The organism is Mesorhizobium sp. M0587 (assembly GCF_040320945.1).
In the GTDB taxonomy this organism is placed as follows: domain Bacteria; phylum Pseudomonadota; class Alphaproteobacteria; order Rhizobiales; family Rhizobiaceae; genus Mesorhizobium.
Window position 1 is genome coordinate 1 of record NZ_JAMYQP010000021.1, and the last position, 105,504, is coordinate 105,504.

Below are 105,504 nucleotides of genomic sequence, written 5' to 3' on the forward strand. Positions count from 1 at the left end.
TCAACGAACAGCAGCGACCAATGGGTGCCGCGCTCCGCAAGAGTCTTACCGCCATCGCTCACTGGCACGAACAGGAAGTCGGCTGTGTCGTTACCGTTCTGATGGACGATGCGCTGGAATGCGCTTAGCATGACGCTCTCGGAGCCCAAGCGCAGATGATAATTGGCTACGAGGGGATCCACGAACCGCGTCCGGGCGGCGAGATCTGGATTGTTCCCCTGCAACTCCTGCTCCAGGAGTTGGTAATCCCTCTGGATATGTTCGTCGCCTAGCCATTCCAATGCGCCGAGCACCCGCCCGTCTTTAGCTTTCCCAGGGGGCCTCTCTGGCCGACCCAATGCCTCCTGCGTCCCGCTGCGCTGCGCAGCGGCGTCCCCAATGGCACGAGCCTCCATGCCGACTGCGTCTTCCGGACGAGCAGCAAGGGCAATTTCGCGCCCGGGTGCGAACTTCCGGAGATGAGCTAGTGCACTGATCCTCCGGTTACCACCGGAGTTCACATAGCGCTTGGCATCTTCATCCAGCGACCCCTCGTGAAGCCGATCCGCAATCCCCGGCTTTTTGTTTTCATGCAGGTATTCACTGAAACGTATAAGAGTAGATCCATAGACCTGAATGGTACCGCGATTCGGCCCGGTCGCAGGCGCTTCTTTGTACTCTTTGATGAGAGCCGCTGTGTAATCTCTGATGAGCGCGGCGTCGGCAGGGTAGGGATTCCGGACAGGGCGGTCGACCACTGGCGCTCCGCCCGCCAACGTCTTGAGACGACCCAGTGCTCTAGCCACGATCGAGGGGCCACCCCTGCTCTCGTACTCCGAGGGGCCACCCCTGCTCTCGTACTCCTTGCGATCCTGATCCAGCGACGATTCGTCAAGCCGAGCAGCAAATCCCGGCCTGTTATTATCAAAGAGCCAACGACCAAAGCCGAGAAGAGAATTTACATGGCGCTTGACCGTGCTCTCCTTGACCTTACCGGCATAGAGTGCTGACCTCAGCCCTTCGACAACGGTCGCATCGTTGGAATAGAGGGGACCCTTGTCGCGACCGGAGACCCCTATTGGAGGATCTGGCTGCACCGCCGCCGGCACAGAACGAGCATGGTCACGCAACTCGGACGGTGCGGGGGGATTCAGATCAACCACTGACGAATCCGGCGCATGATGATGGCGCGCCGTTGAGTGACCCGGCTGCAGCACCGAGGCACCCAGCATCGACCCACTGCCTCCGGCATACGGCGCCGCGGCGTGTTCTTGTCCGCTCCCTTGCATCATGGGCTGCGCTTCCCATGGCAATGCACCCACTTGATGGGTGGGGGCCTGCATCAGCACGCGAGCGCCTGAATTGCCGATCTCGCTCAGCTGCGGCTCAGTGGCAACGTCCTGCAGACGACTGTTCAGGGGCCTTTGCCTCTTCGCTGGTCTCAACTCCGCTGTATCATGCTCACGGTTGATGAGGACCTCCTCGCTTGATAGCTGGTTGCTCCTGTCCTGTGCAGCGATCCGCTCGTCCGGCGCGCCCTGGTCGCCGTAGATCAGGGGACGAAAGGACCCTGCGGGATCCGAGGCTTGGTGATGGGGCCCAGTTGGCACGAAAGACAATGGCAGAACAGCGTCGTCTTCATTAGCTTTCCCAGGGAGCTCGCGCCCGAGTTCGGACTTCCGGAGATGAGCTAGTGCACTGATCCCACCGGAGTTGTTATAGCGCTTGGCATCTTCATCCAGCGACCCCTCGTGAAGCCGAGCCGCAATCCCCGGCTTTTTGTTTTCAACCAGGTATTCACTGAAACGTCTAGGAGCAGATCCATAGGTCTGAATGGTAGCGGGATTCGGCCCGGTCGGCGCTGCCTTGTACTCTTTGATGGGAGCCGCTGTGTAATCTCTGATGAGCGCGGCGTCGGCAGGGTCGGGATTATTCAGGACAGCGGCGCGGTCCAGCACTGGCGCTCCGCCCGCCCACGTCTTGAGATGACCCACTGCTCTAGCCACGTCCGAGGAGCCACTCTTGCTCTCGTACTCCTTGAGATCCGGATCCAGCGACTCCTCGTGAAGCCGAGCAGCAAATCCCGGCCTGTTATTATCAAAGAGCCAACGACCAAAGCCGAGAAGAGAATTTACATGGCGCTTGACCGTGCTCTCCAATGCTGACCTCAGCCCTTCGACAATGGTCGCATCGTTGGAATAGAGAGGACCCTTGTCGCGACCGGAGACCCCTATTGGAGGATCTGGCTGCACCGCCGGCGGCACAGAACGAGCATGGTCACGCAACTCGGACGGTGCGGGGGGATTCAGATCAACCACTGACGAATCCGGCGCATCATGATGGCGCGCCGTTGAGTGACCCGGCTGCAGCACCGAGGCACCTAGCCTCGACCCACTGTCTCCGGCGTAGGGCGCCGCGGCGTGTTCTTGTCCGCTCCCTTGCACCATGAGTTGCGCCTCCCATGGCGATGTATCCACTTGAGGGCCGGGATCATGCACTGGTTCGTCCATTTGCTTTTGCAACCGAGCCCACCTTTCGGCCACCGCGGCCTCGCCAACCGCGGAGGGCGTCTCCTCAGCCCTGGCGAACGCTGGCCCGGCAGGCGCCGCCGGCACAGAACGAGCATGGTCACGCAACTCGAACGGTGCGGGGGGATTCAGATCAACCACTGACGAATCGCGCGCCGTTGAGTGACCCGGCTGCAGCACCGAGGCACCCAGCATCGACCCACTGCCTCCGGTATGCGGTGCCAGGTGCTCGTCCCCCAGCATCATGGGCTGCGCCTCCCATGGCAATGCACCCACTTGATGGGTGGGGGCCTGCATCAGCACGCGAGCGCCTGAATTGCCGATCTCGCTCAGCTGCTTAGCTTTCCCAGGGAGCTTCTCTGGCCGACCCAATGCCTTCTGCGGCCCGCTGTGCTGCGCAGCGGCGTCCCCAATGGCACGAGCCTCCATGCCGACTGCGTCTTCCGGACGAGCAGCAAGGGCAATTTCGCGCCCGAGTGCGGCGTACGGCGGGAACTTCCGGAGATGAGCTAGTGCACTGATCCACCGGTTACCACTGGAGTCCAAATAACGCCTGGCATCTTCATCCAGCGACCCCTCGTAAAGCCGAGCCGCAATCCCCGGCCTGTTGTTTTCATGCAGGTATTGACTGAAACGTCTAAGAGTAGCCGCATAGTCCTGAGTGGTTTTGGGATTCGGCCCGGTCGCAGGCTCTGCCTCGTACTTTTTGATGAGAGCCGCTTTGTAATCTCTGATGAGCTCGGCGTCGACAGGGTCGGGATTCAGGGCAGCGCGGCCCACCATTGGCGCTCCGGCCGCCGACTCTTTGAGACGACCCAGTGCTCTAGCCACGTTCGAGGAGCCACTCTCGCGCTGGTACTCCTTGAGATCCTGATCCAGCAACGGATCGTCAAGCCGAGCAGCAAATCCCGGCTTGTTATTATCAAAGAGCCAACGACCAAAGCCGAGAAGAGAATTTACATGGTCCGTGACCGTGCGCTCCCCGACCTTACCGGCATAGAGTGCTGACCGCAGCCCTTCGACAACGGTCGCATCGTTGGAATAAAGAGGACGCTTGTCGCGACCGGAGACCACTACTGGAGGATCTGGCTGCACCGCCGCCGGCATAGAACGAGCATGGTCACGCAACTCGAACGGTGCGGGGGGATTCAGATCAACCACTGACGAATCCGGCGCATGATGATGGCGTGTTTCCCCGGGAACAACGTCCCGTACGAACACCGAGTCTGGGTTGCCTTGGTCCGGCGCGACTGGAGCCAGGGCTCTGTCGTGCAACGCTCGCGCTGACTGGCCGAGCCGCTTGATCCGCTGGTGAAACGTCCCAACGGGGCTTTCCTTAACCGCGTCTCGCGCCTGTCGGTCCATGAGTTCAAAGTTCGTGAGATAATTTGCCGTTCCAGATGTATCGTCACCCATGAGTCGGGTTTGTAGTGCCTGCCGATTGACGACGAGGTTGTTGAGGTTCAGGTCTGGCAGGTCTGGCTGGTCTGGCTGCCATCTTTGCAATCGCCCAACCAGCGCCCGCGTGCCGTCCACCACGTAGACTCCGCAATCCCACTCGTTGCTCTGCTGGGCGATGCGGGGTAAGTCCACGCGGGTCTCCAGGTTGGCGCCCAGCCTTTCTGCGAGGTGTTTTGCAAGCTTGTCATGCCATCCGCTGACGGAGTCATAATGATAGGCAACCGGCCGTTCCCGGTCGCTGCGATCAACGAACAGCAGCGACCAATGTTTGCCGCGCTCCGCAAGAGTCTTACCGCCATCGCTCACTGGCACGAACAGGAAGTCGGCTGTGTCGTTACCGTTCTGATTATGGACGATGCGCTGGAATGCGCTTAGCTTGTCGCTCTCGGAGCCCAAGCGCAGATGATAATTGGCTACGAGGGGATCCACGAACCGCGTCCGGGCGGCGAGTTCTGGATTGTTCCCCTGCAACTCCTGCTCCAGGAGCTGGTAATCCCTCTGGATATGTTCGTCGCCTAGCAATTGCAATGCGCCGAGCACCCGCCCGCTGGGGTCGCCGAAAACACCAAAAAACCCTTCGACCGCGGGGGACATCCCCTCAGGAAAGAGCTCTGGCGAGGCGGAATTCCCCGCCCGCAAGCTGGGCGGAGCGAATTCCGGTGGCCTCAGTGGCACCTCCTCGCTTGGTAGCAGGTTGCTCCTGTCCTGTGCAGCGATCCGCTCGTCCGGCGCGCGCTGGTCGCCGTCGCGCCAGATCAGGGGACGAAAGGACTCTGCGGGATCCGAGGCTTGGTGATGGTGCCCAGTTGGTACGGAAGACGATGGCAGAACAGCGGCGTCTTCATTAGCTTCCCCAGGGAGCTTCTCTGGCCGACCCAATGCCTTCTGCGGCCCGCTGTGCTGCGCAGCGGCGTCCCCAATGGCACGAGCCTCCATGCCGACTGCGTCTTCCGGACGAGCAGCAAGGGCAATTTCGCGCCCGAGTGCGGCGGACGGCAGGAACTTCCGGAGTTGAGCTAGTGCAATGATCCTCCGGTCACCACTGGAGTCCTTATAGCGCTTGGCATCTTCATCCAGCGACTCCTCGTGAAGCCGAGCCGCAATCCCCGGCTTTTTGTTTTTATGCAGGTATTCACTGAAACGTCTAAGAGTAGCTCCATAGTCGTGAATGGTTTGGCGATTCGGCCCGGTCGCAGGCGCTCCCTTGTACTCTTTGATGAGAGCCGCTTTGTACTCTTTGATGAGCACGGCGTCGGCAGGGTCGGGATTCAGGACAGCGCGGCCCACCATTGGCACTCCGCCCGCCGACTCTCTGAGACGACGCAGTGCCACAGCCACAGTCGAGGAGCCACCACTGCTCTCGTACTCCTTGAGATCTTCATCCAGCGACTCCTCGTGAAGCCGAGCAGCAAATCCCGGCTTGTTATTTTTAAAGAGCCAACGACCAAAGCCATAAAGAGAATTTACATGGCGCTTGACCGTGTCTTCCTTGGCCTTACCCGCGTAGAGTGACCTCAGCCCTTCGACAACGGTCGCATCGTTGGAATAAAGAGGACGCTTGCAGCCGCGACCGTCGGAGACCACTATTGGAGGATCTGGCTGCACCGCCGCCGGCACGGCGGAACGAGCATGGTCACGCAACTCGAACGGTGCGGAAGGATTCAGATCACCCACTGACGAATCCGGCGCATGATGATGGCGCGCCGTTGAGTGACCCGGCTGCAGCACCGAGGCACCTAGCATCGACCCACTGCCTCCGGCGTACGGCGCCGCGGCGTGTTCTTGTCCGCTCCCTTGCATCATGGGCTGCGCTTCCCATGGGGCCGCGCCTTCGATGAGGCTCAGGTCTCCCTGAGACGGATGAGGATGGAACGGGTCTGGCAGAGCCGGAACGCCGGGGGCGGGAATTTGGGCAGCGGCTTGGCGCGCCTCGCCCGAGCGCTGCTCAAAGCCCTCTTGCCCGGCCTGTGCCGCTTGCTCTTGAGATGCCGGGGGCTGCACCTGCCGCCAACCTGTTACATTGGATAGGTCAAATTTGTGCCGGTTCACGCTAGCCTCACGTCCACAGATCAGCTGAGCAACCTACTCGGGCATACTTACGAGAAGCTGACGAGGTCCGCGGTCCCGGAGCGGGTAGGCCTAATTTTCTGCGCGCCGATTGCGCTGGCGCGACGTAGCCCGGCCTTTTGCCAGCTCGGCAGCTACGGCTCGCAAAGAGCGTCGTAAGGCTTGCGGAGCCGCCCCTCAGCTCCCGTCGAGGAGCAATCGACAATTCACATATTTGGAGATGGCTCGCTGTTTACCGGTCTGCGAGCCCTGCAAGCCCATGCTTCAGATGCCGCCCGTGCAGAGGTATTTCATTTCGAGGTAGTCCTCGAGGCAATGGCGGGAACCCTCCCGCCCGATGCCGGACTGCTTCACTCGGCCGAAAGGCGCGGCTTCCGACGACATGCGTCCCGTGTTCATACCACTATGCCATATTCCAAGGCCTCGGCGACACGCCAAACACGCTTCCGTTTGAGGCACAAATGTGGGGGAAGGCCGTAGATCGTGTCGTTGGCCTCATGCACGACCTATCCGCATCGTCGAAGCAATCACAGCCGCCAGCCGCCCGAATGTCTCTTTCTTGCGCGATGGTCATCTCGCTGGAGACAGGACCGATAGTTCGACGTGCCATTCGCGCGATGCGTTTGCCCCCGCATCGAATTCTGCGGCCTTTCGCGACGGCATGGGATTCGATTTTGGCCAGAGCCTGCCTGTCGATCAGCGCACCGATCGCCACTCCGGAGCAAAGCCCTCGCCAACGATAAGTGGCGGACTTTCTCCACGAACTCTCGACAAACACCTTCGTGAACGCCTGACTGGACGGGGGTAGCCATGCCGAACAGGTCGCATAACCACGCCATCGTTCGGCGACTGCAGCCGCGAAGCGTCTCGAACACATCGGCTCGATGCGGTTGCGTCCAGAATGCATCAGCGAGCGGCGGGAGTCTTCGCTATATTCGCCCCCGACATCCCGAAGTCCACCAGCTTGCCTGCCAAAAAGGGGTGTTGCATGAATAAACCCGCTTTCGTCGCCGTCAGCCGCGTGCCCAGGAAGGACGACAGTCTCCATAGCAAGAATGCGAGATGATCATCGTATTCAGCGGCAGCGTGCCGGCGAAATTGGGTTTTCGGCAAGCCAAATAGCGCGATGCAGAAGGATGGTGAGGATTTCGCGTCCGCCACTGCGATGCATAGAGCCACCCTTCGCAACCGACCAGCGCAACAAAGCTCGTTATGCGGCGCGTAGGTTCGTAGACGCTTATCCAGTATCGAGATAACAAGGCCGCTGCGCAGGAACGAACTCTGAGAGCGCACCCTGCGAGAGGTTGCGCTTGCTGACGCGGCTGTGGAAGAAGCAGGGGCTCGCGCCGAAGCGCATGATCACCGACTAGCTTCGCTCGTATGGAGCGGCAAAGCGACAGATGATGCCGGACGTCGAGCACCGGTCGCACAAGGGATTGAACAACAGAGCGGAGAATTCCCATGTGCCGCCGCGAAAACGGGAGCGGATGATGCAGGGGTCCGATCGCCGGGAGGCCTGCAACGCTTCGTCTCGACCTTGTCAGCCCTCCGCAACCTCTTCGTCCCCCGCCCCAAACGTTCTGCTCTCGCCATACATGTTCATCGCTTGCAAGCCACCGCCGAATGGAAGGCCGTGACTGGAACGCCCGCAACGATGGATTGCTAACGGCGAACTCATGCTGGTCGGCAAGGCGATACTGGCTGGAGCATCAACTCGGCCGACGAGAGTGGCCACACCATCCTAGACAGGATCGGCCGATATGCCCGGCATCGCCGCTCTGCAAAAAGCACAGCGGGCATCCAGACGTTGCCGGGTTGACTATGGGTGTCCGAACCGCGAAAAGAGGCCGCTCTTTATGAGTGCCGTGCGCTGGCAGTCTAACCCCAAGCCCCCCGCCCGGGCTGCCGGCGCGCTTCTAGGAACATCGAGGTAGATGACGAGACTCCGAACTACATTTCCAAAGCTATCGGTGGATTCACATTTCAAGCCCAATCGATTTCCTACAGCCAGGCGCGAACGTTCGATTGGAACGTTCAGAATTCACATCAAGGTGCACCGCTGTTGCGTCCCGAACAGGTGCGGCTGCTCAATGACGAGTACGAAATCGTTCTCATCAAGGTCCGCCACCATTAAAATTGAGGAAGGTGCGATATTTTTCGGATCGCATTCTGAAACGCATCTTTGAAAGCCAGACAGGCGCCCTCCCGGAGCCGGCGCCCTTGACGGGAGCAGAGGAGGCGCTCTCCGCAGAATCTCAACTCGATGACCCGCTGTGTGAATTGGCGCAGGACTTTGACGATACAGTTTGATGTGAGGCTAGTATGAACCCGCGAAATAGTAATCCATCCCGTGTAACAGCTTTGTCGCAGGTGCAGGACGCCGGCTTGGAAGACGGGCAAGCGGTCCAGGCCCGGCGAGTGGGCTTTGAGCAGCACGTGTCCGAGGCGCTCCGGCCGCTGTTCGATGGTCGAGCTGACGAGCCGCCTACCGGTCCAGAGGAGCTTCTGCGACTGGAACAAGGGTTTCGCGAGGTGCTTCAGCGAGGGCAGGATCATCAAGCCGCCTCGTCTTTTTTCAGCGATCCAAGGATGCCCGCTGGACGGGATGACCCCAAGGGAAGCGTGTCGGACGCTTTCGCAGCAGCCGGCTCTAGGCACGCCGGAGTCGAGGCCGCCGCCCCGCCAGTGTTAGCTGCCAGCCAACAGCAGATCCGGCCCTCGCCAGTTGCGTTTGACCGGCCGGTATCATCCTCGGCTGCTGCAGGCGTGCGCTTGTATGCCCCTTCGATGATCTCTCGGAAGACCAGTTCCGAAAACTGCGATCAGTTGCCCGCCTTGTGCTGCCGCCTCGCCGTCGAGGTCGAAACGCCCGCGAATCAATGGAAGGTCAGCGGGCCATGGGGGCAGAGTGCAACGGCGTCTACACCGCCTATTTGAGGGGAGAGGTACACTTGGCTTTCCTGTTCCAGCAGCATCCGGCCGCACACCGACGCGATGGGGAGCTAGAATTCAAATCGGATCTTCGCAAGGCACGCACCGCGGATCAAACGCCGTTCGTTTGGGAAAAATGGCTCAGTACCGACAAAGCTTCTGTAATGGCCCTAGTGGCCTCGGTCGCGCTCTTGGTCGCGATACAGTGGCAAGACCCCCAGATCAACGAGGCGGTCCTAAGCGAACTGCGGACGATTCAGATCAACTACGCATTGCTCCAGCGAGACGTCGCCCGCGCCGACATGGTATTGGACTTCCGTTCCGTTGCTTCTACCGGGCAAGCATTAAAAAGGAACCTTCAAAACTACCAACGCCTTGTTGAGATTTCGCCCAATGAGAGCTCCGGGGTGCACTCCAGGTTGGTTGCACAGCTCAAAAATTCCCTCGGAAACACAGAAGCTGCCATCTCGGCCTCGGCCGCGCAAAATGAGCTTCTGCAAAGCTCTCTCGTACGCTTTGCTCGCTCGGCTAATCGCCTTCGGGGGGGAGTGTCGAACAGGCCTGAATTTTCCAATCTGATCCTTCAATTTTCGGCCAGACCGGGATTCAGCCTCGCATTACAAATCGATCAGTCTCTCCGCCGACTTCCTCCTAGCCAGGACCAAGTCACGGAGGATGTTGCCCGCGAGGGCCGCGCTATCCTGTCCTCAATGTTGAGGTTGGACCGCGCTGTCAATCGGATCCCATCCTTCGACACGTTCGCCAAGGCTGCCGAATTGGAGCGAGAACATCTGAAAGCCTACAGCTTCGCCAGCGCGCAAGCGCAGCGTACACGACTTTTCTTTGGCTTGGTGTCCATATGCCTCTGCTTGTTTGCGACCATTCGAGCCTCCACGCTGCATGTGCGGACGAACCGGTTGGAAAGGCGGTTAGAGCTTGAAGCGGCGATGAGTGAGATCGAAGCTTGTTTCATCGACAGTCAAGCAACGAAGGCTTCGCGGCGCTTCTCCACCGAAGCAGCGCTTAGACTCATTCAATGCGTTTTCGATGCCGATCAATGCGCGCTTGCTCTGGTGGATCCGAGTATCAGCAGGAATACCGAGTACTTTGTCGCGAACAAGCGCATGCGCGTCTGGAACGCCACGCTAATCCATGAAGTCGTCTCACTTGTACACCCGGAACAGCCAGTGTTTCGCGTCGTTCCGGCGTCGGAAGTGGTTCGGACTGCCGTAGGCACTACCGGTGTTTGTCAAATTGTTGGTTGCAGGGCCTCCGATCAGCAGGCTGCGGTTTGTATCCTTGTTTTTGAAGGAGATCGCTCACCACCCTCCACAGACGACCTCCTGGTTCTGGCGAGCGCTACTGTGCGTTTAGGCAACCATCTTGAAATGCAACGTGTACACACGGAACGTAACCTTTTTGAGAGTCGATGGGAGCATGCGGAAAGGCTGACGGCTGTCGGCACAATCGCAAGCGGCGTTACACATGAATTCAATAATGTTCTAGGAGCAATAGTCGGCTACGCAGAGATGGCTAAAGGTCTTGTGCGTCGCCCCTCGAGAATTCGGGGCCACATCGGCCAAATTATCTTGGCCAGCAACCGAGCCAAACTGATTATTGATCAAATTTTGTCACTAAGCCGAAATCGGAAGCGCGTGACGATGCCTTTCGACGTCTCGGAGAGTGTAATGGATCTCGCGCCATTGCTGCGGGTTACACTTCGTGCGGATGTTCAGTTGAACTTCAAGATCAACGAGTGGCAAACGGTGATCGAGGGCAGCCCGACCGAGATACAGCAGATCCTTATGAATCTATGCAAGAACGCGTCGGAGGCTCTCTTGAATCAGGGCCGTGTCGAGATTAGCGTTTCTCGCGCTCACGTCTGTCAAACGAAGCCCGTGGCTAAGGGCACCTTGAAACCGGGAGATTACGTTCTCCTCTCCATCAGCGACGATGGCCAAGGAATCGCAAGTTCGGTGCTTCCGCATATCTTTGAGCCCTTTTTTACCACGCGCTCTCGCGTCGGCGGGACCGGACTGGGTCTTGCTGCAGTGGACCGCCATGTGAGCGCGCTCGCAGGATGCCTTGACGTCACCTCGGCTGTTGGCCGAGGTACACGCTTCGATCTCTACTTACCGGCCTGCGCTGAGGAGCAGGTCAGAGCTGATAGCGCTTTCGGCCCATGCGATGGATCACTTGGCAACGGAGAAATCATTGCAGTCGTTGACCCCGATCCAGCAGCGTTGGAGATCTACAAGGATAAGATCGCCGCGCTGGGTTATAAGCCGGTCGGCTTCGCGACCTTCGAGAGTCTTTGCGACTGGATCGAGAGCGGGAAGGCAGCCGACCTCCTAATTTTCGATAAAGCGACTTTCCTCGGGCCAGGACAGCCCGAAGCCGTACGTACCACCCTGATGACGGTGCCCATCATCGTCGTTGGTGGAAGCGACCCCATGCCGATCACATCTGGTAATCAGACCTTCGTCCTTTGGCTAGCCAAACCGGTCTCGTCCAGGACGATGGAGCATGCAATTCGTAGGATGATAATGGCATGATGCCGCCGACGCGCTCAGGATACCGAGCTACCGAGGCAGTCGGAGGCGGAGCCGGCTGGGATCCGGCAAATACAAGAGCGTCGGACGATCTCTGCGCACCCGGCTCATGGCGAGTTCCCCTCGAACACTGTCGTCGGCTTCCGCTCAAGGAAGGCTCCCCGACCACGGCAAACCTGCCGCCGTGCTCGTGACCGTCAAGGACAAGTCGCCGCGCGATGAGGTCTGCGGGCCTCCATCCTTGACAAGTCACTGCGCGCTGGCGGCCACAGGCGACGGGTAATATAAGGTCGGGACGAGGAGATGGTCGCCAATCGGTCACGCAAGATGGTTGACGAAATGACTCGAGAGCAAAGCTTGACAATCATCGCCCCATTCACGCCAGACTTCTCCTGTGCGTTCATCATCGGCTACGGCTCCTCGCTGCCCCGACAAGGCTATCGCCGCCCGGCCGGGCAAGCGATATCCAAGGTTCCGACGTGTTCCTTTCATGCTAGATTGACCTAGGCCCCGGCAGGGCGGGAGCATGAGGCTGGGTTCTCGGTCGCGGATCTGTGAGGCAAGCACGGGGTAAGCGACGGCTCGACCCACCATTGGGAAGGCCGGCTTCGGCACGGAGGTGCGGCCTCGGCGTTGAGAGGCATCGGATCGGGTGTAGCAGGACTTTCGAACTAACTGCCGACAACACACTGGATAGGCTGTTCTCGTCGTTCGGTCCAGTTCACCAACGCCTATGTCGACATTTTACTGCGCTTCACTACTAACCGGGCACCGCACGATGGCAGCTCGTTCTCTCCGGCAAAAGATACCCCCTGTGTTAGCTTCCGTGTGTCTGCTTGCCCTCACCTGCGGGATACGTAAGGCCATCCCTAAAAGCATCGAATGCGGCAGCGACAGCGCGAATCCCAAAGCGATGCTCCCGCCGTACGCGGACAAAACCGTTTTCGAAGTCCACTATTCCGTCCTTGGCCAGCATCGCCAAACGCTCCTGTGAACCGCGAAGACGGATCGGATCAGATTCGTGGGCGACACAGATTGCCGGCACGTCAGCCTCGAAATCGCACATTAATCGCTCGAAAATTGCGGCTCGCACGCGGTCGTCGTCTGTGAGGCGATGGCCCTTCGATGTAGCCAGTCGGCCAGCTGCGATGTGCTGGATGTAGGAATCCCGTGTAACTTCGTTTTGAACGTATCCCTGGCCGGTGCGGCCGATAGCCGACGCGCCGAAACCGATCAGGGTTCTGCAGGTATCGGCAGAGTAGCCCAACGAGTTACGTCGCAGGCGACCGGTTTCCTGTGCCAGCGCGAGCTCGTCGTGCGGCAAGGCGAAAAGGTCGAGCCCGATCTCCCGGTAGCCGGCGGCAACCAGCGTCACGGCGACAGCCGCATGCTGTTCAGCGCGGGCAGCGCTGGCAAGCCGGTCGGGGCGCATGGCGACCGCTGCCCTCGCCGTCTCGACCCACGACACCACCGTTTGACGCGGCAGGCGTCCCATGATGATAACAAATCACCTTGCCGCTGAGCTCGCCTGTGTCTTTGCGTTATGCCAGTCCGTTCCGCTTAGATGTCTTGGCTGTTCCCGCCGAGACCTCACGCGCACCGTTTTGTTCCCACCATCCCTCCCCGTCAGCTCCGCCTGGGAAATTCTGCCAGCTTGCCGGATCCGACGAGATAATGCAGCGCTGGGACGGACTTTGCTCGCCAGCTAGCGACCGTGGTGATCTCTGCCAAAAGGACGAGGCCATGAACGCGATCGGCGCTAACGGTGGGCGTTTGTATAAGCCTTGGGGTGGGAACTGGGCCTTCTATGCTGGCGCCACATACAAGCTCAACGAGACAACTTCGTTCTACCTTCGGCTCTCCCGGTGACCAGCTCTCAGTAGCGTCGCGGCAAACGTTGCCTATGGGCTTCTTTTCGATTTCACAGCTACGGCGACTCCAAACTCAGCAGTCGGCAAGATGGAAGCTTCCAACGGGAACTGCCCAATGCGAACAAGAAGAGCAGTGTCGGCAGTAATCCTGCGCTTCGAACGCTCATCCTAACGCCGTGAAGCGTTGAGCTCCGAGGTTGGGCAGACCAAGCCCGCAACACGCTCCAAGAGAACGGCGCATAGAAGCCATACGAGATTGCAGCCTAGCCTTCGGGGCCGGACGTTTTTTCATATCAGACCGGTGGGGATGAAGCCTGCCATCCAGCACCCGGTCAGTTTCAGGTCAAACTTGAACTCCCAGTCGGGTCAGAACGCGATCAACTGGCAGTCCGACGCACTTAAAAATGACAAATGGATCGCCTGCTTTTGGGCCATCCATGGGGAATTCGGGCGCGAGAGAACAAGCTCACACAGCATAAGCGAAGCTCCAGGCGAATCTTGCGCTGGCCGAGGCAGAACCATGTTTAAAGCTGCCTGTTTTCCACCTCGAACCTGTCTGAGTCCGGCCGATCGTCATAGATCGGCCAAAGCATCGGCCAGATGGCTCCCCCAATTACGGTTTGTGCATAGTTGTCAGTACGATAGGCCTGCCGAACATCGGCCATGATCATCATCGGCAGCATCGATTTGTGTCCAAGCCTGGCGACGTCGGCTGTTTTGGGCAAAAGCCTGCACTCGCGTACCGCAGCCAACCTCGCCCATCTCGTGCGCATCATGAACACCTACTACAGCAACCTGATCGAAGGCCACGATACGCGCCCGCGCGACATCGAACGGGCGCTGGTCGGAATTTCGATCGAGACGAGAACCGCCGCAATCTGCAGCTCGAGGCGGCCGCGCACGTTCGCGTGCAAGCCGAGATCGACCGCCTGGCTGCCGATGGGCAGTTGCCGGAACCGGCATCGGTAGGTTTTCTTCGATGGCTGCACGCGGAATTCTATCGCGATGCCGAAGCGCCCATGCTGACCATCAAGGGTGCCGGCCGTGAGTTCGTCATGGCGCCAGGTGAGTGGCGTCGAAGCCAGAGCATGACGTCGCCATCGGCCGGCATGAACCGCCTTCGAGCGATCGCGTCAACGATTTCATGCAATACTTTGCCATGCGTTATCGCTTCGATAAGCTGGGCAAGGCCGGACGCATCCTGACCATTCCTGCCGCGCATCACCGCTTCAACTACATTCACCCGTTTCCGGACGGCAACGGACGCGTCAGCCGATTGATGAGCCACGCCATGGCCCTCAGGCCGGGGTCGCCGCGCACGGGCTGTGGTCGATCTCACGAGGCTTGGCACGTGGCGTGAAAAGCCGAACGGATTACAAGAGCATGATGGATCATGCCGATATGCCCCGCCAGGGTGATCTCGACGGACGTGGCAACCTCTCCGAACGCGCACTCGGCGATTTTACCTTATGGTTCCTGCAGGCGTGTATCGATCAGGTGAGCTTCATGACCGGACTGTTCGATCTCGACACGTTGGCCAAGCGGCTGTATCGGCATGTGGAGCGCAGTGGTCTGAAGCCCGAAGCCGGCCGCCTCGTGGAGGAAGCGCTCACGCGCGGTGAGTTTGACCGCGGCGAGGCATCCCGTATTAGCGGACTACCCGAACGTACGGCGCGTCGAGTGTTCAATGACGTAATCGCGCTCGGACTATTGGCGTCGGAAACGCCAAAGGGCCCAGTGTCCCTACGCTTTCCGGCGGACGCTCTGGACGCGCTGTTTCCGAAGCTTTTTCCGGAAACGTAAGAGCATAGGGCGCTCACGATCTTAGGTCACTTCTCCTCGGAACCGGAAAGATTTTCACCGGATCACCCGCGGGTTCGTCATTCCGCGTTCTGAGACGCGGGAAAAGCCGGCGCACTAGAGCCGAGGCCGCCGATGCAGACATATTTGGTGTCGAGGTAATCCTCGATGCCCTGATGTCCGCCTTCCTTGCCGAGGCCGGATTCCTTGACGCCGCCGAACGGCGCCTCCGGCGTGGTGATGAGGCCTTCATTGACGCCGACCATGCCGTATTTCAGCCCTTCCATGACGCGGAAGGCGCGGCCGAGATCACCTGTGTAGAAATAGCAGGCGAGGCCGAATTCGGTGTCGTTGGCGAGTGCTATGGCTTCCTCTTCGGTCTCGAACTTGAACACCGGTGCGACCGGGCCAAATATCTCTTCCTTCATGAAGCGCATCTTGGGCGTCGCATTGGCAATGACGGTCGGCTGGAAGAACGAACCGCCGAGCGCATGGCGCTTGCCGCCGGCGACGATCTTGCCGCCCTTGGATGTGGCGTCGGCGATCAGTTCCTCGACCTTCTCGACCGCCTTCTCGTCGATCAGCGGCCCCTGCTGCACGCCGTCCTCGAGGCCGGAGCCGACCTTCAGCCCGTTGCTGGCGGCAGCGAGCTTCTCGACGAACTTGTCATAGACACCAGCCTGGACAAGGAAGCGGTTGGTGCAGACGCAGGTCTGGCCGGAATTGCGATACTTGGCGGTGATCGCACCAGCGACCGCACGCTCGAGGTCGGCGTCATCGAAGACCAGGAACGGCGCGTTGCCGCCGAGTTCCATCGACACTTTCTTGACGGTGACCGACGACTTCTGGATGAGAAGCTTGCCGACTTCGGTCGATCCGGTGAAGGTGATCTTCGACACCAGCGGATTGGCGCAGATCTCGTCGCCGATCTCGCTTGCCGAACCGGTCAGGATGTTGACGACGCCCTTGGGGAAGCCGACCTCCTCTGCGAGCGCACCCCAGGCGAGGCCCGAATATGGCGTCTGCGAGGCCGGCTTGACCACTGCGGTGCAGCCGGCGGCGAGCGCCGGGCCGAGCTTGCGGGCCAGCATCGAGGACGGGAAATTCCACGGCGTGATGGCGGCGATGACGCCGACCGGCTCCTTGGTCACCAGGATGCGGCGGTCCGCCCATGGCGAAGGCACGACATCGCCATAGGTGCGGCGACCTTCCTCGGCGAACCACAATATGTAGGCCGCGGCAGAGCCAATCTCGCCCTTCGATTCGAACAGCGACTTGCCCTGTTCGATGGTCAGCAGTTCGGCCAACACGTCCTGATTGTCCATCATCGCGTCATGCAGCTTCCGCAGCAGCTTCGAGCGCTCGAGCGCGGTCGTCTTGCGCCAGGTCTTGAAAGCTTCCGCGGCGGCTTCAATGGCGCGGCGGGTCTCGGCCCTGCCCGACTTCGGCACGGTGCCGATCTTGAGACCGGTGGCCGGGTTGTTGACGTCGACCGTCAGTCCGCTGTCGGCCTGCACCCACTCGCCGTTGATGAGATTGGCCTGGCGCATGAAATGGCTGGTTTTCTGAAGCATGGTCTGGCCTCCGTTCGGATAAGACAATCAGGATCCTGTATGCTGGCTGCGGCTCGCGCTTGCCCAAGCGCCTTTCGCGCGGCCGGCCCCTCCAGCGACGTCTCGCCGCCTCGCCGGGCGGGTTCATGCCGACTGGTCAGTCCGCGCATGGGCCGCCGCGGTCTCATCAAGAGCCGCGCGAATGCCATCAACCATGTAATCGATCTCTTTAGGGGCGATGACGTAGGGCGGGCAGATTGCCAGCACGTCGCCCATGTTGCGGATCATGACTCCGTGCTCGCGGCACCGCCGCTCGACATCGGTGCCAATTCGCAGCTCCGGCGCAAAGGCGCGACGGGTGGCGCGATCCTCGACGATCTGGATCCCCGCTATAAAACCGCGGCCGCGGACCTCGCCGACCAGTGTATGGTCGTTGAGCGCGTCCGCGAGCGCTGCATGCAGATAATCGCCGAGACGGCGCGCCTGGCTCACGAGATCGATCTCGCGGTAGATCCTGATCGCCTCGGCGGCGACGGCGGCTGTCACCGGATGGCCGGAATAGGTGAAACCGTGGCCGAACACGCCGACCTTGTGGGCCTCGTCGGCGACGCACTGGTAGACCTTGTCGGAGATAATGACGCCGCCAATGGGCAGATGACCGGATGAAAGCCCCTTGGCGACCGACAGCATGTCCGGTTCCATGCCAAAAGTCTGGCTGCCGAACCAATTTCCGGTGCGTCCGAAACCGCAGACCACCTCGTCGGACAGCATCAGGATGTCGTATTTGCGCAGCACCGCCTGAACCTTTGGAAAATAATTCTCCGGCGGTACCAGCACGCCGCCGGCGCCCATGACTGGCTCTGCGATCATCGCGGCAATCGTCTCTGGCCCCTCCGCCAGGATCAGGGCCTCGAGTTCCTGGGCCAGGCGCGTGGCGTAGTCATGCTCCGCCTCGCCCGGCAGACCGTCGAGATAGTGGAACGGCCGCGCGGCGAATATGACGGGAAGCGGCGGCAGGTTGAAGGACTTGTGCATGTGCGGCAGCCCACTCAGCGCCGCGCCCATGATCGTACTGCCGTGGAAGGCGCCAAACCTGCTGATGATCTTGCGTTTCTCCGGACGTCCCCGCGCGGCCTGGTAATACCAGGCGAGCTTGATCATCGTATCATTGGCTTCCGAACCGGAGCCGACCAGAAAGACGCGCGCGTGGTCGAACGGCGCCAACGCGGTAAGCTGCTCGACGAGTTCGACGGTGGGCTCGTTCGAGCGGTGGTTGAAGGTGTGGTAGACGGCGAGCTTGCGCATCTGGCGGTCAGCAGCGACAGCCAGCCGGCTGTCGCTGAAGCCAAGCGAGGCGCACCAGAGTCCGCCCATGCCCTCGATATAGCGGTTGCCCGCGTCATCCGTGACGGTCGCGCCTTCGCCGGCCACGATCGTCAACGGACCATGATCCTCATGCAGGCGTGGATCCGTTTGGGAATGAAAGTGCCTGGCCATGTCCAGCACGCGCGATTCGTTGTTCATCAAAATTCTCCTTGCGACCAGATAGGCGGTTGCTTCGGCGAGGAATATCTTATAACTTATAAGTTGTCGAGAAAAAATGATCCCGAGAGTGACGTCCAATGGCCAACGCACCCACTCCTTCAAACAACACCCTGCCACCCGACGCGGAGCGGATCGCCCTGTTGCGCGACAGGGCAGAGTTCGTCCGGCTCGAGACGCTGCGCCTCATCCAGATCGCCAAGGTGGGCCACTATTCGTCGGTGTTCTCCTGCGCGGAAATATTCGCCACGCTCTACTACGATGCGATGCGGCTGAGGCGCGGCGAGCCGCAATGGCCGGACCGCGACCGCTTCCTTATGGGCAAAGGGCACGCCGCGGTCGGCCTTTATCCGCTGCTGGTCGACTGGGGCTTCTTCTCCAAGGACGTCCTCGATGGCTATACCCGGCTCGGCAATCCGCTTGGCGATCATCCCGACATGCGCAAGGTGCCCGGCGTCGATTTCAGCTCCGGCTCGATCGGCCATGCCCTGTCCGGCGGCCTCGGCATGGTGCTTGGCGGCCGTGCGGCCAACCGGCGCTTCGATGTCTATGTCCTGCTCGGTGACGGCGAGATGCAGGAGGGCCAGGTCTGGGAAGCGGCGCTCTCCGCCGCCCACCATAAGGCCGGCAATCTGATCGCCATCGTCGACCGCAACGGATACCAGCTCGACGGGCAGGTCGACGACATCATCGGCATCGAACCGTTGGCCGACAAATGGGCGGCGTTCGGCTGGCAGGTGCACGAGGTCGATGGGCACGACGTCGTCGCTCTCGCGACGCTGCTGCGACAGTTGAAGGCCGAGGCAGACCGCACCCGGCCCGTCTGCATCATTGCCAAGACCTCCAAAGGCAAGGGCGTTGGTTACATGGAAACCGAACCCGGCTGGCATCTGGGCTATCTCGCGCCATCGGACGAGGCCTTGGCCGCCGAAGAGATCAAGCGTGGAGGCAAAACACAATGAACGGCCCGATCGATACCAACTCCTGGCAGTACCGCCAGATCAACGCGCGCGCGCCTGGCCTGAGTTACCTGGCCAACGCGCTCATTGATCTGGTCGAAGACGGTTATCCGGTCGTGGCCGGCACGGCCGACCTTCAATATTCCAACGGGCTGGTGCGGTTCGCGCAACGCTTTCCCGAGCGCTTCACGCAATTTGGCATTTCCGAGCAGAACATGGTTTCGGCTGCTGCCGGCATGGCCAGCACCGGCGCCATGCCGTTCGTCGCAACATTCGCTTCTTTCCTGGCGCTGCTGTGCTGCGAACAGATCAGAACCGACGTCGCCTATTCGGCGCTGCCGGTGCGGCTGATCGGTCATCATGCCGGTATTTCACTCGGCTTCTACGGCACCTCCCACCATGCGACGGAAGACCTTGCCATCATGCGAAGCATTGCCGACCTCACGGTCGTCGCACCGGCCGATGGCCCGCAACTGGCGGCCGCCGTCAAGGCGTCTGTCAATCATGCGCAGCCAATCTACTTCCGCATTGGCCGCGGCCAGGAACCGGTGGTCTATGAAGACGGCGTCGACTTCCAGTTCGGCAAGGCGATCGTTCACGGCGAAGGATCGGACCTGACCATCATCGCCTGCGGCTCGATGGTCCATCCCTCACGCGAGGCTTACCGCGCGCTGCGCGCGGCGGGCAAATCCGTCGGGCTGATCGACATGCATACGATCAAGCCGCTGGATACCAAGGCTGTGCTCGCGGCCGCCGCCCACTCCCGCTTCGTTCTGACGATCGAAGAACACAACATCCTGGGCGGTCTGGGCGGCGCGGTGGCGGAAATCCTGGCGGAGGCGGGCAGCCCGGCACGTTTGATACGCCATGGCATCCGCGACGAATACAGCCTGATCGCGCCGCCAACGCATCTCTACAAGCACTACCGGCTGGACGCGGCGGGGATCGAGGCCACCGTCCGCGAAGCCCTCGGCTGAGCCGGCGGACAACCATAGCCATGCACGGACATTGCGATGACCGATCAGAATAACACCGCCCGACTCATCGAGCGCGCCGGTGCGGTGATGCCGGGTGGATTGCTCAGCCCGAGCCGCAGGCTCGGCGCGCCGCATGTCTTTGCCCGGGCGCAGGGTGCGTTTCTCTACGACGTCGAGGGACAGCAGTACACCGACTTCCATTGCGGCTTCGGCGCCAATGTGCTTGGCCACTGTCATCCGGCGGTGCGTGAACGCATCGCTGCGGTCTCCCAGGACGTCGATCTTGTCGGAGCGGGAACGATGCTCCTGGAGATCGAGGTGGCGGAGGCGCTGGTCGACTGCATCCCTTGCGCGGATCTCGTCGCCTTCTGCAATTCGGGATCGGAGGCGACCTATCACGCCCTCCGCCTTGCCCGTGCCGCCACCGGTCGCAAGCGCATCATCAAATTCCAAGGCGGATATCATGGCTGGCACGACTATGTCGCCATGAACGTACAGTCGCACGCGCAGGCGATCGGCAAGTACGATCCCATCAGCGCCGGGATCCTCGAGGATGCCGCCCGTCACACCATCGTGCTGCCATACAACGATGCCGGCGCCGTCGAGGATTATCTCAAGGCCAATCCAGGCGATGTCGCGGCGATCATCATCGAGCCAATCGCTCACAATATGGGGTCGGTGATTGCGACGGATGCTTTCCTGCGCGACCTGCGTCGCCTGACCAGCGATCATGGTGTCGTGCTGATCTTCGACGAGGTCATCACCGGCTTTCGCCACGCGCTCGGCGGCTATCAGTCGATCGCCGACGTCACGCCTGATCTCGCGACCTTCGGCAAGGCGGCCTCCTCAGGCTATCCCGTTGGCGTGGTGGCCGGTCGTCGCGATCTCCTGGAGCTCGTCGGCCGGACCGGGGAAGGATCCGTGTTCATGGGCGGTACTTTCAACGGCACGCCGTCGACGCTCGCCGCCATGCAGGCGACGATCGAGGAGCTGTCGAAACCAGGCTTCTATGACCGCCTCTTCGCCCTTGGCGCTTTCATGCGGACGGAGTTGGACGGAATAATAACTCGCCTCGGCCTGCCCGCGCAGAGCGCCGGGTTTGGCTCGGTCTGGCTGATCTATTTTCTCAGCGGTCCTTACCGCGACTACCAGGACTTGCTGGGCAACGACGATGTTTTCGATCTTGCATTCCGCAGAGAGATGGTGGCGAACCGGCTGATCGGCCAGCCGCTTCCGCTCAAGCGTCTCTACCTGTCAGGGAGCCATGACCGGGCGACAGTCGAGAAATCGCTGGATATCATCGAGACAATCCTGCGCAAGCTCTCCGCTGGGAAACCCGCCAGCTCCTAGCCATGTTTCGCAACGGACTTATAGGATATAAGAGCGTCTCGCACTATCCGTTGTCGATTCGGTGCGGCCAAGATTGCAGCGGTGGACCATGAGCACGATGCAGCCAATCGAGCAAGGCAGTCTGTCGGCGAGAACTTATATCTCGCTGCGCGAAGCCCTGATCGCCGGCAATTTCCGGCCCGGCGAAAGACTGTTGATGCAGGATCTGGCGCAACGGCTGGGCACCAGCGTCACGCCTGTGCGCGAGGCCTGTTTCAGGCTCGTCAGCGAGCAGGCGCTGGAACTGCGGTCAGGGCGGTTCATCACCGTTCCAGAGCTGACCCGGTCGCGTTACTGGCAGGTCCGGCTCATTCGCATCGCGCTCGAGGGACTAGCGGCCGAACTCGCCGTTGAGCATGTTTCGGAGAAGGACATTGCAAAACTGGTCGAGATCCATCGCGATTTCGTGGCCGGCGAAACGTCCGGCGATGCTGACCGCGCCCGTCGCGCCAATCGTGAATTCCACTTCGGCGTCTACCGCCTGTCCAAGATGGATATGCTGATCGCCCAGATCGAAAGCCTGTGGGTCTCGATGGGCCCTATCCTTAACGTGTATTATCTGCAGGCCGAGAACGATTACATCGGCGCGGAGGAGCACGAGACGCTGATCGAAGCGTTCCGGACCCGCAACAAGAAGGTGGCGCGTAAGGCGATCGAACGCGACATCGTGCGCGGTGGCATGAACCTGTTGCGGTATTTCGACGAGCAGGACGCGGCCGCCAAGCGAGCGTGATCGAAGCCGCCGGTCATTTGCTGGCGACCTCTCTTCGCGCTGGCTCAGGCCGCCCGAAGGCGCGCGGTGGCATCCTGGTCGACGGCCCAGACGCCCTGCTCGGCGTCCAGCACCAGGGCCACCTTGTAGGATTGGCGAGCCGCTTCGCTCGTCAGCCAGCCGCGGTCAACGCTGGCCGCGACACGGCGGACATCGCGCTTGGTCGGGTCGCCGTAGCCACCGCCGCCACAGGCAACGAACTCGATGCGCTCGCCGGCGCGACACGCCTCCTCATGGAACGCAGGCAATTCCACCAGCTTGCCGTCCGTGCCGCGCTTGGCGCTGCGACTGGCCTTGGCGTCACCGCCGCCGAGCACGCCACGCGGCGGAAAGGTTGTGCCATCGGCCGAGTAGACCAGTGTCATCTCGTGGTCGACGGGATAGAAGACACCGCCCACCGCGGGAGCGCCCTCGAACTCGCCAATTCCTTGGGTATCCGCCACCACGCCGCGCGATTCAATGATGATGGGATACATAGATTCGTCCACCTCCACGGAATCCAGCGCGATCAGGCCGCCATTCGCCGGCCCGCAATATGTCAACCAGCCGTCATAGCCGTGACGCGCGCCGCCGCCGGCGTAGCCAATGAAGACCTGGTTGACGTAGGGCTGCCCGTCCTTGAACGGATCCTTGCCCGAAATCACCCCGATCCCCGCCGGCAGGTGCGAGCCGCTCTCGGCCTGGCCATAGGGTTCTCCCATCGTCGAGAACACGCAATTGCCGGCGATGATCAAGCGGTCGTTGACATTGGTGGTCGCCACCGAGGTGCCTACGGGGTAGCGGGGTTTGCCGACCACGCTTCCCTCCCGCATCAACACTTTGATCCGGCTCTTGGCACCCTCATTGTGCGGGATGCCGTCGTCGAGATTGTTGAAGACGCCAATGCGGCACGAGCCCGTGCAGGTGTTTTCCGAAAGGTTGAGACCGCCAGGGACGTTGTCCATGTTGTCACGCACATCGACCGTGATCTCGCCGGCTTCAGGGTCGACATCGATGGTGATCCGGACCGGGATGCCCTCCTCCGCCACGCCGGGGACCGGGTCATGGCGGACCTCGTAGGAGAACTTGCCCTTCGGCAATTTGGCGATCTCGGCCATGGCGCGACGCGCACCGTAGTCGAACCAGTCCTCGACGAAATCCAGCAGCGTGTCGCGGCCGTATTTTTCAAGCAGTTCCAAGAGACGGCGTCGACCGGTCCTGCAGGCGCCGATCTGGGCTCTCACGTCGCCCAGCCAGATGTCTGGAACACGGTTGCGCATCATGCCGATGCGCAGGATGTCCTGCTTCTCCCGGTGCTGTTCGACCACACGCACGCAGGGAAAGTGGATCCCTTCCTCATAAACGTTCTTGGCAAATGGCAGATAGGTCGAAGGTGTCGGCGCGCCAGTATCGGCGTGATGGGAAAGCGCCACGGCCCAGAACAGCGGCTTGCCGTCGAAAAAGATCGGCATCGCCATGATCAGGTCGGCATGATGGGTGCCGCCAGTGTATGGGCAGTTGTTGAGGAAGATGTCGCCGTCGGCGATATCGTCGAACAACTCCGTTATCGGACGGGTCGCCAGATCCATCGACATGACGTGGATCGGCAGCGCGTCCTCGGTGGAAACGAGGCGGTGATCATAGGTCAGGATCGCGCAGCTCAGGTCGCGGGCGTTCTTGATCACCGCCGAGCGGCTGGCCCGCATCACGACCAGCGTCATTTCCCGCACGACGGCCTCGAACCGGCTTTTGAGAACCGACATCAGGAACGGATCGACGCGGCGCGTTGGCGTCTCCAGGCGAATGACAGGTGAATTCATTTTGCGGTGCCTTGTTCGGGAAGGTTTGAGTCAATCGACGGTCACGACGATGTTGCCTTGCGGGTCGACGCGCCCGCGATGTCCGTCCTTGAGGAAGGCGGTGAACGTCGTCGCCTCCAGCAGGCATGGCCCATCAAGCGCCGCCCCCGCGCCCAGCTGGTCCATGTCGTAGACGGGCAGAGAGCTCGTCCGCCGGGTTTCATGCAAATAAGCTGACCGATGGGTCTTGGCGATCGGCGCCGTCGCCTGGTCGGCCAGCCTGAAATCCTTCCAGGCATCCTGATTGGCCCGCTTGCCCACCGCGCGCAGCTTCCAGTTGGTGAATTCGACAACGTCGCGGTCGGATCTGATCGAATAGATGCGTTCGTGCATCTGATGAAACGCTTCGACGAGACTTGGGAGTTTTTCCGCTTCGAGGCGCGCCTCATTGGCCTCGAAATGGACCTCGATCTCCCAGGATTGGTACTCGTAGCGACCAAGAAAGGAGAACTCGAAACGCCGGAGATCTGGCTCAACGCCGGCCTGTTCGAGAAATGCCTCGCCCGACACCTTCAACCGCGCCAGGATGTCGGAAACGCCGGCGGCGTCGAAGCGCCGGGTCGAGGTTAGGAAAACCGCGCTTTCCTCGCGCGTGATATCCGAGATCAACCCGCCGAACGCGCTCAGTCCGGCCATGAAGCGGGGGATCATGTAGCGTTTCAAGCCCAATATGTCGGCCATCTCGGCGATGTGGATGGCGGTCGCACCGCCGCCGCAGACAAAGAAACTGTCGCGTGGGTTTATGCCCTCGCGAATGGTGATTTCCTCGATGGCCCCGACCATGTTGTGGTTGCTGGTGGTCTGGATGGCGTAAGCCGCGTCGAGCAGCGGGATGCCGAGCCGCGTCGCGATGCTCGCGACCGCTTTCTCGGCCAGTTCGCGGCTGATCTTGATCCGGCCGCCGAGGAAATAATCCGGGTCGATGATGCCGAGCACGACATTGGCATCGGTGACCGTCGGAGCGGTGCCGCCCGCCCCGTAGCATGCCGGCCCCGGCCGCGCGCCAGCGCTTTGCGGCCCGACCCGAAGCAGGCCGCCATCGTCGACCCAGGCAATGGACCCGCCGCCGGCGCCAACCGATCTCACATCGACTTTCGCGATCCCCAGCGAGTCGTCGTGGATCATGCTGTCCGGGGTGATGATAATCTGGTGGTCGCGCAAAGCCGAGACGTCGAATGTGGTGCCGCCCATGTCACCGACGATGACATTGGCTTCATCGCTCAGCGCCAGCGCCGCCATCGGCGCCAGCGTCGGCCCCGACATGACGCTGTAGATTGGCCGCCGCAACATCTCGGCGGGAGGCATCATTCCACCGACGCAGTTGGCCAGCAGCAGCTCGCCCTGGAAACCAGCCTGCGAAAGTGCTTGCCGCAAGTCCTCGATATAGGTTCGCACGATCGGATTGATCGACGCGTCGATGGCGGCTGCGATGATGCGCTTGTACTCGCGCGACATCGGATTGACTTCATGGCTAAGCGTCACCGGGATCTCCGGCCATGCCTGCGCGATGATATCGCGCACCGTTGTTTCATGGGTGGAATTGACGACGGACCAAAGCAGACCGACTGCTATTGCTTCGACGCCATAGCGTTGGAAGTCGGCTATCGCCGCCTCGACATCGGATCTCGACAAAGGCGTGAGCTCCCGCCCGCGCGCATCGACGCGGCCCCGCGCCGTTTTCGTCAGGTGGCGCGGGACGTAGGGCTCGGGATAGTCGAGCCGCCACTGGAAGGCACCCTTGCGCGGGCCTTCGCGCAGGACGAGGATGTCCTGATGTCCTTCGTTGAGGATCAGTCCGACCTTGACGGTTTTGCGCTCGACGAGCGCGTTGGTCGAGACGGTCGAGCCGTGCACGATCAGGTCGATCGCGGTTATGAACGTCGCGGGGTCGAGCCCGTATCCGGCCGCCGCGACGTGCAGCACGTTGATGAATCCCTTCTCGAATTCGCCGGGCGTGGTGGGCGATTTGAAGATCGAGATTTTCCCACCGGGCTCGGAAACCAGGCAATCGGTGAAGGTTCCGCCGATGTCGATGCAGACTTGATAAGCCATTTAAGGTCCGAAGCTGTTAGCGTTTCTTGTGATCGCGGCCCAGTATCAGGCTGGCCAGAATGATGAGGCCCAAAAGAACCTGCTGCAGATAGCCGTCGACCTGCATGAGATTCATGGCGTTGGAAATGACCGTGATGAACAGGGCACCGAGCAGAGCCGCCGTGACGCCTCCCTCGCCGCCGGTCAGCCGCACGCCACCGACCACCGCCGCCGCTATCGATTCCAGGGTCAGGTTGCCGCCGAGATTGGGTTCGCCCGACCCGGTGCGCGCGGTGAGCAGCATGGCGCCAATCGCGGCGAGCAGCGAGCAGACCCCGTAGTCGATCGCAACGACACGTCCGGTGCGAACGCCCGCCGCCTTCGCCGCGCGCGGGTTGGCGCCGATGAGATACAGGCCGCGGCCGAACACGGTGAAGCGCAGGACCAGGAAGAGCACTGCGAAACACAGCGCGGCGAACAGGATGGGCACCGGAATGCCGATCAGCCGTCCCTCCGCCAAGGCCTCCGTGAAGGCTTCGGGAATGCCCGGCACGGGAAAGCCGCCGCTGACGGTTGACGCCAGCGCCATGACAATGTTGGCCATGCCGAGCGTCGTCACCAACGGGTTGATGCCGACACCGGCGATGAGGAAGCCGTTCAGCCCGCCGATCAGCAGCCCGACGCCGAGGCCGGCGGCGATTCCCCACAGGATGGGCATATCGCCGCTTCCCGTCATCACCATCGCCGATATGACGCTGACGAGCGAGACGGTGAAACCAAGCGACAGGTCGAAGCCGCGCGTCAGCAGCACCATGGTCTGCGCCATGGCGAAGAGTGCGAGATAGCTGGTCTGGATCGCGATGTTCCAGAGATTGCCGCTTGAAACGATACGCGGGTCGAGCAGACCGAGAACCAGCAGGGCCAGGAATACGAGCCCCGGCAGCTTGGCCTGCGCCGCGAACTGGCGGATGTCCGGGCGAGCGCGGTCAAGAACAACTGGAGCCGCCATGTCTGGACGATCAGACATTGGCCCGCCTCCCCTGAACAATTCGGTCGAAAGCCAATGCGCCGATGAGCACCGAGCCCAGCACCAGCGTCTGGAATTTGCTGTCGATCTGCGTGAGGTTCATCGCATTGGCGATGATCGTCAGGCACAGCGCCGCCATGGCGACGTTCTCGGCGCGGCCTGAGCCGCCGCGCAATGAAACGCCGCCGATCACCGCCGCTGCGATCGTCTCCAGTCCCAGCGTCCCGCCGATCGTCGACTGGCCAGAACCGATGCGAGCGGTGATCAGCACGCCGGTAAGCGCGGCCAGGAGACCGGAGAGCACATAGGCGGTTATCAGCACACGGTGTGTGCGCACTCCCGACAGCCGGGCGGCGCCGACGTTGCCGCCGACGGCGTAGAAGTGGCGCCCGAGCGCGGTCCGACGCTGCAGAATGATGGCGATGGCGATCACCACGATCGCCAGCAGCAAGACCGGCGGCAGGCCAAGCCCCTGCCCTCGCCCGATGGCATAGACGAAGGCGTCGGAAACGCCATAGATCGGGATACCCTGCGTGTAATAGAGCGTAAGTCCCGCGACGATCGACAACGATGCCAATGTCACCATGAAAGGTGATAGGGAAAGGCGCGCCACCAGCGTGCCGTTTACCAGGCCAACACAGGCGCCGCAGGCCAAGGCCAGCGCTACCGGCATCAGCAGCTGGAGCCCATGCGCGTCGGGCATCGCGGCCATCGCCGCGGCCGTGACCACGGACGCCAAGGCCATGGTGGCGCCGACCGACAGATCAAAACCGCCGGTGGTCATGACGATCATCTGGCCGATCGCCGGAACCGCCAGGAAGGAGAAATTGCGCAGGACGTTGAGGATGTTCAGGCGGTTCAGAAAACGCGGTTCGATGATCGCGGCCGCGGCCGCAACCGCGACCAGAAGCAGGATGACGATCCCGCCGGTTTCCAGAAAACGGCGCCGCAGCGTGTCAGGGCTCATGCTGCCTCCGTGGCGCCGGTTTCGGCGTCGAAATAGTGACGCAGCACAGTGGCCTCGGTGATGCCGTCGGCTTTGAGTTCGGCGACTATGCGCCCTTCGCGCATGACATAGACGCGGTTGGTCAGGTGAACGAGCTCTGGCAGTTCGGACGATGACAGCAGAATGGCCGCGCCATTCTCGACCAGGCTTTTCATAAGCCTGTAGACCTCGCTTTTAGCGCCCACGTCGATGCCGACCGTCGGTTCATCGAAAATATGGACCGAGACAGGACGCATCAGACCGCGCGCCAGCACGAGTTTCTGCTGGTTTCCTCCCGAAAACGACGACGCCGCGCGTTCCGGCGCCATCGGTCGTAGACCCAGTGTCTTCAACGGCGCGGCTATCGCCCGGCGCTCGCGCCAGAACTTGAGCAGTCCGGCCTGGGACAGTCTCGGGTCGTCGAGCGCGGCCATGGTCACATTCTCGCGGCCTGGCCGGCCAAGCGCCAGTCCCTCGGCGCCGCGATCGGCCGGGTAGTAACAAAGTCCAGCACGCAACATGCTGTGCGGCACTGGCGCTCTGACCACCTCGCCATGGAGTTCGATCTCACCGGACGTCACACGCTCCAGGCCGAATACGGCTCGGCAAAGTTCGCTACGACCGCAGCCAACCAGGCCCGCCAGGCCGACGATTTCGCCAGCTCTGACCACGATGGAGGCATCGGATAGGGTGCCGGAGACACTGATCCCCCTGGTCGCCAGCACGATTTCGGCGGGGCGCTGGCTGATTGACGGATAAAGTCGTTCGACCGGCTGGCCGACCATCATCTCGATGAGCGTCGCGTCGGATGCCGCGGCGATGGCCAAGGTGTCGATCTTGCGCCCTCCTCGCAGCACCGTGACGCGGTCCGCGAGCCGACGGATCTCGGCCATGCGATGCGACACATAGATGATGCCGACGCCCCGCGCCTTGAGGCCCGCGATTGCGGCGAACAGTTTTTCCGCTTCACCGTCGGTAAGCGACGCGGTCGGTTCGTCGAGGATGAGTATCTTGGCATCCGAAAGCATGCCCTTGGCAATCTCGACCATCTGCTTTTGCGCCCGGGTCAGCGTTTCGATCTTGCTGTCCAGCTCGACGTGAAAGCCAACGTCGCGGAAGCGTTCTTCCGCGCGGGCACGCATCGCGCGCCGATTTAGGAAAAGCCTTCCCTTGATCTCGCGTCCAAGAAACAGGTTCTCCTCGACCGTGAGGTCGGGGACAAGACTGAATTCCTGGAACACAGCCGCCACCCCGGCATCGCGGGATTTCTGTGGGGTCAGCGCGGAAACGGTTTGGCCGTCGATACGGCAAGAGCCTTCGGTCCAGCCGTAGGTTCCCGCTATCAGATTGATGAGCGTCGACTTTCCGGCGCCGTTTTCGCCGAGAAGGGCATGGACCTCACCGCTCAGCAGCGTGAAATCGACGCCGTCAAGCGCCACCACCCCCCCGAAACGCTTCGTCATACCCGTAAGTTCAAGCATCGCTGACACCACCGAACTCGAAGCAAAACGGGCGGCAGGCCAAGGCCGAGGTCTACCGCCCATCGAAGATGCGACTATTGTACCGAAAATTCAGGCTTCCACCCATCGGGCGCGAAAATCTGCGTCGGGTCGATTTTGTCGACGTTGTCCTTGGTCACGATACCCGGCGCGACCAGCAGAACCTTCTCATAGTCCTTCTTTTCCAAGGCGCGCACCGCGAGGTCGACGCTGATGCGGCCCATCATCACCGGATACTCGGCGGCAAAGCCAAGCACCTTGCCTTCCTTGACCAGCTTCAGCATCGTCTGGTTCTCGTAAGACGACATGATCACGACATCGTCGCGGCCAGCGTCGGCGACGGCGCTGACGGCCGCTTCCGCCGCAGCAGCCCCGCCCCAGATGACATTGAGATCCGGATAGGTCTGCAGGGCGTCCTCGACGAGGCGCAGGCTTTGCGGAACGCCGGGCTCACCATAGAGCTCGGCCGCGAGCTTGATGTTGCCGGTTTTGATGCTGTCGCGAAAGCCCGCCATATAGCTCTCCGCCCAACCCGATCCCTGCGGACCCGGCAGGCCGATTGCGGTCGTCTTTTTGTCGCCGAGATACTTCTTGAGGTACTCACCCTCCTGAAAACCCTTCTGGTAGGTATCGGGCGTGATGCGCGCGGTGATCGGAGTTTCCAGGATGGGATTGGCGACGGCGATCTGGACAAGACCCTTGGCGTCGCCCTCCTTCAGCTTGGCCGCCAGGCCGGCTTCCGAGATGGCGGCGACGAGGATGCCCTGGGCACCGGATGCGACGCAATCGTCATATTGCGACAGCTGCTTGGGCAGCGCGTCATAGCCGCCAGCCTGCAGGACCGTCACTTTGACACCCAGGCGCTTTGCTTCCTCAACGATACCGTAGTCGACCGAGACCCAGTAGCTGTCCTTGAGGTGCGGAAACAAGACGCACAGGTTCCAAGGCTTCTCGGCCTTTTCCAGCGGCACATAGTCGAGTGCCTCGACTTTTTTCAGATCGCCGCCCTTGGCCGAGTTGATCTTGAAGGGCCACCAATCCTTGGCCTGGGCGGCGTTGGGCAGGACGGCCACGCCGGTGACGAAAGCCGCCGCAAGGATGGATCGGAAAGCGTGATTCTTGGTCATGTGATTCCCCATTTTCGTGTGTTCCCGGGTCCGGAGCCGGCGATTTCGCCGGCTCCGCGGTCTGCCTTGGGAGCAGAGGCTTGCTGGCGGATCGTAGTACCGTCTAGGCGAGTTCGCCTTCAGGGCCATCCGCGCCGTTGTTCATTTTCACAGTGCTACCGTACTACTTATAAGTTATAAGTCAATAGGGTTTTCATTAGCCGGTGCTCAGCCGGGAAGGTGTCTTCAATCGCGGTTTCGCTGCCTCGACCGGGATCACAATCCATTTGACGAAAGGCGAGGTCGGAGACAGCAGCCATGCAACTGGCCTCGGCGATGTGGGCTTCCTCGCGACCGACCGGTATGCGGCTTGTCGATCGAGTTGCCTGACATCAAGCGCCGGCGAATAAGTCAAAGCGATCAGCGTGGCCTTCGAATACAGAGCCATTGGTCAGCAGCCGCACTTCGCTATCGACCAAATCGTCATAGGGTCTTTAGGGAGGAGATGTGCCCAGTGCATTCGCGTGCTGCAACAGCCGCGCTGAACCGCACCGCAGCGTGCCATAACACGCTGCGGTCGGATGATTGTTGAAATGACGGTTCCCGCGCACGACCGTGCCGCTTTCCAACTTCTCTCGTCTGGCGCTTGCCAGCCTGAGTTCTTCCTAGAGGTCGGCGCCCGGATTGCGGGTGTTGTCTTGCGACTTCATTCTCCCGGCAGCCGGGCAAAGGCCCGCAACGTGGAGGCTTCTAAATGGAACGCGGGTTCCCGATGCTTAGTGGGTGGTGCTGCTGAGCAGGGGCAGGGCAGCACAGCCTCCGCCGGCAAGCCGTCGCGGCCGGTTCCCTTGATGGCGTGCCGGCGCAAGTCCCGCGTCACCAGGCTCGTAAATCGCGATGCACGTCCAGCCATTGCGACATGGTTTTGCCAGCTGAGAGGCCGATCCCGTGTGCGGCGAACAGTCGAAACACTGATTGGTCGGTGTGCGTTCTTGGCGTATTGTGCAGCACTTCTGGCATTACTGGCCTTGCGGGGGTGACGAGTCGGTCATGCGACAGTATGGATGTCCCTATCGGAATAGCCGGTCCGCCTTATCGGTCGTCACACCCGCATATTGCTCCGCTTCTAGGGAACACCCCATCACGCGAGGAAAGACATGGCCACATGCGCAGTATCGCCAATCTAGCCGTTGGGCCGACGGCCCGGCGCTTGGGCCAGTCCACCGGCTATAACCCGCGTCACACTTGATCCACTGATCCTAGGTGACGACAACGTTGTTCGTCATGATTTGATGGGGCGGGGATTGGCCCAAAAGCGAGCCCCCCAAACTGTGCGGTTGCCAAATACGCAATGGAGTGAATTGGAATGATCATCGTAACAGGCGCCACGCACGGGATTGGGCGGGCCTGCGTGGAGAAACTTGCGTCTGGCGGTTCCAGAGTGGTGGCGACCGGCCGAGATGCAGAAGCGGGCGCGGCGCTCGAACGCGCCAATCACGGTGTCACGTTCGTTGCCGGTGACATCGTCCGTGAAGACGATTGCCGCCGTGTCGTCGATCGTGCGCTTGAACTTGGCAACGGCCGGCTCGCGGGGCTCGTGAACAATGCCGGCATGTCGAAGCGCATTGCCTTCGCCACCGCCACCCAGGACGATTGGGATGAGGTCCTTGCGGTTAATGCACGCAGCGTCTTTTTCTTCATCCGTCATGCGCTGGACGGCTTGCGGCTCGGGAGGGGTTCAGTCGTCAACATGGCCAGCATCGCCGGAAAGACGGGCGAAGAAGGGCTCGCTGCCTACTGCGCCTCAAAGGCCGCGGTCATCGGGCTGACGCAGGCACTCGCGCTGGAGTTCGGCGAGGAGATCCGCTTCAACGCTGTCTGCCCCGGCCAGATCGAAACACGCATGATGGGCAACATCATAAGCGATGCACTGCGCAAGAAGCAGCTCGAACTGCGGATCCCTGCCAACCGCTTCGGTGCCCCTGAAGAGATCGCTGATGTGGTCGCTTGGTTACTTTCGAATCAATCGAGCTATGTCAACGGCACGGTGGTGACTGTAGACGGCGGGGAAACAGCCGGCCTGCGCACACCGCGCGTCGCGCAGATCGATGGTGCTTAGGGCAATTCAGCTCAGCCGGAGCCGCGCTCGTCGAAATAGCGCAGAAAACCATGTGAGCCTCGCTGGATGTCGTTCTCGATCGCCTCGCGGGCCCTCTTCCTGTCGCCAGCCCTCAAGGCCTCGATGAGATGGTCATGTTCTTCCGCGCCGGTGTACCCGCGCGGAATTTCCCGATCGTAAACGTTAAGGATTGGACCCATCGAGGCCCACATGCTTTCGATCTGTCCGATCAGCATCGGCATACGCGACAGGCGGTAGACGCCGAAGTGGAAAGCGCGATTGGAGGATCGCGCTTCCTTGATATTACCGGCCTTATGGCTCTCTACAAATGAGGCGCGGAAGGTCTCAAGCTGTTCGAGATCGGCGGGGGCAAAATGGTCGGCAGCGTGTTCTGCCGCAAGCCCTTCAAGTGCCACGCGGATCAGCTTGATCTGAATGTAGCGGGCGCGGCTGAGGTCTGGCACCGCGGCGAACCTGCCGGAGCGCAACTCGAGCGCCTGCTCGCTGACGAGCCGCAGACAGGCTTCGCGCACCGGCGTAATGCTGGTTCCGAGCTGCTCGGCAAGATCCTGCATAAGCAGACGATCGCCCGGCGCGAAATTGCCGATGATCAATCCATCCCGCACCTTGCTGTAAATCCGCGCGGACAGGCTGCCCATCTCCTCGGGCTGCATCTTCATAGGGCCCATGGGACTCCCCTCGTCTCTGCTGCAGCTCTACGGAAATGTCGATTGACGCGTTTCACTACGTTTATAAGTTATAATTGCTGCCTATATTTTGTTGTTCAGCGGCAGACAAGTACGTGCACGTTAATTGTCTGCAGCAAACATGTCCGTTTTCATAATTATTTGTGAAATTTTGTTTTTATAAAAAACAAGGAGACCCTTCTTTTCCGATTCTGACAATGGAATGTGACGACAGAAAAAGGCGCGATCTCATCTGCGTGGCATGAGTTGGTGTGCGAGAGATGATGACATCTGAAGGAGCCGGGAAGCTTACGTGTCAATTTCCAGTCTGATGGGCAGAAATTTCCGATTCTGAGGCGACTCCGAACCGGCTGGACCGACGATGACGTCGGCACCGTCAAGATGATCCGGCAGGCCAGCACGTCCAAAAGCTGCGTATGGCGTTTGCAGAGCGTTTCGCCGCCGAAGGGCTTCAAGGGCTGTTGCGCGACAAGACGCGGCCCTCGCGCATTGCGGCTCTCGGGCCCGAAAGCCCGCCGAGCGCAGCTCTGACAAGGCCGCGACAGGAATCGAACGACGACTGGCCAGAATTATGAAATCCCTTGCGACACTACAATTTCAGACATTTCAGTAACAATAGATTTAACATTCTCTTCACTTGCACTTTGGGGCGCGTTACCCGAATTAGCTGGAGCGGCCGAAACCCCCGCAACATCAAGCGCGTAGTCGAATCCAATCTTGCTGGTGCTTGTCGAGGGATGCGACGCGATGGGCCGGCGCAGGTGCGCTGTGAAGCAGCACAGAGCGCGCCGAAAAACGGCTTCCCAACAGGAGATTGATTTGGATTATGTGAAGTATTTCGCCGGAAGAATCGAGCAACTCAAAGGCCGTGGCGGGTATCGTGAATTTGCCGATCTGGAGCGTCAGTCTGGCAACTTCCCAAAGGCCTGGCTCAATAGGCCCGACGGGCGAAAAGAGATAACCATTTGGTGCACTAATGATTATCTCGGTATGGGGCAGCACCCCAAAGTGCTATCGGCAATGAAGCGCGCCATCGATGCCAACGGCGCAGGATCGGGAGGATCCCGCAACATTGGTGGCACCAACCATTATCACGTGTTGCTCGAGCGGGAGCTTGCAGTTTTCCACAATAAGGAAGCAGGATTGATTTTTGTTTCCGGCTTCAGCTCAAACGATTCATCATTGAGTACATTGGCATCTTTGATGCCGGACACAATTATTTTTTCTGACGAGCACAACCACGCTTCAATTATTAGTGGATGCCGCAACAGCCGGGCCGAAAAGCGCGTCTTCCGGCATAACGACGTTGCGCATTTGCGGGAGCTTCTGCGCTGTGTAAATCCTGCAAGACCCAAGATCATTGTTTTTGAATCGGTATATTCAATGGACGGTGACATTTCACCGATCAAAGATATCTGTGACATGGCGGACGAATTTGGCGCAATGACGTTTCTGGATGAAGTTCATGCATCGGGAATGTACGGTCCGAAAGGCGCCGGCATTGCCGCGGAACTTGGCATCATGGATCGTCCAACCCTCATCGAAGGGACGCTAGGTAAGGCGTTCGGCTCGATGGGGGGTTATGTGACCGGACCTGCCTCCATTGTTGACAGCATACGAAGCTTCTCGATCGGTTTCATTTTCACCACGGCGCTTGCGCCAGCGCTTGCGGCTGGTGCGCTGGCAGCGCTGCGCCATCTTCGCGATTCAGATTCAGAACGAATTGATCTGCACCGGAAAACGAAACTTTTAGTCGGATTGCTGAAAGAGGCGGGCATCCCCGTCATGCCGACCCGAAGCCACATCATTCCTGTGCTTATTGGTGATCCATTCCGTTGCAAGGAAGCGTCCCGCCAGCTTCTGGATCAGCATGGAATATACGTTCAGCCAATTCTGGCGCCGAGTGTTCCGGTGGGAACCGAGCGGTTCAGGGTGACGGTTACGCCTGCCCATAGTACGACAGATATTCGGACGTTCGTCGATGCGCTCAGGCAGGTTCTGCTGCGGGACAATCTTGGCAAGGCTGCCTAATGTAAATGCTGGGAACGACAGGGCGCGCAGCCTCAGACCTGATTATATCAGCCGGGCTCACCGAGGTGGAAGCGGCGGTCAGCGATCCGGTTCTGACGCCCGATCGCATCTTCGAATGTCATCGGAAAGCAGTTCCGTAACCCGCAATGACAGCTTTCGCGATCTTAAATGATGTGACTCCATGATTGAATGGGGCCGTTTGACGACTCGCTGCTTACACATCGGGCCGTTCCAGATTCAGGGCTCACCATGAGCCGGTATGACCAGAGCGCATGTTCTTGTGCTGCGAGTTTGATGTGGCTTGGCGTGCCCTACCCGAGAGGTAGGTCACGCCCAGGCCCACGGGATCACACACCAACCCCAGCTAACCTGGTTTGAACGGAGCAAGCCTCCGACGCCGCCCTAATCAACAACGCTGCAACAGATCCTTCAAAATCAATTTACAAGATTTTACAACCGTCAGTCGTTGACAATGGTACGGCACCGCGAGTCTGAGGTCCGGCACGGCCATAAAAGTGACGCCGGTACCCTCGGACCGCCGCCAGCACGCAACATCGGGATTAACAGCAATGGTAAGAAGAAGAGCGCTCATATTGGTCGAAGGCCATAGGGGTACTGGTCAGCTATACGTCCAAGCGGCTCAGTGTCTTGGTCTTCATCCAATTACTCTGACGGCTGATCCACCTCGGTACGACTATCTTTCGGCGGAAAACGTTGAGGCAATCCGTGTCGACACTGGCAATCTCGAAGCGTTGGTCCGCGAAAGTTCGCGGCTGCGTGCTACCCACGACATTGCTGGCATTACTGGCTTTGCCGGGGACCATGAATCGATCTATGCGACAATTGGCAAGCTTTGCCGGCATTTCGATCTACCGGGACCGAACCCTGAATCGATTGAACGAAGCTGCGACAAATTCAAGCAACGCCAACTCCTCGCGCAGGCCGGCGTTCCAATACCGGCTTATCGGTTGGCAACGAATGCGGCGGAGGTAGAAAGCTCGGCTGCAGAGATCGGCCTGCCCGTGATTCTTAAGCCGGCAGTAGGCAGCGGCAGCATGGGTGTCCGATTGTGCCGCAGCCTCGAAGACGTAGCCGAACATACGACCTATCTATTGGGCGGAAAGCACATATGGCGGTCTACACCGAAAATACTCGTCGAAGAATTCGCACAGGGCCCGTTCTATAGCATTAATGTTATGGGGAATGAGGTCGTTGCGATTTGCGCCAATGACTTTGGTCCCCTCCCCCATTTCGTCATACGTGAGGTGACGTATCCGGCCCTGCTAACCGATCAGGAGCGTGAGCGCATCGCCGATGTTTCGCTGAGCTGTTTGCGGGCTCTCGGCCTTGGCTGGGGGCCAACTAACATTGAACTCCGGTGCACGAAACGCGGTCCAGTTGTCATTGAAGTCAATCCGCGTCTTAGTGGCGCGCCCGACCCTCAACTGGTCCAGTTAGCTTACGGTGTCGACCTCGTCACCGAGCACATCAAGCTTGTCATTGGCGAGGAATGGGATCTGCGCAAAAAGCATTCGCATACTGCGGCCGCGCGATTCCTGCTTCCTGATCAAGATGGCACCCTCGACTGGATTGGTGGCGACACTCAGGCAGCTGCTATATCAGGTGTGGCCGAGGTCAAATTGAATGTTGAACCCAAGACACCGATCGTCAGGAAGGGGGATTTCCGAGACTGGATTGGACATGTCATTGCCACTTCGCCCAGCCGTGCTGAAACCGAGGGCGCCCTTCAGCGAGCGGTCGACTTGATCGAATGGTCGATCACCCCTTTTCCGGCGACAATAAGAGGTGATCGAGAGCACGATGTTTGTGGGGCGTTCGGGCGGCCCACCAGTTCTGTTCCGATCAGGCATTGACGGCTTAAGATCCTTGAAACGCAGCAGTTCCGTCTACGTCAATGTCACATCAAGTTTGACGAGGCAAATGCAGCTTTGGCCACACCTGCCTGTCTCCCGCGGAACTTCTCCGCGACCCATGGCGAGGCCGTCGGCCCAATTTGGGCCCAATTTGAATGCCGCCCACCGCCGCCGCAGGACGAACATGCGCTTGACAAGACAACGCCGGCCCATTCAACTTGAGGCATTCACCAGGGGAGTCCCGGCAAGGGGCTGAGATACTGCTGGCTTTCGCGGCGCAGTGACCCGTTGAACCTGATCCAGTTCATACTGGCGTAGGGACGGTGCAAGCGCTCTGCGGGAGTTCACGCCCGAGGTCCTGTTTCGGCAGGTCGACAGAAGCGTCTTTTCATCCTTCCGGCACAGAACTGGGTCTCCAATGCATGAGCAAAGGAGCCTCAAGATGAATGCCCTCACCCCAGCCGTCTCAACGGGACCGCTGCCTGCTTCGCGTAAGATCCACAAGCCCGGTGCCATCCACCCGCAGATCAGGGTGCCGATGCGCGAAATCTCCGTCCATCCGACAGCCGGCGAACCGCCCGTCACCGTCTACGATCCGTCGGGCCCCTATACCGATCCGGCTGTCGAAACCAGCATCGAAAAAGGCCTGGCCCGGCTTCGCCACGAATGGATCTTGGCGCGCGGCGATGTCGAGGTCTGCGACGGCCGCCATGTCCGGCCGGAGGACAACGGATTCGCGACGGGCGAACGCCTGACGCCAGAATTTCCCATCCGCCACCGACCGCTCAGGGCCAAAGCAGGCAAGGCGGTGACGCAGCTTGCCTACGCGCGCGCCGGCATCATCACACCCGAAATGGAGTTCGTCGCCATCCGCGAGAACCTTGGTCGCGAGATCCTGCGCGGCAAGCTTGAGCGCGACGGCGAGGCTTTCGGCGCGACGCTGCCCGATTTCGTCACGCCCGAATTCGTGCGTGACGAGGTGGCGCGCGGACGGGCGATCATCCCCGCCAACATCAACCATCCCGAGAGCGAGCCAATGATCATCGGCCGCAATTTCCTGGTCAAGATCAACGCCAATATCGGCAACTCCGCCGTCACATCGTCGATGGCGGAAGAGGTCGAAAAGATGGTGTGGGCGATCCGCTGGGGCGCCGATACGGCGATGGACCTGTCGACCGGCCGCAACATCCACAACATCCGCGACTGGATCGTGCGCAACGCGCCGGTGCCGATCGGCACGGTGCCGCTCTACCAAGCGCTCGAAAAGGTCGGCGGCATTGCCGAGGATCTGACCTGGGAGGTCTACCGCGACACGCTGATCGAACAGGCCGAGCAAGGCGTCGACTATTTCACCATCCACGCCGGCGTGCGGCTGCATTACATCCCGCTGACCGTCGACCGGGTGACGGGTATCGTCTCGCGCGGCGGCTCGATCATGGCCAAATGGTGCCTGCACCATCACCGGGAAAGCTTCCTCTACGAGCACTTCGCGGAGATCTGCGACATCGCCAGAGCCTACGACGTCTCCTTCTCGCTCGGCGACGGCCTTCGTCCAGGCTCGATCGCCGATGCCAACGACGCGGCGCAGTTCGCCGAGCTGGAAACGCTCGGCGAGCTGACGCAGATCGCCTGGGCGAAGGATTGCCAGGTGATGATCGAGGGGCCTGGCCATGTGCCGATGCACAAGATCAAGCAGAACATGGACAAGCAGCTCGCTGTCTGCGGCGAGGCGCCGTTCTATACGCTTGGACCGCTGACGACCGACATCGCGCCGGGCTACGACCACATCACCTCAGGCATTGGCGCCGCGATGATCGGCTGGTTCGGCACCGCCATGCTCTGCTACGTCACGCCCAAGGAGCATCTCGGCCTTCCCGATCGCAACGACGTCAAGATCGGCGTGATCACCTACAAGATCGCCGCCCACGCCGCCGACCTGGCGAAGGGCCATCCGGCAGCGAAAGTCAGGGATGATGCGCTTTCCCGCGCGCGCTTCGAGTTCCGCTGGGAGGACCAGTTCAACCTGTCGCTCGATCCGGAAACCGCGCGGTCCTTCCACGACCAGACCTTGCCCAAGGAGGCGCACAAGGTGGCGCATTTCTGCTCGATGTGCGGACCGAAATTCTGCTCCATGCGTATCTCTCACGACATCCGTGCCGAGGCGCAGAAAGAAGGCATGGCGGCGATGGCGGCGAAGTACCGCGAGGGCGGCGATCTCTACCTGCCGGCGGACGAGACCGGCGCACCGCTCATACCTCAGCCACGTGAGCCATCATGAAAGTCTTGGTCAAAGGGGCCGGCGTTGCCGGCCTCACCGCCGCCTTCGAATTCGCCGCACGCGGCGCGGCGGTTACCGTTGCCGAGACAAGGCCTGCCCTTGGGGGCAATGCGTCGTGGTTCGCCGGTGGCATGTTGGCGCCGTGGTGCGAGCGTGAAAGCGCCGAGCAGCCGGTGCTGGATCTCGGACGCGACGCCGCCGACTGGTGGGACGCCGCAACGCCCGGCTTGGTAGCACGACGGGGAACGCTGGTCTTGGCCTCGCCGCGCGATGCGGGCGAGCTCGACCGGTTCACCAGCCGCACGACGGGCTATCGGCGCGTCGAGGAAGATGAAATTGCCTTGCTGGAGCCCGACTTAGCCGGCCGCTTCCGCCGCGGATTGCTCTTCGCCGCTGAGGGCCATCTTGATCCGCGCCAGACGATGGCAGCACTTCATGACAAGCTCGCGGCCACGGGTGTTGAATTCCACTTCGGCGCCGACGCCCAGCATGGTTTTGGTTTCGATCGCCAGATCGATTGCACGGGAATGGCAGCCGCCGATGATAGGTTGCGTGGCGTTCGCGGCGAAATACTGATCCTGCGTACCCCTGATATCTCGCTGTCGCGCCCCGTCAGGCTGCTGCATCCGCGCTTTCCACTGTACGCAGTGCCGCGCACCGACCACCGTTTCATGATTGGTGCGACGATGATTGAAAGCCAGTCCGCCGGACCAATCACGGCGCGCTCCATGATGGAGCTTCTGGGTACCGCCTATGCCCTCCACCCGGCCTTTGGCGAGGCCGAGATCGTTGAAACCGGTGTCGGCGTCCGCCCAGCCTTTCCCGACAATTTGCCGCGCGTCGAAACGAACGGTGAAATCATCGCGATCAACGGGCTCTATCGTCACGGTTTTCTCCTCGCCCCCGCCATGGCGCGCCAGGCTGCCGACCTGGTTTTCAGTCAAGACAGAACCAAGGAGCTTGCTCATGAAACTGATGGTCAACGGCGAAGCGCATGAGGTTGCCGCCACCACGCTGGCCGAGCTGCTTGCCGCGCTTGACTATGAGGGCGATTGGCTGGCGACGGCCGTCAACAGCGACCTCGTGCACAAAGCCAACCGGGCGGAATTCCAATTGAACGACGGCGACCAGATCGAAATCCTCTCGCCCATGCAGGGAGGCTAGCATGTTCGACCTTCTTGGAACGTCGCTTGCCTCCCGCCTGCTTCTCGGCACGGCTCAGTATCCTTCGCCGGCCATCCTTGCCGATGCGGTCAGGGCATCGGGCACGGCGGTGGTGACCGTCTCGTTGCGCCGTGAGATGGCAGGCGGCAGGGCCGGCGAAAAATTCTGGTCGTTGATCCGATCGCTCGGCGTCAGAATCCTGCCCAACACTGCTGGCTGCCACTCCGTCAAGGAAGCTGTCACGACCGCGAAGATGGCGCGCGAAGTCTTCGGTACGAACTGGGTCAAGCTCGAAGTGATCGGCAACCATGACACGCTGCAGCCGGATGTTTTCGGCCTGGTCGAAGCCGCCCGCATCCTGTGCGAGGACGGCTTTGCTGTATTCCCCTATACCACCGACGACCTCGTCGTCGCCGAGCGGCTCCTTGCGGCGGGCTGCAAGGTCTTGATGCCCTGGTGTGCACCGATCGGTTCCGCCCTCGGGCCGGTCAACATTCCGGCCCTGCGCTCGATGCGCGGACATTTCCCTGAGGTACCTCTGATTGTGGATGCAGGGCTCGGGCGGCCGTCACACGCGGCGGCTGTCACGGAACTCGGCTTTGATGCCGTTCTCCTGAACACCGCGGTTGCCAAGGCGGCCGATCCGGTCGGCATGGCGCGCGCGTTCGGCAAGGCGGTCGAGGCCGGTCGTGAAGCTTTCAACTCCGGAATGCTCGAACCGCGCGACGTCGCCATACCATCGACACCGACCATCGGCAGGGCAGTATTTTCATGAAGCTCGATCCCTTCTACCTGATCCTCGACAGCGCCGCCTGGATCGAACGGCTGGTGCCGCTTGGCGTTAAGATGGTTCAGTTGCGCATCAAGGATAGGGACGAGGCCACGCTGCGGACGGAAATCCGCCGCGCGAACGGCGTCTGCGCGGTCCATGGTTGCCAACTGATCGTCAACGACTATTGGCGCACGGCAATCGAGGAAGGCTGCGACTTCGTCCATCTCGGCCAGGAGGATTTGGCTGCGGCCGACCTGCTGGCGATTAAGTACGCCGGATTGAAGCTCGGGCTTTCCACGCACGATCATCTCGAACTGGAAACGGCCATCGCTGCCGAGCCCGACTATATCGCGCTCGGCCCCATCTATCCCACCATCCTGAAGCAGATGAAATGGGCGCCGCAAGGGCTCGAGCGGATCAGCGAGTGGAAGCATCGGGTGGCGCCGATCCCATTGGTCGCCATCGGCGGCCTCAACCCCGACCGGCTCGACAGTGTCTTCGAGGCTGGTGCGGACAGCGCGGCGGTGGTCACCGACATCACATTGAATGCCGATCCCGAAGCGCGCACGCGAGAATGGATCGAAAAGACAAAGCCATGGCGCTGAGGCGAGAACCGCATGTGCTCGTGGTCGGCGGATCAGACTCCAGCGGTGGGGCTGGAATTGCACGCGATATCGAGACGATCTCTTCCATTGGCGTGCGCACCTGCCTTGCTGTCACCGCGCTAACGGTGCAGACGCACCATGCGGTCATGGAAATCCACTCTATGCAACCCGGTCTGGTGGCCGGTCAGATGCGTGCGGGGTTGCAGGCCAACAAAGTGGCGGCCATCAAGATCGGGATGCTCGCCACGGTGGAGATCGTCATTGCGGTTGCCGGAGTGCTGCGCGAAAATCCGCAGGTGCCGGCAGTGCTCGACCCGGTGCTGGCGTCGACGTCAGGCCGGGCGCTCCTGGAAGCCGGCGCCATCGCCGCCCTGAAATGCGATCTGATGCCATTTTGCCGTCTGGTCACCCCCAATCTCTTCGAGCTGGCACTCCTTGTTGGCTCGGAGCGGGCAGTGGATGAGGACGGCGTAGTGTGGCAAGGCCAAGAATTGCTGGCAGCCGGCGCGCGGGCTCTGCTGATCAAGGGCGGCCATGCATCGGGACCGCAATCAACCGATATTCTGTTGCGCCCCGATCACGAACCAGTCCGCTTTGACACGCCGCGTCTTGCCGCATCGATGCGCGGGACGGGCTGCATGCTGGCCAGCTCGATTGCGGCACATCTGGCGAAGGCGCAATCAATCGAGTACGCCGTGCGCCAGGGCAAGCTCTTTGTGTTAGAAAAGCTTCGGAAAACCCCAGCCGAATAGCCGTAGAGCCGGCTCAAGCGTTCAGCGGCTGACGCTGAAATGGAAGCGTAGCCCTCCTGCCCTTTTTTCACAGGGCGTGACGGGATGAGGCCGCTTTGCAGATCGGAATTCAGCGGCGCCGAGACAGGCTGCCCTGCCAGGCCGGGAAAGTAACGGGACTCTTCCTGCGGCGAAGCGCACTGCCAGTAAGGCATGGGGATGCACTTGTGCCTCCTGGCGAGTGTGAGGCCGCAGGAGCGAGGCATTTCAGCGCGGCGGGGGCCGCCGGATCTGGCCCCGCAGTGCTGGAGCAAAGCAAAGGCCGGTTTGAGTGGGTGGGGAGAGAGGGCCGCGCGCCTCTCTTCCCGCTACATAGGAAAGGTGCCGGTAGGCACATCCATGTCGGCGCAGCCGTGCCGCGAAGCGCCCCAAGAAAGAAGAGCGTACAAAACGGAAGCACCGAAATGCCCGCCAGCGGGACCAAGTCAGATCGGTGCAGGAGAAAGACCGTGGCCCTGAGACCGGCTCAACGGGGCGGCCGTAGGAGCATCAGCAACGCGCCGCCGTCAGGCGGGATGCGGAACGGACGGCCCCCGGCGAAGGGCGCCGTTCTCTTTGAGCTGCGACCCTGGTGAGCGCCTTCGTGCCTAAAAGCTGTGCCGTCGGGCTAAGCTTCAGCTTAAGATCGTTCTGAAAAGCCGAACATGGTTCGTCGAGGTAACCCTTGAGGGAAGGATCCTTGTCGGGTTCCCTGTTTTTCGACAAAATCGCCCTGCAGAATTTATATTGCGATTTGGCGGCATCGCACTGCTGGGTGTCCGCCTTATAGCAAGCGTGGACCAAAACGGCTCCCAGGTAATCATGCTCGACGTTGTTGGAAGAAAGGTGGGTCTGAATGTCTTGGAGAATGGCAACTCCATGGGACATCCCATCTGCTCCGGAGTAGGTCATTACGAGTTGACCGGGTCGTTCAAAGCCGCTTACCGAGCCGCTCCCTGCAACGTTCTCGTAGGTGCCAGACAAATCCGGGGCCGACGTGAATGTCAGCTTGAAGGGGTGCCCCAGGCCGACGGGGGTGACATCCGTAAAGTCGGGACCGTAGTACACCGAGAGATACCACTCGCCCTCTGTAAGAGCGTTGGGGGCTTGCCCGAGCCCAAGGCGCTGCATGCTCTTGTCGATGACAGTCCGAACGACGTTGGACGTGCCCTGCTGGATGCCTTCGCCGAAGCCGGTCCAGATGAAGGCGCCTACGTCCAACACAGCCACACCCAGCAGGCCGAACCTCGCACCTGTTGACTTCGTTTCACGCCCGGGCTCGATTTCCGGCTGGTCCTGCATCCGCCCCTCGCAACGCTCGTCGGGAACAACTTGGGACCCGATTATGGGCCCCAAGGGATCGGTCAGCAGGCTTCCAGATGAACTTTCTTCTTCATGTGCATTCCTCCTCGACTCAAGGGCACTTGCCGTGCGGAGCCGAACACACGCAGTATGGAGATGATAACCCGATTGCGGCTTTCAAGTGTCCTCGCATCCCCCGAGGGCGCCACCTGATCTCTCGGGCAACCTTGTTCGGCGCCGCAGTTATTGAGGCGGCCGGCTTGGAAGCAGTTCCTTATGGCCCTCATGCATAAACCAGAGCACCCGTTTGAGATGACTGCGAAGGGTCTTACGGGCGCGAATTGGCTCTTTGACCGGATCGATACCCAGTACATCCAGCGCCATCTCCTCTTCGCTGGCACTGTCGGCGCAAGCGTCCATGAGCTTCAAATAGAGCTCGAAATGCTTGTCCTCATATGCGGTTAGGCTTTCCGACCAGGGGACTTCCGTTGCAATGGTTGGATCAGGCATTGGGCGCGATCTGCTTTTCATCCATGTCTCGTTTTGGCGATGAACCAGGCCGCCGTTCCAATTCAGAATATCTCCATCTAGCGCACTTTCAACCGTTCTCGGCCTTCTTCGGACAGTGCCCAATCGTTGCATATGGTCGTGGGTTCCAAATTGGCGCGCGGCTGCTCGCGACCAATACATCCTCAACTTGGCGAGGCGATGTAACGCCCGGCTGAGCCAGAATGGCGCGGCTATTGAGCATCGCCGATTGGATCGAACCTCTTATTTTAGCTTCGCGATAATCTTGTCTGGATGCTTGCAAGCGTCCATCATGCCGCCGTACATACGCTTAAGGATCTCGCCCATCACCGTACGAGCAGCAAACATTTCCAAACTCGATCTTGCAACTTGAGGCTTTGCGTTACTGCATAGCTGCATTGCACAAAGTGTTTGCGCAATGCACAACTTTTAGCCATTAAGCTTACAGCTGATGCACGCGATGGTTTCCTCCCTTTCCATCGTATCAGCTGTTCCCCTCTGAAGGTTTGGACTTTACTCCTAAAGGGCCTCGGTTTTCCGATGGCCCTTTTTTTGGCGGTCGCCACGTCGTTAATAGAACGCGGCTCGATCGCCGGTTCAGCTATCAGGCTTTGGAACCCGTTCTGCCCGGCCGACCCCTCCCGACAACAGTCTGACCTTCGCCAGCCTTCTACGGGCAAGCGTTCGCGCCAAAAGTTCAAAGCCGCGTCCGTAACATTCGACGATGAAAGCCAATGTCATCAGGTCGAGCAGAAACTCGTCGATCGCATGTGTGAGCGCATCAGACTTTTGTCCGAACTGAAGGAGCAGGGCGCGCGCGTCTTCGATCGCGGCCTGGCAATCGTCTGCATCTATCAGGGAACTGATCCTGTCAAAGATCTGCAAGCGTCCTCACTTTCGGAAGCCACATTCAGCATCGAACGCCGCTGATGAGTGAGTTTCCAACAAAAGAACAGGGTAACGTTCGCGAAAAATCGCTCGGCAGCGCGTCGAACGAGCATGATGCCTCAAATGACATGTGAATTCCGGCTCACCAACATGTCGTCGAAGGCGAGTGAGCCGGCCCATTTCTGCGTCTCGGCCGCCGGACCACTGGTCAGGAGGAACTGTGGCCACATCGTCGGAGACAAATGGGTCCATCTATTCTTCCAGCCGCCACGGTTCAGCCTAGATTACATGGGAAGCGACAATAACGGAAAGCAAAGGATCGCAAAATGAGTAGGGTGGCTGGATCAAACGAAGATTTGGCTGCACCAACGACCTTTGGGCCACTTCTGCAGCCCACCTTTCGCTCGATCTGGCTCGCCACGCAGGTTTCAAGCCTCGGCTGGTTGATGCAGACTGTTGCCATCAGCTGGCTGATGGCAACGATCTCGACTTCCGATCTGATGGTTGCGTTGGTTCAGGCTTCATCGAACCTGCCCGCCTTCGTCTTGTCTGTCTTCGCCGGGGCTCTCGCTGACAATTTCAGCCGGCGCAGGGTGATGTTCGCCGGTCGGTGCCTTATGGTGACTGCCTCCGCGATGCTGACCGCATCGGTGGCGCTGGGCTTTGTCAGTCCGTGGATGATCCTCGGCTTCAGCTTCTTGATCGCAAGCGGCGGTGCTCTCAATGATCCGGCCTGGCAAGCGTCGGTTGGCGATATTGTGGATCGACGAGATGTTCCCGCTGCCGTCACCCTGCTTTCTGTTGGATTCAATACCGTCCGGACTGTGGGCCCGGCGCTCGGCGGCATTGTAGTTGCCTCGTTTGGCCTTATGGCGGCATTCGCGGTGACCACGCTCACCTATTTCGTACCCTTGGCCACTATTTGGCGCTGCAAGTGGAAGGTTCGTTCCTCCCCTCTTCCACGCGAGTCGATGAGGACGGCGATCTATGACGGGCTGCGCTTCACGGCGATGTCATCGGAAATCAAGGCCGCGATCGCGCGCGGAACCCTCTTTGGCTTGGCGAGCATCGCCATACTCGCGCTGCTGCCGGTGGTTGTCCGCGATCAGCTGGGAGGAGGCCCGCTCGCCTATGGCGCGCTCATGGCCGGCTTCGGGACCGGAGCCGTCTTCGCTGGCCTCTCCAACAGCCTGTTCAGACGGAGCTTGTCGCAGGAGCGGCTGATGAGGCTCTCCTGCGTCGCCTGCGCGGCGTGCTCACTTTGCCTGGCACTGACAACTTCGATCGGGGTGGCGGCAATTGCACTCGCTTTGGGCGGCGCGGGCTGGGTCACCGCCTGGTCAGGGGTCGGTGTGAGCGTGCAGCTGGCAAGCCCGCGCTGGGTCGTGGGGCGCACCATCTCGATCTACTATGCTTTGATAGATGGTGGCATCGCGCTCGGCAGCTGGGTGTGGGGCACGGTGGCCGAAAACCATTCGCTGGCCCTGGCGCTGGAGGGTTCCGCTGCCTCCCTGATGTTCGTCGCTGCAGCCGGCGTTCTGTTTCCTCTTCGCGAGCGCCGCGACTCAGAGCCCGATCCTCTGGAGGATTTCGATGCCCCGGCTGTCGCTCTCAATCTGAAGCCGAGAAGCGGCCCGATCGTGGTCAAGGTCGAATATGTGATAGCCGAGAGAAATCTCGAGGCTTTCCTCGACCTCATGCGGCAGCGGCGTCATGTACACAGCCGGGTCGGTGCTCGGAATTGGACGCTCCAGCGGAACTTGCAGAAGCCTATGCATTGGACGGAAACGTTCCGCACGCCGACCTGGACGGACTACCTTCGCCTCAATCATCGTCTGACGGAAGTGGACAAGGAACTGGACGAGCGTGTCTTCCAGTTGCACGCGGGAGAGGAAGCGCCTCAGATGACACTTTCCATCGAGCGACCGACAAGCTCGGCCCGCAAGCCCGAGCACTCAGCTTTTCGCCATCCCCGTCATTGAAGCCCGGCCGGCACAGAAAACGCGATTCTTGTCTATCGCGCTACAACCGGTGCGGGAGACGGACAATCCACCAAAATTCGATGATGGGTGGCAGAGAAGAACCCCAGGCTGCGAGTGCGACCGATCGGTCCCCCCGGTGAAGCGGAGCCTGGGGCTGCAGCGGCACGCGATTATTGCCGCGTGTCACCTTTTGAATTTAAAGTCTTCCTCAGTCCGCCTCGCTGATCCGGGCCAACGCTATCTTGAGGTTGGCATTTTGTCCCGCCAGCTCGCTGAGACGATCACGTTCGGCGGCGACCACATCCGGACTGGCGTTGGCAACGATGCACCCGCGCGGAGCGTGCTGTTGCTGGAAGCAGGAAGGCATGATCCGTCAAAGACGGGAGAGGTGCTGCCGGCAGTAGCGAATGGGCTGCTGCGTCAGCTTGGTGTCTGGACGCCGTTCGCCGAGGTCGGCTTCGTTGAAAATCGTGGGCTTGTTTCGGTGTGGGCCAATGAAGTTCCCAGCGAGCGGCACGGCATGTTTTCCGCTCAAGGTGCCGGCTGGCGGCTCGACCGGACGCGATTCGACCGGCTGATGGTACAGGCGGCCAAGGGGGCAGGTGTGGACACGCGGTTTGGCTCGGCCGTGGGTTCGGCAGTACGCGACGATCAAGGCTGGCTGCTCAAGCTGGCCGATGAAGATATCGTTGCCCGCGCCGTGGTTTGGGCGACCGGTCGCAGTTAGAGGCTGGCGCGATGTTTCGGCGCCAAGCTCACGGTGCACGGACATCTTGCCGCCTATACACGCTTTTTCGACCGCGCGCCGGGCGGTTGCAGCATGGTTGTCGAGGCGCGTCCCGAAGGCTGGTGGTACAGCGCCGACCTGCCGGACGAGCGCCGTGTGGTCGCGTGCCTCACCGATCCGGATCTGGGCAGCGAACTGCGCGAAGCCGGACATTGGTACCGCGCTTTAGCCGCAACGCAGTCCGTCGCGCCGCTCGTGCCGCCCAACGCAATCGAGACCGCCAGCATGATCAAGGCGGCGGGAACCGCAACGATCGCTCCGGCCGCCGGTGACCGCTGGGTCGCGGCGGGCGACTGCCTGTTCTGTGCCGATCCACTGTCATCACGCGGGATCGTGCATGCACTCCGCTCAGGCATCCTGGCGGGCTACGCGGCATCGGACATGCTGGACGGGCGTGGCGATTTCGCCTGCGCCCGCTATGCAACAATCGCCACACGCGGCTTTGCCGACTACCTCCCGGCCCTGGCTGCCCACTATGCAGCCGTCGCGCGATGGGACACGCCTTTCTGGCAGCGGCGGCGCAGCCATGTCTTCCACGCGTCTAGCATCGTAGGAGGGAGGTCAGAGGTGGTCTCGGGACGGGGTGCTCGGCATTTATGACCGACCGAGCGCCAGCGAGTGGTCGTCGGCGGGCTCCATGGCGGCATCATGTCAGGGGACTCGCCCTCCATGATCATCACCGATTTAATTCAAATTTGTCTGTATATATTGACGATTGCACTACCTTCACCTCGTAGACGGCAATGCGGGCGGGTAGAGAGGTTCTATGATATGACAAGCGATTTTTCCGCCGCCCGAGTGCATTTAGATCGAGCGTATGACTACCTTTGTGGGGATGACCTGATGAGTCAAAGGGGCCGCGAAGCCTTGGACCTGCTAATTGAGGCGGTTGCCGTCGAAGAGTTCAAGCAGCCACGCCAAAGCGCGGAGGTGCTAAGGTTTCCGATCGGGCGCCGCTGCTGAGGTAATCTCCACGGCCGCCATGTAGCCTCGCGGGTGAGGCGCTCACGGCAGGGACTCGCCGCCCCGTGAGGGCCGGGAACGAACGCATTGGCAAACGGAAAGCCCACTTGCCAGACCAGCGCCCGGCCGGCGTGGCAAGTAGGCCGGCGGTTCCAAGCGGAGACATTGATGCCGGACTATGTCGTGCTTTGCATCGCATTAAGCTGCCATTCTGGAAAGTCGCGTTCCTGCCAACGTTATTGGAGCTCTTTGCGAAGCCGCGGCATTTTCACTAATGGTCAGGCTGTGCTCTCTCGCAAAACGAATGGCGCAAAGATATCCGTCAACGTCTTCCAAGGTGGGACGGACTGCATCTTCATTCCAGTGAGCCGCAAGTTCCTGTAGCGATGAAGGTCGTCCTTGTCTTGGGACAAACATGTCTGTGACCCGACGCTTTGCTCTCTCTAGAAAGGCGTCCGAGTTGCCGAGCCGCAACCGCCTTACATGCCACTGAAAGCGCCATCCCGATGCTGACTCGCGCATGTGAATTGAGAAGGGAGATCGAGCCGGCTTCGAGGATGATCCCAGGCTGAGATCTACGCTCAGCCACGTGCATGATCGCTTACGATGGGCAGTCACGGCGTGGATGATGCCCGCGGTTAGGGGGCGTATCCAAGTAAACCCGCTGGATAGATTGCAGTTCGGAATCCAAGGCACGCCCGCTGCCGGAGTGGTGGTCATGCGGCTTGGCGTAGAGCGAGTTTCTTGTGCTCGCGCAACCGAGGCGGAAGATGCATGGCGCGTTCGAACGTCACCCAGCGCCTTAAACTTGCGGTCTCGGCCGCCGCGGAACGTTACCCGCAACTCGCGCGTCGCTCGACGCACCCGGGATCATGAAACGCCCAGCGCCCTCACCCTCGCCGCCGCCAGTGTCGGCGGCGTGGTCAGCGGAATCCGCAGACGCACCTTGCCGGGATCTCCAGCTCGATCACCGCTGGGGGCGCCGCCGGCACCGAAGAGGCGACAGGCTCATCGGGAACCACGATAACTTCGGCAAAGCCCGTTTCGCGGGCTCTCAGCGTGCGGCGCCACTTATAGATCAGACTGGTCGCGACATCGTACTGACGCGCTACCGCCGCCACCGTGGACAAGGGCGCGAATGCCGCCGCCAGTATCCGGCACTGATCCTCTTCACTCCAACGACGCCGCCGCTCCGGCCCGGTCAATAACGTCACATGGCTCATGCTGTGCTGCTAACTACGCTGGTAAGGACGACCTTAAGAGCGCAGCCTCGCTACCATGCCATCCTCCCGCAAGGCGGCCTCCGCCGGAGGCGTACTTTTCCAGTGACGCTCCGCTTGCGCCGGTTGAATCGGTCCAGCAGCTCAAGCGAGAACTGCACGACCCAGCGGTGGAATGGTCGACGTGAATGCCGCGCTCGGCCATCATCTCTTCCAGATCACGCAGGCTGAGATTGTAGGCAAGATACCAGCGAACCCACAGTAGGATCACGGATCGATCAAAATGGCGGCCTTTGTACATGACAAAACCCGGAAAAAAGAGCAAGCGTTATGCAGCAAATGACCTTTCCGAAAAGTTTGCGACAGAACCATAATGGCCGCGTGTTGCTGGGAACAGTTCTTGTTCCGGTCCCTTTTAGAGAAGCTGGCGTTGTGCGAGCCGCTTGAAAATCCGCCCCTTCTGCAACAGCTCGAGATAGCTGCCGCTTTCAGCTATGCGGCCGTCATTGATAACGTAGATCAGGTCGGCGGACTCCAGGGTTGACATCCGCTGAGCGATGGCGACCCGGGTGCACTGGAGGCTGCGCAGATTGTCCATGACGCGACGCTGCGTGACATTGTCGAGCGCGCTGGTGGCCTCGTCCATGATCACGACGCGCGGTTTGCGTGTAACGGCGCGCGCAATCAACAGCCGCTGGCGCTGGCCTCCGGAGAATGTCATGCCGCCCTCGGCGATGGCGGTGTGTAGCCCCATGGGGAGATCCTTGACCACATCATCGAGGGCGGCAATACGCAGTGCTTCCATCGCCTCGTCTTCGGAAAGCGGGAGGCCGGCTGCAATGTTGTCGTAGATTGAGCCTGCTAGCAGGCGGCCGTTTTGCAGCACGACGCCGTATTGACGCCGCATATCCCGGAGATCGACAAAGCGGAGGTCGGTACCGTCGAGATAAATATTGCCCGACTCGGGAACGTCGAAGCCCAGCAAGAGTCGGATGATGGACGACTTGCCAGCGCCGGATGAGCCGACCAAGGCGACAAACCGCTCGGCCGGGATGCGCATCGACAGGCCCTTCAGAACAAGCGGCGCGTCCGGCGCATAACGGAAACGCACGTCGCGCAGCTCGATCTCGCCGCTCACCCGCGAGAACTGGCTGCCCTGACCGATCCGTTCCTCCTTCGCCTCGAGGATCGGACGGACACGCTGGAAGTAGGCTTGCAGTATGACGATGAACAGCGACGCGCGGGTCAGCGACATGACTGCGCTGACGAACTGGCCAAGAGCAACGTTAAAGCTCGCAAACTCGGCGACCGACATCAGCGGCGTATAGGGACGCGGGTCGTTGGTCGAGCGGAAGAAGGCGAACAGGTTTCCGCTGTGCGCACCCAGAACAACCAGCACGACCACGGTCAGCAGCGGTCCGAAGCCAGATCGCAGAATAGAGAGACAATTGCTCAGGATGCTCTGCCGCAGGCTGAGGGTCACCGTGCGCCGGTAGGTGCGGAGCCAAACGAGGAACGCCTCGCGCTCGGCGCCGGCCACCCGCAACTTCGCGATAGCGCCCAGCAGCTGCAGGACAGTGCCCTGCTGCTTTCCCGACAGCTCGAGCGATTCGAAATTGTAGCTCAGGATGCTCTTGCCGATCAGATAGGCAACGCCGGCGAACAGCACCGAGACGAGCACCAGTAGCAAGGTCACGCGCCATTCGAAGTAGAGCATCAGGCCGACGCTGAAGATCATCGACACAGCGCCCGAGAAGACCGTCATGATTGATCGGCTGATCAGCTTGCGGGTGACGTTGATGCTATCGGCGCGACTGGCGAGGTCGCCCGCCGTGAAGCCGCGGAAGAATGGCACCGGCAGGTTGAGGAGCTTGATCCACACAGCGGCCTGGATGCGGTTGTCCGCGCGCGCCTCCAATCTCAGGCCGCTCAGCGACTCCACGAGATTTGTGCTGGTCATGCCGAGCGCTAACAACAGCAGCAGGCCGCTGATCACGCCGACTTGGTCGAGTTCGGCATCTGGAATGATGGGGTCCAGCAGCCAGCCGAGGGCCATCGGGGAGGCGAGTGAGAAAAAGCCGGTCAGAACCATCGTAGCGATGATGGCGAGCACGTCGGCACGGCAGTTATGCAGGCCGAAGCGCAGGAGGCGCCAACCGGTTAGCATGCCGTCAGGAAGCGGGATGTAGAAGGCGTAGGCGGTGCGGTTGATCGTTGCGCCGGTCTTGGCATCCACTGCCTGCGGGGCGCCACGGCCGTAACACAGGTAGCGATTGCCGGAGCGGATCAGCGCGCAGGGTGCGGATTCGGGTCCCACGGTCGCTAGCAGTGGGCCGAGGTCGCCTTCCCACCAACGGCCCTCCAAGATCAGTTCCCGATACTGTAGGTGGTTGTCCCGAGCGATCTCGTCGATGGCCCGGGCCAGCGGGGGTGGCGTAATCTTATTGCGACGCCGCGGCAGCGCCGGATGGCCGAGCGCACGTGCCACGCGAGCGGCGATCGTGCCGATCGTCTCGGTTTCCTCACTGCCTTCGACCGCAGTTTTGATGCTTATCAGATCAACGAGGTTGCCCAACTCCGTGGCGAAATCGCCTTCCGCCGCGAGACGTGACGCTTCATGCGCCGCGGAGTTTTGGGCAAGTTCCCCTGCACGGCTGGCGATAGCCGCCCTTACGGCTCTTTCGGCAAGTGCCAAGCCTGGGTCTTGGCTAGATGTCCTGGCCTGCCATGGGGCCAGCAACGCAAGCCAGCCGTTCCGGGCTTGTTCGAGCGCCGGCCGGGCCTCCACGTTAGACGCAAGCTCCCACAGCGCCTTGCGCGTCGTCTCGACGATCTCAGTGTCGGCTGATGGCACGCCAATGAAGCGGAACTCATCGCCGGCCGGCAGGGAATCGATTAGCCCACCCGCCTCGACTGACAGAAACGGGTACCGACCGTATCTGTCCACAAGAAATATTTCGACGGATCCCGAAAGCACGAGCCATATCCGGTCCACTGTCGTGACATCGAGCGTGTTGTTTCCGCCCACAATCCGGCGCTGTCCGGCAATGCCCAGCGCCGATGCGAGCGTCGATCCGGGTGCCTTCCAGCTCAGCGTAATGATCGCATTGAGTTTGGCGCTATTATTGAGGAGGACGTCGACGATGTTCATCCAGCCCTCACAAGGGCGGCATAGACGCCGTTGGCCGCCTTGAGCTTTTCATGCGTGCCTCGTTCCACGATGGTGCCATTCTCGAACACGAAGATCTGATCGCAGTCACGAATGGTACTGAGCCGCTGGGCAACAATAAAGCATGTCATGCCCCTCAGCCGCATGTTATGGTCGATCTGCGCTTCGGTGACGGCATCCAGCGCGGCAGTCGCCTCGTCCAGCACGAGAATCGTTGGGTTGCGGGCCAGGGCGCGGGCAATCTCGAGGCGCTGGCGCTGGCCACCGCTCAGATTGGTGCCCCCCTCGCTCAGCATGCCCTCATATCCGCCGGGACGTCCCAGGATCGTTTCGTGAATACAAGCGTCCCGCGCCCCGCGCACGATCGAACGCGGGGCGGTAGCACGATTGAACAAGGCGAGGTTGTCTTGAATTGTGCTCTCGAACAGGCGGATGTCCTGATCCACCCAAGCGACGTTCGAGGTGAAGACGTCGCGGGGCACCTCGGCAACCGGGTAGTTATCGTAGAGCACGCTTCCCGAGCGCGGGGGGTAGAGACCGAGCAGAAGATGAACCAGGGTCGACTTGCCGCTCCCGCTGCCACCCACGAAGGCGACGCGCTGCCCCGGCTCGACCTTTAGGTTGATGTCGTGCAGTACGGGCAAGTCGAAGGCGCCGTAGGCAAAACTTAGGTCAGCTATCTCGACTCGCCCGGAGAGTTGTCGGGGCGGTTCCGCAACCGGTGCTGCCGCCTTCGCCGGATGCCCCTCGATCAGCGGATCGCTCTTCGCCGCAAGGACGTCCTCGAGCCGCGCCCAGTGGCCCTTTGCCTCCTGAAGCTGAAGGCTGAGGTTGACGATCTGCTGCAAGGGACTCATGAAGCTGCCGAGCAGCATCTGGAACGCCAGTAGACCACCTATGGTCATCTCGCCCCAGATGATCAGGACCGCGCCGAAGCAGAGAACCATTGCCGTCATGATCTGCCCGAGCAGGGTCGGCGCCGCCCCCAGCGACAGGGAAATGCGTTCGCGCGACTGGAACTGGTTCACCGCGTGCGCCTGGTAGCCCGACCAAATACGGAAGAAATCCGACTCGGAGCCCATGGCCTTAATGGTCTCGATCGACTGAAGGCCGGACATCGCGGCGGCGGCTATTTTTGCACTGATATTGAGGATGACCATGTTGCCGTCCTTCAATCTGCGGCGCACAAGTGCGACAGCAGCGACGTTGCAGGCCACCAGCAAAATCGAGACGATGGTGAGTGGGAGGCTGTAGGCCGCCATCACACCTGCATAGACAATCACCATTGCCAACTGGGTGGCCGCTGTCGGCAGGGGACCGGAAACCAGAATGGCAAGCTGATTGGCCGAGTGGGCGCGACTGACGATGTCGCCGTGCTGGCTCTGCGTAAGGAACAGCAGCGGGAGGCGCAGGACGTGCCACAGGAAGCGCGCACCGATCATCACTGCCAATTTCAGCTGTAGACGCATCAGCACGCGCTGTTGCAGCCAAGTGACAGTGGCCTCCAGTGCGACTCCAAACAGCAGCGCCACGATGATGGGAAACAGCCAGGTGTCGAATCGGCGTACTAGGACCTCGTCGACGAACACTTTGATGAGCGCAGGGAGCAGAATCGACGGCAGCGCAAGCATGACGGTTGTGGCCGCCATCACTACGAGCGCGGCTCTTGACCCAGATGTCCAGCCGAACAGGGTCCGCAGCATACCCTGCCTGTAGCCGCCTGGTTTGAAATTGGATCCGCGCTTGAACTCTAGCGCGACGCCCGAATAGTTTTCGTAGAATTCTTGGTGACCGACGATGCGTCGGCCGAGGGCCGGATCGTTGATCCGGATACCGCGACCTAACCGGCCTTCGACGACGACGAAGTGGTCGGCCGACCAGTGGGCGATGAATGGCAGCGCAAGGGAGTTGAGCGCTTCAATCGGGAGCTGCTGCCCGCGCGCCTCTAGGCCATAGTCCCGCGCGGCCTTGACTATATTGCTGGCGCGCGCGCCGTCACGCGAGACGCCGCAGGCTTGGCGCAGTTCGTCCAACGGGACAAAACGGTGGAAATACCCCAGGACCATGGACAGCGCCGCAGCGCCGCAGTCCGCCTCCATCTGCAACACTGTTGGCGTGGCGACAGCCCGCCGCAGCCGCAGGGTGAACTCACGGCTGGTCACAGATGCGCCCATGTCCGCACGATGGGCAGCACAAGAGAGAGAGGGGTGACGCGGTCCACTACAATATTGACGGCGGCGGTCGTGCCGGGCGTCACCTCTGTCAGTGGACGGGCGGCAGATGTCCAGTGTAAGCCGTCCGTTGTATCCGGATCTGCCTCAAGCTCGATCTCGATGCGCACCGGAGCGCCAGCGCCCATCAAGGTGTCGACGAGCGCCTCGTTACCGAGAACGGCCAGCAGGTCGCCCCGGGACACCGGCAGCAGGCTCACTTGGCTGACCTGGCCCTTGATCGACCCGTAGATTTGTTCATCGATGGACGAAGGACTGATAAGTGCATGCATGCCCGCAACCACGCGCTTGCCTTGGTCGATCGGCAAGTAGGCGTGAACGATCATGCGTCTCTCCAAAGTACTGGATTCGACCGTGATCAGGTTGATTCCAGCGGCAACCGTCGCATTGGGGTAGGTTGTGATCTCACTGACCGTGCCGTCGACCGGGCTGCGGATCGCGGAGCCGACCTCGAACTGCACCTGTAGATCACGGTAGCTGGCTTCCGCATCGATCACCTTTATGCGCAGTTCGGTTCGGCTGCGATGAACCAAGTCTTCGAATTCGATCTCCTCAGTCTGTAACTTCTGAATCTGGTCGGTCATTTGACGGATGGAGCGCTGCACGTCGATGAGGCGGCCGAACTCAAGCTGTTCCTGGATGCGGGTGGCAAAACCGCGCTTCACTTCCGTCACAAAGGCCTCGTACAGGCCTTGAATCATCTGGCGGTTCTTCTCTGCATCCGCAAGGCTGGCCTTCAGCGATGAAATCTCTTGGTGGAGAGTCTGCCTGCGCCGCTCCACATCTGCATGGGAAGTCTTATCGTAATTTTCAGACTCCCCGCGTTGCGCTTGGACAGCGATCCGCGCCTGCTCAAGGCGCTCCGCGACCTCGTCGAGCTTAACCGTGACCAGAAGATCGCGGCGGGTGACCGTGTCCCCGGGTTTGACGTGAATTTGCGCGACTGTGCCCCCTGTCCGGGCTACCACGTCGGCAACGACGCTACGATCGAGCAGAATAACGCCTTGACCCTTGGCATGGAAGGCGAGCCGGCCAACAAACCCCCAAGCCACCGCGCCACTTACGCAAAGCGCGAGCGCAACAAACAGAATCCACGTCGACCGCGATGTGAGTTGGATCGCTTGGTTCAAATGCTCAGGATCACGAAGGGCACGTGGGCTCTCTGCGCTCGTCGTCACAGGGTTCAGCATTTTCTCTCCCCAAGCAGCTGAGAACACCAACGGGCTGTCGCCCTGCGGATATGCAATCGCAGCTGTCCTCATTCACGTGGCGGCACTCACAGGCCTGACACGTCGGTCGAAATAGCCTCCCGGAAACGCGGTCGGCGCGGGCATTGGCGTATATGGATTCCAGAGCGGGAGCCCAACCAGCCGCGCATCCAGCCGCACGACCAGCTTGCGAGCGATCATGTCGGCTATCGCCCCGTTAATCTCGGTCTGCATCACATTCGGCGTGCTCAGCCGTTCGCGCAGGCGGGCGTCTGGCATGCCTTCGTCAGCAGCTAAAAGAATTTCGCGCGCCAGGCCTTTGACCCGGTGTTCACGGTCCACTGCTATGGCGCGCGTGTCCTCGACCGTTATCTCGTCGCCGCTGTCGCGCATCGACAGCATCGGCAGCTTCGGCTCGTTCCAGGCTTTCAGCCATGAATCGATACCCTGGGTAACGGCATGCAGCCCCGGACGACGGTTCGCGGCGCGCGCAGCGAAATGGCCGCCGACATCGTTGTCTTCACTGTCGTCGAAGTAGTAAACCAGATTCGCGAGATCGGCCTCCGAGAGCGGATAGACGTAGCGAAAAGAGACGGCTGGGCGCAGCTTCAGCCTATGTTTGTCGGCTGCGCGATGATAGAGGCTGTAGCGCTGGTAGCGCAACCGAACCGCACGTCCTGGCTGGAGATGATGCAGCAACGGCAGCCAGGAGGCTATTTCCGCATACCAGGCGTCGCTCTCGCCGGGGAAGCCCCACAGCATGCTCCAACTGACCCGCACGCCATACTGGCGGCACCATTTCAAGAGCTGAACATTGTGCGCTGACGTCGTTCCCTTGCCCATCAGCTTCAAAGCACGGGTATCCAAGCTCTCGATACCTGGCTGGATCCAGCGGACGCCCGCGGCAGCCAACTTCTCGACTTCATGGCGTTTCAGATTGGCTTTGACTTCGAAGAAGATCGCAAGCTTGTCGGGTAGGGCGGTGAGGCGAGGCAGGGTCTTTTCGAGGTAGTCAATGGCTAGAATGTTGTCCACCGCTTCGATGCGCGACGAGCCGTAGCGCGCCGACATCTCTATCATCTCCTCTGCGGCCTGCCCGGCCGGTTTCTGGCGATAGGTAATCGATCCGCCGTTCAGCCCGCAGAACGTGCAGGGGCTGCGCTGCCCCCACCAGCAGCCGCGAGAGAACTCCATCGGCAGCCCCGGATAGACGCGGTCGGCGTAGAGCGATCGTCCGAGTTCGGCAAAATAGTCAGAGAAATCGGGTAGCGGCAGGTCATGCATGTTTTCGACCACTGCGCGGGGCACCAGGTCGCCCATCGACGTAGCGGGATAGCCGGCCTCGCGATGCCCTGGGCCGAAAACGCCGAATGGCAGGTCAGCCGGCGGAATGGCTCTTCCGTGATTGAGGATGTCGCAACACAGCGCGCCGAGCAGTCCGTCAGCCTCGCCCGACACAACGTAGTCAACCCACGGGAAACGCGCGTGAGTGGTACGCCCCATGACCGATTCGCAGTTTGCGCCACCCATGAGAGTCACTAGGGCCGGTGAGCGACCGCTCAGTCGGCGCAGCAACGCGAGTGAGGGAACATGCTGGGCGAAAGTCGAGGTGCACCCAACCATGGCCGGCCCTTGCTCCAGTATCTTGTCGGCTGTCCAGTCGATGAAGCCGCCGATGAGCGAGCGCAGCTCGAGGAGATGGGCACGACGCTCGGCCAAACCGTTGTGTATCGGATTGCGCTCGAAATACCGGTCGAGGAAGACGTCGTGGTCTGCTTCGTAGTCGGGAAAAGCGATGCCTGCGAACAGCCAGTCAACAAGCGCATCCTCAGGGAGAGAACTCTCAAGCAGATTATGGTCGGCGAGGCCGACGTATTCCAGGAACCAGATGTTGGCATACGCTATCCTGGATCGCAGTCCGGCCCGGGTCAGCGCTGACTTCAGCAGACCAAGCGCCAATGACGGCCGTTCAATTGCCGACATCGGCATGTTGACCAAGACGATCGGCACATCGGCGCTCATGTCATGCCACTCTTTTCATTTTGATCCAGGCATGGGCTGAGCTGGCTCAGCCGTGGTTTCATGCGATGGAGTGCAAGCAAGCCATGCGGCTCCATGACCGGAACGGTGAACGTGCTGTTGACCAGTTCGGGAAAAGCGCACCGGAGGCGCGCTATTTCGAGCCACATTGGCCGTATCAAGTCCATTGCCTGAAGACTGGCGCGGATGAACGAGCAGGTCCAGCGCAATGTGTCGGAGTGGAGCCGTTGGGTGGATCGCCCAGCCACGGACCGCTCCGCCCTCGGCATCAACCAGCGCCAGGCTCATGTACGGGTCACTTTCCTCCTCGTAGATGACCGGATAGACGTCGTCATTCACGCCGGGCTCGTCGAAATCCCGGATCATCGCTCGCTGGTCGGCGCCAAGCGACCGCCGGCCGACGATGCGGTAGCGGGCCGGCAAGCGCGCCTCGACAAGCCATGGCGTCTCAAACGTGAGCGGCACGGTCGTGTGGCAGACCAATTTGTTGACCATGGGTCGGGTCCAGTCGTTCTTCACGAAAAAGCATGCGGCGTCCTGCTTGTGCTCGCGGACGCGCAGGAAATGAGCCTAGCCTGAAGCCGAGACCGCGGAACTCCCCTTCGATCGCGTCCAGCATGGAACTGCCAAAGCCCGTTCGGCGGAACATAGGCAGGACGTAGACCGAAAGGAATTCGAACTGCCCGGAAGAGCCTGGCACGGCCAAGGCAAGTCCTGCTGTCACGTCGGTTGTGCGCGCCGCGACGCTGCGGACCGTGGCTGCGAAATGGCTTGTCACCGCAGTCCACACTGCCGGATAGGTAAGATGCCGTACGTCCTTTAGACGGACGTAGCCCAGTATCTCAGGTCGCATCGGCATGGTCGACGCCCGTGCGGGAGGCCGCGTATTTGCCCGCTTCGATGCGGCTCGTCGTCCTCTCGCTGGTCTGCCCGGCGAAGCTGTCGTCGAGGTCCTCTTCGATCACCCCGGCCGCGTATAACTGATCGAGCAGATCGGCGACTGCAAGGGCGCTCGCTCCGTCAGCTATGACGCGCAAGACCAACTCCGACGATGTGCAGTCGCCGCACGCGATGAGATCGCCAACGGAGATCGGAGCGACATCATCATCTATCCGGTGTTCAATGTTGCGTGAGCGGAGATGGAAGTGCCGGTTCCCGGCCTCGTATTGCAGATCTCCGCGGAAGCGGATCGGCAGGTTCGCAGGTGGGCTTTCGAACATATGCTCGTCGATGATGCACTGCAGCCCTTCCCGGAACTCGTCGGGCGTGCTGAAGAAACGTTCGTCGACGATGCGGTAACCGAGAGGCCAGCGTTCGCTACCCGGTACCGGCGTCACCAGTTGTAAACGTCCTTGCCGCATATTTACGAGGAAGCCCGAAACACAGGCGATCGTCGTGTGATCGCGCTCGAGCAACTCAATTGCATCGTCGTTGTTGGCTGCCCTGAGTTTTTCCTTTCGCGCGCGCGCGCGCCCGGCGAAAGCCTTTGCGGTCAGCGCCTCCTTGCCCTGCAGGATGAGTTCGACCCCCATCAGGTCCTCGGGCGAAAAAGCCGCGTGAATCTGATTGAGGTGGTTCGTGCTTAGCACGGAGAAACGATTCGTCACGCCACGGTAGCGTTTGAACAGTTCGAGCACGCGCCTGGTGAGTGCCTGATCCTTGAGCGGGGCGGCCGTGGTCGTTTGTGGCAATGCGCCCGTAATTTCATAGTAGTCGAACAGAAAGCGGTCGTAATCCGGATTATCGATCGGATCTGTGGCCCAGTAGCAGAAACCAGTGCGGGCTGCCGAACCAAACATCTCGCTCGCGACACCGACCACGCCGCGCCAAAGCTCGGCATGCTCCTCGCTATACTCATAATAGCCCTTGAACCGGTCGGCCGATAGGCCGCAGAACCAGCAACCGACGGTGCAGCCTTCACTCAGCTCGAAAGCGATGACCGGGTGCGTGACCGACGGTGCCGATCCGCCCAATTCGCCGTTGCAGCGGCGGATTTGGCGCTCTCGCCACGCATGGAAGCGGGGGTTGACCATCGACATTTCGCCCTCGGCGCGCAGCATGTCGCGATGGCGCAACATCTCGCGCATATACTCGTCCCACATCACAGCCAGCGGCCACGACGCACATTCCGGCTCGAAGCGGTATTTCAGGTAGCTATTGCGCCAGAGCGGCAGCATCTCCATCGGGTCAACTTCGATGCCGTAGCGCTCAGTGACCGTTCGAGGGTTGTCGCCGTTCTCCGAAAGCGCGGTGCGGAACGCCATGTCGCCGACCAGGCGCTCCATGAAGCGCTTGATGTGTGCTAGCGTACGAAGTTGTCCGGGAGTGCGTCGGTCAAAGATCTGTCGGTAGTGTTCGGTTGCAGCGTGCGTCATGACGTTACGGACGGCCTCTTGATGCGGCGTTTCGCAGGCCAGCTGCCAAAAGCGATCCCACGATCGCTTCTCGCGAGTGGCCTGATTTTAAGTTTTCTTCACACGTCTCATCGAGCACGGGTGGATGCGCTCAGACTCTAAAGTGAGCGGTTAGATCAGGACCGCAGCGACGACTACAACGGCTTCGGCTGCCTCTGCGACAGTCGTAGCTGCTTCCGCTGCCTCCACAGCGGTGGTAACGACCACAGCGGTCTGCGCAACCTTGGTCGAGGTCGCAACGTTGGGATCATGCTTGCCGCCGAAAATCGCATCGAGTTGCTTGTCGGTTAACTCGCGTGGGCTTCGCGATTGAATGTAACTCTTAGCCTCATCGAGCGTGAAATTGTAGCCGTGGCTCTTTGCTATAGCCACAATCGATGCGAGACCCGTAGCATTCGGTTTTACCTTTTCGAGCAGATTACCGTCTTTCGCCAGATCGTCGACGAATCGTTCTACCTCAGCTTGCGACATCGTTACCCCCCTGCCTCGGCACGCTGCGCCTGCAGCTCTTAGCCGAAATCTTCAGTCGCGCCGAGCAATTCAGTAATTCTGGACCAATTGCCATCGTCATCTCCGTTGGGTCTGGAGAGACCGTCACAACGGCTTCCCAAAATTGACCGTGCAAGCGACGTACCATCTTGAGGACGTAGCTGCGCTGATACTCAATTCGGGCCGGCGCACCTTTGCGTCGCGCTTCTGCTGGCTGGGTACCGTTTCGCTTCTGTTCGATAGGTGACAATTTGGTCGACAGTATTGTTTGCTCGGGATCGAGACACCACGTGGTCGGCAGCTCGGTACGTCGGTTTACGTCAGCGAAAACCCGCCTGAGAGGAATGTGTTGCAAAGTTCTTGGTAACCAAGCGCACGGCATTGGGCTCCGGTGTTCCCCGAAGAGTTGAGATGTTCAAAGGCCGCCATTTCGACCAATCCGTGATCTTGCTCTGCATTCGCGGGTGTCTGGCCTACGGACTGAGCCTACGCGATCTTCGAGAAATGATGGCGGGCGTGGCATTAGTGTCGGTCATTCGACGATCCATCGCTGGGTCGTTCATTTCGCGCCGCTGCTGATGGAACGCTTTACCGGCGCAAGCGCTCCGTGATCGGCAAATGGGATGCGGACGAGACTTACATCGTAACCGCTGTTCTCAGGCCACGGCCTTGAGCGGCGCGGGGGCATAGGCCCAGGGCAGCAGGTCGTCGAGCTGGCTTTGCGGATGGCCTGCGACGATGCGGGTGATGACGTCGGCGAGGTAGGCGTACGGGTCGACGCCGTTGAGTTTCGCGGTTTCTACGAGCGAGGCGATGGTCGCCCAGTGCTCGCCACCGCCGTCGGAACCGGCGAAGAGCGCATTCTTCCGATTGAGGGCGATTGGCCTGATCGAGCGTTCGACGACGTTGGAGTCGATCTCGACGCGGCCGTCGTCGAGGAAGCGACCAAGTCCGGCCCAGCGCGAGAGCGGGTAGCGGATTGCTTCGGCGAGCTTGCTCTTCTGGCTGACCAGGGTGAGCTTCTCGCGCAGCCATGGCTGGAGGGTATCGATGACGGGGCGGCTTCTCTCCTGGCGGGCGGTGCGCCGCTCTTCGGGCGAGCGTCCCCGTATCTCGCTCTCAATCCTGTAGAGCTCGGCGATGCGCTGGAGCGCCTCCGTGGCGATCGGCGCGGGTCCGGACTGGGCCAGTTCGTAGAACCGGCGACGGACATGCGCCCAGCAGAACGCCAGGCTCACGGCATTGCGCTCGGCCAGCGCCCGGTATCCGGCGTAGCCGTCGACTTGCAGGATTCCGACGAAGCCCTGAAGGTGCCGGAGTGGCTGTTCGGCCTTGCGGTCGGGCGCATAGAGATAGGCGACACCGGGCGGATCGATCCCGCCCCAGGGGCGATCGTCGCGCGCATAGGCGAACAGCTGGCCCGTCTTGGTGCGGCCGCGCCCGGGATCGAGCACCGGCGCCGTGGTCTCGTCGGCGAAGAGCTTGCCGGACGCCTTCAGCCGCTCGAACAGCCGCTCGTGGATCGGCCGTAGCAGGAAGGCTGCCTTGCCGACCCAGTCGGCGAGCGTGGACCGATCCAGGTTCACGCCCTGCCGGGCATAGATCTGCGCCTGGCGATACAGGGGAAGATGGTCGGCATACTTCGACACCAGCACGTGGGCGACGGTCGCTTCGGTCGGGATGCCCCCCTCGACGAGGCGCTCCGCTGCGGGCGCCTGCACCACGACCTCCTCGCAGCTCCGGCAGGCATACTTCGGTCGGCGCGTGACGATGACACGGAATTGGGCCGGCACGATGTCGAGGCGCTCGGAGCGATCCTCGCCCATGACGTGCAGCATTCCCTTGCAGCACGGGCAGATCTTGTCGGGAATGTCGATGACCTGCTCGATACGCAGCAGGTGCGCGGGCAGTGCACCGCGGTTGGTGCGGCGCTTGCTGGCGCGAGCCTCGCGCTTGGCGGGATCGGCGGTGTCCTCTGCGGCGAAGCCCTCCGCCTCGACCTGCTCGGCCTCTTCCAGGCCCAGCAGCAGCTGGTCGACCGGCAGGCTCTCTGCCCTGCGGCCGAAGCGGTGGCGCTGCAGTTCCTGATGATCTGGCGCAGCCGCTCGTTCTCGGCGCGCTCCGCCGCGAGCATCGCCTGAAGCGCGATCGGATCGTTGGTCTGAGGCTCGGCCGGGTTGCTCACAAGGCCGATTCAATCATGCATTCCAATGCTTTGCCAGCGTCTCTGGCCGCCCATGGAATCAACTTGCCGCGACCGGCGCGCGCGTCTCGCGGGCGTCATGCACGCGCCGCCAATCCAACCCTTCCAGGAGCGCCTGCAATTGCGCCGCCGACAACCTCACCACGCCATCGGTGATGGCAGGCCAGCAGAACTCCCGTCCTCCAGACGCTTCGCCAGCAGGCACACGCCGGTGCCATCGAAGTACACCAGCTTGACCCGGTCGGCGCGCTTGGCCCTGAAGACGTAGACCGCGCCAGAGAACGGATCGGCGCCCATCGTCTCGCGCACCAGCGCCGCCAGGCCCTCGGCCCCCTTGCGGAAGTCCACCGGCTTCGTCGCGACCATCACCTTGACCACACTCGTCGGCCCGATCACGACGGCGCCTTCAGCGCACGGATCACCGCCGCCACCGTCCTGGCGTCGGCGCCACGACCGACCCGCATGGCGACGCCGTCAATCTCCAGCTCGATCACGCCGGCTTCTTGCGCGGCCTTCCGCTTCCGTGTCGATCTCGCGCGCTTCCCCGCCGGTTCGGGCTCCTGTGCCGCGACCACTGCTGGAACAAACAACGGCTCCGGTGCCGGCGCATTCGCCAACGGCACCCGTGCGGACCGGCGCCAGGCGAACAGCTGCTGCGGGGACAATGCATGTCGCCGAGCCACCGCGCTCACGGTCTCGCCAGCATCGTAGCTTTCCGCCACGATCCGCGCCTTCTCCTCCGGCAACCATTCGCGCCGCCGTCCAGAACCCGTGAATATCTCAAGCCGTCGAACCGGCTCCTCGTCCCTGGACTTAAGCGTAAGCTCTGAAATCGTCATGTGTCGAAGCCCTCAAAGGCTCCGAGCATCGTGGCTCACGACCACGCGCGAAAGGTGGCGCCGGGACAGCGCTCACCTTACATCAAGGTCCGCGGGCGATGGATGTACCTCTATCGCGCCATCGACAGCATCGAGTTCTGGTTCAGTGAATACCGGGATTTGCCGGCCGCCAAGCGTTTCTTCACAAAAGCGTTGGCACGCCATGGCCGTCCCGATCACATCGTCATCGACGGCAGTCAGACCAACCGGGAAGCCATTGTTTCCTGCGATGCCACAAGTCGATTGCAGGATTGCTCCCGGCGCCGGTCGAAGCCGATCCGCATCCGCCAAAGCCAATACCGCAATCACCGCATCGAGCAGGATCATCGGCGGATCAAGCGCCGGGTGCGGCCGATGCTCGGTTTCATCGATGCACACCCCGCCGCGGTAACCCTGTCCGGCATCGAGATGGTCCACATGATGCGCAAACGACAGGCGCGGTACGCCTTCAATCCGAACCCGTCTCTCTCCGAGCAGTTCGAAAGCCTCGCTGCCGCATGAGGTTGCCACCACTCTGGCAAATTCTCTGACCAGACAAAACTTGCACCCGCCGGGAACGTCCGAGCCATACTACGTGCTGATCGCGATGGGGATTGGTGCTGTGGCCGCCGAGGAATCGATCCGCTTAAGCCTTGGCCGTTCTACGACGCAAATCGATATGGACGAGGCCGCGATTGCCCTAGCGGAGGCGCTCGAAGAGGTCCGGCATAGGCTTGAGTTCTGTAGCTTTCGCCCCTTCCGCATAGGTATAGATGACGTTGACGATGGTGGAGGTGATGTCGGGATATCGCGCGACTAGATGGGCGGCTGCGGCCGTATAGTCACCGGCCGACAGCTTGTCGACAAGGGCGGCGACCTCCCCTTCTGCGTGTCTTGGGATCTCATAGAGGGTGACAGCAAACTCCTCGTTCAGTTCTGGGTCTTGCGGCGGACACCATGCATCCATTTCGGCATAGTGCCGTTCGATCGCCGACGCCGCGTCCGCGCCACGGACCAACGCCCCATAGTCAACCTCTTGGGACATCATCAGGAACATCTTCGTGCTCGTGAGCATCATCAACTCCATCATCATGCGAAAAAGCGGTAGGAGCGAGGGGGCGAACGCCGTTCGCCCCTCCGGGCAGTTCGATCAGGCGGCCATCTTCACGCCCTCCGGGATCGGGGAGTTCGCGGGCGACCTTGGCAGCCTCGGGGTCGTTGACGTCGATGCCGAAAGCTTGATTATAGTTGCGGAGCCCGGCGTCGTGCTCTTCCTCCGTCATGACGTGCCGCGACCATCCAGCAGATCACGTTCGCCGCGCGCGTCCGGGATTCCGAACCGGCGTCGATCGCGCAGCTGACCTTGATGAGTACGCCCTCCCAAAGCAGTGCGTGCATCGCGCCAGTCGTTCTTATTCGCGCGGCTGACCGCCTCAGTGAGTGGCATGCGGCCCTTTGATCAGTGCTTGCACAAACATTCCTTTATGTCTGCGCCCACGTCAAGTTCTGTTGTGCAACACCATAGTAAATTCATAAATGTTGAAGTGTTGAAATGTCGACAGATCAACACCTTGATTACTTATGTTCCTCTTTTATGTAGAGCTCCCGGGAGTTCTTCTTTCGGTGGTGATGTATGGTCGCAAACAAGCCTCCGTCCCGAAGCGGGCGGCGCCAAATTTCCGGTCATTTCGACCCTGAAGTTGTGAAGGCGCTGAAGCGTCTTGCGCTAGAACGAGATAGCACGCTGCAAGCGCTCCTTGGCGAAGCGATCAATGATTTCCTGTCGAAGAACGCGCTTCCGAGATTGGCCAACGAGACGCCGCTACCGCGTGGTGGGGCGGCTCTGCAACGCAGAGTGACCAAGGGGTGAGGCGCCACGCACGCCAAACTGTCCATCGGGCGATGTCACTTTGTTACAGATGAACGCGTTGAGATCTGCGGCCGCTGATGTCAGCTGACCATGGCCACGGCTTTCCATTGCGCCATTGCAGGCGGTGAATATGGGTAGCCAGAGCGGAGCATTTTGAGCGGGGCAGGACGAAGAGATTGCGAAGAGCCGTGAGAAGATCGAAACGAAGCGTTGCAGTGCTCCTGGCACCGGAAGGCACCGTAAAGTTAACGGACGGCTGATGAAGATGTGGGTACACGGGCCATGTCAGAAGTTGCTCGTGATCCGCTCTACGGAGACCGCATCTCGACGAAGAGAATCATCCTCTGATCGGCGTGCCCCTGACAATTACCAAGGGTGACAAGCCGCGCACGATCTACCCGCCGATCCGCCTGGTCGACCGCATGCAATCCTATATCAACGAGGTTCGCATGCCGCAGGTCCGGGCGTTGCGGCGCCAGCGGCCGGATTATCGGCCGCCGTCGGCGCTCCTCCTCAATCTTCAGGGAAACGCGGTCAGCAAGACACGATTGACGGCGGTTTTTGCAGAGGCGTTCCGGGGGACCGGTGTGACGGGAACTTTGCATCACCTGTGGCACACATTCGCGATGACCATGCTGGTGCGGTTGCAGCGGCAGGCATTGACCACTTGTCAGGTCCGGGCGGCGGAGATCAATGGCGAACTTCGCAACCGGCTGCGGGCGCCTTTCCGACATCCAGAACTGAACGTGCCTCCAATATTCAAGCCCAAAACGCCTCTTCTACGCGCCGCCTGACCCCAGAGAAATTACCGGTCGCACACTCACACGATCTACTGGGCCGGATGGTCGAATTTCTGCGCCGCCAGCCAGCGGGCATGTACTGGGCGCCAATTCTTGCGTCCGCTAAAAACTCGGCCAGGGCGCAGCAGGAACGATAAAAGCTGCTGGCGCTTCTCGCGCAGATCCTCGCCCCACCCGCACGCGCACCAGATCCGCGCACCGCTTCATGCACCGCGTCGGGAACCCAGATCCCTTCAGTTCCCCGCCCGAAAGTCGCGCCAGGCTGACCGCATCGCGCCGGTGTTCGTCTTGAAGCGCTCGCCCGGGCGCTTGGGAATCAGCGAGGGTGCTACGACATCGCAGCGGTGACCGCCAACTGGCGAGCCCGTAGCCGATCGGGTCGTAGCAGAAATAGAGGCGAGAATGCTTCTTGCCTGTCCTTCCTTTGCTGGGGCTCGGCTCGGCACTCCCGAGCAACCCCGTTTGCTATACAGCTGCAAAGACTAAGGGTGGGGCCGCCAATCACACCACGGTCATAATGTCTAGGTCCCAAACGGTTCGTAGCGTAGCGGCATGCTGTTTGTGATTTCGGCGGCCTTAGGCGGCAGGAGTGCGATGCCGTCGGCCAACGCAACGGCCGTCAAATTGGCCGAGGTTCCACGTTCAGGCATCTCCAGCACAGGTTCACCCATTTCGGTGCGGCCGGATATGCGGACGGGCACAAACTCGGTTCGGCCTTGCCGCTTTTTGCAGTTGAAGCCAGCCACCGCCGAAAACCATTGCGGCTGGGTCTCCGCGAGGCCAGCCAGCCTTCGCAAGGCAGGCAGGACAATCTGCCGGAAGGCTATCAGCGCCGCGTTGGGATTGCCTGGCAACCCTGCAAAGACTGTTTTCCTGATCCTTCCGACCTTCAGCGGCTTGCCCGGCCGCATCGCGACATTGAGGACGCCAAGGTCGGCACCATGGGCCTGAACAGCCACCACCGCATGGTCTTCCTCGCCTGCCGAGACCCCGCCTGTGGTTACCAGGGCATCACAGGACGTGGCGGCGCGAGCGACAACGTCTGTGAGGAGACCCAGGCTGTCAGGGACCATGCCGAAGTCGACGATCTCCGCCCAAGGACAACCCGCCAGCAACGAGCTCAGCATGATCTGATTGGAATTGTAAATCTGACCGTATTCGAGGGGCTCGCCCGGTTCTTTTAAATCGGTTCCGGTGGAGAGCAGTCCTATCCGGATCTTTCGAAGCACCTGAACGTTGACGATCCCCACCGCTGCCAACAAGGTTAGATCCCTGGCGGACAGGCCCTTGCCCCGCCGTACCAGTTCCGTGCCGGCGCTGACGTCCTCGCCAGCAAAACGGATGTGACGACCACGACGGGGCCGCTTGTCCATCGTGACGGTATCGCTAATTCGCTCGCAGCGCTCTTGCATGACCACGGCATCAAGCCCCCGGGACGGGTGCTCCCGTGAATATCCTGAGTGCAGTTCGTGGGTCGAGGTTCTCAAGAGCGCGCACATCGCCGGCGACCACCCGTTCAGCCAGACGAAATGTCCAAGGCCCTTCCCCGTCGAAATCCGCCGTTCGAACGGCAAACCCGTCCATGGCCGAATTATCGAACGCAGGCAGCGAAATAGGCGAGCATATATCGGCGGCGCAAACCCGTCCCTAATGCACCGACGAGCGAGACTGTTTCCCCATATCGAACAGGTTTGGCGAGCGCGATGGCTTTGGCTACCGCCGTCTCGAACGGGATAGCTTCGCCAATCTGCCCGGCAGAACAGTCGGCTTTCAAAACAGGTTTCACGGAGTGACACACGATCGCTCCCTTCTTTGCGTTGTTCTCGACACGCAAAGGCCAAAGGTTTCTAACCTGACACACTCTTGAGATAGGCGATGACGTTTTTGGCGTCGTCGGGATTCTTGAGGCCAGGGAACCCCATTTTGTTCGCCGGCACTTTCGCCTTGGGATCTGCCAGATATTGCATCAGGTTCGGCTCATCCCATACCAGGCCCGCAGCGCCCACATCCTTCATGGCTTTCGAATAAGAATAGCCAAGGACGGTCCCCGCTGACCGGCCCACGACGCCTTTCAAGGATGGCCCGACTCTGTTTGCTCCGGTATCAGCGCTGTGGCAGGCGGCGCACTTTTTGAAGACCGCCTTGCCTCCCTCGATATCCTGGGCCCGGGCGACCGGAGGCAGTAACGCCAAAACCATTGTGGCACCGACGAACAGATATTGCACGCAGGAACTCCCCCCTCCTCCCCTTAGACATTGACGGCGGCTGACGTCGACCAGCTTGCTCCAGCGATTCATGCGTTTCTCCCATTTGTCGAAATGTCCTCGAAAACAACTCTGCAACGGGTGTGCCAACCGGAAAGCCGGCGATTTCATTACAAGATGCGAATGGACCCCACCTCCAAGTGCCCACCACGTCCCGAGTTGGACCATGCTGCGCTGCCGACGGTTCACGAAGTCGAACGACCCAAGGTCCCGCTCATTCCTAGCGTTACAGTTGCATATTTATCTATGGTCTGAATCTATGGGTCTCCATGATTCGGAGGTCATGGATGACAGGTGCATCAATCGAAACTACGCTTGAGCTTTGGGCATCATCGCTGCGTGACGTGAAAGCGCGTATGCGCGGACTGTTTACGCAAGAGCGAGTTGCAGCATCTGCGAACCTTTTCCTGGACGGCTTGCTGGGTGACGAGCGGCGTAAGACAGGTTGGATGCGCGCGGAGGCGGCCGGTGATCCCGGCCCGTGGCGGCAACAAGCCATTCTGGGTCGCGGGCGTTGGGACGCGGACGGACTTCGCGACATCGTGCGAGAGTATGTTGTAGAAAACCTCGCCACAGATGATGCGGTCCTGGTCATCGATGAGACGGGCTTCCTCAAGCAGGGCAAGACATCGTGCGGTGTTGCGCGTCAATATACAGGTTCGGCAGGCAAGATAACGAACTGCCAGATCGGTGTGTTCTCCGCCTATGTGTCCGCTCGCGGTCATGCCTTTATCGATCGGGCCCTGTACTTGCCCAAAAGCTGGACCGGAGATCCGGTAAGGCTTGCAGCAACCCATGTTCCTGAGGCTATAGCCTTCGCTACCAAGCCAGGCTTGGCTGTCGATATGATACGGCGTGCGCTGGCAGCCGATGTGCCGTTTTCATGGGTGGCCGCAGATGCGGTGTATGGCGTCGGGGACGTCGAAGGAACCCTGCGGCGAGCCTGCAAAGGCTACGTTCTTGGGGTCAAGTCGGACCACCATTTCGGCTCTTGGTCGGGGAAGCCTCCGCTCGCCGGCACAGCTCAGGAGATCGCCCGTGATCTCGATCCAAGTGCATGGCAGCGTCTTTCCGCCGGTGAGGGCACCAAAGGCGCGCGGCTTCATGACTGGGCCTACTGCGAACTCGCCGATCTCGATGCCGACGAATATAACGAGACGAAATCGGGGCTTTGGACCCGTGGCCTCCTGATCCGGCGCAATATCAGCGACGGCGATCTCGCATTCTTCACCACATGGTGCCCGGCCGGGACGGGCATCCAGACGCTCGTTTCCGGGGAAGGCCATCGCTGGGCGATCGAAGACAGCTTCGAGACCGCCAAGAACGAGCTCGGACTCGATCACAACGAAACCCGGTCATGGCATGGCTGGCATCGCCACGCCTCCCTCGTCATGCTCGCCTTCGCCATGATGGCGGTGATCCGATACCGCGCCAATGACGCGACGCCCCAAAATAGACCGCGGATGCCGACCATCAGGATTTGAACCGCTGGTCTATCCAGGAAGTCCGGCGCATCGCCACCAGACTCGCCCAGCGTCGCATAAGCCCCGCCTACGTCATCGCATGGTCATGCTGGAGGCGCGCCCATCAGGCGGCCGCTCGACGAGCTCATCTGAGAACTAAAATGCAACTGTAATACTAGGCCGGGCCTGCGTTGTGAAGTGCTTGACGTGCAAGACAGAGTCCCTTTGGCCCGGAGGGAGAACAGGGTTGGAGCAGCGATCGCTATCGCCATCAAGGCGACGGATGATTTCAGGAATGTTCTGCGTTGCATGTTGGTACCTCCCTTGGTTCAAGAAATTGCATGGTCTTTCCGAACTCGGCTTTCGATTGGATGGCGGCATGTCACTGGCTGATGTCGCCCGCCACCGGACCAACCCCGGCCGGATGTGCGTTGATGTAAATGGCGTAGAGGGATGCCTGTGCGGTGATGTAGAGGCGGTTGCGCTTAGGACCGCCGAAACAGACACTGGAAACGAGCTCGGGAACCAGGATACGGCCGATCAGGGTTCCGTCCGGTGCATGGACGCGCACCGAGTCGGCGCTGGAGGCCCAGATGTTGCCGTCGCGATCGACGCGAAAACCATCGAAGAGGCCTGCCCCGCACTCGGCGAAGATGCCGCCTGCGCGCGCCAACCGACCATCGGCGGCAAGGTCATAGGCCTTGATCGCGCGCGCCAGGCCGGGCACGTGGCTGGCGCCGCTGTCCGAAACATAGAGGACCGTCTCGTCGGGCGAAAAAGCCAGGCCGTTCGGCTGCACCATGTCGGTGACAACGGCGCTCAGCTCGCCCGAAAGCTCATCAAACCGGTAGACATGCGAGCCACCGATCTCCGCTTTGGCGATCTTGCCCTCGTAGTGGCTTTCGATGCCGTAGACCGGGTCGGTGAACCAGATCGTGCCGTCGGATTTGACCACCACGTCATTGGGTGAATTGAACCGCTTGCCTGCAACGGTTTCGACAAGCGTCTGCCAACGCCCGTCATGCTCGAGCCGGGAGACACAGCGCCCGCCATGCTCGCAAGCACGACGCGGCCTTCGCGGTCGAGTGTGTGGCCGTTCTGGTAGTTACAATGGGTCTCGAAGACGGTGACGGAACCATCGCCTTCGTCGTAGCGCAGCAGCCGATCGTTCGGGATGTCGGACCACAACAGATGCCTTGCGGCGGGGACGTACACCGGTCCTTCCGCCCAACGGCTGCCGAAATGCCGACCGCCAGGATGATGACACCAGTTATCGTGCCCAGACATTGACGCGTCCGGGTTTGATCGTTGTCGAGCCAAGAAGAGGCCGCCGACGAGTGCCGGGAGAAGATATTGGATGCGGGTCCGAGAAGCGCTTCGTGATCATCGTCTTGCCCATGCTGCTGTCGCCGGAAGGCACTCGCGTCCTCGCGGATAGATAAGCCAGCGCCATGCGGCCCGTCATCCCACCGCTGTTCGGCCAAGCGAAACGGCGTCGAGGTCCTCTTCGATCACCCCGGCCGCGTACAACTGGTCCAGTAGATCGGCGACTGCAAGGGCGCTCGCTCCGTCCGTCGCGATCCGCATAATAAGCTCCGAGGCTGTGCAGTTGCCGCACGCGATTAGATCGCCAACGGAGATCGGAGCGACATCATCATCTATCCGATGTTCAATGTTGCGTGAGCGGAGATGGAAGTACCGGTTCCCTGCCTCGTATTGCAGATCTCCGCGGAAGCGGATCGGCAGGTTCGCAGGTGGGCTTTCGAACATATGCTCGTCGATGATGCACTGCAGCCCTTCCCGGAACTCCTCGGGCGTGCTGAAGAAACGTTCATCCACGATGCGGTAGCCGTGAGGCCAGCGATCGCTACTCGGTACCGGCGTCACCAGTTGTAAACGTCCTTGCCGCATATTTACGAGGAAGCCGGAAACACAAGCGATCGTCGTGGGATAGCCCTCCGCCAAGGCTATTGCATCATCTTTGTTGGCTGCCTGGAGTTTCTCCTTTCGCTCGCGCGCGCGCCCGGCGAAAGCCTTTGCGGTCAGCGCCTCTTTGCCCTGCAGGATGAGTTCGACCCCCATCAGGTCCTCGGGCGAAAACGCCGCGTGGATCTGATTGAGATGGTTCGTGCTCAGCACGGAGAAACGATTCGTCACGCCACCGTAACGTTTGAACAGTTCGAGCACGCGCCTGGTGAGCGCCTGATCCTTGAGCGGGGCCGCCGTCGTCGTTTGTGGCAATGCACCCGTGATTTGATGGTAGTCGAACAGAAAGCGGTCGTAGTCCGGGTTATCGATCGGATCTGTGGCCCAGTAGCAGAAGCCGGTGCGGGCTGCCGAACCAAACATCTCGCTCGCGACACCGACCACACCGCGCCAAACCCCGGCATGCTCCTCGCTATACTCATAATAGCCCTTGAACCGGTCGGCCGACAAGCCGCAGAACCAGCAACCGACGGTGCAGCCTTCACTCAGCTCGAAAGCGATGATGGGGTGCGTGACCGACGGTGCCAATTCGCCCAATTCGTCGTTGCAGCGGCGGATTTGGCGCTCTCGCCAGGCATGGAAGCGAGGGTTCACCATCGACATTTCGCCCTCGGCGCGCAGCATGTCGCGATGGCGCAACATCTCGCGCATATACTCGTCCCACATCATCGCCAGCGGCCACGGGGCAGACTCCGGCTTGAAGCGATGCTTCACGTAGTCTCCGCACCAGAGCGGCAGCATCTCCATTGGGTCAACTTCAATGCCGTAGCGCTCTGTTACCGATCGAGGGGCGTCGAGGTTCTCCGAAAGGGCCGTGCGGAATTTCCTATCACCGACCAGCCGCTCCATGAAGCGCTTGATATGAGGCAACGTTCGCCGTTCCTGCGGCGTGCGCTGGTCAAAGATTTGTTGCCAGTGTTCGCGAGGGTACGGGTGAGCCCTTGAAGCGGCCCGTTGTACGCCTGATAGCATGATCGCATCCTCGACCGCGATTTGCTTTGATGTTACATTAGACCGGCTCGTACGAGCCAATGCGGTTATGTTGCGACCACAACAACAATTACGACAATTAATACGACCGCAGCGAAGCCAGTTCTTCCTCCGAGTTGCGCAGGGCTCATGGATACATCAGCGGAATTAGCCAACGCGGTGGTCTGTACAAAGCTGGTTAAGGCCGGAACGCTCGAACGGCGCTTGCGGCCTGCAATCGCGCCGAGCTTCTTCGTACTGGACTTCTGTCTGCTGTTGGATCGGATGTAGCTTTTAACCTCGTCAAGCGTGATGTTGTAGTTGAGGCTCTTTCCAATCGCTACGATCGAAGCGAGCCCTCCAACGCGCCGTTTGGCGTTTTCAAGCGGACTGCCTTTTTTTCCTAAATCGTTGACGAATCGCTCTAAGTCAGTTTTCCGCATAATGAATTCGCGCTCTTGCTTAAGTTGCTCGCTCTCACAAGCGATCGGATGATGCTTCCGTGAACAAGCAAGCGCCGTACCAACCTCAAAATTCTGATTTGCGCGTTCTCTGACCGTACGCATTGTCAACTTGCCGACCTTTTGGGTTGGGAATCGACAATTGGCCCGCTCCGTGCGATGCGGGTGAGGATCTCCCCAAACTTGGCCTGCCGTGATAGTGGGTGGTCGAAATCAAGACGCAAATCCGCCAGCGTTTGTCGACATCCTGGCCCCCACCAAGGCATCCTGCGCATCGTTCTCGATCGCATCCCCAACATAGCCCGACGGGCGCCGGACGCCCCGAAAAACGAACCCGCTGACCTTTCAATCCGCAAATCCCGCCTTCCATCACAACGGATGATCGCCGGCGCCCATGAGGCTTGTGAAAAGCACCGCAAGGGCAACCAACATCGCCGCTTCAGGCGCCAAAAAACTCATCGCCGTGCATCAAGGGGGCTAGGCGCCACTCGAGAACTTTCGGCGGGCGCAACGTGACCAAACTCATTGTCTTGCCGGAGGCTGCCAAAGTGAAAGACGTATTAGGCCCTCACGCTCGGAACGGAACGAGACCGATCTACGATGTTTCGCGATAGCGGCCCTTCTCGACCCACAAGTCGCGCAATCCCTCGACCATTGCCTCGCGCGGAAGCGGTTTCGGCCGCCGCTCGTCCAGGCGCTTCCGCGCCTGATCAAGAATGCGCAGCGAAATGATCCGTGGTAAGATCGTCGTGCCAACCCTTTCGGGGTTGCGGAACGGGCGGCTCTGAAGCTTGGTCGTCTTCTGGTTATTGACGTAACGCCCGATGCAGAGCTCGTTGGTCAAAACGCCGAACAGTGTCACCGATGTTCAAAGTCGGCCGAGATCGCCCGGAATATTCTTCCGTCGAAGGTCGCCCAAGAGGCGCAACTCGACGGCCGCTGATGCGATCGGGGTCGAATCGACCGGCAGTCCCGTGCCCCATAGGGGTTAACTTAGGGGTAGACTGGTGGAATCGAGATGCGAGTCCTCAGCCAGTATGCGAACGAATGATTCGATCGAAGCCGACTGGCAGGCTCTGTTATCTTGTCGCAATCGCTAGACTTGACGCGACGGCGCGAGCGACGGGAGCGCTGGTGTCCTCGCAATGTTGCGGACAAGGCGCTCCGCCGCGAAGACATGCGCCTCGATAAGATCAAAGATTGGCATGAGAGCGGATGTCCCAAACCCGACCTGATCGGCCAGCGTCGAGGTCGAAAGCTCGATGCCCTCGCATTTGAACCTTGTGCTCTGTCGGTTGAGCGGCTTGTGCATTCCCAATTTGCCGAAGAGGATCGTCGCCAGCAGATAAGGGCCGATGAAGCCGCGTGGGCGTGGCATGGACGGTGCCGGCGGCTGGCTGATCCCTCGCAGTCACGGGCGTCGGTACCGTCTCGATCACTTTGAACCGGCGCGGGATCTCTTCCAGTGTCTTGGTAACGTCCTCGCCCAGTTTCGACAGGCGCGAGCCCCGTAGCATGCACAGGTGGTCGCAGGATCAATGATAACACGCTCTCGCTCGATATCCTCCGGCCAGCGCTTTCGTACCGGCCGTTTGCGCGTGAACGAACGCACGCTCGGGGTCTGGCAGCAGCAGCCTGCGCGGCAACTCTTCCGTGGCAGCCACGACCAGCTCTTCGAGCTGCAATTCCATCTGGTCGATCAGTCGCGCCGTACGCTCGGATTCTGGCCGCGCAGTTCGGGCCTCAGCTTTTCGCCAGTTCCAGGCGGGCGATTAGGGCCTCGCTGTCCGACAACATGGCCTGCGCATTGGCGGCTTCCGCCACCGCAATGTCCCTGTCATCAATCCGCGCTACGCCACGAGCATTGTTGGGCAGATGCGGCTGGATCACACCCCACTCGAAGTCGCTCAATTCGTATCGACGCATTCAAGCCTCCAAAGGAAGCCTTGAATCAGAACCCGTCACAAAACGGAAATCCAGTTTATGAGTTTGCGACCTAGTCGAAGAAAGGACCACCGCAAGATGGGGCCTTGCAGAAGTAGCTGCCCGTGGCGTTGAATGAATCAACAAAGCAGGATGTCCGACAGAGGTGCAACTTGCTGCAGCGGGCGCAGTCCGGATCAACGACCTTCGGGTTCGCGGTCCGCGCACGAAGGACAGCAAACGCTTCACTGTCCCAGATTGCTTTGAGTCCCGCGCTGAACACGTTACCGTAGGTAAAGGCCTTCACCCCATGCATCTTGTCACAAACTGAGACGTCACCGCTCGGAAATATCGACATCCCCATATTGATGCCACCGCAGGGATACCACTCGCTGTCGTTCCACTTTCCCTTTGCATCCTTCGGCGTATGCACAGTGCAGACTTGTGCATACTGCTCTCGCTTTCGCTCGATCCGATTTCTTATCCGGGCCAGGTCCTTGGAGGTCACCTTGCGAGCGCGATTGGCAGGAGACTTGATGGCCCCACTCTCCATGTAGGAGATGCCGACTTCCGCGACACCCAAATCCACCAGAAGATCTATAGTCTCTTCTACTGTGTTCTGGGTCATTGGTGTCACCACACTCTTGACCACCACCCGAATCCCCGCCGCCCGCAAAAACCGAATCGCGTCGATCACCTTTGGAAAGTGCCCGCGAGACCGCGTAACCTGATCGTGTAACTGCGGTGAAGGCACGTCTAGGCTGATCGTCATTTCTTCCATGCCCGCAGCTGCCAACCGAAGGGCAATGTCCGGACAAGTTCCGATCACCGTGCCGTTGCTGGTCATGGCCGGAAGCATGCCCAGCGAGAGGGTGCGCTCCACTACCTCAAGCCAGCCGTCGAAAAGCGTTGGCTCACCACCTGTAAGCCCGACAAATACGACTCCCCAAGCCGCCGCCTCGTGCAGCAGTTCGAGGCACTTGCTCAGGGTCCAGCGTCTGTCGCTCCTCTGGTGGCGATACTGGTAACAATACGAACAGCTGAAATTGCAGTTGAAAGTGAGAGTGAAACTGATTCCCGCAGGAACGGGCCACTTTCCGAAGGTGGCGCGTTCTATGGCGGGGGTATCGGCCGGGTAGAGGAATTTCTGTGGACTAAATCGCTCGCTTGGATTTGGTTTGGCTTCGAACGTGAGAAACTGCCGATAAAGTCTAAGCAGCTGATCTACTTGGGACTTTGCTTCAACATTCGTAAGCCCAAATGTCTGCCCATAGATATAGGCGATTTCGGAGGTGAGGAGTGTTCTGTCGCACAGCGACAGAAAGAACGCGTGAGAGGGATCGACCATGCGAATCTGTGATGGATGGCGAGCATGAACCAAGGCATAGCCATGCATTGGCTTGAGTCGCACCGATTTTTTGAGCTGGGGCAGCAATTCGATATGGCCCATGGTCGGATATCCGGATTTCAAAGCACAGCTGCGCTTTTACGAAAGCAAGAAAGTAGCTGGCCGACGCAATGCCGGCCAGTGCACCACTTAAAGAGGCTGGACCTGAATGCAGGTAGACAGAGCATTCCAGCAGCCGGGAAGACAGGCGGCTGCTTCAACCCCGTCTGTCAGCCGCTGCGCCCGCGCCTCGGCTCGCGAAGCCTCATCACGAAGCTGAGCAGCCAAACTCCGCAGAACGTCTGGTTGATGTAGATATCCTGGTTTTTTTTCCTTCGGCATAGGTCAATCTCCTTTGGTTGATCGCAACCCTCAAAGGCTTGCGGCAGATGACCCGCAACGGGCGCACCATGTTGAGGATGTAGCCGCCAATCTCGCCCAGCGAATCGCTATATGCCTTTTTTGCTGGGGTTTTTGATAGGAGGTCGGAGTGTGCTTGATGAATGCACCTAAAATTCCGAGGAGACAAAACTGTTAGCTATCGGACAAATTGTCCTTGATCGAACGGATCGGGTAGATCCGGTCAGGGTGCATTTGAGTGGCCGGAGCACAGATCTGCGCAGCACGGATATCCCCGCTACGCGCCGGAAGTGCTCGACATGATCACGCTGGAAGATGTGGTCGAGGACATGTCGATCCGCGAATTCGCCTATCGCACCGACATGTTTGGCACATCAGGCACGTTTGACGCGCCGCAAAAGATCGATCCGACCGAGACCGCAGCCCTGCTTCACTGGAAAGCTGGACCGGTGGAATAGAGCCCAGCCTATCGTCCATGGTTCTGGCGCGACATCTGGCCGATCATTTTCCGTGCCGATGAATTCTCCTACTTCGCCAACATCCTCCAGCAGTCGAACTTTCCGCACAAACAGTCCAGCCGGGGGACGTTCGATCCCTATCGCCTCTGCATCCTGCCGCGCATCGCACCACGTGCGCTGGCGCAGAAGGAACTTCGCGCCAAGGATCATGTCGGCGGACGGTTGCTCGAGGCGGCAGTGGAACCTAGCCTGATGCTGCTCGATGCAACGCAGGCGCCGGGCGCGGTAGAGATGCCGTGGTTGGCGATGCCGCCGCCGCGCTCAGGCGGGCAGCAGCGGCGTTTAGCGCGGCTGTATGCCCGCCCCAGGATGATGAAACTCCCGCAGGCCTATATTGTGCGCTGGAAACAGGTTTTCAGCGAGAACGACACAGCGGCGGACACCGCCTATGCGGCAGCGCGCAACGCGTTCCATACAGCGGTCACGGACGTTATCGAAGGCATCGCCGCTGCCGCCGCACCGCCCAAGAAGCGAATGCTCGCGCTTGCCCGGTCGTCTTCGAGGCAGGAGCCGGCCCAGCCGGATCGCACCGCTGATCCGGACGAGCCGATTGCGGCAGCGATGCGCCGGCTGGCGTCCAGCTCGACGCCAATCCAGCGACGCGGACGTATCACCTGCCGCTGATGCCGCTGCTTGCCGGCGACAATCCGATCACCAACAAGACGGTGAGCAAGTTCCTGCGTCTGAACGGCACGCAGCTCTTCCTGCTCAAGCAATGGGCGGCGGGCATCTTCATCGACGAGGTGGATGCAGGCTTCGCGCCGGCCATCGACCCGTGGCAGCCCTACAAGGACTGGAACGTGCCGGGTTGCCTCGGTCTGGACCAGGGCGTGCTCTCGAACGGACTCAGCGGTGCCTTCTGCCCGGGTGGCGAGGTGACGTGGATCATTCGCAACCCAGCGATCTGGCGCGAACCCTATCGCATCAAGGCCGACCCCGAATGGTACAGCTTCGCGCTCACCGCCGCGCAGGAGAATGCCAATCGGTGGGGAGCGGGCGTCAGCGAGGACGGCCATATCGCCTATGCCCCCGACCCGCTGTCGCTCGGCAGCGATCTCGATGTCGGATTGCAGCCCGGTGATCTGACCAAGCTCAGCGGGCTGCCATGGCAGGCTGATTTCAACGAATGCTCCACCCAGACGATCGACGTCACATACGAGGAATGGAACGTCCTTTTCCCGACAGCGTCGGCAACACGCTGATGGAGCGCGAGCGGCGCGTGTGGGAGACTTTGTGGTGGCCTGCGCATCGGCCGATGCGGGCCTATTATACCGTCGGCAAGGACTTCCAGTTCCGCAACTGGGCGCGCGGCATTCCGCAGACGCTTGCCGGCGACATCAAGATGGTGACCGAATGGTCGAAGCTCGGCTCCGTCGTCTGCAATCCGGCGGGCCGGCTCGATCAGCCCTCGCCCGGAAGCAAATACATCTGCGTCGAAGATTCGGGAGAATGACCGTGACCAATCGGTTTGTCGGCAACTGGGCCTATCGCAGCTTCCTAAACGATCCCGATATCAGCAAGGCGGCCAACGATTTGCTATTCGGCGAAGGCACGCTGGCCATCGTCGAGCAATCCGCAATCGAGCTTTCAGGCACGATCGGCGGGCCGGGATGGTCGCTCGATCTGCGCGGCAGCTTCGGTTACGGCTCGCCGATGCAGGTGCGCTTTCAGCGCAAGGGCGTGGTCGGCGGCGAAGAGTGGATGTACGACTATATCGGCTGGCTGGTGCCCGTCTGGCCGACAGCACCGACCTGCTGGAAGTGCCGGCGATCGTCGGATCGGTGGTGCGCACGATCCCGCATTCGGGGCGACGGCGGCAGCACCAACCCGGGAGGGGTGATGGCATCCTTCTATGCCGTGCGAGCAGGCTGATTTCGTCGTCATTGGTGGCGGGCCGGCGGGTGCGGCGGCGGCGTTGACGTTGCGTCGGCACGCGCCTGACCGGCGCGTCGTCCTGTTCGAGGCAGGCCGGCACCACCTGATAAAACCGGGGAGGTGTTGCCGGCGGTGGCGCGTGGGCTGCTGCGCCAGCTCGGCGTTTGAACACCCTTCCTCGAGAGAGCTTTTTTGGCGAGCCGCGCGGTCCTTTCGGCATGGGCCGGCGAGGCGCAGGACGAGCGGCACAGCATATCTCCGCCCAGGGCGCCGGCTGGCAACTCGACCGATCGGCTTCTGGTGCAGGCGGCAGCGGCGGCAGGCGCGCAGGTGCGAGTTGGGTGTGAGGTGCGTTCGGCGGAGCGTGAGGGCCAAGGCCGGCGGCTCAACCTCGCCGACGGGGACATTGTCGCCGGCGCCGTGATCTGGGCGACCGGCCGCAGCTGGCGGCTGGCGCGATCCTTCGGCGCGAAGCTTCGTGTGCACGGCCACCTCGCCGCATACACCCGCTTCTTCGACCGCGCGCCGGGCGCTTGCCGCATGGTCATCGAGGCCCGGCCCGAGGGCTGGTGGTACAGCGCCGACTTGCCTGGCGGACGCCGGATGGTGGCGTGCCTGACCGATCCCACTGGGCAGCGAACTGCGCGACCCGCAATCCTGGTACGGCGCACTGGCGGCGACGCAATTCATCGCCCCGCTCCTACCCCCAGGCGCACGCGAAACCTCGGCGTCGATCAGATCGGCGGGAACGGCCACGATCGATCCGGCCGCGGGTGAGCGCTGGGTGGCGGCGGGCGACTGCCTGTTCGCCGCCGACCCGTTGTCGTCGCGCGGTATCGTGCATGCGCTGCGCTCGGGCATCCTCGCCGCCTATGCCGCGTCGGACATGGCCGACGGACGCGATGACCTCGCCCGCGCGCGCTATGGGATGATCGCCGCGCAAGGCCTTGCCGACTACACGCCCGCGCTTGCTGCCCACTACGCCGCCGCCCCGCGATGGGAGACAGCTTTCTGGCAGCGGCGTCGGCCTCAACTGAAGAACGCGCGGCATGTGAAGAGCGCGGCGAATAAATTCATCACGCCCGTCGAAACCTTTCTTTGGTATACGACGGACCATAATGGAAATGCTCGCCGCGCAATCAGGCTCGATCGCTGCCCTGTCCTTGCAACTGGCACGACGGCGATTGTGGAGCAAAACGTGCCGCCTAGCCTGCTCGCTCATGTCCGCTTTTGCCGTACGGATAGGGTATGCCGAACGACCAAGCTGACGCGCTAGGCGGACCTATGACTTCGGAACCGAGCATCAGTTTTCGGGCACTAAAACGCGCTGAATCTGGCACGCTTGACGATCGGCAGTCCATTCTCTGTCTTCCCGACAATAAGATGGGTGGCCCCTGGAGGCAAAGAACCGTCGGGATTGGCCTGTACGGCTTCGCCCCGTTCGATCATACCTCGCACGAACGCTGCTTTCTCGGAGTCGTTCGGGACTATAAGATCGGCCTTCCTTTTAGACGGCACCTTCGCTCTCTCTATGATTTCGCACTATCATATTGTCTAGCTTATCATTGGCATCCACAATCGCAATCGAATAGCAGCCTATCCAAGCGCGCGCCGCCGGGGGTCGTTACCAGCCGATGTGACTTTAGCTTACGTCCGTGATCCAGCCGAGCCTCAGGCAAGACCACATCGTCATAGTCCACACGACCTCGGCTAAACAGATCGTCGACGAACATCTGAGCCGCGGTCGCTGCGCTGAGAGGTTGTACCGGCGACAAGTCGCCGGCGGCGCTTAATGCGACAAAATGGTCTCTCTGTGATGGCGTCCTGACGAAGAGCACCCCGTTGATCCCGTAGTCAACTGCCGGCAACGCTGTCTCGGCCAGGTCTTCCTGTGCGGCAGCAGCGGCAGGGCCAGCAGCTCGCGCGGTTGGGACAGAGGCAATGCTCGCTGCGGAGTGCAGAGAGAGGATCAGACGACGCACGTAGATTGCTTTGATGATCGGCGGATATCTAGCATCCACCGGGCCAGCTGCGATCACCATATTCGCGGCCACTTGGGCGTACCAGTTGGACACCACCGGCGAAGCTTTGATCGCGCTTATGAGAATGCCGGCCAGATCGCTTGCGACTGAGAGCAATTCAGCCTCCGTCGGCATCGTGGGATCTTGCGCCTTGGCGGAAAGGGCCGTGCCGAGCGACTCGAAGAACGCGCCTGTAAAAACGCGCGAAAACGAGTGTGGCTCCGAGGAAAGCTGTGCTGCCGGGGCCGAATTGGGGAGCGTGCTCGGGTCTTGGTACGCAAAGGAATTCACCGCATTCCGCAGGCAGTCCGCATCTACAGCGTCCGGACGCTGCGCGCGGATGGCAGCGCCGATCTGTTCGGCGAGGCGAGAAAGCCGCGAATTCCTGTAAAGGCGGCCGCCGGTATCGTGCAGTATGCTGATGCGAAGCGACGGTAGCTGGATGGCCGACAAGATCGCGCTGATGTCGGCGAACGATTCATGGAATGCCGCGACTTCCTGGCTGCCTACGTCCCACAACTCCGGCTTGAAGGAATCCAGTACCGCGTGTCCCATCTCGTGGCAAACTACATCGGGGCTCTCTCCCGAATAAACGGTACCTGTTCGAGAGGGGCTGTGGAAGAAGTTAAGGGCCTCGCGATCGTAGTAGGCATTGAGATCGTCTCCTTCGTCGAGGATGACCTTTAGGGTCGCGCCGACCTGCCACTTCGTCAGCGGAACGCGCACCGACCAGAAGTCCGCGCCCCGTCGCAACGCTTCCGCTGCGGTCCAATACCTGAAATCGGCCGCTCCGGGAGGGTATACGCCCGGCTTTGGAGCAGGCTCGGGAAACCCAAAAGCAAGAGGCTTCTTGGAAAGGTCTGGAATGGGTCGGCTAACCAGTATCCCCGTTCCGGGATCGTCCTCCCAAACGGAAACCGATTTGCTTGCCTCCGCTTTGGCGTTCTTCGCCGAACCTTTCGCCTTCGCCACTGTCGTCTCCTCTTTGGTTTCGATTGAATGGAACTTCGAACTGCTCGCCACAGGCGGCGCCGAATCGGGGTTGTCCGCCCTCGAGCGTCGGAGAGCGTTCTACGTCGCAGTTAGGTGGCAACGCGAACACGCTCCGGCAGCGATCTGGCTACAAGACGCGATGGAGCATCAACCGTGCCGCGCCGCCTCGATCGCGGCGACGCCGATTTTCAGAGCCATCCATGACATCAAACGCGCGCTTTGCTTCAGCGCCACCAGCCGCAAAGGAGGGGCAGCGCAACCTGAGACGGTGCCGTATGGCTTCGGTGCTCGGCCCTTGACCAATTGGCGGCGATGTACAGGGATCTGAGAGCTTAATGTCGACCGCGCCTGCTACGGCTGATGGAGGGGAGAGCACTTGAACGACAACCATCCGAAGGGATCGAGACGATTTTTCGCAACGGTACAATCACCGTCGGGGGGATCTTGCTTGCCTTTTCGCCCGGCTTCGTCACGCATTGGGCTGCTAACCCAGGCCATGGCGATTCTACGATCTGTTCACCGTTGTGCCGATCCTCTTCGGCATCGCGTTTCAGCTCGACATGAGTTCGCTGCGCCGACACACCTACGAACGCGCCAACTGCATCTTCACGGCGAGCCTTATCCTGACCGCGTGCGGCGTGGGGCTGGCCATCCTGCTGATTTCTACGCGATGTCGGCGAAGGGCGCGCTGCCCGGCGCTTGAGGGGCCTGTGACTGCGCTTTGGCGCTGCCGCTCATGGGCCGACGCCACGTCAGGTCCGGAGGCCCAGCGCTTCTTCCCAAGCGGCGCCGATGTTAAATTAGAGCGTTTCGGCTTGCCGGAATTGGAATCTCGGTGGCTACCCCCTCATGGCTTTTGGTGTGGCAGGAAGACCGATGCGCGGGTGTGGGTGGACCAAGGCGTTGCATCAGGACGAGGGTCGACAGGGTCCGCGCGCGCATTGCCGAACTGAAGCGCGACCTCATAGTGACCGCACCAATGGGCGCCGTCGGCGTTTCGAAGCCGGACATGAATTTCGCAATGCGACGTTCAGCCTGGCGCGTCTCGAGGAATGCATCGCCGAAATACCTTGACCCTTTGGTATGGAAGGGGAGCCCGCCAACAAACCCCCAAGCCATCGCGCCAGCTACACAAAGTGCGAGCGCAACAAGCAGACTCCACGTTGACCGCGATGTGAGTTGCATCGCTTGGTTCGAATGCTCAAGACCACGACGAGCATATGGCTCTCTGCGCTCGTTGCCATAGTGTTCAGTATTTTATCTGACCAAGCAGTTCAGACACGAACGGGGCTTTCGCCCTGCGAATATGCAAATCGCGGTTGTCCTCATGTACGTGGCGGAACTCACGGGCGTGACACGTCGGTCGAAATAGCCTCCTGGAAACGCGGTCGGCGCGGGCATTGGCATATATGAAGTGGGAGCCCAATCAGCCGCGATCCAGCCGCACGACCAGCTTGCGAGCGACCATCTCGGCTATCGCCCCGTCAGTTTCGGTCTGCATCACATTCGCCGTGCTCAGCCGTTCGCGCAGGCCGGTATCCATCACGTGCAATGTCGTGGCTCAGGCTGTCTATATCGTCCCTCTTGGCCTCAAACGCGGAGCGGCGCAACGGGTACACTCGGATAGACGCATCGAGGTCGGAAACGAGTTGCCAAAGTTTCGACGGCGTGAACTGCTGAGGCGGAACATCGTCCGGCAGCACCACGCAAGCGTCAATGATGCGTAAGCAACAGCCGAGCCTCGCCTTGCCGCGTGATTGGCCTCGTGTCAGACCTCTCTGCGCCTCCCATTCAGCCATTGCAACAAGACCCTGACATTTATCAACGTTTTCTATCCGCACAGGAGCGCGATGACGGCCGCACTCCCATTTCCTTGAGCAGCCGGCCCGCCCCGTCAATCTTGTCCATGGTCCACAGCATGAAGCGACTGTCGACATGGATGGCGCGGTCACGGTCCGCATCGGGAGCCCAGTCCGAGATCACGCCCTCGAGTGTGCCGTCGAAAGCGAGACCCACGAACTCGCCACGCCCGTTCAGCGTCGCCGAGCCGCTGTTGCCGTTGGTGATGTCGACGGTGGACATGAAATCGACCGGCAACGTGCCCAGCGTTGGCGCGACATATGGGCCATAGTCCTTGGCCTGAATCGCGGCAACTATGGCATCCGGCGCATCGAACTCACCTTTGCCAGTGTGCTTCGCTAGAAGTCCCTCGGCCGTGGTGAAGGGCGTCCAGATCTGCCCGTCGCGCGTGCGTCCTGTCACCTTACCCCAGGTGATGCGCAGCGATCCATTGGCGTCGGGATACACGGACCGGCCGATCGACTGCCGATAGGCACGCAGGCCCTGCATATAAGTCGCCCGGGCTGCCTGCGTGCGGCCGGCGCGGTCCTTGGCCGCGCGCTCCGTAGCTATATCGCCGGGGTATAGTGCGACCGCCAGCTTGATGAAAGGATCGTCCGACAGCTCGAAAGCAGCCGCGGGCTTGTCGAGCCAGCCGAGCCGCGTGGCCGTGTCAGCGAGTTTGGTGTCTGCATAAAGTCGGTCAAGGCCGATTTGGTCCAAAGCGGTCTCGAACGCAGTATCGCGGTCCTTTTCGTTCAGCCGGCGATATTCATCGAGCGCGGCCTCGAAGAGGTTGCGATCGATGTCGGGCAGATAACGGCGTTCGATCTGCATCAGTTGATCCACGGTCTGGTTACGGTCGCGATCCTGAAATCCGCTTTCACGGTCTTCGTCAGACTTCTCGCGCTCCTTGGCCCAGCGATAGAGACCGCGCGCGGATGAGAGGATTTGCGCGCGGTCCAGCAGCGCCTGCCGCAGCTCCTCAAGTGAGGCCCGGCTATTCTCGGCCACTATGGCGTCCAGTTCGCGGATTGCTGCTCCATAGCGCGCCTGCCGGGCAGGATCGTCAGCGACCCAGTCGCGATAAGCTTTCTCCTCGGCGGCCTTGCGCGCCTCGAGCCCAATTGCATCGGCCCCGGCGAGATCGCCCGCCAGCTTTTTCTCGTAGTTTTCCGCGCCTTGCAGGATGGAGGCGTAGCGGATCTGCGCCTCGCGATTGCCTGTCGTGGCTTGCCTGATCTGGGCGGCATAGTCCGACAGCAAACGCTGCAGCAGCGGTTCGTAGTGCGCGAAATTGAACCGGACTTCGTCGGCGGTGCGCAACCGATTGGTGGACCCCGGAAAGCCGGCGACCATGACGAAATCGCCTTCCTTGACCCCGTCACGGGCTATGGGCAGCCAGATCTTCGGCCGGTAAGGAACATTGTCGCGCGCATATGGACGGGCGGAACCATCAGGAGCGACATAGGCGCGATAAAAGCCGAAGTCGCCTGTGTGACGCGGCCACATCCAATTGTCCGTCTCGCCCCCGAAGTTACCGATGCCAAGCGCGGGCGCATAGACAAGGCGCACGTCTTGAATTTCGAGTTTCTGCTCCAGATAGTAGGAGGCGCCGCCATAATAGGCCCATACCTCGCAGCGGCGATTGGGCTGTTCTTCACATGCGGCGATCAGCGTTTTGCGGTTTGTGTCGAGCCGCTCATAGCGGGCAAAGCCGTTCAGCTTGTCCGAGACGCCGTTGAGCATGTCGGCGGTCACATCCCGCATATGCTCGATCACATAGATGCGGCTGCCAGGCGCCGCAGGCAATTCTTCGTCCACGCTCTTCGCCAGAAAGCCGTTTGTGAGATAGTCCTGACCCTCCTTGCTGTGGTATTGGATGGATCCGAACACACAGTGGTGATTGGTTGCGACTAGCCCTTGTGGACTGACGAAGGAGGCAGAACATCCGCCAAGTGATACGATCGCGTTGAGCGGGCCAACGTCCAGACGGCCCAGCTGTGCGGGGTCGATCCGGAGCCCATCCGCGCGCATGGCCGCGCCCACTTCCGCAGTCTGGCCCGGCATCCACATACCTTCGTGCGCCCACGCAGCGCTAACCGTCCAGAGCAAGGCGATGGCAGTTGCCTTGGCCAACCGTTTCAAATTCGAGTTCATGCTGGTTGTCCCTCTAATCCGCTTCCTGTTTTCTGCAGACCGGAATCGATGACAATCGGGACGGCCGGCATCCGCCCGCGCCCGTCGGGTGCCACTCCGAGTGGACCGTTAACGCAAGAATCCGGATGACGCCCACCTCTCTTTTGGGTGGCCTGCATGTTTGCGAATCGTTCGCCGCACCAACCGTGCCAAAGGAATAAAGCTTTCAATTACAATGTGGTGGTGAGCCGCCCCATCTGTGTCCGATCTCCGACATCGTCGTAAACCCGACACTGTCGTCCTAAGTGATCATCCGCGGCGGAAACGATCACGCTTATAGCTGACGGTCGCGGTGTTCATGCCGTCGCGTTTAGCCGGCCGGCGCAAGCTTGAGAGTCACCCGAGATCAACCTGGCAAACGTTTCCTCTGGCGAGAACGGCCAGTTGAGCGCATGCCGATGCCTTCCTCCTGCACTAACCGCTTCAGCACCGAGAAAAGTTTGGCCGTCTCGCCGGCGGTTGGGTTGGCCGTCGGCTCGTCAAGAAGCAGCACTTCCGCTCCAGTTGAAAGTGCACGAGCGAGCTCGACGATCTGGCCCTCGTGGAGGGACAGTTTGCGTGCCGGCAAATCGATGATCTCTTCGCCGATCGCATCGGTCAGCCGGAGCGCACCAAGGGCGATTTCGCGCATGCGCCGACGGCTGATTTGCGACCAGCCCGACCTTGCATGCACGATGCCGATGTTTTCCGCGACCGACAGCTCGGGCAGCAGCCCCAGCACCTGATGCACCACAGCAATGATCGGGCTGGTGTGGCCGGCCTTCGACGAGGCGAAGCTAATATCGCCGGCATCGCATGAGGTCAGTCCCGTCCACGCGAACTCGGGCGCTCTTTGCCTGTTCGCCATCATCGGTGGCCCGCGGGATGCAAACGGCAACAATCCCGATGCGATCGCATTGATTTCGCAGTATGGCAATACAGACCCGGAACCGCCAAATCGGCCCCTGCCGGCTATCATGCGACGACCAGCGGCAACAACTATCCCCATGAATTCAACTGGGGGAGTTCTATGCTGTCAGTCTACTGTTTGAGGATCCGCCCTGGCGAATATTCCAAAGACTGAGGACGCACCTCCCACAGTGACACTACAGTCGACCAACAATGCTTGGATCGAGAAGCCACATCTTGCCGGAAGGAAGGGCTCGCAAGAACTTTCATGCCGTGCCAGAACACGGTATCAATCGAGCCATCGGCGTGCCGTCCACGACCCGACCATGGGATGGTTGCCTGAGAGGCACAAAGTGCGGGAAATTGGAGAGCTCATGGGACTTGTGACGCTGGAGCATTTCGCCGTTTGCGTCGGCAGCGCGTTCGACCTCGACATGGGGGAGAGTTCGCTGCCCATGACGCTGTCAGAGGCGCGGCCGCTGCCGGAAAGCGGATTTCCCGGAATTCGGCGATCGCCCTTTTCCCTGATGTTTCGAAGCGGCTCACCGATCGTCCTACCGCAAAAGCTCTACAAGCTGAAGAATGCGACGTTGGGCAGCCTCGAAATGTTCCTTGTCCCTGTCGCCAGGGACAAGGAAGGCATTGTCTATCAGGCAATCTTCAATTGACAGTGCATCCGGTCGACCGGACAAGCAAGGCCGGTCAGGCCGTAGACCACTCCATTCCGATATGGGTATCGGTAGCATCGACTTCCTGAAACTGAAGGCGGCGGTAGAGAGCCTGTGCGCGGATGTTGCGTCGCTCGACATGCAGGAATACCCCCGATGCCCCGGAGGTTTGCGCCTGGCGTTGCATTGCCTTCAGCAGGGCGATCCCTCGGCCACGCTTGCGCCATTCCGGCAAAAAACCGATGTCGATGATATGCCAACGCTCGGCGCTGGTATCGACATAGAGCCGTCCGATCGGCTTGCCCTTGTCCTGAAGGATCAGGAAATCGGCGTTTGAAAACACGCTGACATAGTGGCGGTGCTGGAGGGCGAATTGCCCGTCGATGAAAGCCCGCTTCATCTCCTGCAGCCAAGGCACGGGTTCCATTTCCTCCATGCGGAATGACCAGTAGAGCCGGCGCAGAAATGGAATGTCCGCGAGCGTCGCCCTGCGGGACGCGCCACGTGGAAAGCTCAGCCGGGAGCTTTCGCCGGCAGGAAACGTCGGCAACGCTTCTGCTTTGCTGGAGGCCATCAACCGAAGGACGGAAAGACCCCCGACATCGCTATACTGTAATTCACCGCGAGGTAAGGCTGGCGATTCTCGTGCGGCTGACTGTTCCCGGTAGCGCCGAGCATGGTGGACAGGAATTGCGCGTTCGCCTGCGCATTGGCCACAAAAGGACTGGTGCTTCCGGGCGGGGCCAATGAATTGCCGGCAGAGGGCGAGCCCGTTTTCTTGGCCAGATCCGGCTGGTTGTATATGGTGAACTGATGCGCGTGCGCCGGCATTTGTGCAACCGTCAGCGTCTCGCTGGTTGCGCCAAACGTCTCGCCGATGGTGCGGCTTGAAAGCCCGGGGCCCCTGCCCTGGTTGCAGCCGGCGCGGTTGGTGAAGTTGGGCAGTTGAAAGGTGGTTGTGCCATTGCCGCCGTAGTTGGTGCCAAGCAAAGAGAACAGCGCCGAATTTTGCTGGATCGGAACAACGGCGCCATTGCAGGAAGCCCACCCGCGCGGAGCGAAGCTGAACCCGAAAACCTGTATCTCACCGAGGAAGGGCTCAGTCATTGGAATGTCCTTGCGATCTGGATGGCGAACCGGTTTCCATAAACAATCCCGTGCGCGGGCTCAGCCCTGCGATGGGTAAATTCCCGCCCATGCAATGCAGAACTGCACTGTCAGCGTCGGCATCGTGTTGTCGTGAGCCGTGTTCCCGCCGATAGTCTGCGTCGATTGAGGGGCGGTGACATAAGGCGTAGCGCCGGCAATATCGGTCACATACATGGTGTCGTTTGAGATGGCACCAAGTTCGGCCGCCGTGTTGACCGATTTGCCATCGGCGCTCGACGTGGTCGCGGTCATCGAATGATTGTGCTGCGGCATCTGCTGAGGGAGCAGAGTGACGTCCTCGTTGCCGGCCGCCTGGCCCAGGACATAGCTCGATAGGCCAGACCCTGTGCCCTGATGGATGGGCACACGACCGGAAAGATTGGGCACGGCGAACGTGGACTGGCCATCGCCGCCATAGGTGGTGCCGATCAGTGTAAACAACACGTCATATTCCGAGATGGGATACACCCCTCCGTCGCAGGCGAACCAACCGTTCGGCACGCGCGAAAAACCGAACATGCGGATTTCTCCGACAAAGGGCGTGCTCATCGATGGACCTCCTCAGGGCAGTGATTTGGCGGGCAATTGTGTGCTGGCGGCGTCAACTGCGTGACGGAAAAATCCCGCTCATCGCGATGTTGTAGTTGATGGTCTCGTAAGGCTGAATGTTCGGGTGCGACTGGTTGCCGCCGACATAGGTGACGGTGGGAGCCGACAAGGGAACCGCGCGGCCATTCGGTGCGGCATAGATGGCGTTTGTGGTGGCGCCATAGAGCGCGCCGCTGGGATTGCGCGCCGCACCCGCTGCCGTGGTCGCATTACCCACATGGTTATGGGCCGGCAGTTGCTGAGACAGCAGCGTGACGTTTTCAACCCCGCCCGTTTCACCCCACTGATAGGCCGTCGGGTTCCAGTTCGGATCGGCGGATGGGCCAAATCCGACCGGGGTGCGGCACTGCAGATTGGGCAGGCCGAAGGTCGTGGTGCCGTTGCCGCCGTAGGTGGTGCCGAGCAGCGAAAACAGCGCCTGGTTCTGAGCGATGCCGATTATCGAGCCGTTGCAAAAGGCGAAGCCCTTTGGCGCGAACCCGAATCCCGTCATCATGATCTGGCCGAGAAAAAATTCTGCCATTAGCATTCCCTAATATTAGACATCTTGGTTTCTTGAATTCATCATTGCTCATAAAGCACGGATTCTGCAAGGTGAGTCTTTCACCTGAGGTAGACATGGTGAAGACTATATGATTTACTTTGCATTAGAATCCGAAGAAGCTGACCAAGCCAGGATTCTAAGACGGCTTAAAGATTTTAAGGGGTCGATATTTTGCGCCTCGGCACTAAAACGTACCGATTGGCGGCATTGGGGGCGTGCATTGGATCGGACTGCAAAGTATTGCGCCGGGCGTTCGGATGCGCTTGCCAGCAGCTTCCTGCTATGGGTTGCCATGCTTGCATTTGTTGGCATGGCTGCCTTGGCGCCATCCCTGGCACAGGCCGCTCCATCCGACGGCTGCCCCCTCCCCATTACGTTTACGGTGGCGTCTGGCGGCTTCCATCAGATCGACGCGTCGTCATGCGATGCTTTCGGAACAAACCCGCAGGACCGAGTGGTGCAGCCCGCACACGGCACCGTCACCATCAACAACGCGTCTGCTGGGCTCCTGACCTATGTCAACAATGGCGACGGCGCCCTGTCCGACAGTTTCACCTTTGAAGATGCTTCTGCGGGCGTCGTCACGGTCAATGTGACTGTCTCCCCTGCCAGCTCGCCCATCACCGTTACCCCCGCAAGCCTGCCGACACCGGCAGTCGGCGTTTTCTACGACCAGACAATTTCCTCCAGCGGTGGCGTGGGGCCCTATACCTATACGCCGGGGGGCGGCAGCTTGCCCCCGGGACTCAGCCTTGCAACAAACGGCAGGATTTCCGGCACGCCAACGGGCTCGGGCCCTTACAATTACACCGTGCATGTGGTGGATTCCACCGCCGGCACGCCTTTGACGACTGACAAAAGCTACAGTTTGAGTGTCCCTGGACCCACGCTGGCCGTTTCGCCGACCAACCCGCCCGCAGGCTCCGTAGGCTTTGCATACAGCCAGCAACTCAGCACCAGCGGCGGCACCGCGCCCTATACTTACAGCGTCGAGATTGGTCCCCCGCCGGCTGGATTGAGCTTGTCTTCCAGCGGCCTGATCTCCGGAACGCCGAGCGTTCAGGGCACCGTCACATTCAAGGTCAAGTCGCAGGACAGCACAACGATCTCGACCGGGGGCGTCTGGTTCGTCCCCCAGGACATAACCGTCGTCATCAATGCCGCGCCGACCATCGTCGTTAATCCGGCCACTCTGCCTGGCGGCGCAGCGGTCGGATCGACCTACAGCACGACCATTTCCGGCAGCGGTGGAACAGGCCCTTATACATTCGCCGTCACCGCGGGATCGCTTCCGGCCGGTCTGAGTTTGAACACGACAACAGGCGCACTTTCGGGCACGCCAACAGCCGGCGGCACATTCAATTTCACCGTCCAGGCAACCGATAGCAGCACCGTGCCCGGGCCATTCAGCGGCACACGTGCCTATACGCTGGTTGTTGCCGCGCCGACCGTCAGCCTACCGACGACCACACTTGCCAACGGCACGGTCGGCGCGGCCTATTCGGCCTCGCTCAATCCCGCGACCGGTGGCACCGCGCCCTACGCATATGCAGTGACGGCCGGCGCCCTTCCGCCAGGCATATCGCTGTCCGGCGCGGGTGCGTTTTCGGGAACGCCGACCGCAGAGGGAATTTATAACTTCTCTGTAACCGCGACTGACAGCAGCACGGGAACCGGCCCCTATTCAAGCGCGCCCCGCGCCTACGGCATCCAGATCGTCAACATTCCGCCGGTTGCCAATCCCGTGTCGGCCACGGTCGCCTATAACAGCAGCGCCAATCCAATCACGCTTAACATCACCGCCGGAACGCCGACATCGGTTGCGCTCGCCACAGCGCCTGCCCACGGCGCGGCAATGGCCAGCGGCACATCGATAACCTACACCCCCACTGCCGGATACGCCGGTCCAGACTCGTTCACCTATACGGCAACGAATACGGCCGGAATGTCCGCACCGGCGACAGTAACCGTCACGATCAGCAATCCGACGATCGTGGTCGCGGCATCCGGGGCTTTGGCCGCCCAAGTCGGCGTTACCTATTCACAGACCTTCACCGCATCCGGTGGTGCTGCGCCGTACACACTGTCGGTAAGTGGCTTGCCGGCGGGCCTTTCCGCCACAGGGACGACGACCAACAGCGTGACCGTTTCCGGGACGCCGACAGAAGCGGGCAGCTTCGGCCTCAATGTCACAGGCACTGACAGCAGCACCGGAAATGGCCCCTTCGCGATTGCACAGCCCTTCACACTCACCGTCAGCGCCCCAACGCTTGTCATGGCGCCGGCACCCGGATCTATTCCCGTTCCCTATGGTGCGCCGTTCAGCCAGCAGTTCTCGGCCTCGGGCGGCACAGGTCCGTACAGCTTCGGCATCACCGCCGGCGCGCTTCCGCCAGGCATCTCGTTCAATTCGGCTGGGCTGCTCTCCGGAACGGCCACGGCACCCGGCACCTACAATTTCACGCTCCAGGCACAAGACAGCAGCACCGGTGCCGGAGCGACTTTTGCAGTCACGGCGTCCTACGCATTGGTGGTCGGGCCGCCCACCGTCATTGTCGGCCCTGCAATACTGAGTAATGCTACGGCTGCTTCGCCCTACTCCGCCACGGTGACCGCCTCCGGAGGTGTGGCGCCCTATACTTTCTCGTTGACGTCCGGCGCGCTGCCGGCCGGTATGTCGTTCAATTCGGCCGGTACCTTCTCGGGCACGCCTACCCAATCGGGCACTTTCTCGCTCACGGTCCAGGCAAGCGATGCTCACGGCCAGTCAGGGATCCATGCCTATAGCTTGACGATCGACCTGCCGGCCGTGACCATATCGCCCACCAGCATCCCAGGCGGCACGGCCGGAATCGCCTATAGCCGACCGCTCGCGGCGAGCGGCGGCAACGGCCCCTACACCTATGCGCTCACCGCGGGCGGATTGCCGGCAGGCGTAACCATCGCGGGCGGAGCAATAGCCGGAACGCCGACTGTTGCCGGCACCTTCAACTTCACTGTGACGGCGACCGACAGCACGGCGGGCACGGCGGCAAGTGGGTCCCAGGCCTATACGTTGGTGGTTGCAGTGCCGACCATAGGGCTGGCACCAGCCAGCCTCCCTGCCGGTCAATCTAACGTCGCTTACAGCCAGGCACTCACAGCCAATGGGGGCACCAGCCCTTACAGTTTTGCGGTGACGACAGGCGCGCTGCCGGCCGGGATAACACTTTCTTCGACGGGAACGCTTTCTGGCACACCGACGGTTGTCGGCCCGTTCAACATCACCGTTACGGCGACAGACAATCTTGGTTTCACCGGCACGGCAAACTATACGCTTGTGATTGGCAACAACCCGCCGGTTGCCAACCCGGAGACGGCCGAAACGCTTGAGGGCCAAGCCGTGACCATCCACGTCACGGACAACGATACCGGCACCATCGCTTCCATTTCGGTCGCCACCGCGCCAGCGCACGGCACCGCGTCGGTCAGCGGCACTGACATCATTTATACCCCGGGAGCGTCCTTTAACGGGTCGGACACACTGACGTACACGGCGACCGGACCAGGCGGAACCTCAGCGCCTGCCACCGTCACGATCAACGTCAGGCCTGTACCCGTCCCTGTCGCGCAGCACGTCACGACAGTGTCGGGCAAGGCAGTCGTGGTCGACCTTGCCAAGGATGCGGTTGGCGGGCCGTTTACCTCTGCGGGCCTTGTTTCGGTGCCTCCCCCTTCATCTGGAGCGACCGTGCTGAACGGGTTCCAACTCACCTTCACCCCGACAGCGACATACCAGGGTACGGCCACAGTGACCTTCACTTTGAGCAATGCCTATGCGACGTCGGCGGTGACAGCGATCACCATCGAGGTCGTCGAGCGTCCCGATCCGACGCTGGACAGCGAGGTCATGGGCATTCTCAACGCCGAGACCGCCGCGACACGCCGTTTCGCTACCTCGCAGATCGGCAATTTCCAGCAGCGTCTGGAAGGCCTTCATGACAGCGACGATGGCCAGGAACCGACCGACAGCCTGGCCTTTGTCCAAGGCATAGTGCTCTCGTTCGACGACACCTGCAGTGACCAGGAGCGGGCAGCAAAGGGAGAATCCTGTGAGCGCGGCCAGACGTCTGACCCGAACTGGCCCTTCAAATCGTCTCTCGACGACACCGCTACGTCGGGCACGCCCGGAAGCTTCGGCTCCGGCAGCTTCGGCCATAGCAAGGTAACCATCTGGACCGGAGGCTCGATCAATATCGGTGAGCGTGACGGCGACGACGGCTACAAGTTCGAGACCACAGGCCTAAGCGCCGGCGTCGACTATCGCCTCAACCGCGCTTTCGCGATCGGTCTGGGCATGGGTTACGGCCGCGATGTCAGCGACATTGGTGACAATGGCAGCCGCAGCACCGGTAAGGCCTACACAGCGGGACTCTATGCCAGCTATCATCCCGGCCAGGACTACTTCATCGACGGTCTGGTCGGATATCAGTGGCTGTCGTTCGACTCGAAGCGTTATCTGACATCCGGCGGCGGCTTTGCCAACGGCGAGCGCGATGGTAGCCAATGGTTCGCCTCGGTTTCGGCCGGCAAGAAGTTCGAGATCCAGGAATGGCAGATTTCGCCCTATGCGCGTCTCGACGTGGCGAAGGCGACGCTGGATGCCTTCGCCGAAAGTGGCGATCCCTCCTCGGCCCTGCACTATGGCGAGCAGGACATCAGTACCACCACCGGCAATCTCGGCCTGACGCTCGCCTACAGGTTCGCCGCTGACTTCGGCGTGGTTTCACCGCAGGTGAGGCTAGAGTACCAGCACGACTTCCAGGGCGAGAGCGCGATCACCATGAACTACGCCGACATGTTCGGCGGGCCGATCTATCACACCTCGATCGACGGGCTCGGCAAGGACCGCTTCATGCTCGGCCTCGGCGTGAATGTGCAGACGGTGCAGGACTTCAACGTGCGGCTGGAATATCGCGGCCTGTTCGGCAGCGATGGCGATACCGACAACGGGTTCCTGCTCAACCTGGGCAAGAACTTCTAATCCAGCCGCCACGAGACCTGTGGCGCCCGTTTGGTGCTTGTTCTTCGCGGCCCAAACGTAGGCGAGGAGCTTGCTCGGGGGAAGACGCCCTGCGAAGCGGACATCGGCGTAAACGCCAGCTGGATACGAAATTGGTGATCGTGCCGCGCTGCAGAGCCGCCGATCGCGGCTGAACTTCTACAAGTAAATGAAATTGCAATAAAATCTTAATGAGCCGTATAAGCAACCCTGCACATGGCCATTAAGTAACTTTCACCTTTTACATTCAATCCATCTGGACAATTCTCACGATCTGGGTCACTATGCTTGCGGATTGAAATCTAGAGCCAATTTGAGGGAGGCCCCATGTCACGTGGTGGATCGATGGTGCGCGCGCGAATCTTCGCGGGTGTTTTCGTTAGTGGCCTGGGACCAATGGCGGCATCGTCAGCGGCAGCCGAGATCCTCAATCCACCCTTGTTGCAGGACGAACGCGCGCCGATCGCCAAGCCTATCCTGACGGAGGCAGCACCGGCCGCGCCCCTGCCCGGCAACACGGCACCGGTGCGCGGCGACCGGCTGCTCGACCTCAAGATCAACTATATCGACAATCAGATCTACAACCCGTCGACGGGCGGCTACGACAAGGTTCATCTGCGCGGCTACACGGGCAAGGGTGTCGATCCCGGTGCGCCCTATGTCTCGCCGACCATCGAGGCCGTTCCCGGCGACACGGTGCGCATCATCCTCGACAACCAGCTGCCGGCAGGCCCGCAGCCCGGCGACCCCGGCTGTATGACGGGCGGCCAGATGCCCGACATTCCGCACTGCTTCAACGGCACCAACCTGCACACCCATGGCCTGTGGGTAAGCCCGACCGGCAACAGCGACAATGTGCTGTTGTCAATCAACCCGCAAACCAAGTTCACCTACGAGTACAATATCCCGTCGGACCACCCCTCCGGCACGTTCTGGTATCACACGCACCGCCACGGCTCGACCGCGTTGCAGGTGTCGAGCGGCATGGCCGGCGCGTTGATCATTCGCGGCGGTCGCCCGCCGACGCCAACCGCCCATGGCGACATCGATACGCTGATCCCGACCTCGGCAGTTCCGGAGCGGGTGCTGGTGATGCAGCAGATTCAGTATGCCTGCCGCGGCCCGGCCGCGAAGCAAGGCGACCTCGGCCCGATCAAGCAGGATATTAACGGCCGCTATTTCTGCGACCCCGGCGATGTCGGCGGCATCGAAGGCTACGACCAGTTCGGCCCGGGCACCTGGCCGGCATCGGGTCGTTATACCTCGCTCAACGGCAAGGTGTTCAACCCCACCGACCCTATGAAGGCGACGCAGGGTCAGATCGAGCGCTGGCGCATCATCCATGCCGGCGTGCGCGACACGATCAGCCTGCAGTTCTTCAAGGTGCTCGACGGCAAGTTGAAGCCTGGGGTGAAGACCCTGCTCAGGGCCGAGACCACCGCCGCCTTCATCAAAGATACCTGCGACACCGAGCCAGTGCCTTATGCGCTGGTCGCCGCCGATGGCCTGACAATGGCGGCTGCGCAAATGACCAAGCTGGCGACGCTCCAGCCCGGCTACCGCTTCGACGCGCTGGTCGTCTTTCCGGAAGCCGGGCGCTACTGCGTGATCGATTCCTCGGCGCCCAAATCGGGCGTGGTCAACGGGCTGGATGTGAGCCCACAACTGCTCGGCCTGATCGACGTTGCGCCGGGCAAGCCGGTCGACAATGTCGAGTCCTATGTTAAGAGCATACTGGTTGCACTGGCCGAGACCAACATGCCCGCCGACGTCAAGGCGGCAGTGGTGTCCGATCTCAAGGCTGGCATAAAGTTCACCAGCTTCACACCGCACCCCGACGTCACGGACGAGGAGGTCAAGGGCAACGGCACGCAGGAACTGACCTTCTTCATCGATACAACAGGGCCGGACGTAAAGTTCGAGGTTGGCAACACCCTCAACACCGCCGACACCAAACCCTATGATCCGACCCGCATCGACCGCCAGCTGCCGCTCGGCAAGGCGCAGGTGTGGACGCTGCAATCGCATTTCGTCAGCCATCCGTTCCACATCCACGTCAATCCGTTCCAGATCGTCTCAATCACCGACCCCCTCGGCAAGGACGTCAGCGCGCCTGGAGCGATAGACGACATCGCCGGGACACCCGACCCGCAATATCCGGGCCTCAAGGGCGTGTGGAAAGACACGCTGTGGATCAAGAGCCTGATCCCGCAAAACCTGCCCACGGGTTTTTCAGGCATCTACACGATCACGCTGCGCACCCGCTACGAGCGCTATATCGGCGAGTATGTGCTCCACTGCCATATCCTAGACCACGAGGATCAGGGCATGATGCAGAACGTTGCCGTGGTGCTGCCCGCTGAGGTGGGTGACGCCGTGCAGGGCGACGCCATGCAGATGCATGGGATGCCGATGGGTGGCCACGATGCCCACAAGTAAGGCGCAGGCGTCCGAACCCGATGCGCCGTTTACGTGGAGCGACGTGGAGGCGATCCTCACCGCTGCGGGCGGCAAAGCTGGACCAGGCAGCCTGACCGGGGTGACGCTGCCGGATTTCCTGACGCTTGAGCTCCAGGGCATGCCGCTGATCGCGCCGCTTTCAACAACGTGTTGCGGCAAGAGCGACGCCGAGGGGCGCGGTGCGCGCTCAGCGCTGGTCCGCGGCTTGCGCGGACTGCCGCCCTTCGACGGCAAGCAGCTCCCCCGCCTGCCCTGGGGCGGCAAGCCGATCGCTTATGACGATATCGACCGGATCGAGACCTGGATCGACGAAGGCTGTCCCGGAGAGCTGATCGGATCAGTCGCGCTTGCCGGCGAGGTCAGTGTGGCCACCGAGGCACGCGTCGAGGTAAAGGGGCTTTCCGGCCCGATCTTCGGCCCGGCATCTGATCCCGCGGCATGGCGCTATGCCAAGGGAGAATTGCGACAGCGCATGGACGTCGATGTGCTCGACGACGCGCAGAAAGAGCGGCTGCGCCATGCATTTCGCGAGCTGTACAAGCTCAACAAGTGGGTCGGCGACAAGCGCAGCTACAACAACCTGGCGCTGATCCACCAGAACCACTGCCAGCATGGCTGGGAGCGATTCCTGCCGTGGCACCGCGTGTATCTCTATGAATTCGAGCAGGCCTTGCAGGATTTCTGCCCCGACGTGACCATGCCGTGGTGGGATTTCCCCGCATCGCGCTACAAGCCTGAAGACCCGGCCAACGGCGCAATCCTTCCCGATGCCTTCAAGGGCTTTCTGACGGAAGACTCGGCACGTTTCCTGCGCGATAAGGGTTTTCCGGCCAAGATCGACACGCTGGTCGGCCAGTTCTGGGCCAATCCGACCCAAGTTTACGACGCGGTGAGCACAGCCTGCGGCAAGGAATATGTGGCGGGCGAAAACCGCAAACGGCTGATCGACGCGCTGCTCGAGGCCAATCCGCTCTGGTATCCGCTGCGCTATTCCAGCCAGTTCGGCAACGGTTCGATCAACACCGTCATCCATTACCATTACCCGGCGCAGGAGGACATTGACGAGATCCTGTCGCTGCGCACCTTCCGCGACTTCGGCGGCGGCAGCCTTTATGTCGACAGCTTCGGCTTCCTAGACCAGAACCCGCACAACACCATGCATATCTGGACCGGTGGCATGAACCCGGCGTTCAAGACCGACGCTCCCGCCGATCGCAACAGCGCGGTGCGTGTTGCCGGCCGAAAATTCCACCAGCGTGACGATCTCTATTCCGAGCCGCAGTTCGGCGACATGTTCTCGAACCTGACGGCGTCCTACGATCCGATCTTCTGGCCAGTGCATGCCAACATCGACCGGCTCTGGTCGCGTTGGCAGCAGGAGCATCCCGACGGCCTGCCGGCGGACCTCGATTCCGCGCTGACGCCGTGGAGCTATGCGGTGCGCGACACGCTCGAAATGAGCCGTTTCGGCTATGAATATGTGCGCGGCGGATGCCTGATGCCGGTCGGCCTGACCAACCCGGTGGGGCGCTTTGTCTCGGCGCCGATCGCGGTGCCCGAAGCGACCAAGGGCTTCCGCTCGGCCGAGGTGCGGCTGCATCGCGTGCCGCAACTGCCGCGCTCCTGCTTCATCCGCGTATTTCTCAACACGCCGGATGCCGATGCCACGACACCACTCAACCTGCCTGGATACGCGGGCTATGCCGCCGTGTTCGGCCATGGCGAATGTTATGGCGGACCCGGACATTGCGAGGTGCCGCCAACGGAAAACCGCAAGTTCGATTTGCGCGAGCGCAGCATGAACACGCCGCGCAACCACCGCATCGACGTGACGCGCGCGGCAAGACGCTTGATCGCGGCCGGCGCCACCAGCCTCACCGTCAGCCTGGTGGTGATCGGCGCTTCCTACGAGGAAGACCGCGAGCTGTTGCGGCTCGACGGGGTCTCGCTCAATTTTCTCGACTAACCCACGGCCGGCACTGGCACCAAGGGGAAATCAATATGGCCGACCCAACGATCTATCGCATTCATCCCGCTGTCGGCATTGCCCGCCTCGGTGACAGCCCCGATGCCTTTTGCATCGCGCCGGAAAAGCCGGCGCAGATGCCGATCGAATGCGACGTCAACGGCAACGCCGCTAAGGGCGATGCGCCGATCAAGCACTTCAAGGACGATAAGGGCCGCATCAAGCGTCAGGCGGCACGCTTCCAAATCTTCGTCTATAACGAGGCCAACCCTGACGGCGTCCCGCTCAAGATCGGCGACCATGTCGAGGGCGGTGGCAATCGCGGAAAGCTTGTCGACATCCAGTGGCGCGTTCAGCTCGCCAACAAGAAGGCGGCCTGGTTCACCTTCGACGGGCTGCGAGGGGAGGCCGGCTATCCCGATGGCGCGCCGCTGCGCAACGCCGGCATCACCGATCCGGTCGAACGGCAGAAGCTGATCATCGACGCGGGCCCGCAAACGGTCGACAGCACCTCGCGGCGCAAGGCAAGCTTCGGGCGCGATACCAACCTGGCCTATGCCGTCACCTTCCCGCCAACCGGGATGGCGCCCAACGCGATCGACACGCTGGGCGAGATGATCACGGACGACGACGGGCGGCTGCTGGTGCTTGGCGGGCATGGGAACAGCGGCTCGTTCCTCTCAGGCTTCGGCCATCCGCGCATCGAGACCTATGCCAACAGCGACGGCTGGTTCGACGACATTTCGGACGGGCCGGTGATGGCGCGGCTGATGATGATGGAAGAGCGCGTCCAGGCGCTGCGCTACATCGACGTCGAATATCCGGCCTGGGCGCTGGTCGGCTATCCCCGCTACGCGCCGGAAGTGCTCGACATGATCACGCTGGATGACGTGATCGAGGACATGTCGATCCGCGAATTCGCCTATCGCACCGACTTGTATGGCACCGCAGGAACTTTCAGCGCACCGCAGAAGATCGACCCCACCGATACGCCGGCCTTGCTACATTGGAAGGCCGGACCGGTGGAGTGGAACCCGGCCTACCGGCCGTGGTTCTGGCGCGACGTCTGGCCGATCATTTTCCGCGCCGACGAATTCTCGTACTTCGCCAACATACTCCAGCAATCGAATTTTCCCCACAACCAGTCGAGCCGGGGCACATTCGATCCCTACCGATTGTGCATTCCGCCGCGGGTTGCGCCCCGCGCGCTGGCGCAGAAGGAAGGGCGCGCAAGAGACGATCATGTCGGCGGGCGACTGCTTGAAGCTGCGGTCGAACCAAGCCTGATGCTGCTTGACGCCACGCATGCGCCGGGCGCTGCGAAGGATGCCGTGGTCGGCGAAGCCGGGGCCTCGCTTAAGGCGGCAGCAGCGGCTTTCACTGCCGCGGTCTGTCGGCCCGGCGAGGGCGAGGCCGCGCGGGCCTACGCCGCGCGCTGGCAAGCGGCTTTCGCTGAGAACGATGCCGTAGCCGACCCAGCCTATGAAGCCGCCCGCAACGCATTCGACGCGGCCGTCGGCGATGTGATCGAACACATTAGCGCCGCAGCCGCGCCGCCCAAGAAGCGGATGCTCACCCTCGCCCGATCCTCGTCGCGGCAAGAGCCCGCCGAACCCGATCGCACCACCGACCCGGACGAGCCGATCGAAGCCGCACTGCGCCGGCTTGCGTTTGAGTACCGCTCCGGCCAGTTGCTGGACCGCGCGCTTGCCGCGGCAACCAAAGACGCGACGACCGATCCGGGCCGCTCCGCGCGGCAATACCTGTTCGACCTCTTGCGCAAGCCCGGCGAGGAAAACCTATTTCGGCTCGAGGCCAATCCGGCGACGCGCACCTACCACCTACCGCTGATGCCGCTATTGGCCGGCGATAACCCGATCACCAACAAGACGGTGCGCAAGTTCCTGCGGCTAACCGACACGCAACTCTTCCTGCTCAGGCAATGGGCGGCGGGTATCTTCATCGACGAGGTGGATGCAGGCTTCGCACCGGCCATCGACCCGTGGCAGCCCTACAAGGACTGGAATGTGCCGGGCGGCCGCGGTCTGGACCAGGGCGTGCTCTCGAACGGTCTCGGCGGCGCCTTCTGCCCGGGCGGCGAGGTGACGTGGATCATTCGCAACCCTGCGATCTGGCGCGAGCCCTATCGCATCAAAGCCGACCCCGAATGGTATAGCTTCGCGCTGACCGCCGCGCAGGAGAATGCCAATCGCTGGGGCGCGGGCACCAGCGAGGAAGGCTACATCGCCTATGCCTCCGACCCGCTGTCGCAAGGCAGCGATTTCGATATCGGTCTGCAGCCCGGCGACCTGACCAAGCTCAGCGGCCTGCCTTGGCAGGCCGACTTCAACGAATGTTCCACCCAGACGATCGACGTTACCTATGAGGAGTGGAACGTGCTTTATCCCGATAGCGTAGGTGACACGTTGCTGGAGCGCGAGCGGCGGGTATGGGAGACGCTGTGGTGGCCTGCGCACCGGCCGATGCAAGTCTATTATCCGGTCGGCACCGACTTCCAGTTCCGCAATTGGGCACGCGGTATTCCGCAGACTCTGGCCGGCGACCTCAAGATGGTCACCGAGTGGTCGAAGCTCGGATTCATGATCCGAAATCCTGCCGGCGGTCTCGACCAACCCTCACCCGGTGTCAAATACATCTGCGTCGAAGATTCGGGAGAATGACGATGAGCAATCCCTTTGTCGGCAACTGGACCTATCGCAGCTTCCTCAACGATCCGGACATCAGCAAAGCGGCCAACGACCTGCTCTTCGGAGAAGGCACGCTGGCCATTTCCGAGAAATCGCAAACCGAGCTGTCGGGAACGATCGGCGGGCCAGGTTGGTCGCTCGATCTGCGTGGCGGCTTCGGCTACGGCTCGCCTATGCAAGTCCGGTTCCAGGGCAAGGGCGTGGTCGGCGGCGAAGAATGGATCTACGACTATATAGGCTGGCTCGTACCGGTCTGGCCGAACAGCACGGACCGGCTGGAGATTCCGGCTATCGTTGGCTCTGTGGTGCGCACCATCCCGCATTCAGGCGATGGCGGCAGCACCAACCCGGCAGGGGTGGTGGCTTCCTTCTATGCCGTCCGAGCAAGCTGACTTTGTCGTGATCGGTGGCGGTCCTGCGGGTGCGGCGGCGGCGCTGACGTTGCGTCGGCACGCGCCCGCGCGGAGCGTGATGTTGCTGGAGGCAGGAAGGCATGATTGGCCAAAGCCGGGAGAGGTGCTGCCGGCAGTAGCGAATGGACTGCTGCGTCAGCTTGGTGTCTGGACGCCGTTCGCCGAGGCCGGCTTCGTTGAAAATCGTGCGCTTGTTTCGGTGTGGGCCAATGAAGTTCCCAGCGAGCGGCACGGCATGTTTTCCGCTCAAGGTGCCGGCTGGCAGCTCGAGCGGACGCGATTCGACCGGCTGATGGTACAGGCGGCCAAGGCGGCAGGTGTGGACACGCGGTTTGGCTCGGCCGTGGGTTCGGCAGTACGCGACGATCAAGGCTGGCTGCTCAAGCTGGCCGATGAAGATATCGTTGCCCGCGCCGTGGTTTGGGCGACCGGCCGCAGCTGGCGGCTGGCGCGATGTTTCGGCGCCAAGCTCACGGTGCACGGACACCTTGCCGCCTATACACGCTTTTTCGACCGCGCGCCGGGCGGTTGCCGCATGGTTGTCGAGGCGCGTCCCGAGGGCTGGTGGTACAGCGCCGACCTGCCGGACGAGCGCCGTGTGGTCGCGTGCCTCACCGATCCGGATCTGGGCAGCGAACTGCGCGAAGCCGGACATTGGTACC

The 105,504-nt window shown here is 61.1% G+C and carries 78 protein-coding genes, 15 pseudogenes and 1 riboswitch; of the genes and pseudogenes, 44 read left to right on the forward strand and 49 right to left on the reverse strand.

What is annotated here, in order from left to right; genetic code table 11:
* Both NKI49_RS19205 and NKI49_RS19210 read right to left on the reverse strand, forming a co-directional pair.
* On the reverse strand, window positions 1-5,573 hold a 5,573-nt coding region (locus tag NKI49_RS19205), incomplete at its 3' end, for a Ulp1 family isopeptidase (RefSeq protein ID WP_352695719.1).
* Window positions 5,574-6,299: 726 nt separating this feature from the next.
* Complete coding sequence (locus NKI49_RS19210; RefSeq protein ID WP_023671820.1) at window positions 6,300-6,434, reverse strand: aldehyde dehydrogenase family protein; 135 nt, start codon at window positions 6,432-6,434, stop codon at window positions 6,300-6,302.
* Between the two features lie 908 nt (window positions 6,435-7,342).
* On the opposite strand from NKI49_RS19210, the pseudogene NKI49_RS19215 reads away from it, so the two are divergent.
* The 3 genes and pseudogenes from NKI49_RS19215 to NKI49_RS19225 all read left to right on the forward strand — a co-directional run.
* Window positions 7,343-7,701: pseudogene (locus NKI49_RS19215) on the forward strand (DDE-type integrase/transposase/recombinase); the annotation flags it as partial.
* 267 nt (window positions 7,702-7,968) lie between these two features.
* Window positions 7,969-8,345 (forward strand): annotated as a pseudogene (locus tag NKI49_RS19220) (type IV secretory system conjugative DNA transfer family protein); the annotation flags it as partial.
* Between the two features lie 641 nt (window positions 8,346-8,986).
* Entirely contained in the window at window positions 8,987-11,521 is a 2,535-nt protein-coding gene (locus NKI49_RS19225) for a two-component system VirA-like sensor kinase (protein ID WP_352606442.1), read from the forward strand.
* Window positions 11,522-12,335: 814 nt separating this feature from the next.
* Here the strand turns inward: NKI49_RS19225 and NKI49_RS19230 are convergent.
* Window positions 12,336-13,025 (reverse strand): annotated as a pseudogene (locus NKI49_RS19230) (oxygen-independent coproporphyrinogen III oxidase); the annotation flags it as partial.
* Window positions 13,026-14,052: 1,027 nt separating this feature from the next.
* Between NKI49_RS19230 and NKI49_RS19235 the strand changes: the two are divergent.
* The 3 genes from NKI49_RS19235 (at window position 14,053) to NKI49_RS19245 (ending at window position 15,192) form a co-directional block, all read left to right on the forward strand.
* A complete protein-coding gene (locus tag NKI49_RS19235) occupies window positions 14,053-14,358 on the forward strand; it encodes a hypothetical protein (RefSeq protein ID WP_245271846.1) in 306 nt (101 codons plus the stop codon).
* Window positions 14,359-14,458: 100 nt separating this feature from the next.
* A complete protein-coding gene (locus NKI49_RS19240; RefSeq protein ID WP_352606439.1) occupies window positions 14,459-14,749 on the forward strand; it encodes a Fic family protein in 291 nt (96 codons plus the stop codon).
* A 23-nt stretch (window positions 14,750-14,772) separates the two neighbouring features.
* On the forward strand, window positions 14,773-15,192 hold the full coding sequence (locus NKI49_RS19245; RefSeq protein ID WP_023737287.1) for a Fic family protein: 420 nt from the start codon (window positions 14,773-14,775) through the stop codon (window positions 15,190-15,192).
* A gap of 77 nt (window positions 15,193-15,269) precedes the next feature.
* Here NKI49_RS19245 and NKI49_RS19250 read toward each other — a convergent pair whose 3' ends face one another.
* Window positions 15,270-16,763, reverse strand: coding sequence for an NAD-dependent succinate-semialdehyde dehydrogenase (locus NKI49_RS19250; protein WP_352606437.1), 1,494 nt, complete (start codon window positions 16,761-16,763; stop codon window positions 15,270-15,272).
* A 123-nt stretch (window positions 16,764-16,886) separates the two neighbouring features.
* Window positions 16,887-18,266 carry an aminotransferase gene (locus NKI49_RS19255; protein WP_352606435.1) on the reverse strand — a complete coding sequence of 460 codons (1,380 nt, stop codon included), beginning with the start codon at window positions 18,264-18,266 and terminating at the stop codon, window positions 16,887-16,889.
* Window positions 18,267-18,364: 98 nt separating this feature from the next.
* Between NKI49_RS19255 and NKI49_RS19260 the strand changes: the two genes are divergently transcribed.
* The 4 genes from NKI49_RS19260 to NKI49_RS19275 all read left to right on the forward strand — a co-directional run bounded on the left by NKI49_RS19260 (window position 18,365) and on the right by NKI49_RS19275 (window position 22,342).
* Window positions 18,365-19,246, forward strand: coding sequence for a transketolase (locus NKI49_RS19260; protein WP_023768618.1), 882 nt, complete (start codon window positions 18,365-18,367; stop codon window positions 19,244-19,246).
* Entirely contained in the window at window positions 19,243-20,220 is a 978-nt protein-coding gene (locus NKI49_RS19265; RefSeq protein WP_352606433.1) for a transketolase family protein, read from the forward strand. Before NKI49_RS19260 ends, NKI49_RS19265 begins: the two co-directional genes overlap by 4 nt.
* A gap of 36 nt (window positions 20,221-20,256) precedes the next feature.
* Window positions 20,257-21,570: an aspartate aminotransferase family protein gene (locus tag NKI49_RS19270; RefSeq protein WP_352606431.1), complete on the forward strand. Its 1,314-nt coding sequence runs from the start codon at window positions 20,257-20,259 to the stop codon at window positions 21,568-21,570.
* A gap of 88 nt (window positions 21,571-21,658) precedes the next feature.
* Window positions 21,659-22,342 carry a GntR family transcriptional regulator gene (locus NKI49_RS19275; RefSeq protein WP_023737066.1) on the forward strand — a complete coding sequence of 228 codons (684 nt, stop codon included), beginning with the start codon at window positions 21,659-21,661 and terminating at the stop codon, window positions 22,340-22,342.
* 44 nt (window positions 22,343-22,386) lie between these two features.
* On the opposite strand, the gene NKI49_RS19280 is transcribed toward NKI49_RS19275, so the two are convergent.
* The 7 genes and pseudogenes from NKI49_RS19280 to NKI49_RS33415 form a co-directional block, all read right to left on the reverse strand.
* On the reverse strand, window positions 22,387-24,180 hold the full coding sequence (locus NKI49_RS19280; RefSeq protein ID WP_352555210.1) for a hydantoinase B/oxoprolinase family protein: 1,794 nt from the start codon (window positions 24,178-24,180) through the stop codon (window positions 22,387-22,389).
* Between the two features lie 30 nt (window positions 24,181-24,210).
* Window positions 24,211-26,271, reverse strand: a complete 2,061-nt coding sequence (locus NKI49_RS19285) for a hydantoinase/oxoprolinase family protein (protein ID WP_352606428.1) — start codon at window positions 26,269-26,271, stop codon at window positions 24,211-24,213.
* A 16-nt stretch (window positions 26,272-26,287) separates the two neighbouring features.
* A complete protein-coding gene (locus tag NKI49_RS19290; RefSeq protein ID WP_352606425.1) occupies window positions 26,288-27,277 on the reverse strand; it encodes an ABC transporter permease in 990 nt (329 codons plus the stop codon).
* Window positions 27,270-28,244: an ABC transporter permease gene (locus NKI49_RS19295; protein ID WP_352606423.1), complete on the reverse strand. Its 975-nt coding sequence runs from the start codon at window positions 28,242-28,244 to the stop codon at window positions 27,270-27,272. The genes NKI49_RS19290 and NKI49_RS19295 overlap by 8 nt, the downstream gene beginning before the upstream one ends.
* Window positions 28,241-29,743 carry a sugar ABC transporter ATP-binding protein gene (locus tag NKI49_RS19300; RefSeq protein WP_352606421.1) on the reverse strand — a complete coding sequence of 501 codons (1,503 nt, stop codon included), beginning with the start codon at window positions 29,741-29,743 and terminating at the stop codon, window positions 28,241-28,243. The genes NKI49_RS19295 and NKI49_RS19300 overlap by 4 nt, the downstream gene beginning before the upstream one ends.
* Window positions 29,744-29,817: 74 nt before the next feature.
* Complete coding sequence (torT, locus tag NKI49_RS19305) at window positions 29,818-30,888, reverse strand: TMAO reductase system periplasmic protein TorT (protein ID WP_023707089.1); 1,071 nt, start codon at window positions 30,886-30,888, stop codon at window positions 29,818-29,820.
* Window positions 30,889-31,364: 476 nt separating this feature from the next.
* Window positions 31,365-31,868 (reverse strand): annotated as a pseudogene (locus NKI49_RS33415) (ISNCY family transposase); the annotation flags it as partial.
* A 365-nt stretch (window positions 31,869-32,233) separates the two neighbouring features.
* Between NKI49_RS33415 and NKI49_RS19310 the strand changes: the two are divergent.
* Window positions 32,234-32,986, forward strand: a complete 753-nt coding sequence (locus NKI49_RS19310; RefSeq protein WP_031213998.1) for an SDR family NAD(P)-dependent oxidoreductase — start codon at window positions 32,234-32,236, stop codon at window positions 32,984-32,986.
* Between the two features lie 11 nt (window positions 32,987-32,997).
* Here the strand turns inward: NKI49_RS19310 and NKI49_RS19315 are convergent, their stop codons facing one another.
* Window positions 32,998-33,675 (reverse strand): GntR family transcriptional regulator, encoded by a 678-nt coding sequence (locus NKI49_RS19315; RefSeq protein WP_023747628.1) that lies wholly within the window; start codon window positions 33,673-33,675, stop codon window positions 32,998-33,000.
* Between the two features lie 837 nt (window positions 33,676-34,512).
* Here NKI49_RS19315 and hemA point away from each other — a divergent pair.
* From hemA to NKI49_RS19355, 8 genes are all read left to right on the forward strand, one after another.
* Window positions 34,513-35,724 (forward strand): 5-aminolevulinate synthase, encoded by a 1,212-nt coding sequence (gene hemA, locus NKI49_RS19320; protein WP_352606418.1) that lies wholly within the window; start codon window positions 34,513-34,515, stop codon window positions 35,722-35,724.
* A gap of 569 nt (window positions 35,725-36,293) precedes the next feature.
* Window positions 36,294-37,598: an ATP-grasp domain-containing protein gene (locus NKI49_RS19325; protein ID WP_352606416.1), complete on the forward strand. Its 1,305-nt coding sequence runs from the start codon at window positions 36,294-36,296 to the stop codon at window positions 37,596-37,598.
* Window positions 37,599-37,820: 222 nt separating this feature from the next.
* Window positions 37,821-37,937, forward strand: a riboswitch (TPP riboswitch).
* Between the two features lie 103 nt (window positions 37,938-38,040).
* Window positions 38,041-39,876, forward strand: coding sequence for a phosphomethylpyrimidine synthase ThiC (gene thiC, locus NKI49_RS19330; protein ID WP_352606414.1), 1,836 nt, complete (start codon window positions 38,041-38,043; stop codon window positions 39,874-39,876).
* Complete coding sequence (thiO, locus tag NKI49_RS19335) at window positions 39,873-40,874, forward strand: glycine oxidase ThiO (RefSeq protein ID WP_352606412.1); 1,002 nt, start codon at window positions 39,873-39,875, stop codon at window positions 40,872-40,874. Before thiC ends, thiO begins: the two co-directional genes overlap by 4 nt.
* On the forward strand, window positions 40,843-41,040 hold the full coding sequence (gene thiS / locus NKI49_RS19340) for a sulfur carrier protein ThiS (protein WP_352606410.1): 198 nt from the start codon (window positions 40,843-40,845) through the stop codon (window positions 41,038-41,040). The genes thiO and thiS overlap by 32 nt, the downstream gene beginning before the upstream one ends.
* Window position 41,041: 1 nt before the next feature.
* The gene (locus NKI49_RS19345; RefSeq protein ID WP_352606408.1) at window positions 41,042-41,815 is read left to right on the forward strand and encodes a thiazole synthase; all 774 of its coding nucleotides are present in this window, start codon (window positions 41,042-41,044) and stop codon (window positions 41,813-41,815) included.
* Window positions 41,812-42,417, forward strand: coding sequence for a thiamine phosphate synthase (locus tag NKI49_RS19350; RefSeq protein ID WP_352606406.1), 606 nt, complete (start codon window positions 41,812-41,814; stop codon window positions 42,415-42,417). The genes NKI49_RS19345 and NKI49_RS19350 overlap by 4 nt, the downstream gene beginning before the upstream one ends.
* Window positions 42,408-43,169 (forward strand): hydroxymethylpyrimidine/phosphomethylpyrimidine kinase, encoded by a 762-nt coding sequence (locus NKI49_RS19355; protein ID WP_352538849.1) that lies wholly within the window; start codon window positions 42,408-42,410, stop codon window positions 43,167-43,169. The genes NKI49_RS19350 and NKI49_RS19355 overlap by 10 nt, the downstream gene beginning before the upstream one ends.
* 528 nt (window positions 43,170-43,697) lie before the next feature.
* Here the strand turns inward: NKI49_RS19355 and NKI49_RS19360 are convergent.
* Both NKI49_RS19360 and NKI49_RS19365 read right to left on the reverse strand, forming a co-directional pair.
* A complete protein-coding gene (locus tag NKI49_RS19360) occupies window positions 43,698-44,489 on the reverse strand; it encodes a hypothetical protein (RefSeq protein ID WP_352606404.1) in 792 nt (263 codons plus the stop codon).
* 243 nt (window positions 44,490-44,732) lie between these two features.
* Entirely contained in the window at window positions 44,733-45,020 is a 288-nt protein-coding gene (locus NKI49_RS19365) for a hypothetical protein (RefSeq protein WP_352606402.1), read from the reverse strand.
* 537 nt (window positions 45,021-45,557) lie between these two features.
* On the opposite strand from NKI49_RS19365, the gene NKI49_RS19370 reads away from it, so the two are divergent.
* From NKI49_RS19370 to NKI49_RS19390, 5 genes are all read left to right on the forward strand, one after another.
* Window positions 45,558-45,947: a hypothetical protein gene (locus NKI49_RS19370; RefSeq protein ID WP_352606400.1), complete on the forward strand. Its 390-nt coding sequence runs from the start codon at window positions 45,558-45,560 to the stop codon at window positions 45,945-45,947.
* Window positions 45,948-46,231: 284 nt separating this feature from the next.
* Entirely contained in the window at window positions 46,232-47,887 is a 1,656-nt protein-coding gene (locus NKI49_RS19375) for an MFS transporter (protein WP_352606398.1), read from the forward strand.
* Between the two features lie 136 nt (window positions 47,888-48,023).
* A complete protein-coding gene (locus NKI49_RS19380) occupies window positions 48,024-48,614 on the forward strand; it encodes an NAD(P)/FAD-dependent oxidoreductase (protein ID WP_352695721.1) in 591 nt (196 codons plus the stop codon).
* Between the two features lie 33 nt (window positions 48,615-48,647).
* A complete protein-coding gene (locus NKI49_RS19385; protein WP_352695723.1) occupies window positions 48,648-49,274 on the forward strand; it encodes an NAD(P)/FAD-dependent oxidoreductase in 627 nt (208 codons plus the stop codon).
* 171 nt (window positions 49,275-49,445) lie between these two features.
* Window positions 49,446-49,637: a hypothetical protein gene (locus NKI49_RS19390; RefSeq protein ID WP_352606140.1), complete on the forward strand. Its 192-nt coding sequence runs from the start codon at window positions 49,446-49,448 to the stop codon at window positions 49,635-49,637.
* Between the two features lie 198 nt (window positions 49,638-49,835).
* Here NKI49_RS19390 and NKI49_RS19395 read toward each other — a convergent pair whose 3' ends face one another.
* The 11 genes and pseudogenes from NKI49_RS19395 to NKI49_RS19445 all read right to left on the reverse strand — a co-directional run bounded on the left by NKI49_RS19395 (window position 49,836) and on the right by NKI49_RS19445 (window position 62,390).
* The gene (locus NKI49_RS19395) at window positions 49,836-50,357 is read right to left on the reverse strand and encodes an isopentenyl transferase family protein (protein WP_352606059.1); all 522 of its coding nucleotides are present in this window, start codon (window positions 50,355-50,357) and stop codon (window positions 49,836-49,838) included.
* Window positions 50,358-50,560: 203 nt separating this feature from the next.
* Window positions 50,561-50,860, reverse strand: coding sequence for a transposase (locus NKI49_RS19400; protein ID WP_352606061.1), 300 nt, complete (start codon window positions 50,858-50,860; stop codon window positions 50,561-50,563).
* 95 nt (window positions 50,861-50,955) lie between these two features.
* Window positions 50,956-51,158, reverse strand: a pseudogene (locus tag NKI49_RS19405) (IS6 family transposase); the annotation flags it as partial.
* A 114-nt stretch (window positions 51,159-51,272) separates the two neighbouring features.
* On the reverse strand, window positions 51,273-54,008 hold the full coding sequence (locus tag NKI49_RS19410; RefSeq protein WP_352606063.1) for an ATP-binding cassette domain-containing protein: 2,736 nt from the start codon (window positions 54,006-54,008) through the stop codon (window positions 51,273-51,275).
* Window positions 54,005-56,188 carry an NHLP family bacteriocin export ABC transporter peptidase/permease/ATPase subunit gene (locus NKI49_RS19415; protein WP_352606065.1) on the reverse strand — a complete coding sequence of 728 codons (2,184 nt, stop codon included), beginning with the start codon at window positions 56,186-56,188 and terminating at the stop codon, window positions 54,005-54,007. The genes NKI49_RS19410 and NKI49_RS19415 overlap by 4 nt, the downstream gene beginning before the upstream one ends.
* The gene (locus NKI49_RS19420; protein WP_352606067.1) at window positions 56,185-57,447 is read right to left on the reverse strand and encodes an NHLP bacteriocin system secretion protein; all 1,263 of its coding nucleotides are present in this window, start codon (window positions 57,445-57,447) and stop codon (window positions 56,185-56,187) included. The genes NKI49_RS19415 and NKI49_RS19420 overlap by 4 nt, the downstream gene beginning before the upstream one ends.
* 72 nt (window positions 57,448-57,519) lie before the next feature.
* Window positions 57,520-59,487, reverse strand: coding sequence for a RiPP maturation radical SAM C-methyltransferase (locus NKI49_RS19425; protein WP_352606069.1), 1,968 nt, complete (start codon window positions 59,485-59,487; stop codon window positions 57,520-57,522).
* A gap of 15 nt (window positions 59,488-59,502) precedes the next feature.
* Entirely contained in the window at window positions 59,503-60,000 is a 498-nt protein-coding gene (locus NKI49_RS19430) for a hypothetical protein (protein WP_352606071.1), read from the reverse strand.
* Entirely contained in the window at window positions 59,954-60,364 is a 411-nt protein-coding gene (locus NKI49_RS19435; RefSeq protein ID WP_352606073.1) for a GNAT family N-acetyltransferase, read from the reverse strand. Before NKI49_RS19435 ends, NKI49_RS19430 begins: the two co-directional genes overlap by 47 nt.
* The gene (locus tag NKI49_RS19440; RefSeq protein ID WP_352606075.1) at window positions 60,348-61,880 is read right to left on the reverse strand and encodes a radical SAM family RiPP maturation amino acid epimerase; all 1,533 of its coding nucleotides are present in this window, start codon (window positions 61,878-61,880) and stop codon (window positions 60,348-60,350) included. The genes NKI49_RS19435 and NKI49_RS19440 overlap by 17 nt, the downstream gene beginning before the upstream one ends.
* A 150-nt stretch (window positions 61,881-62,030) precedes the next feature.
* Entirely contained in the window at window positions 62,031-62,390 is a 360-nt protein-coding gene (locus NKI49_RS19445) for a Nif11-like leader peptide family natural product precursor (protein WP_352606077.1), read from the reverse strand.
* 429 nt (window positions 62,391-62,819) lie between these two features.
* Between NKI49_RS19445 and NKI49_RS19450 the strand changes: the two are divergent.
* Window positions 62,820-63,051, forward strand: a pseudogene (locus NKI49_RS19450) (IS6 family transposase); the annotation flags it as partial.
* Between the two features lie 13 nt (window positions 63,052-63,064).
* Here the strand turns inward: NKI49_RS19450 and tnpC are convergent.
* The 3 genes and pseudogenes from tnpC to tnpA all read right to left on the reverse strand — a co-directional run bounded on the left by tnpC (window position 63,065) and on the right by tnpA (window position 65,450).
* Window positions 63,065-64,542: pseudogene (gene tnpC, locus NKI49_RS19455) on the reverse strand (IS66 family transposase).
* 109 nt (window positions 64,543-64,651) lie between these two features.
* Window positions 64,652-64,977, reverse strand: a pseudogene (tnpB, locus tag NKI49_RS19460) (IS66 family insertion sequence element accessory protein TnpB).
* 26 nt (window positions 64,978-65,003) lie between these two features.
* Complete coding sequence (tnpA, locus tag NKI49_RS19465) at window positions 65,004-65,450, reverse strand: IS66-like element accessory protein TnpA (protein ID WP_352606079.1); 447 nt, start codon at window positions 65,448-65,450, stop codon at window positions 65,004-65,006.
* A 78-nt stretch (window positions 65,451-65,528) separates the two neighbouring features.
* Here tnpA and NKI49_RS19470 point away from each other — a divergent pair.
* Window positions 65,529-65,990, forward strand: a pseudogene (locus NKI49_RS19470) (DDE-type integrase/transposase/recombinase); the annotation flags it as partial.
* A gap of 178 nt (window positions 65,991-66,168) precedes the next feature.
* Here the strand turns inward: NKI49_RS19470 and NKI49_RS19475 are convergent.
* A complete protein-coding gene (locus tag NKI49_RS19475) occupies window positions 66,169-66,525 on the reverse strand; it encodes a hypothetical protein (protein WP_352606081.1) in 357 nt (118 codons plus the stop codon).
* Complete coding sequence (locus NKI49_RS19480; protein WP_352606083.1) at window positions 66,497-66,751, reverse strand: hypothetical protein; 255 nt, start codon at window positions 66,749-66,751, stop codon at window positions 66,497-66,499. The genes NKI49_RS19475 and NKI49_RS19480 overlap by 29 nt, the downstream gene beginning before the upstream one ends.
* Window positions 66,752-67,101: 350 nt before the next feature.
* Between NKI49_RS19480 and NKI49_RS19485 the strand changes: the two genes are divergently transcribed.
* The gene (locus NKI49_RS19485; protein ID WP_352606085.1) at window positions 67,102-67,338 is read left to right on the forward strand and encodes a ribbon-helix-helix domain-containing protein; all 237 of its coding nucleotides are present in this window, start codon (window positions 67,102-67,104) and stop codon (window positions 67,336-67,338) included.
* Between the two features lie 80 nt (window positions 67,339-67,418).
* Here the strand turns inward: NKI49_RS19485 and NKI49_RS33420 are convergent.
* Window positions 67,419-67,554 (reverse strand): annotated as a pseudogene (locus NKI49_RS33420) (IS6 family transposase); the annotation flags it as partial.
* Between the two features lie 206 nt (window positions 67,555-67,760).
* Between NKI49_RS33420 and NKI49_RS19490 the strand changes: the two are divergent.
* Window positions 67,761-68,132: a hypothetical protein gene (locus NKI49_RS19490; protein WP_352606087.1), complete on the forward strand. Its 372-nt coding sequence runs from the start codon at window positions 67,761-67,763 to the stop codon at window positions 68,130-68,132.
* Window positions 68,133-68,659: 527 nt separating this feature from the next.
* On the opposite strand, the gene NKI49_RS19495 is transcribed toward NKI49_RS19490, so the two are convergent.
* From NKI49_RS19495 to NKI49_RS19505, 3 genes and pseudogenes are all read right to left on the reverse strand, one after another.
* Window positions 68,660-69,388, reverse strand: coding sequence for a molybdopterin molybdotransferase MoeA (locus NKI49_RS19495; RefSeq protein WP_352606142.1), 729 nt, complete (start codon window positions 69,386-69,388; stop codon window positions 68,660-68,662).
* 54 nt (window positions 69,389-69,442) lie between these two features.
* Window positions 69,443-69,764: pseudogene (locus NKI49_RS19500) on the reverse strand (molybdopterin molybdotransferase MoeA); the annotation flags it as partial.
* A gap of 221 nt (window positions 69,765-69,985) precedes the next feature.
* The gene (locus tag NKI49_RS19505) at window positions 69,986-70,435 is read right to left on the reverse strand and encodes a c-type cytochrome (protein ID WP_352606089.1); all 450 of its coding nucleotides are present in this window, start codon (window positions 70,433-70,435) and stop codon (window positions 69,986-69,988) included.
* Between the two features lie 236 nt (window positions 70,436-70,671).
* On the opposite strand from NKI49_RS19505, the gene NKI49_RS19510 reads away from it, so the two are divergent.
* A complete protein-coding gene (locus NKI49_RS19510) occupies window positions 70,672-71,886 on the forward strand; it encodes an IS701 family transposase (protein WP_352606091.1) in 1,215 nt (404 codons plus the stop codon).
* A gap of 361 nt (window positions 71,887-72,247) precedes the next feature.
* Here NKI49_RS19510 and NKI49_RS19515 read toward each other — a convergent pair.
* From NKI49_RS19515 to NKI49_RS19545, 7 genes and pseudogenes are all read right to left on the reverse strand, one after another.
* Window positions 72,248-73,152, reverse strand: a pseudogene (locus NKI49_RS19515) (SMP-30/gluconolactonase/LRE family protein).
* 174 nt (window positions 73,153-73,326) lie between these two features.
* A complete protein-coding gene (locus tag NKI49_RS19520) occupies window positions 73,327-74,823 on the reverse strand; it encodes a radical SAM family RiPP maturation amino acid epimerase (RefSeq protein ID WP_352606093.1) in 1,497 nt (498 codons plus the stop codon).
* 65 nt (window positions 74,824-74,888) lie between these two features.
* Window positions 74,889-75,386, reverse strand: a complete 498-nt coding sequence (locus NKI49_RS19525) for a hypothetical protein (RefSeq protein ID WP_352606095.1) — start codon at window positions 75,384-75,386, stop codon at window positions 74,889-74,891.
* Between the two features lie 490 nt (window positions 75,387-75,876).
* The gene (locus NKI49_RS19530; RefSeq protein ID WP_352606097.1) at window positions 75,877-76,143 is read right to left on the reverse strand and encodes a hypothetical protein; all 267 of its coding nucleotides are present in this window, start codon (window positions 76,141-76,143) and stop codon (window positions 75,877-75,879) included.
* 294 nt (window positions 76,144-76,437) lie between these two features.
* Window positions 76,438-77,111: pseudogene (locus tag NKI49_RS19535) on the reverse strand (transposase); the annotation flags it as partial.
* Window positions 77,109-77,207 (reverse strand): annotated as a pseudogene (locus tag NKI49_RS19540) (IS5/IS1182 family transposase); the annotation flags it as partial. The pseudogenes NKI49_RS19540 and NKI49_RS19535, both read right to left, overlap by 3 nt.
* Window positions 77,208-77,277: 70 nt before the next feature.
* The gene (locus NKI49_RS19545; RefSeq protein ID WP_352606099.1) at window positions 77,278-78,654 is read right to left on the reverse strand and encodes a radical SAM/SPASM domain-containing protein; all 1,377 of its coding nucleotides are present in this window, start codon (window positions 78,652-78,654) and stop codon (window positions 77,278-77,280) included.
* Between the two features lie 596 nt (window positions 78,655-79,250).
* On the opposite strand from NKI49_RS19545, the gene NKI49_RS19550 reads away from it, so the two are divergent.
* From NKI49_RS19550 to NKI49_RS19585, 8 genes and pseudogenes are all read left to right on the forward strand, one after another.
* The gene (locus tag NKI49_RS19550) at window positions 79,251-79,409 is read left to right on the forward strand and encodes a hypothetical protein (RefSeq protein ID WP_352606101.1); all 159 of its coding nucleotides are present in this window, start codon (window positions 79,251-79,253) and stop codon (window positions 79,407-79,409) included.
* A 252-nt stretch (window positions 79,410-79,661) separates the two neighbouring features.
* A complete protein-coding gene (locus tag NKI49_RS19555; RefSeq protein ID WP_352606103.1) occupies window positions 79,662-80,093 on the forward strand; it encodes a hypothetical protein in 432 nt (143 codons plus the stop codon).
* Window positions 80,093-80,671 (forward strand): LodA/GoxA family CTQ-dependent oxidase, encoded by a 579-nt coding sequence (locus NKI49_RS19560; protein ID WP_352606105.1) that lies wholly within the window; start codon window positions 80,093-80,095, stop codon window positions 80,669-80,671. Before NKI49_RS19555 ends, NKI49_RS19560 begins: the two co-directional genes overlap by 1 nt.
* Window positions 80,632-80,922, forward strand: a complete 291-nt coding sequence (locus NKI49_RS19565; protein ID WP_352606107.1) for a hypothetical protein — start codon at window positions 80,632-80,634, stop codon at window positions 80,920-80,922. The genes NKI49_RS19560 and NKI49_RS19565 overlap by 40 nt, the downstream gene beginning before the upstream one ends.
* Window positions 80,923-80,924: 2 nt before the next feature.
* Window positions 80,925-81,341, forward strand: coding sequence for a hypothetical protein (locus NKI49_RS19570; RefSeq protein WP_352606109.1), 417 nt, complete (start codon window positions 80,925-80,927; stop codon window positions 81,339-81,341).
* Window positions 81,322-81,471, forward strand: a pseudogene (locus NKI49_RS19575) (FAD-dependent oxidoreductase); the annotation flags it as partial. The gene NKI49_RS19570 and the pseudogene NKI49_RS19575, both read left to right, overlap by 20 nt.
* 65 nt (window positions 81,472-81,536) lie before the next feature.
* The gene (locus tag NKI49_RS19580) at window positions 81,537-82,121 is read left to right on the forward strand and encodes an NAD(P)/FAD-dependent oxidoreductase (RefSeq protein WP_352606144.1); all 585 of its coding nucleotides are present in this window, start codon (window positions 81,537-81,539) and stop codon (window positions 82,119-82,121) included.
* A gap of 7 nt (window positions 82,122-82,128) precedes the next feature.
* The gene (locus NKI49_RS19585) at window positions 82,129-82,620 is read left to right on the forward strand and encodes a hypothetical protein (protein ID WP_352606111.1); all 492 of its coding nucleotides are present in this window, start codon (window positions 82,129-82,131) and stop codon (window positions 82,618-82,620) included.
* A gap of 286 nt (window positions 82,621-82,906) precedes the next feature.
* On the opposite strand, the gene NKI49_RS19590 is transcribed toward NKI49_RS19585, so the two are convergent.
* The 3 genes from NKI49_RS19590 to NKI49_RS19600 form a co-directional block, all read right to left on the reverse strand.
* The gene (locus NKI49_RS19590; protein WP_352606113.1) at window positions 82,907-84,337 is read right to left on the reverse strand and encodes a gluzincin family metallopeptidase; all 1,431 of its coding nucleotides are present in this window, start codon (window positions 84,335-84,337) and stop codon (window positions 82,907-82,909) included.
* 1,842 nt (window positions 84,338-86,179) lie between these two features.
* Complete coding sequence (locus NKI49_RS19595; RefSeq protein ID WP_352606115.1) at window positions 86,180-88,357, reverse strand: S46 family peptidase; 2,178 nt, start codon at window positions 88,355-88,357, stop codon at window positions 86,180-86,182.
* A 385-nt stretch (window positions 88,358-88,742) separates the two neighbouring features.
* The gene (locus NKI49_RS19600; RefSeq protein WP_352606117.1) at window positions 88,743-89,246 is read right to left on the reverse strand and encodes an ATP-binding cassette domain-containing protein; all 504 of its coding nucleotides are present in this window, start codon (window positions 89,244-89,246) and stop codon (window positions 88,743-88,745) included.
* Between the two features lie 412 nt (window positions 89,247-89,658).
* Between NKI49_RS19600 and NKI49_RS19605 the strand changes: the two genes are divergently transcribed.
* Complete coding sequence (locus tag NKI49_RS19605) at window positions 89,659-89,952, forward strand: DUF6916 family protein (protein ID WP_352606119.1); 294 nt, start codon at window positions 89,659-89,661, stop codon at window positions 89,950-89,952.
* Window positions 89,953-89,986: 34 nt separating this feature from the next.
* On the opposite strand, the gene NKI49_RS19610 is transcribed toward NKI49_RS19605, so the two are convergent.
* From NKI49_RS19610 to NKI49_RS19625, 4 genes are read right to left on the reverse strand one after another with little or no spacing between them, the layout of a single operon-like run.
* The gene (locus NKI49_RS19610) at window positions 89,987-90,502 is read right to left on the reverse strand and encodes a GNAT family N-acetyltransferase (protein ID WP_352606120.1); all 516 of its coding nucleotides are present in this window, start codon (window positions 90,500-90,502) and stop codon (window positions 89,987-89,989) included.
* 23 nt (window positions 90,503-90,525) lie between these two features.
* Window positions 90,526-91,059 carry a phage tail protein gene (locus NKI49_RS19615; protein WP_352606122.1) on the reverse strand — a complete coding sequence of 178 codons (534 nt, stop codon included), beginning with the start codon at window positions 91,057-91,059 and terminating at the stop codon, window positions 90,526-90,528.
* A gap of 60 nt (window positions 91,060-91,119) precedes the next feature.
* Window positions 91,120-91,650 carry a phage tail protein gene (locus NKI49_RS19620; protein WP_352695726.1) on the reverse strand — a complete coding sequence of 177 codons (531 nt, stop codon included), beginning with the start codon at window positions 91,648-91,650 and terminating at the stop codon, window positions 91,120-91,122.
* 52 nt (window positions 91,651-91,702) lie between these two features.
* On the reverse strand, window positions 91,703-92,233 hold the full coding sequence (locus NKI49_RS19625) for a phage tail protein (protein WP_352606126.1): 531 nt from the start codon (window positions 92,231-92,233) through the stop codon (window positions 91,703-91,705).
* Window positions 92,234-92,342: 109 nt separating this feature from the next.
* On the opposite strand from NKI49_RS19625, the gene NKI49_RS19630 reads away from it, so the two are divergent.
* The 6 genes from NKI49_RS19630 to NKI49_RS19655 form a co-directional block, all read left to right on the forward strand.
* Window positions 92,343-97,277, forward strand: a complete 4,935-nt coding sequence (locus NKI49_RS19630; RefSeq protein WP_352606128.1) for a putative Ig domain-containing protein — start codon at window positions 92,343-92,345, stop codon at window positions 97,275-97,277.
* 345 nt (window positions 97,278-97,622) lie between these two features.
* Complete coding sequence (locus NKI49_RS19635; protein ID WP_502899589.1) at window positions 97,623-99,734, forward strand: multicopper oxidase family protein; 2,112 nt, start codon at window positions 97,623-97,625, stop codon at window positions 99,732-99,734.
* A complete protein-coding gene (locus NKI49_RS19640) occupies window positions 99,721-101,721 on the forward strand; it encodes a tyrosinase family protein (RefSeq protein ID WP_352606132.1) in 2,001 nt (666 codons plus the stop codon). Before NKI49_RS19635 ends, NKI49_RS19640 begins: the two co-directional genes overlap by 14 nt.
* A 35-nt stretch (window positions 101,722-101,756) precedes the next feature.
* The gene (locus NKI49_RS19645; RefSeq protein ID WP_352606134.1) at window positions 101,757-104,402 is read left to right on the forward strand and encodes a LodA/GoxA family CTQ-dependent oxidase; all 2,646 of its coding nucleotides are present in this window, start codon (window positions 101,757-101,759) and stop codon (window positions 104,400-104,402) included.
* Between the two features lie 2 nt (window positions 104,403-104,404).
* Window positions 104,405-104,821: a hypothetical protein gene (locus NKI49_RS19650; protein WP_352606136.1), complete on the forward strand. Its 417-nt coding sequence runs from the start codon at window positions 104,405-104,407 to the stop codon at window positions 104,819-104,821.
* Window positions 104,760-105,504, forward strand: a 745-nt coding sequence (locus NKI49_RS19655) for an NAD(P)/FAD-dependent oxidoreductase (RefSeq protein WP_352695728.1), incomplete at its 3' end; no start/stop codon positions are given. The genes NKI49_RS19650 and NKI49_RS19655, both read left to right, overlap by 62 nt.

What these genes read in the sequence shown, in the direction of transcription:
- NKI49_RS19285 (WP_352606428.1), bottom strand. Translation starts at nt 26,271, where the DNA reads ATGGCTTATCAAGTCTGCATCGACATCGGCGGAACCTTCACCGATTGC.
- NKI49_RS19310 (WP_031213998.1), top strand. Translation starts at nt 32,234, where the DNA reads ATGATCATCGTAACAGGCGCCACGCACGGGATTGGGCGGGCCTGCGTG.
- NKI49_RS19650 (WP_352606136.1), top strand. Translation starts at nt 104,405, where the DNA reads ATGAGCAATCCCTTTGTCGGCAACTGGACCTATCGCAGCTTCCTCAAC.
- NKI49_RS19290 (WP_352606425.1), bottom strand. Translation starts at nt 27,277, where the DNA reads ATGTCTGATCGTCCAGACATGGCGGCTCCAGTTGTTCTTGACCGCGCT.
- thiS (WP_352606410.1), top strand. Translation starts at nt 40,843, where the DNA reads ATGAAACTGATGGTCAACGGCGAAGCGCATGAGGTTGCCGCCACCACG.
- NKI49_RS19275 (WP_023737066.1), top strand. Translation starts at nt 21,659, where the DNA reads ATGAGCACGATGCAGCCAATCGAGCAAGGCAGTCTGTCGGCGAGAACT.
- NKI49_RS19280 (WP_352555210.1), bottom strand. Translation starts at nt 24,180, where the DNA reads ATGAATTCACCTGTCATTCGCCTGGAGACGCCAACGCGCCGCGTCGAT.
- NKI49_RS19640 (WP_352606132.1), top strand. Translation starts at nt 99,721, where the DNA reads ATGCCCACAAGTAAGGCGCAGGCGTCCGAACCCGATGCGCCGTTTACG.
- NKI49_RS19375 (WP_352606398.1), top strand. Translation starts at nt 46,232, where the DNA reads ATGAGTAGGGTGGCTGGATCAAACGAAGATTTGGCTGCACCAACGACC.
- NKI49_RS19525 (WP_352606095.1), bottom strand. Translation starts at nt 75,386, where the DNA reads ATGCGTACGGTCAGAGAACGCGCAAATCAGAATTTTGAGGTTGGTACG.
- NKI49_RS19300 (WP_352606421.1), bottom strand. Translation starts at nt 29,743, where the DNA reads ATGCTTGAACTTACGGGTATGACGAAGCGTTTCGGGGGGGTGGTGGCG.
- thiO (WP_352606412.1), top strand. Translation starts at nt 39,873, where the DNA reads ATGAAAGTCTTGGTCAAAGGGGCCGGCGTTGCCGGCCTCACCGCCGCC.
- NKI49_RS19370 (WP_352606400.1), top strand. Translation starts at nt 45,558, where the DNA reads ATGGCCCTTTTTTTGGCGGTCGCCACGTCGTTAATAGAACGCGGCTCG.
- NKI49_RS19265 (WP_352606433.1), top strand. Translation starts at nt 19,243, where the DNA reads ATGAACGGCCCGATCGATACCAACTCCTGGCAGTACCGCCAGATCAAC.
- NKI49_RS19635 (WP_502899589.1), top strand. Translation starts at nt 97,623, where the DNA reads ATGTCACGTGGTGGATCGATGGTGCGCGCGCGAATCTTCGCGGGTGTT.
- NKI49_RS19480 (WP_352606083.1), bottom strand. Translation starts at nt 66,751, where the DNA reads ATGACGGAGGAAGAGCACGACGCCGGGCTCCGCAACTATAATCAAGCT.
- NKI49_RS19510 (WP_352606091.1), top strand. Translation starts at nt 70,672, where the DNA reads ATGATTCGGAGGTCATGGATGACAGGTGCATCAATCGAAACTACGCTT.
- NKI49_RS19430 (WP_352606071.1), bottom strand. Translation starts at nt 60,000, where the DNA reads ATGGTCAACAAATTGGTCTGCCACACGACCGTGCCGCTCACGTTTGAG.
- NKI49_RS19325 (WP_352606416.1), top strand. Translation starts at nt 36,294, where the DNA reads ATGGTAAGAAGAAGAGCGCTCATATTGGTCGAAGGCCATAGGGGTACT.
- NKI49_RS19620 (WP_352695726.1), bottom strand. Translation starts at nt 91,650, where the DNA reads ATGAGCACGCCCTTTGTCGGAGAAATCCGCATGTTCGGTTTTTCGCGC.
- NKI49_RS19550 (WP_352606101.1), top strand. Translation starts at nt 79,251, where the DNA reads ATGATCACGCTGGAAGATGTGGTCGAGGACATGTCGATCCGCGAATTC.
- NKI49_RS19490 (WP_352606087.1), top strand. Translation starts at nt 67,761, where the DNA reads ATGCAATCCTATATCAACGAGGTTCGCATGCCGCAGGTCCGGGCGTTG.
- NKI49_RS19475 (WP_352606081.1), bottom strand. Translation starts at nt 66,525, where the DNA reads ATGTTCCTGATGATGTCCCAAGAGGTTGACTATGGGGCGTTGGTCCGT.
- NKI49_RS19260 (WP_023768618.1), top strand. Translation starts at nt 18,365, where the DNA reads ATGGCCAACGCACCCACTCCTTCAAACAACACCCTGCCACCCGACGCG.
- NKI49_RS19235 (WP_245271846.1), top strand. Translation starts at nt 14,053, where the DNA reads ATGATCATCATCGGCAGCATCGATTTGTGTCCAAGCCTGGCGACGTCG.
- NKI49_RS19435 (WP_352606073.1), bottom strand. Translation starts at nt 60,364, where the DNA reads ATGCCGATGCGACCTGAGATACTGGGCTACGTCCGTCTAAAGGACGTA.
- NKI49_RS19645 (WP_352606134.1), top strand. Translation starts at nt 101,757, where the DNA reads ATGGCCGACCCAACGATCTATCGCATTCATCCCGCTGTCGGCATTGCC.
- NKI49_RS19615 (WP_352606122.1), bottom strand. Translation starts at nt 91,059, where the DNA reads ATGACTGAGCCCTTCCTCGGTGAGATACAGGTTTTCGGGTTCAGCTTC.
- NKI49_RS19350 (WP_352606406.1), top strand. Translation starts at nt 41,812, where the DNA reads ATGAAGCTCGATCCCTTCTACCTGATCCTCGACAGCGCCGCCTGGATC.
- NKI49_RS19420 (WP_352606067.1), bottom strand. Translation starts at nt 57,447, where the DNA reads ATGCTGAACCCTGTGACGACGAGCGCAGAGAGCCCACGTGCCCTTCGT.
- torT (WP_023707089.1), bottom strand. Translation starts at nt 30,888, where the DNA reads ATGACCAAGAATCACGCTTTCCGATCCATCCTTGCGGCGGCTTTCGTC.
- NKI49_RS19440 (WP_352606075.1), bottom strand. Translation starts at nt 61,880, where the DNA reads ATGACGCACGCTGCAACCGAACACTACCGACAGATCTTTGACCGACGC.
- thiC (WP_352606414.1), top strand. Translation starts at nt 38,041, where the DNA reads ATGAATGCCCTCACCCCAGCCGTCTCAACGGGACCGCTGCCTGCTTCG.
- NKI49_RS19520 (WP_352606093.1), bottom strand. Translation starts at nt 74,823, where the DNA reads ATGCTATCAGGCGTACAACGGGCCGCTTCAAGGGCTCACCCGTACCCT.
- NKI49_RS19390 (WP_352606140.1), top strand. Translation starts at nt 49,446, where the DNA reads ATGACAAGCGATTTTTCCGCCGCCCGAGTGCATTTAGATCGAGCGTAT.
- NKI49_RS19630 (WP_352606128.1), top strand. Translation starts at nt 92,343, where the DNA reads ATGATTTACTTTGCATTAGAATCCGAAGAAGCTGACCAAGCCAGGATT.
- NKI49_RS19345 (WP_352606408.1), top strand. Translation starts at nt 41,042, where the DNA reads ATGTTCGACCTTCTTGGAACGTCGCTTGCCTCCCGCCTGCTTCTCGGC.
- NKI49_RS19505 (WP_352606089.1), bottom strand. Translation starts at nt 70,435, where the DNA reads ATGAATCGCTGGAGCAAGCTGGTCGACGTCAGCCGCCGTCAATGTCTA.
- tnpA (WP_352606079.1), bottom strand. Translation starts at nt 65,450, where the DNA reads ATGACGATTTCAGAGCTTACGCTTAAGTCCAGGGACGAGGAGCCGGTT.
- NKI49_RS19365 (WP_352606402.1), bottom strand. Translation starts at nt 45,020, where the DNA reads ATGAAAAGCAGATCGCGCCCAATGCCTGATCCAACCATTGCAACGGAA.
- NKI49_RS19555 (WP_352606103.1), top strand. Translation starts at nt 79,662, where the DNA reads ATGCTGCTCGATGCAACGCAGGCGCCGGGCGCGGTAGAGATGCCGTGG.
- NKI49_RS19625 (WP_352606126.1), bottom strand. Translation starts at nt 92,233, where the DNA reads ATGGCAGAATTTTTTCTCGGCCAGATCATGATGACGGGATTCGGGTTC.
- NKI49_RS19355 (WP_352538849.1), top strand. Translation starts at nt 42,408, where the DNA reads ATGGCGCTGAGGCGAGAACCGCATGTGCTCGTGGTCGGCGGATCAGAC.
- NKI49_RS19395 (WP_352606059.1), bottom strand. Translation starts at nt 50,357, where the DNA reads ATGACCACCACTCCGGCAGCGGGCGTGCCTTGGATTCCGAACTGCAAT.
- NKI49_RS19295 (WP_352606423.1), bottom strand. Translation starts at nt 28,244, where the DNA reads ATGAGCCCTGACACGCTGCGGCGCCGTTTTCTGGAAACCGGCGGGATC.
- NKI49_RS19565 (WP_352606107.1), top strand. Translation starts at nt 80,632, where the DNA reads ATGGAACGTCCTTTTCCCGACAGCGTCGGCAACACGCTGATGGAGCGC.
- NKI49_RS19600 (WP_352606117.1), bottom strand. Translation starts at nt 89,246, where the DNA reads ATGATGGCGAACAGGCAAAGAGCGCCCGAGTTCGCGTGGACGGGACTG.
- NKI49_RS19425 (WP_352606069.1), bottom strand. Translation starts at nt 59,487, where the DNA reads ATGAGCGCCGATGTGCCGATCGTCTTGGTCAACATGCCGATGTCGGCA.
- NKI49_RS19400 (WP_352606061.1), bottom strand. Translation starts at nt 50,860, where the DNA reads ATGAGCCATGTGACGTTATTGACCGGGCCGGAGCGGCGGCGTCGTTGG.
- NKI49_RS19410 (WP_352606063.1), bottom strand. Translation starts at nt 54,008, where the DNA reads ATGAACATCGTCGACGTCCTCCTCAATAATAGCGCCAAACTCAATGCG.
- NKI49_RS19595 (WP_352606115.1), bottom strand. Translation starts at nt 88,357, where the DNA reads ATGAACTCGAATTTGAAACGGTTGGCCAAGGCAACTGCCATCGCCTTG.
- NKI49_RS19445 (WP_352606077.1), bottom strand. Translation starts at nt 62,390, where the DNA reads ATGTCGCAAGCTGAGGTAGAACGATTCGTCGACGATCTGGCGAAAGAC.
- NKI49_RS19210 (WP_023671820.1), bottom strand. Translation starts at nt 6,434, where the DNA reads ATGAACACGGGACGCATGTCGTCGGAAGCCGCGCCTTTCGGCCGAGTG.
- NKI49_RS19315 (WP_023747628.1), bottom strand. Translation starts at nt 33,675, where the DNA reads ATGGGCCCTATGAAGATGCAGCCCGAGGAGATGGGCAGCCTGTCCGCG.
- NKI49_RS19245 (WP_023737287.1), top strand. Translation starts at nt 14,773, where the DNA reads ATGATGGATCATGCCGATATGCCCCGCCAGGGTGATCTCGACGGACGT.
- NKI49_RS19360 (WP_352606404.1), bottom strand. Translation starts at nt 44,489, where the DNA reads ATGCAGGACCAGCCGGAAATCGAGCCCGGGCGTGAAACGAAGTCAACA.
- NKI49_RS19250 (WP_352606437.1), bottom strand. Translation starts at nt 16,763, where the DNA reads ATGCTTCAGAAAACCAGCCATTTCATGCGCCAGGCCAATCTCATCAAC.
- NKI49_RS19485 (WP_352606085.1), top strand. Translation starts at nt 67,102, where the DNA reads ATGGTCGCAAACAAGCCTCCGTCCCGAAGCGGGCGGCGCCAAATTTCC.
- NKI49_RS19605 (WP_352606119.1), top strand. Translation starts at nt 89,659, where the DNA reads ATGGGACTTGTGACGCTGGAGCATTTCGCCGTTTGCGTCGGCAGCGCG.
- NKI49_RS19270 (WP_352606431.1), top strand. Translation starts at nt 20,257, where the DNA reads ATGACCGATCAGAATAACACCGCCCGACTCATCGAGCGCGCCGGTGCG.
- NKI49_RS19255 (WP_352606435.1), bottom strand. Translation starts at nt 18,266, where the DNA reads ATGAACAACGAATCGCGCGTGCTGGACATGGCCAGGCACTTTCATTCC.
- NKI49_RS19545 (WP_352606099.1), bottom strand. Translation starts at nt 78,654, where the DNA reads ATGGGCCATATCGAATTGCTGCCCCAGCTCAAAAAATCGGTGCGACTC.
- NKI49_RS19560 (WP_352606105.1), top strand. Translation starts at nt 80,093, where the DNA reads ATGCCGCTGCTTGCCGGCGACAATCCGATCACCAACAAGACGGTGAGC.